Annotated in this window: 104 protein-coding genes, 2 tRNA genes and 3 pseudogenes (1 of these 109 cut by a window edge); 59 read left to right on the top strand and 50 right to left on the bottom strand. The window is 70.5% G+C overall.

Translation table 11 applies throughout. From position 1 onward, the window contains the following. The first annotated feature begins 44 nt into the window (after positions 1-44). From pheA to SVTN_RS19375, 3 genes are all read left to right on the top strand, one after another. A complete protein-coding gene (gene pheA / locus SVTN_RS19385; protein WP_041130244.1) occupies positions 45-980 on the top strand; it encodes a prephenate dehydratase in 936 nt (311 codons plus the stop codon). Between the two features lie 486 nt (positions 981-1,466). Then, positions 1,467-2,756 (top strand): serine--tRNA ligase, encoded by a 1,290-nt coding sequence (serS, locus tag SVTN_RS19380; protein WP_041130243.1) that lies wholly within the window; start codon positions 1,467-1,469, stop codon positions 2,754-2,756. Then, the gene (locus SVTN_RS19375; RefSeq protein WP_041130242.1) at positions 2,753-3,559 is read left to right on the top strand and encodes an HAD family hydrolase; all 807 of its coding nucleotides are present in this window, start codon (positions 2,753-2,755) and stop codon (positions 3,557-3,559) included. Before serS ends, SVTN_RS19375 begins: the two co-directional genes overlap by 4 nt. A 132-nt stretch (positions 3,560-3,691) precedes the next feature. Here the strand turns inward: SVTN_RS19375 and SVTN_RS19370 are convergent, their stop codons facing one another. Together SVTN_RS19370 and lpdA are read right to left on the bottom strand one after the other, a co-directional pair. Continuing rightward, complete coding sequence (locus tag SVTN_RS19370) at positions 3,692-4,396, bottom strand: rhomboid-like protein (RefSeq protein ID WP_041130241.1); 705 nt, start codon at positions 4,394-4,396, stop codon at positions 3,692-3,694. A 35-nt stretch (positions 4,397-4,431) separates the two neighbouring features. Next, positions 4,432-5,835 carry a dihydrolipoyl dehydrogenase gene (gene lpdA, locus SVTN_RS19365; protein WP_041130240.1) on the bottom strand — a complete coding sequence of 468 codons (1,404 nt, stop codon included), beginning with the start codon at positions 5,833-5,835 and terminating at the stop codon, positions 4,432-4,434. 135 nt (positions 5,836-5,970) lie between these two features. Here lpdA and SVTN_RS19360 point away from each other — a divergent pair, with 135 nt between their 5' ends. Both SVTN_RS19360 and SVTN_RS19355 read left to right on the top strand, forming a co-directional pair. Next, positions 5,971-6,651, top strand: coding sequence for a FadR/GntR family transcriptional regulator (locus tag SVTN_RS19360; RefSeq protein ID WP_041130239.1), 681 nt, complete (start codon positions 5,971-5,973; stop codon positions 6,649-6,651). Continuing rightward, positions 6,648-7,940 carry a CynX/NimT family MFS transporter gene (locus SVTN_RS19355; protein WP_041130238.1) on the top strand — a complete coding sequence of 431 codons (1,293 nt, stop codon included), beginning with the start codon at positions 6,648-6,650 and terminating at the stop codon, positions 7,938-7,940. The genes SVTN_RS19360 and SVTN_RS19355 overlap by 4 nt, the downstream gene beginning before the upstream one ends. Positions 7,941-7,957: 17 nt before the next feature. Here SVTN_RS19355 and SVTN_RS19350 read toward each other — a convergent pair whose 3' ends face one another. Genes SVTN_RS19350 through SVTN_RS19335 form a run of 4 tightly spaced genes read right to left on the bottom strand, consistent with a single transcriptional unit; the run spans position 7,958 to position 11,445 of the window. After that, positions 7,958-8,677: an ABC transporter permease gene (locus SVTN_RS19350; RefSeq protein WP_041130237.1), complete on the bottom strand. Its 720-nt coding sequence runs from the start codon at positions 8,675-8,677 to the stop codon at positions 7,958-7,960. A 16-nt stretch (positions 8,678-8,693) separates the two neighbouring features. Beyond that, complete coding sequence (locus tag SVTN_RS19345) at positions 8,694-9,605, bottom strand: ABC transporter ATP-binding protein (RefSeq protein ID WP_041130236.1); 912 nt, start codon at positions 9,603-9,605, stop codon at positions 8,694-8,696. Continuing rightward, positions 9,602-10,492 (bottom strand): ABC transporter permease, encoded by an 891-nt coding sequence (locus tag SVTN_RS19340; RefSeq protein ID WP_041130235.1) that lies wholly within the window; start codon positions 10,490-10,492, stop codon positions 9,602-9,604. Before SVTN_RS19340 ends, SVTN_RS19345 begins: the two co-directional genes overlap by 4 nt. Then, the gene (locus SVTN_RS19335; protein ID WP_041130234.1) at positions 10,489-11,445 is read right to left on the bottom strand and encodes an ABC transporter ATP-binding protein; all 957 of its coding nucleotides are present in this window, start codon (positions 11,443-11,445) and stop codon (positions 10,489-10,491) included. The genes SVTN_RS19340 and SVTN_RS19335 overlap by 4 nt, the downstream gene beginning before the upstream one ends. A 284-nt stretch (positions 11,446-11,729) precedes the next feature. On the opposite strand from SVTN_RS19335, the gene SVTN_RS19330 reads away from it, so the two are divergent. From SVTN_RS19330 to SVTN_RS19310, 5 genes are all read left to right on the top strand, one after another. Beyond that, positions 11,730-12,575 carry a M24 family metallopeptidase gene (locus SVTN_RS19330; RefSeq protein ID WP_041130233.1) on the top strand — a complete coding sequence of 282 codons (846 nt, stop codon included), beginning with the start codon at positions 11,730-11,732 and terminating at the stop codon, positions 12,573-12,575. After that, positions 12,575-14,377 (top strand): SDR family oxidoreductase, encoded by a 1,803-nt coding sequence (locus SVTN_RS19325; RefSeq protein WP_041130232.1) that lies wholly within the window; start codon positions 12,575-12,577, stop codon positions 14,375-14,377. The genes SVTN_RS19330 and SVTN_RS19325 overlap by 1 nt, the downstream gene beginning before the upstream one ends. Positions 14,378-14,456: 79 nt before the next feature. Further along, positions 14,457-15,413 (top strand): MerR family transcriptional regulator, encoded by a 957-nt coding sequence (locus SVTN_RS19320; RefSeq protein ID WP_041134055.1) that lies wholly within the window; start codon positions 14,457-14,459, stop codon positions 15,411-15,413. Positions 15,414-15,513: 100 nt separating this feature from the next. Then, positions 15,514-16,056 carry an RNA 2'-phosphotransferase gene (locus SVTN_RS19315; protein WP_041130231.1) on the top strand — a complete coding sequence of 181 codons (543 nt, stop codon included), beginning with the start codon at positions 15,514-15,516 and terminating at the stop codon, positions 16,054-16,056. Positions 16,057-16,071: 15 nt separating this feature from the next. Continuing rightward, positions 16,072-16,524, top strand: coding sequence for a hypothetical protein (locus SVTN_RS19310; RefSeq protein ID WP_041130230.1), 453 nt, complete (start codon positions 16,072-16,074; stop codon positions 16,522-16,524). Positions 16,525-16,546: 22 nt separating this feature from the next. On the opposite strand, the gene SVTN_RS19305 is transcribed toward SVTN_RS19310, so the two are convergent. The 3 genes from SVTN_RS19305 to SVTN_RS19295 all read right to left on the bottom strand — a co-directional run bounded on the left by SVTN_RS19305 (position 16,547) and on the right by SVTN_RS19295 (position 18,763). After that, positions 16,547-17,239, bottom strand: a complete 693-nt coding sequence (locus tag SVTN_RS19305) for a hypothetical protein (RefSeq protein WP_041130229.1) — start codon at positions 17,237-17,239, stop codon at positions 16,547-16,549. A gap of 94 nt (positions 17,240-17,333) precedes the next feature. Then, positions 17,334-18,092, bottom strand: a complete 759-nt coding sequence (locus tag SVTN_RS19300; protein WP_159026475.1) for a hypothetical protein — start codon at positions 18,090-18,092, stop codon at positions 17,334-17,336. 125 nt (positions 18,093-18,217) lie between these two features. Beyond that, entirely contained in the window at positions 18,218-18,763 is a 546-nt protein-coding gene (locus SVTN_RS19295) for an RNA polymerase sigma factor (protein WP_245727591.1), read from the bottom strand. A gap of 88 nt (positions 18,764-18,851) precedes the next feature. Between SVTN_RS19295 and SVTN_RS19290 the strand changes: the two genes are divergently transcribed. Beyond that, positions 18,852-19,763: a serine/threonine-protein kinase gene (locus tag SVTN_RS19290; RefSeq protein ID WP_052499210.1), complete on the top strand. Its 912-nt coding sequence runs from the start codon at positions 18,852-18,854 to the stop codon at positions 19,761-19,763. Between the two features lie 76 nt (positions 19,764-19,839). Next, the gene (locus SVTN_RS19285) at positions 19,840-20,733 is read left to right on the top strand and encodes an LLM class flavin-dependent oxidoreductase (protein WP_041130227.1); all 894 of its coding nucleotides are present in this window, start codon (positions 19,840-19,842) and stop codon (positions 20,731-20,733) included. A 32-nt stretch (positions 20,734-20,765) separates the two neighbouring features. Here the strand turns inward: SVTN_RS19285 and SVTN_RS44310 are convergent, their stop codons facing one another. Continuing rightward, on the bottom strand, positions 20,766-21,425 hold the full coding sequence (locus tag SVTN_RS44310) for a DUF6083 domain-containing protein (RefSeq protein WP_159026474.1): 660 nt from the start codon (positions 21,423-21,425) through the stop codon (positions 20,766-20,768). A 205-nt stretch (positions 21,426-21,630) separates the two neighbouring features. Continuing rightward, a complete protein-coding gene (locus SVTN_RS19275; RefSeq protein ID WP_052499208.1) occupies positions 21,631-22,146 on the bottom strand; it encodes a MarR family winged helix-turn-helix transcriptional regulator in 516 nt (171 codons plus the stop codon). A 141-nt stretch (positions 22,147-22,287) separates the two neighbouring features. On the opposite strand from SVTN_RS19275, the gene SVTN_RS19270 reads away from it, so the two are divergent. The 4 genes from SVTN_RS19270 (at position 22,288) to SVTN_RS19255 (ending at position 25,486) form a co-directional block, all read left to right on the top strand. Continuing rightward, on the top strand, positions 22,288-22,932 hold the full coding sequence (locus tag SVTN_RS19270) for a hypothetical protein (RefSeq protein ID WP_078908412.1): 645 nt from the start codon (positions 22,288-22,290) through the stop codon (positions 22,930-22,932). Position 22,933: 1 nt separating this feature from the next. Beyond that, positions 22,934-23,821, top strand: a complete 888-nt coding sequence (locus SVTN_RS19265; protein WP_041130225.1) for an SGNH/GDSL hydrolase family protein — start codon at positions 22,934-22,936, stop codon at positions 23,819-23,821. Continuing rightward, positions 23,818-24,495 carry an NAD(P)-dependent oxidoreductase gene (locus SVTN_RS19260; protein ID WP_041130224.1) on the top strand — a complete coding sequence of 226 codons (678 nt, stop codon included), beginning with the start codon at positions 23,818-23,820 and terminating at the stop codon, positions 24,493-24,495. The genes SVTN_RS19265 and SVTN_RS19260 overlap by 4 nt, the downstream gene beginning before the upstream one ends. A gap of 118 nt (positions 24,496-24,613) precedes the next feature. Beyond that, complete coding sequence (locus SVTN_RS19255; protein ID WP_041130223.1) at positions 24,614-25,486, top strand: Cof-type HAD-IIB family hydrolase; 873 nt, start codon at positions 24,614-24,616, stop codon at positions 25,484-25,486. Between the two features lie 82 nt (positions 25,487-25,568). On the opposite strand, the gene SVTN_RS19250 is transcribed toward SVTN_RS19255, so the two are convergent. From SVTN_RS19250 to SVTN_RS19235, 4 genes are read right to left on the bottom strand one after another with little or no spacing between them, the layout of a single operon-like run. Next, the gene (locus SVTN_RS19250; protein ID WP_041130222.1) at positions 25,569-27,284 is read right to left on the bottom strand and encodes a GAF domain-containing sensor histidine kinase; all 1,716 of its coding nucleotides are present in this window, start codon (positions 27,282-27,284) and stop codon (positions 25,569-25,571) included. A gap of 20 nt (positions 27,285-27,304) precedes the next feature. Continuing rightward, a complete protein-coding gene (cydD, locus tag SVTN_RS19245; RefSeq protein WP_041134050.1) occupies positions 27,305-30,847 on the bottom strand; it encodes a thiol reductant ABC exporter subunit CydD in 3,543 nt (1,180 codons plus the stop codon). 38 nt (positions 30,848-30,885) lie between these two features. Further along, positions 30,886-31,887: a cytochrome d ubiquinol oxidase subunit II gene (gene cydB / locus SVTN_RS19240; protein ID WP_041130221.1), complete on the bottom strand. Its 1,002-nt coding sequence runs from the start codon at positions 31,885-31,887 to the stop codon at positions 30,886-30,888. 18 nt (positions 31,888-31,905) lie between these two features. Next, entirely contained in the window at positions 31,906-33,414 is a 1,509-nt protein-coding gene (locus SVTN_RS19235; protein WP_041130220.1) for a cytochrome ubiquinol oxidase subunit I, read from the bottom strand. Between the two features lie 204 nt (positions 33,415-33,618). Between SVTN_RS19235 and SVTN_RS19230 the strand changes: the two genes are divergently transcribed. Further along, entirely contained in the window at positions 33,619-33,999 is a 381-nt protein-coding gene (locus tag SVTN_RS19230; RefSeq protein WP_041130219.1) for a cyclophilin-like fold protein, read from the top strand. Positions 34,000-34,104: 105 nt separating this feature from the next. Here the strand turns inward: SVTN_RS19230 and hisC are convergent, their stop codons facing one another. Further along, positions 34,105-35,199 (bottom strand): histidinol-phosphate transaminase, encoded by a 1,095-nt coding sequence (gene hisC / locus SVTN_RS19225; protein ID WP_041130218.1) that lies wholly within the window; start codon positions 35,197-35,199, stop codon positions 34,105-34,107. A 391-nt stretch (positions 35,200-35,590) separates the two neighbouring features. Here hisC and SVTN_RS19220 point away from each other — a divergent pair, with 391 nt between their 5' ends. The 3 genes from SVTN_RS19220 (at position 35,591) to SVTN_RS19210 (ending at position 39,239) form a co-directional block, all read left to right on the top strand. Continuing rightward, entirely contained in the window at positions 35,591-36,697 is a 1,107-nt protein-coding gene (locus SVTN_RS19220; RefSeq protein WP_041130217.1) for a LacI family DNA-binding transcriptional regulator, read from the top strand. A gap of 264 nt (positions 36,698-36,961) precedes the next feature. Further along, positions 36,962-38,428 (top strand): metallophosphoesterase, encoded by a 1,467-nt coding sequence (locus tag SVTN_RS19215; protein WP_041130216.1) that lies wholly within the window; start codon positions 36,962-36,964, stop codon positions 38,426-38,428. Positions 38,429-38,588: 160 nt separating this feature from the next. Then, on the top strand, positions 38,589-39,239 hold the full coding sequence (locus SVTN_RS19210; RefSeq protein WP_041130215.1) for a hypothetical protein: 651 nt from the start codon (positions 38,589-38,591) through the stop codon (positions 39,237-39,239). A gap of 23 nt (positions 39,240-39,262) precedes the next feature. Here the strand turns inward: SVTN_RS19210 and thiC are convergent, their stop codons facing one another. Then, on the bottom strand, positions 39,263-41,044 hold the full coding sequence (thiC, locus tag SVTN_RS19205) for a phosphomethylpyrimidine synthase ThiC (RefSeq protein WP_041130214.1): 1,782 nt from the start codon (positions 41,042-41,044) through the stop codon (positions 39,263-39,265). A 199-nt stretch (positions 41,045-41,243) separates the two neighbouring features. Between thiC and SVTN_RS19200 the strand changes: the two genes are divergently transcribed. After that, positions 41,244-42,566 (top strand): YibE/F family protein, encoded by a 1,323-nt coding sequence (locus SVTN_RS19200; RefSeq protein WP_041130213.1) that lies wholly within the window; start codon positions 41,244-41,246, stop codon positions 42,564-42,566. A gap of 76 nt (positions 42,567-42,642) precedes the next feature. Here the strand turns inward: SVTN_RS19200 and SVTN_RS19195 are convergent, their stop codons facing one another. From SVTN_RS19195 to SVTN_RS19180, 4 genes are all read right to left on the bottom strand, one after another. Further along, on the bottom strand, positions 42,643-43,083 hold the full coding sequence (locus tag SVTN_RS19195) for an SsgA family sporulation/cell division regulator (RefSeq protein WP_041130212.1): 441 nt from the start codon (positions 43,081-43,083) through the stop codon (positions 42,643-42,645). Between the two features lie 138 nt (positions 43,084-43,221). Continuing rightward, complete coding sequence (locus SVTN_RS19190; protein ID WP_078908411.1) at positions 43,222-43,986, bottom strand: IclR family transcriptional regulator; 765 nt, start codon at positions 43,984-43,986, stop codon at positions 43,222-43,224. A gap of 242 nt (positions 43,987-44,228) precedes the next feature. Beyond that, positions 44,229-44,447 (bottom strand): DUF5326 family protein, encoded by a 219-nt coding sequence (locus tag SVTN_RS19185; RefSeq protein WP_041130211.1) that lies wholly within the window; start codon positions 44,445-44,447, stop codon positions 44,229-44,231. Between the two features lie 247 nt (positions 44,448-44,694). Next, positions 44,695-45,012 (bottom strand): cupin domain-containing protein, encoded by a 318-nt coding sequence (locus SVTN_RS19180; protein ID WP_041130210.1) that lies wholly within the window; start codon positions 45,010-45,012, stop codon positions 44,695-44,697. A 50-nt stretch (positions 45,013-45,062) separates the two neighbouring features. Here SVTN_RS19180 and SVTN_RS19175 point away from each other — a divergent pair, with 50 nt between their 5' ends. From SVTN_RS19175 to SVTN_RS19160, 5 genes and pseudogenes are all read left to right on the top strand, one after another. Continuing rightward, positions 45,063-45,440, top strand: a complete 378-nt coding sequence (locus tag SVTN_RS19175) for a phage holin family protein (protein WP_041130209.1) — start codon at positions 45,063-45,065, stop codon at positions 45,438-45,440. 9 nt (positions 45,441-45,449) lie between these two features. Next, a pseudogene (locus SVTN_RS42170) lies at positions 45,450-45,933 on the top strand (low molecular weight protein-tyrosine-phosphatase). Continuing rightward, positions 45,930-47,069 carry a cystathionine gamma-lyase gene (locus tag SVTN_RS19170; protein ID WP_041130208.1) on the top strand — a complete coding sequence of 380 codons (1,140 nt, stop codon included), beginning with the start codon at positions 45,930-45,932 and terminating at the stop codon, positions 47,067-47,069. Before SVTN_RS42170 ends, SVTN_RS19170 begins: the two are co-directional and overlap by 4 nt. A 232-nt stretch (positions 47,070-47,301) precedes the next feature. Then, positions 47,302-48,198, top strand: coding sequence for a LysR family transcriptional regulator (locus SVTN_RS19165; RefSeq protein WP_041130207.1), 897 nt, complete (start codon positions 47,302-47,304; stop codon positions 48,196-48,198). A 35-nt stretch (positions 48,199-48,233) separates the two neighbouring features. Continuing rightward, positions 48,234-48,713 carry an NUDIX domain-containing protein gene (locus SVTN_RS19160; RefSeq protein WP_041130206.1) on the top strand — a complete coding sequence of 160 codons (480 nt, stop codon included), beginning with the start codon at positions 48,234-48,236 and terminating at the stop codon, positions 48,711-48,713. Here the strand turns inward: SVTN_RS19160 and SVTN_RS19155 are convergent. Both SVTN_RS19155 and SVTN_RS19150 read right to left on the bottom strand, forming a co-directional pair. Beyond that, entirely contained in the window at positions 48,710-49,900 is a 1,191-nt protein-coding gene (locus tag SVTN_RS19155; RefSeq protein ID WP_041130205.1) for a globin domain-containing protein, read from the bottom strand. The two genes, SVTN_RS19160 and SVTN_RS19155, sit on opposite strands and share 4 nt — an antisense overlap. 105 nt (positions 49,901-50,005) lie before the next feature. Further along, complete coding sequence (locus SVTN_RS19150; RefSeq protein WP_041130204.1) at positions 50,006-50,668, bottom strand: HAD family hydrolase; 663 nt, start codon at positions 50,666-50,668, stop codon at positions 50,006-50,008. Positions 50,669-50,715: 47 nt separating this feature from the next. Here SVTN_RS19150 and SVTN_RS19145 point away from each other — a divergent pair, with 47 nt between their 5' ends. The 3 genes from SVTN_RS19145 (at position 50,716) to SVTN_RS19135 (ending at position 52,624) form a co-directional block, all read left to right on the top strand. Next, positions 50,716-51,579 (top strand): GNAT family N-acetyltransferase, encoded by an 864-nt coding sequence (locus tag SVTN_RS19145; RefSeq protein ID WP_041130203.1) that lies wholly within the window; start codon positions 50,716-50,718, stop codon positions 51,577-51,579. Positions 51,580-51,667: 88 nt separating this feature from the next. Next, positions 51,668-52,126 carry a MarR family winged helix-turn-helix transcriptional regulator gene (locus SVTN_RS19140; protein WP_041130202.1) on the top strand — a complete coding sequence of 153 codons (459 nt, stop codon included), beginning with the start codon at positions 51,668-51,670 and terminating at the stop codon, positions 52,124-52,126. 45 nt (positions 52,127-52,171) lie between these two features. Further along, on the top strand, positions 52,172-52,624 hold the full coding sequence (locus tag SVTN_RS19135; protein ID WP_041130201.1) for a GNAT family N-acetyltransferase: 453 nt from the start codon (positions 52,172-52,174) through the stop codon (positions 52,622-52,624). Positions 52,625-52,703: 79 nt separating this feature from the next. On the opposite strand, the gene SVTN_RS19130 is transcribed toward SVTN_RS19135, so the two are convergent. Then, entirely contained in the window at positions 52,704-54,086 is a 1,383-nt protein-coding gene (locus tag SVTN_RS19130) for a serine hydrolase domain-containing protein (RefSeq protein ID WP_041130200.1), read from the bottom strand. Between the two features lie 45 nt (positions 54,087-54,131). Continuing rightward, on the bottom strand, positions 54,132-55,613 hold the full coding sequence (gene dnaB, locus SVTN_RS19125) for a replicative DNA helicase (RefSeq protein ID WP_078908767.1): 1,482 nt from the start codon (positions 55,611-55,613) through the stop codon (positions 54,132-54,134). A gap of 424 nt (positions 55,614-56,037) precedes the next feature. Between dnaB and SVTN_RS19120 the strand changes: the two genes are divergently transcribed. Further along, positions 56,038-57,375: an MATE family efflux transporter gene (locus tag SVTN_RS19120; protein WP_041130198.1), complete on the top strand. Its 1,338-nt coding sequence runs from the start codon at positions 56,038-56,040 to the stop codon at positions 57,373-57,375. A 130-nt stretch (positions 57,376-57,505) separates the two neighbouring features. Here SVTN_RS19120 and rplI read toward each other — a convergent pair whose 3' ends face one another. The 4 genes from rplI to rpsF all read right to left on the bottom strand — a co-directional run bounded on the left by rplI (position 57,506) and on the right by rpsF (position 59,213). Continuing rightward, positions 57,506-57,952, bottom strand: coding sequence for a 50S ribosomal protein L9 (rplI, locus tag SVTN_RS19115; RefSeq protein WP_041130197.1), 447 nt, complete (start codon positions 57,950-57,952; stop codon positions 57,506-57,508). Positions 57,953-57,970: 18 nt separating this feature from the next. Further along, complete coding sequence (rpsR, locus tag SVTN_RS19110; RefSeq protein WP_005315025.1) at positions 57,971-58,207, bottom strand: 30S ribosomal protein S18; 237 nt, start codon at positions 58,205-58,207, stop codon at positions 57,971-57,973. 56 nt (positions 58,208-58,263) lie between these two features. Then, on the bottom strand, positions 58,264-58,848 hold the full coding sequence (locus tag SVTN_RS19105) for a single-stranded DNA-binding protein (RefSeq protein WP_041130196.1): 585 nt from the start codon (positions 58,846-58,848) through the stop codon (positions 58,264-58,266). A 74-nt stretch (positions 58,849-58,922) separates the two neighbouring features. Next, positions 58,923-59,213 carry a 30S ribosomal protein S6 gene (gene rpsF / locus SVTN_RS19100; protein ID WP_005482942.1) on the bottom strand — a complete coding sequence of 97 codons (291 nt, stop codon included), beginning with the start codon at positions 59,211-59,213 and terminating at the stop codon, positions 58,923-58,925. Positions 59,214-59,498: 285 nt separating this feature from the next. On the opposite strand from rpsF, the gene SVTN_RS19095 reads away from it, so the two are divergent. The 3 genes from SVTN_RS19095 (at position 59,499) to SVTN_RS19085 (ending at position 62,156) form a co-directional block, all read left to right on the top strand. Then, positions 59,499-59,813, top strand: a complete 315-nt coding sequence (locus SVTN_RS19095) for a hypothetical protein (protein WP_041130195.1) — start codon at positions 59,499-59,501, stop codon at positions 59,811-59,813. A gap of 119 nt (positions 59,814-59,932) precedes the next feature. Then, positions 59,933-61,051 carry a lipid II:glycine glycyltransferase FemX gene (locus tag SVTN_RS19090; RefSeq protein WP_041130194.1) on the top strand — a complete coding sequence of 373 codons (1,119 nt, stop codon included), beginning with the start codon at positions 59,933-59,935 and terminating at the stop codon, positions 61,049-61,051. Between the two features lie 73 nt (positions 61,052-61,124). Beyond that, positions 61,125-62,156, top strand: coding sequence for an alanine racemase (locus tag SVTN_RS19085; protein WP_041130193.1), 1,032 nt, complete (start codon positions 61,125-61,127; stop codon positions 62,154-62,156). A gap of 81 nt (positions 62,157-62,237) precedes the next feature. Here the strand turns inward: SVTN_RS19085 and SVTN_RS19080 are convergent, their stop codons facing one another. Next, a complete protein-coding gene (locus SVTN_RS19080) occupies positions 62,238-63,743 on the bottom strand; it encodes a glycosyltransferase family 87 protein (protein WP_041130192.1) in 1,506 nt (501 codons plus the stop codon). Between the two features lie 124 nt (positions 63,744-63,867). Next, a complete protein-coding gene (locus SVTN_RS19075) occupies positions 63,868-66,624 on the bottom strand; it encodes a transglycosylase domain-containing protein (protein WP_041130191.1) in 2,757 nt (918 codons plus the stop codon). Between the two features lie 371 nt (positions 66,625-66,995). On the opposite strand from SVTN_RS19075, the gene SVTN_RS19070 reads away from it, so the two are divergent. The 3 genes from SVTN_RS19070 (at position 66,996) to SVTN_RS19060 (ending at position 70,144) form a co-directional block, all read left to right on the top strand. Then, the gene (locus SVTN_RS19070; protein WP_041130190.1) at positions 66,996-67,676 is read left to right on the top strand and encodes a PadR family transcriptional regulator; all 681 of its coding nucleotides are present in this window, start codon (positions 66,996-66,998) and stop codon (positions 67,674-67,676) included. A 48-nt stretch (positions 67,677-67,724) separates the two neighbouring features. Beyond that, on the top strand, positions 67,725-68,807 hold the full coding sequence (locus SVTN_RS19065) for an inositol-3-phosphate synthase (RefSeq protein ID WP_041130189.1): 1,083 nt from the start codon (positions 67,725-67,727) through the stop codon (positions 68,805-68,807). Positions 68,808-68,884: 77 nt separating this feature from the next. Beyond that, positions 68,885-70,144 (top strand): MFS transporter, encoded by a 1,260-nt coding sequence (locus tag SVTN_RS19060; RefSeq protein ID WP_041130188.1) that lies wholly within the window; start codon positions 68,885-68,887, stop codon positions 70,142-70,144. Between the two features lie 93 nt (positions 70,145-70,237). Here the strand turns inward: SVTN_RS19060 and SVTN_RS19055 are convergent, their stop codons facing one another. Further along, positions 70,238-71,680, bottom strand: coding sequence for a CCA tRNA nucleotidyltransferase (locus SVTN_RS19055; protein WP_041130187.1), 1,443 nt, complete (start codon positions 71,678-71,680; stop codon positions 70,238-70,240). A 200-nt stretch (positions 71,681-71,880) separates the two neighbouring features. Here SVTN_RS19055 and SVTN_RS19050 point away from each other — a divergent pair, with 200 nt between their 5' ends. From SVTN_RS19050 to SVTN_RS19035, 5 genes and pseudogenes are all read left to right on the top strand, one after another. Next, the gene (locus tag SVTN_RS19050; RefSeq protein ID WP_041130186.1) at positions 71,881-74,262 is read left to right on the top strand and encodes a DUF6049 family protein; all 2,382 of its coding nucleotides are present in this window, start codon (positions 71,881-71,883) and stop codon (positions 74,260-74,262) included. 45 nt (positions 74,263-74,307) lie between these two features. Further along, positions 74,308-76,530: a murein biosynthesis integral membrane protein MurJ gene (gene murJ, locus SVTN_RS19045; RefSeq protein WP_041130185.1), complete on the top strand. Its 2,223-nt coding sequence runs from the start codon at positions 74,308-74,310 to the stop codon at positions 76,528-76,530. Between the two features lie 117 nt (positions 76,531-76,647). Next, entirely contained in the window at positions 76,648-78,372 is a 1,725-nt protein-coding gene (locus SVTN_RS19040) for a protein kinase family protein (protein WP_041130184.1), read from the top strand. 108 nt (positions 78,373-78,480) lie between these two features. Beyond that, a pseudogene (locus SVTN_RS42160) lies at positions 78,481-78,609 on the top strand (RNA polymerase sigma factor SigM); the annotation flags it as partial. Beyond that, positions 78,597-79,082 (top strand): annotated as a pseudogene (locus tag SVTN_RS19035) (IS5/IS1182 family transposase); the annotation flags it as partial. The pseudogenes SVTN_RS42160 and SVTN_RS19035, both read left to right, overlap by 13 nt. Before the next feature lie 7 nt (positions 79,083-79,089). On the opposite strand, the gene SVTN_RS44305 reads toward SVTN_RS19035, so the two are convergent. Together SVTN_RS44305 and SVTN_RS19030 are read right to left on the bottom strand one after the other, a co-directional pair. Next, positions 79,090-80,022 (bottom strand): hypothetical protein, encoded by a 933-nt coding sequence (locus tag SVTN_RS44305; protein ID WP_159026473.1) that lies wholly within the window; start codon positions 80,020-80,022, stop codon positions 79,090-79,092. A 54-nt stretch (positions 80,023-80,076) separates the two neighbouring features. Next, positions 80,077-80,580 (bottom strand): hypothetical protein, encoded by a 504-nt coding sequence (locus tag SVTN_RS19030; protein WP_041130182.1) that lies wholly within the window; start codon positions 80,578-80,580, stop codon positions 80,077-80,079. Between the two features lie 148 nt (positions 80,581-80,728). On the opposite strand from SVTN_RS19030, the gene sigM reads away from it, so the two are divergent. From sigM to trxA, 4 genes are all read left to right on the top strand, one after another. After that, positions 80,729-81,436 (top strand): RNA polymerase sigma factor SigM, encoded by a 708-nt coding sequence (sigM, locus tag SVTN_RS19025; RefSeq protein WP_041130181.1) that lies wholly within the window; start codon positions 80,729-80,731, stop codon positions 81,434-81,436. Further along, positions 81,433-82,368, top strand: a complete 936-nt coding sequence (locus tag SVTN_RS19020; RefSeq protein ID WP_041130180.1) for a zf-HC2 domain-containing protein — start codon at positions 81,433-81,435, stop codon at positions 82,366-82,368. Before sigM ends, SVTN_RS19020 begins: the two co-directional genes overlap by 4 nt. A gap of 139 nt (positions 82,369-82,507) precedes the next feature. Continuing rightward, entirely contained in the window at positions 82,508-83,473 is a 966-nt protein-coding gene (trxB, locus tag SVTN_RS19015; RefSeq protein WP_041130179.1) for a thioredoxin-disulfide reductase, read from the top strand. 44 nt (positions 83,474-83,517) lie between these two features. Continuing rightward, positions 83,518-83,856 (top strand): thioredoxin, encoded by a 339-nt coding sequence (gene trxA, locus SVTN_RS19010; RefSeq protein WP_041130178.1) that lies wholly within the window; start codon positions 83,518-83,520, stop codon positions 83,854-83,856. 96 nt (positions 83,857-83,952) lie between these two features. Here trxA and SVTN_RS19005 read toward each other — a convergent pair whose 3' ends face one another. The 9 genes from SVTN_RS19005 to rpmH form a co-directional block, all read right to left on the bottom strand. After that, positions 83,953-84,570, bottom strand: coding sequence for a GNAT family N-acetyltransferase (locus tag SVTN_RS19005; RefSeq protein WP_041130177.1), 618 nt, complete (start codon positions 84,568-84,570; stop codon positions 83,953-83,955). A 160-nt stretch (positions 84,571-84,730) separates the two neighbouring features. Next, positions 84,731-85,762 (bottom strand): ParB/RepB/Spo0J family partition protein, encoded by a 1,032-nt coding sequence (locus tag SVTN_RS19000; protein ID WP_078908410.1) that lies wholly within the window; start codon positions 85,760-85,762, stop codon positions 84,731-84,733. Next, the gene (locus tag SVTN_RS18995; RefSeq protein ID WP_078908409.1) at positions 85,759-86,835 is read right to left on the bottom strand and encodes a ParA family protein; all 1,077 of its coding nucleotides are present in this window, start codon (positions 86,833-86,835) and stop codon (positions 85,759-85,761) included. The genes SVTN_RS19000 and SVTN_RS18995 overlap by 4 nt, the downstream gene beginning before the upstream one ends. Positions 86,836-87,071: 236 nt before the next feature. Further along, complete coding sequence (gene rsmG, locus SVTN_RS18990) at positions 87,072-87,788, bottom strand: 16S rRNA (guanine(527)-N(7))-methyltransferase RsmG (protein ID WP_041130174.1); 717 nt, start codon at positions 87,786-87,788, stop codon at positions 87,072-87,074. 118 nt (positions 87,789-87,906) lie between these two features. Then, on the bottom strand, positions 87,907-88,419 hold the full coding sequence (locus tag SVTN_RS18985) for a Jag family protein (RefSeq protein ID WP_030685783.1): 513 nt from the start codon (positions 88,417-88,419) through the stop codon (positions 87,907-87,909). A 30-nt stretch (positions 88,420-88,449) separates the two neighbouring features. Then, positions 88,450-89,745 carry a membrane protein insertase YidC gene (yidC, locus tag SVTN_RS18980; RefSeq protein WP_041130173.1) on the bottom strand — a complete coding sequence of 432 codons (1,296 nt, stop codon included), beginning with the start codon at positions 89,743-89,745 and terminating at the stop codon, positions 88,450-88,452. Positions 89,746-89,748: 3 nt separating this feature from the next. Then, a complete protein-coding gene (gene yidD, locus SVTN_RS18975; protein ID WP_041130172.1) occupies positions 89,749-90,075 on the bottom strand; it encodes a membrane protein insertion efficiency factor YidD in 327 nt (108 codons plus the stop codon). Next, positions 90,072-90,443, bottom strand: coding sequence for a ribonuclease P protein component (gene rnpA, locus SVTN_RS42155; RefSeq protein WP_078908408.1), 372 nt, complete (start codon positions 90,441-90,443; stop codon positions 90,072-90,074). The genes yidD and rnpA overlap by 4 nt, the downstream gene beginning before the upstream one ends. 21 nt (positions 90,444-90,464) lie before the next feature. Further along, positions 90,465-90,602 carry a 50S ribosomal protein L34 gene (gene rpmH / locus SVTN_RS18965; RefSeq protein ID WP_015659252.1) on the bottom strand — a complete coding sequence of 46 codons (138 nt, stop codon included), beginning with the start codon at positions 90,600-90,602 and terminating at the stop codon, positions 90,465-90,467. A 397-nt stretch (positions 90,603-90,999) separates the two neighbouring features. On the opposite strand from rpmH, the gene dnaA reads away from it, so the two are divergent. From dnaA to SVTN_RS18915, 12 genes are all read left to right on the top strand, one after another. After that, positions 91,000-92,799 carry a chromosomal replication initiator protein DnaA gene (gene dnaA / locus SVTN_RS18960; protein WP_078908407.1) on the top strand — a complete coding sequence of 600 codons (1,800 nt, stop codon included), beginning with the start codon at positions 91,000-91,002 and terminating at the stop codon, positions 92,797-92,799. Positions 92,800-93,670: 871 nt separating this feature from the next. Then, a complete protein-coding gene (dnaN, locus tag SVTN_RS18955) occupies positions 93,671-94,801 on the top strand; it encodes a DNA polymerase III subunit beta (RefSeq protein ID WP_041130169.1) in 1,131 nt (376 codons plus the stop codon). Between the two features lie 211 nt (positions 94,802-95,012). After that, positions 95,013-95,891, top strand: a complete 879-nt coding sequence (gene gnd / locus SVTN_RS18950) for a phosphogluconate dehydrogenase (NAD(+)-dependent, decarboxylating) (protein ID WP_041130168.1) — start codon at positions 95,013-95,015, stop codon at positions 95,889-95,891. Positions 95,892-95,950: 59 nt separating this feature from the next. Next, positions 95,951-97,072, top strand: coding sequence for a DNA replication/repair protein RecF (gene recF, locus SVTN_RS18945; protein ID WP_041130167.1), 1,122 nt, complete (start codon positions 95,951-95,953; stop codon positions 97,070-97,072). Between the two features lie 22 nt (positions 97,073-97,094). Next, entirely contained in the window at positions 97,095-97,649 is a 555-nt protein-coding gene (locus tag SVTN_RS18940) for a DciA family protein (RefSeq protein WP_052499207.1), read from the top strand. A gap of 370 nt (positions 97,650-98,019) precedes the next feature. Then, positions 98,020-100,050 carry a DNA topoisomerase (ATP-hydrolyzing) subunit B gene (gene gyrB, locus SVTN_RS18935; RefSeq protein WP_041130165.1) on the top strand — a complete coding sequence of 677 codons (2,031 nt, stop codon included), beginning with the start codon at positions 98,020-98,022 and terminating at the stop codon, positions 100,048-100,050. Positions 100,051-100,091: 41 nt separating this feature from the next. Continuing rightward, positions 100,092-102,689, top strand: a complete 2,598-nt coding sequence (gyrA, locus tag SVTN_RS18930; protein WP_041130164.1) for a DNA gyrase subunit A — start codon at positions 100,092-100,094, stop codon at positions 102,687-102,689. A gap of 106 nt (positions 102,690-102,795) precedes the next feature. Continuing rightward, on the top strand, positions 102,796-103,356 hold the full coding sequence (locus SVTN_RS18925; protein WP_041130163.1) for a DUF3566 domain-containing protein: 561 nt from the start codon (positions 102,796-102,798) through the stop codon (positions 103,354-103,356). Positions 103,357-103,458: 102 nt separating this feature from the next. Further along, positions 103,459-103,532, top strand: a tRNA-Ile gene (locus SVTN_RS18920). A gap of 159 nt (positions 103,533-103,691) precedes the next feature. Continuing rightward, a complete protein-coding gene (locus SVTN_RS42140) occupies positions 103,692-103,826 on the top strand; it encodes a DLW-39 family protein (protein WP_003958712.1) in 135 nt (44 codons plus the stop codon). 153 nt (positions 103,827-103,979) lie between these two features. Next, a complete protein-coding gene (locus tag SVTN_RS44300; protein WP_159026472.1) occupies positions 103,980-104,129 on the top strand; it encodes a hypothetical protein in 150 nt (49 codons plus the stop codon). Beyond that, positions 104,126-105,445, top strand: a complete 1,320-nt coding sequence (locus tag SVTN_RS18915) for a hypothetical protein (protein ID WP_052499206.1) — start codon at positions 104,126-104,128, stop codon at positions 105,443-105,445. The genes SVTN_RS44300 and SVTN_RS18915 overlap by 4 nt, the downstream gene beginning before the upstream one ends. 12 nt (positions 105,446-105,457) lie before the next feature. On the opposite strand, the gene SVTN_RS18910 is transcribed toward SVTN_RS18915, so the two are convergent. Together SVTN_RS18910 and SVTN_RS18905 are read right to left on the bottom strand one after the other, a co-directional pair. After that, a complete protein-coding gene (locus SVTN_RS18910) occupies positions 105,458-106,804 on the bottom strand; it encodes a serine/threonine-protein kinase (RefSeq protein WP_041130162.1) in 1,347 nt (448 codons plus the stop codon). A 64-nt stretch (positions 106,805-106,868) separates the two neighbouring features. Next, on the bottom strand, positions 106,869-107,417 hold the full coding sequence (locus tag SVTN_RS18905; RefSeq protein ID WP_041130161.1) for a helix-turn-helix domain-containing protein: 549 nt from the start codon (positions 107,415-107,417) through the stop codon (positions 106,869-106,871). A gap of 130 nt (positions 107,418-107,547) precedes the next feature. Between SVTN_RS18905 and SVTN_RS18900 the strand changes: the two genes are divergently transcribed. Together SVTN_RS18900 and SVTN_RS18895 are read left to right on the top strand one after the other, a co-directional pair. Continuing rightward, positions 107,548-107,620: transfer RNA gene (locus SVTN_RS18900), tRNA-Ala, on the top strand. A gap of 222 nt (positions 107,621-107,842) precedes the next feature. Then, complete coding sequence (locus SVTN_RS18895; protein ID WP_041130160.1) at positions 107,843-108,685, top strand: AfsR/SARP family transcriptional regulator; 843 nt, start codon at positions 107,843-107,845, stop codon at positions 108,683-108,685. Positions 108,686-108,707: 22 nt separating this feature from the next. Here the strand turns inward: SVTN_RS18895 and SVTN_RS18890 are convergent, their stop codons facing one another. The 5 genes from SVTN_RS18890 to SVTN_RS18875 all read right to left on the bottom strand — a co-directional run. After that, positions 108,708-109,316 (bottom strand): response regulator transcription factor, encoded by a 609-nt coding sequence (locus tag SVTN_RS18890; RefSeq protein WP_063782263.1) that lies wholly within the window; start codon positions 109,314-109,316, stop codon positions 108,708-108,710. Positions 109,317-109,362: 46 nt separating this feature from the next. Further along, the gene (locus tag SVTN_RS18885) at positions 109,363-110,616 is read right to left on the bottom strand and encodes a sensor histidine kinase (RefSeq protein WP_052499205.1); all 1,254 of its coding nucleotides are present in this window, start codon (positions 110,614-110,616) and stop codon (positions 109,363-109,365) included. Positions 110,617-110,813: 197 nt separating this feature from the next. Next, entirely contained in the window at positions 110,814-113,093 is a 2,280-nt protein-coding gene (locus SVTN_RS18880) for a TOMM precursor leader peptide-binding protein (RefSeq protein ID WP_245727588.1), read from the bottom strand. A 34-nt stretch (positions 113,094-113,127) separates the two neighbouring features. Further along, positions 113,128-113,301: a hypothetical protein gene (locus tag SVTN_RS44295; protein WP_159026470.1), complete on the bottom strand. Its 174-nt coding sequence runs from the start codon at positions 113,299-113,301 to the stop codon at positions 113,128-113,130. A gap of 141 nt (positions 113,302-113,442) precedes the next feature. Further along, a protein-coding gene (locus SVTN_RS18875) for a glycosyltransferase (protein WP_041130158.1) crosses the window boundary here: on the bottom strand, positions 113,443-114,542 show its 3' portion. Its footprint extends 52 nt past the window's final position; only the last 1,100 of its 1,152 coding nucleotides appear in the window; the start codon falls outside the window, past its right edge; it ends in the stop codon at positions 113,443-113,445.

Below are 114,542 nucleotides of genomic sequence, written 5' to 3'. Positions count from 1 at the left end.
CTCGGGCGGCCGCTCGCGGCGACGGCGAGCATTAGGGTGACGGTATGTCCGCCACCCGGTACACCTATCTCGGCCCCGAAGGCACCTTCACCGAAGCGGCGCTGCGCACGCTGCCCGAGGCCGCGACGCGGGAACTCGTCCCGATGGTCTCGGTCCCGGCCGCCCTCGACGCCGTACGGAACGGGGAGGCCGCCGCCGCGCTCGTCCCGATCGAGAACTCGGTCGAGGGCGGGGTGACCGCGACCCTGGACGAGCTGGCCTCCGGCGAGCCGCTGATGATCTACCGCGAGGTGCTCCTCCCGATCGCCTTCGCGCTGCTCGTCCGGCCCGGGACCAAGCTCTCGGAGATCAAGACGGTCACGGGCCATCCGGTGGCCCAGCCGCAGGTCCGGAACTGGCTGCGGGAGCACCTGCCCGAGGCGGTGTGGGAGTCGGCCGCCTCCAACGCGGACGGGGCGCGTCTGGTGCAGGAGGGCCGGTTCGACGCCGCCTTCGCGGGGGAGTTCGCTGCGGCGACCTACGGTCTTGAGGCACTGGTCACCGAGATCCACGACGCGGAGAACGCCGAGACCCGGTTCGTGCTGGTGGGCCGGCCGGCCCGGCCCGCGGCTCCGACGGGCGCGGACAAGACCTCGGTGGTGCTGTGGCTGGGTGACGATCATCCGGGTGCCCTCCTCGAACTGCTCCAGGAATTCGCGGTGCGCGGGGTGAACCTGATGCTGATCCAGTCCCGGCCCACGGGAGCGGGGATCGGGAACTACTGCTTCGCCGTGGACGCCGAGGGCCATATCTCGGACCGGCGGGTGGGCGAGGCGCTGATGGGCCTGAAGCGGATCTGCCCCAAGGTGCGGTTCCTCGGCTCGTACCCGCGGGCGGGTGTCGCGGTCGAGGACGTGCGGGCGCTGCGGCGCGGGACTTCGGACGTGGAGTTCATGGAGGCCTCCGACTGGCTGGCGAGGGCCCAGGACGGTCGGGCCTGATCCGATGGTGGACGAACGCTCCCGGCAGCGTGAGCGTTCGTCCACAGGTACGGGTCACTAGTCCTACCTGCATACTTTTCGGTTACCCACAGAAGTTATCCACAGGATCACGTCAGGCCTGGGGACAAGTCGACACCGCGCGGGGGCAAGGTCGACAAATCGGCCCACTCACCCCCCGCCCCTCCGTGCGTCATCCACAGCGCTTCACAGGCGCCCTCGTCATCACTCCTCTGTCGACCCACTCGTTGGAGCGATCAATTCCCACCCAAATGAGTGCGTCAATGGCGTTTGATCACGGAATTCCCAGGCGCGATGAGGGAAATCCACGGGAGCGGCCCCATAGTCCACAGATCTTCCGCACAGCCTGTGGATAAGTGAATGCGGAGACCCGGCGATCAGTCTTTCCCCAGGCCTCAATTCGGGCAAAACAACACGCGCACCTTTATCGGGTGGGGGCACGTGAACGCGCACCGGTAGCCTGGTGGGGTGATTGACCTTCGCCTGCTCCGTGAGGACCCCGACCGTGTTCGCGCCTCCCAGCGCGCCCGTGGAGAGGACGTCGGCCTCGTCGACGCCCTGCTCTCCGCCGATGAGCGGCGCAGGTCGTCCGGCGTCCGCTTCGACGAACTCCGCTCCGAGCAGAAGGCGCTCGGCAAGCTGATCCCCAAGGCCTCCCCCGAGGAGCGCGCCGAGCTCCTGCAGAAGGCGGAGCAGCTCAAGACCGACGTCAAGGCCGCCGAGGCCGAGCAGAACGAGGCCGACGAGACGGCCCGCGCGCTGCTGCTCCAGCTCGGCAACATCGTCCACCAGGACGTCCCCGTCGGCGGCGAGGAGGACTTCGTCGTCCTCGAGACGCACGGCACCATCCGCGACTTCGCGGCCGAGGGCTTCGAGCCCAAGGATCACCTGGAGCTGGGCGAGGCGCTCGGCGCCATCGACGTCGAGCGGGGCGCCAAGGTCTCCGGCTCGCGCTTCTACTACCTGACCGGCGTCGGCGCGCTCCTGGAGCTCGCCCTGGTCAACGCGGCGATCGCCCAGGCCACCGAGGCCGGCTTCATCCCCATGCTGACCCCGGCGCTCGTCCGTCCGCGCGCCATGGAGGGCACCGGCTTCCTCGGCCAGGCCGCGGAGAACGTGTACCACCTGGAGAAGGACGACTACTACCTCGTCGGCACGTCCGAGGTGCCCCTCGCCGCGTACCACATGGACGAGATCATCGAGGCCGACAAGCTGCCGCTGCGGTACGCGGGCTTCTCGCCCTGCTTCCGCCGCGAGGCCGGCACGTACGGCAAGGACACCCGCGGCATCTTCCGCGTCCACCAGTTCGACAAGGTCGAGATGTTCTCGTACGTCGCGCCCGAGGACGCGGAGAACGAGCACAAGCGGCTCCTGGAGTGGGAGAAGCAGTGGCTGACCTCCCTGGAGCTGCCGTTCCAGGTCATCGACGTCGCCACCGGTGACCTCGGCGCCTCCGCCTCCCGCAAGTTCGACTGCGAGGCGTGGATCCCGACGCAGGGCAAGTACCGCGAGCTGACCTCCGCGTCGAACTGCGACGGCTTCCAGGCCCGTCGCCTCTCCGTCCGCATGCGCGACGAGCAGGGCGGCAAGAAGACGGTGCAGCCGCTGGCCACCCTGAACGGCACGCTGTGCGCCGTACCGCGCACGATCGTGGCGATCCTGGAGAACCACCAGCTGGCCGACGGTTCGGTGCGGGTGCCCGAGGTGCTCCGTCCGTACCTCGGCGGCCGTGAGGTCCTGGAGCCGATCGCCAAGTGAGCCCCTTCCCCTACCGCCTGGTCGCGACGGACCTCGACGGCACGCTGCTGCGGGCCGACGAGTCCGTCTCGGACCGCACGCGGGCCGCCCTCGCCGCCGCGACGGCGGCGGGTGCCGCGCACATCGTGGTCACCGGCCGGGCGGTGCCCTGGACCCGGCACATCCTCGACGACCTCGGCTACCAGGGGATCGCGGTGTGCGGGCAGGGCGCGCAGGTCTACCACGCCGGTGAGCACCGGCTGCTGACCTCGCTGACCCTGGACCGGCAGCTCGCGGGGCTCGCCCTCTCCAAGATCGAGGCGGAGGTGGGCCCGCTGGCGCTGGCCGCCAGCCGCGACGGTCTGGACGGCGAGGTCCTGATGGGCCCCGGCTACCGGGCGCATGAGGGGCCGCTGCCCTACGTGGCGTACGAGGACCCGGCGGAGCTGTGGTCGGCGCCGCTGACCAAGATGTACCTCCAGCATCCGACGCTGGGCGACGACGAGCTGACCCGGATCGCGCGGGAGACGGTCGGCGGGCTCGTGGACGTCGTCATGGCGGGGCCCGGCATCGTGGAGATCCTCCCGCTCGGCCTGAGCAAGGCGACCGGTCTGTCGCTCGCGGCGCGCCGGCTCGGCGTGAAGGCCGCGGAGACGATCGCCTTCGGCGACATGCCGAACGACATCCCGATGTTCGGCTGGGCGGCGCACGGCGTGGCCATGGGCAACGCGCACGAGGAACTGCGGGCGGTGGCGGACGAGGTGACGGCCTCGAACGAGGAGGACGGCATCGCGGTCGTCCTGGAGCGCCTGCTCTCGGTCTGACCGCCCGGATTCCGTACGAAGGCCCGCTCCCCGGGGGGAGCGGGCCTTCGCGGGTTCACGGCCTCGCGCGGACCTTCGGTCCGCGCGCTCGAAGCGGCCGCGCCCGGGGAATCCCCCGTTTCCCCCGTGCAACTAGTGTGCGCCGGGCGGATGTTCGGGTACCACTGGTTTTCCCGGGGGCGGTGGACACCGGGTCAGCGGGTAGCAGGCCAGGCCGATCACGAGGGAGATCGCGTGGCCGAGGTCGGTGTACGTGCGGTCGGCGGCCAGCGGTACGAGGAAGAACGCGAGGACCGCGGCGAGGTAGAACCAGCGCCAGGGGTTCGGCAGCCGGTAGGTGAGGATCCCGGCGGAGGCGGCGAGCCCGTAGCTGACCCCGATGTCGACGACGTGGGCCATGCTGCGCGGCACGTCGTGGAGCCGGATGGCCACGAGGACCACCTGCTGGCTGATGAGCGTGGCCGCGATGTGGGCGGTGGCGACGGTGAAGAGCCATTTCGGGGTGCCCAGCCAGCGTTCCACGGGGGCGTGGAAGACCTCGAAGAGCACCGCGTACAGGAGCAGGTCGGCGGGGTCCTCGATCCAGAACGCGCTGCCGAGCAGGGCCCGCATCGGATGGTGCGCGAGCTGGTGGAGATTGCTGCTGTTGCGGTGGAGGAGATAGGTCTCCAGGCCGTGGGGGGCGAGCGCGATGACGAGGCTGGTGATCGCGATGACCGCCAGCCACACATGCGTACCGGGTGACGAACACACCCACGACCTGATCGGCCGGGACGGTTCGCCACCCGGAGGGGTTTCGCCGGGAGGGGCTCCACCCGGAGAGGTTTTGCTCGGCACCTTTCAGTGCCTATCACCCGAGGCCGGGAGAAACCTCAGAAATTGATCATGTGTCCCGCAATACCGTGGATCGCTTCCTTCACGGCCTCGCCCAGGGTCGGGTGCGCGTGGACGTTCCGGGCGACCTCGTGGACCGTGAGGTCCCACTGCTGGGCCAGGGTCAGCTCGGGCAGCAGCTCGGTGACGTCGGGGCCGATCAGGTGGGCTCCGATGATCTCGCCGTACTTCGCGTCGGCGACGATCTTGACGAAGCCGGTGGCGTCGCCGAGGCCGTGCGCCTTGCCGTTCGCGACGAACGGGAACTTGGCGACCTTGACGTCGTAGCCCTTCTCGCGGGCCTGCGCCTCGGTCCAGCCGAAGCTGGCGATCTGCGGCTGGCAGTAGGTCGCGCGCGGGATCATCGGGTAGTCGAGCTCCATCGTCTCGGCGTCCCCGATGGTCTCGGCCGCGATGACGCCCATGGCCTCGGCGGTGTGCGCGAGCATCAGCTTCGCGGTGACGTCACCGATGGCGTAGATGTGCGGCACGGAGGTGCGGCAGCGGCCGTCGACGTCGATCGCGCCGCGCTCGGTGAGGGCGACACCGGTGTTCTCCAGGCCGTAGCCGGAGACGTTCGGGGCGAAGCCGATGGCCTGGAGGACCTTGTCGGCCTCCAGGACCTTCTGGACGCCGTCCTTGCCGGTGACGGTGACGCGGACCTGCGGGCCGGACTCGTCGATGGCCTCGACGCGGGTGGAGGTCAGGACGTCGATGCCGAGCTTGCGGTACTGCTTCGCCAGCTCCTTCGACACCTCCTCGTCCTCCAGCGGGGCGACCCGGTCGAGGAACTCGACGATCGTGACCTTGGTGCCGTAGTTGTTCAGCACGTACGCGAACTCGATGCCGATGGCGCCGGCGCCGGCGATGACGATCGACTTCGGGGCGTCCTCGGCGAGGATCTGCTGCTCGTACGAGACGACGCGGTCGCTGAGGGACGTGCCCGGGAGCAGTCGCGGGGAGGCACCGGTGGCGATGATGCAGTTGTCGAAGGTGATCGTCTCCGAGGTGCCGTCGGCCTTGGCCACCTGGAGGGTGTTCGCGTCGAGGAAGGTGCCCCGCCCGTTGAACTCGGTGATCCCGTTCTTCTTCATCAGGAAGTGGACGCCCTTGACGCGGCCGTCCGCGACCGAGCGGCTGCGGTTGAACGCCTCGCGGTAGTCGAAGGTGACCGTGCCGTCGACCTTGATGCCGAAGGTCTTGGCCTCGTGGTTGAAGATGTGGGCGAGCTCGGCGTTGCGCAGCAGCGCCTTGGTGGGGATGCAGCCGACGTTCAGGCAGACACCGCCCCAGTACTTCTCCTCGACGACCGCGACCCGCTTGCCCAGCTGGGCGGCGCGGATGGCGGCGACGTAGCCGCCGGGGCCAGCTCCGAGTACGACGACGTCGAAGCGGTCTGACATGACTGACTCCCGAGGGTGGTGAGGGTGTTCGGCACACGTACGAGCCCACAGTAGTCCGGTCGCTGCGGCCCGGCCGGGGAGGCGAGGGAGGTCACTTGTAGGATGACTGGGCAACCGGGCGAATAGGGGATTTCCATGGCACTCAAGGCGGCGGGGCGGACCTCGCTGGTGGACTCCGTGGTGGAACAGCTGCGCACGCAGCTCACCGAAGGGGAGTGGGCGGTCGGCGACCGCATCCCGACCGAGCACGAGCTCGCGCAGCAGCTCGGCGTGGGCCGCAACACCGTCCGCGAGGCGGTCCGGGTCCTCGTCCACGCCGGCCTCCTGGAGTCCCGGCAGGGCAACGGCACCTTCGTCCGGTCGACCGCCGACCCGGCCGCCGTGCTCCGCGGCGTCCGGCACGCGGGCGCGGTCGACGTCCTCGAACTCCGGATCGCCCTGGAGGCCGAGGCCGCCCGGCTCGCGGCCGCCCGGCGCGACACCCACGACCTGCTGCGGCTGCGGGCCGCCCTGACCACGCTGCGGGAGGAGGGCGACCGGGACGCGGACGCGGACCTCGCCTTCCACCTCGCGGTCGTCGGCGCCACCCACAACGCGGCCTTCGTCGAGGTGTACCGCTTCTTCTCCACGCAGGTACACGAGGTCCTGGTGGAGGCCCTCGGCGACCGGGAGATGCCCCCGGTCGACATCGACGCCCACGAGGCCCTGGTGGCGGCCGTCGAGGCCGGCGATCCGGAGGCGGCGGAGCGGCAGGCCCGCGAGCTGCTGCGGGTGCCGATGGAGACGACCGTCGCGCTGATGGAGCAGACCCGATGAGGACCGAGGAAGAGGCCCGCGTACTCGTCGACGCCGAGGCCGGGGTCCGGCGCCCGGCCGAGGGGACGGCGGCCCGGCGCGCGGCCGAGGGGGCGGCGGCCCGGCGCGCGCTGCTCGCGCACCCGGCGGTGCTCCTCGTCGGCATCGTGCTGGCCTCGCTGAACATGCGGGTCGCGCTCGCGAGCGTGGCCCCGCTGGTCGGCGAGATATCCGCCGCCTTCGGGCTCTCGTCCACCGCGAGCTCGCTCGTGACCTCGGTGCCGGTGCTGTTCCTCGGCCTGGGCGCGCTGGTGGCGCCGTGGCTCGGGCGCCGGTTCGGCGCCGAGCGCGTGCTGTTCGCGGCGCTCCTGCTGCTCGGCGCCGGCGTCCTCGCGCGCGTACTGCCGTCCGTGTACGCGCTGTACGGCGGCGGGATCCTCGTCGGCACCGCGATCGCCCTGCTCAACGTGCTGATGCCGGGCCTGATCAAGCGTGACTTCCCGGACCGCGCGGCCTCGATGACCTCGGTCTACACGGGCGCGATGATCGCCGGTGCGACGGTCGCCGCGGCGGCCGCGGTCCCCCTGGAGAAGGCCCTGGGCGGCGGCTGGGAGGCCTCGCTGGGCTTCTGGTCGCTGCTCGCCGCGGTCGCGGCCCTCGCCTGGCTCCCGCAGGTGCTGATCGCCCGCGGACGTACGGGACACGAGGTACGGACCGTCCCGGCCGGCGGCGCCCGCCCGGTGAGCGTCTGGCGCTCGGCGCTGGCCTGGCAGGTCACCCTCTTCATGGGCCTGCAGTCGCTGTGGTCGTACGTGCTGATCGCCTGGATGCCGACGATCTTCACCGACCACGGGATGAGCCGCTCCACGGCCGGCATGATCTTCGCCTTCAACAACCTGATCCAGGTCGCCGGCGCCTTCGCGGTGCCGCTGCTCGCCGGCCGGATGCGCAGCCAGCGCCCGCTGATCGTGCTGGTCACGACGCTGGTCGCGGCCGGTTACGCCGGGCTGATGGTGGCACCCGTGGAGGGTGCCTGGCTCTGGTCGGCGGTCCTCGGAATCGGTCAGGGCGGCGCCGTCGGCCTCGCCCTGACCCTGATCGTGCTGCGCTCCGGGGACGCGGTGACCGCGGCCCGGCTGTCCGGGATGGCCCAGACGATCGGCTATCTGCTCGCCGCCGCCGGGCCGCTGGCGGCCGGCGCCCTCCACCAGGCCACCGGCTCCTGGACCCTGCCGATCTGCGTGGTCCTCGCCGTCTGCGCGGCGGCCGCGGGCGTCGGACTGCTCGCCGCCCGCGACCGTACGGTCTGACGTTCCGTCCGGGGCTGCTACTCCTCGCCGGCCAGCTTCAGGGTGCGCAGCTTGTGGCCGGCGAACCAGGTGGCGCCGAGGGTGACGGCGACGAGCAGCACGGTCGCCGTCGGCAGGGCCACGTCCGAGTGGACCAGGCCGTCGCCGGTGACCTTCTCGGCGAGCGCGAGCGCCCACTGCTGGACGCTGAGGGTGCGGGCGCCGGAGATCAGGGAGCCGAAGAGCGCCTCCCAGACCAGGGCGTAGACGAGGCCGATCACCACGGCGTGCCGGCTGACCGTGCCGAGCAGCAGGAAGAGCGCGCTGTAGGCGATGGAGGCGACCAGCGCGGCGACCGTGTAGGCGACGGCGACCTGCTGCCCGTTCCCGTTCAGGATGAAGCCGGCGATCAGCGTCGGCACGGCCGAGAAGACCATGGTGACGGCGATGGCCACGTACAGCTTGGTGGTGATGATCGTCGTCCGCTTCACCGGCTTGGAGAGCAGGTAGACGATGGAGCCGTCGTCGATCTCCGGGCCGATCGCGCCCGTGCCGGCGATGACGCCGATCAGCGGGACCATCGTGGCGAGCCCGAAGCCGCCGAGGAGGTCGGCCGCGACCTGGTCGTCCGCGCCGTTGAGCACGCGGACGGCCGTGGCGATGACCAGGAGCAGGCCGGGCAGGAGGAAGAGGATCGCCGCGCGTCGGCGGCCGAGGAGGGCCCGGTAGGTGAGCCGGGCGACGGTGGGGTCGTACATCGGGGTCGTACTCCTTTCAGGCCGCGACGAGATACGAGAAGACGGATTCGAGGGACTCGTCCGAGGGCGAGACCGTGAGGAGCCGGATGCCCCGCTCCTTCGCGACCTTCGGCAGCAGCTCGGTGAACCGTCCGAAGTCGACGGCCTGGATCCGCAGTCCGCCGTCCACCGCGTCGACCTCGATGCCGGCCGTGGACGGGTCGGCGATCAGCGCGGCGGCGAGCGCCCGGTCGTCGCTGGAGTGGACCAGGTAGCGGTGCGGCCGGTCCGTCATCAGCCGACGGATCTTGCGGAAGTCGCCGGAGGCCGCGTGCCGTCCGGCCACGATCACCTCGATGTGGGAGGCGAGCTGCTCGACCTCCTCCAGGATGTGCGAGGAGAACAGGACCGTGCGGCCCTCGGCGCCCATCCGCCGCAGCAGGTCCATCAACTGCATGCGCTGGCGCGGGTCCATGCCGTTGAACGGCTCGTCGAGCAGCAGCACGGACGGCTCGTGGACGAGGGCGGAGGCCATCTTCACGCGCTGCCGCATGCCCTTGCTGTACGTGGCGATCTTCCGGTCCTGCGCGTACTCCATCTCGACGGTCGCCAGGACCCGTTGGGCCTCCGCCGCGCCGAGGCCCTGGAGTTCGGCGTTGGCCACGACGAACTCGCGGCCGGTGAGGAAGTCGTACATCGCCTCCCGCTCGGGGACGACGCCGATGGAGCGGTAGACCGACTCGTTGCGCCAGACCGGCTGGCCGTCGAGGGTGACGCTGCCGGTGGAGGGGTCGAGGAAGCCGCCCATCATGTTGATGAGGGTGGACTTCCCGGCGCCGTTGGGGCCGAGGAGGCCGGTGACGCCGGGGCCGATCGACATCGTGATGTCGTTGACCGCCACCACGTTTCCGAACCAGCGCGAGACGTGGTCGATGTGCAAGGTGCTCACAGTCCGACCTTTCGGTAGCGGCGCATCAGGATGCCGTAGCAGGCGGCGACCAGCGCGAGGACGGTCAGCAGGTAGACCACGCCCACGCCGGCGCTTACCTGCATCTCGCCGGGGAAGGAGGCGGGAGCGCCGAGGAAGGCGTTCTGCAGGCCGATGACGAGGGTGAGGGGGGAGAAGAGGCCGATCCAGACGATGGAGCCGGTGTTCTCGGTGGCGTAGGAGATGCCCTGGAGGGTGGAGACCGCGCCGTAGGAGATGGTGAGGACGGCGATCACGGCGGCGACGCCGAAGCCGCGGCGCGGGGTGAGCGCGGCCATGACCAGGCCGATGCCGGCGAAGAGCACCGACAGGACCGCGACGGAGACGAGGCCCTGGCCGAACAGCTTGGCCTGCTCGGCGAAGTCCATCTTGGCCAGCATCGAGCCGATCCACATGATGAGCAGCGGGGTGACGGTGAGGACGAAGAGCGCCGAGGCCATCGCCGCGTACTTGGCGAGGACGTAGTCCACCCGCTCGATGGGGCGGGAGAAGTACAGCGGGACCGTCCGGAACCTCAGGTCGCGGGAGACCGACTGGGGGGCCTGGGAGGCCAGGAAGACGGCGATGACGAGCTGGAGGTAGACCGCGTACTGGGTGTACTCCATGAAGAGCTTGTCGGCCTTGGTGTACACCGAGATCGCGACGATGATCAGCGCGGGCGCGCACATCACCGCGAAGAGCAGCATCGGCAGCACCTTCGACTTGGCGCTGCGGCCCAGGCCGTACGCGCCGCGCAGCGACTGCGAGAACAGCGACCTGCGCGCGTACGCCCGGCCGAGGCGCGGGCCGTCGTAGGACCGGTAGCCGATGTTGTGGATCTGGGTCGTTTCGGGGGCCTGGGAGCTCATCGAGCCGGCACCTCCTCCTGGTCCTTCGCCTTGAAGACCTCGGCGATGTGGTGGCGGCGCTGCTCCATGCGGACGAGACCGAGGCCGAGGCCGGCGACGGTGTCCCGCACGAGGTCGTACGTCTCCTCGCCGGCCGCCTCCAGGAGCAGGATGTGGCCGGCGCCCGGCAGACCGTCCTCCACGCCCGCGTGGATCGTGACGCCGGCGGCGGCGAGGGCGGCGCGCAGGGCGCCCGTGCCGTCGGGGTGACTGTCCGAGTCGGTGACCTCGACCGCGAGCGTCGTGGTGGTCCGGGTGAAGTCGCTGGTGGAGCTGGACCGCAGCAGCTTTCCGCCGTCGATGACGACCACGTGGTCGCAGGTCCGCTCCAGTTCGCCCAGGAGGTGCGAGGTGACGAGGACGGAGATCCCGAAGTCGGTCCAGACCCGGCGGATCAGCCCGAGCATCTCGTCCCGGCCGACCGGGTCGAGGCCGTTGGTCGGCTCGTCGAGGAGCACCAGCTTCGGGTCGTGGACCAGCGCCTGGGCGAGCTTCACCCGCTGCTTCATGCCCGTCGAGTAGCCGCCCATCGGGCGGTAGCGCTCCTCGTACAGGCCGACGTGGCGCAGGGTGTCCGCGGTCCGCTCGCGGGCGGCGGTCGCGGGCAGCCCGGACATCCGCGCCATGTGGACGACGAACTCGGTGGCCGAGACGTCCGGCGGGAGGCAGTCGTGCTCGGGCATGTACCCGACGCGCTCGCGGATCTCGGGGCCGTGCGTCCGGACGTCGAGGCCCAGGACCCGGGCGCTGCCCTCCGTGGCGGGGGAGAGTCCGAGCAGGATTTTGATCATCGTGGACTTACCGGCTCCGTTGGCACCCACAAGTCCGGTCACACCGGGCCCGATGTCCAGGGAGAGCCGGTCGAGAGCGGTCACCCGGGGGAACCGCTTGCTGAGGCTTTCGGTGGCGATCACAGTCACGCTTCGACGGTAGTGGCGTGCGCCACAGCAGTCGTCAGCCCAACGGCTCGATCCTTCTCCCACTTCAGGAGTACAAGCCCGTAGGGGCGTCGAGACGAAAGTCTTTCTCCACAGGCCGGCGGTCGGTCTTCCCGCCGTCTTTCCGCCGTCTTTCCGCCGGACTTTTCCACAGGCCGCCGTCCGACCCCTTGACTCAGCCGCCGGGCATTGTCACATTCATCGGTGTCAAGTTACGGACGCGTAGCGCAGCCGGGCGCTCACACGGGACGGCGGGTGGCATGGCCTCAGCAGTGACAGGCGAACTCTCCGCGGAGCTGCGGGGGTTCAGGGAAGTACAGCGGCTCTCGTACGAGTGCGCGGAAGCCGTCGCGGCCCAGCTCAAGCCGGGCGTGACCGAGCGCGAGGCCGCCCGGATGCAGCGGGAGTGGCTGTACGAGCGGGGGGTGCGGGACTGGTTCCACCGGCCGTTCGCCTGGTTCGGGGACCGCACGGCCTTCGTGGACTTCAAGATCCCGCTGCAGTTCTTCCCCACGAACCGGCGGCTCGAGGCGGGGATGCCCTTCATCCTCGACATGGCGCCGGTCCACAAGGGATACACGGCCGACATCGGCTACAGCGGCTGCCTGGGCCTCAACCCCCTGCACGACAAGCTGCTCGCCGACCTGGAGGCCCACCGCGAGCTGATCCTGCGCGAGGTGCGCGAGCGCCGCACGCTGCGCGAGATATACGAGGACGTGGACCGGCTCATGGTCCGCCAGGGGTACGCGAACCGGCACCGGGCCTATCCCTTCGGCGTCATCGCCCACAAGATCGACCGGGTGAAGGAGCGCCGCTGGGCGCCGACGCTCTTCGGCTTCGGCACCCAGTCGCTCAAGGGCCTGGCGAGCGACGCCGTGCACGGCCACCGGGACGGCTGGTCGCCGCTCTGGTCGCCGTACAAGTTCTCCGACCACCCGCCCATGCCCGGGCTGTGGGCGGTCGAGCCGCACCTCGGATTCCGGGGGACGGGCGCGAAGTTCGAGGAGATCCTGGTCGTCACCGACTCCCGGGACCCCGAGCAGAGCGCATTCTGGCTGGACGACGATCTGCCGCACGTGCGGCGCTGGAACGAAGGGGCGGTCTGATGGCGGGAATCGCGGAGCTCACCGCGGCGCGGGAGCGCTGGGTCCGGACGGGCGGGATCGAGCTGTGCGTCGCCGAGCTCGGCGACCCGGACCGGCCGACCGTCCTCCTCGTGCACGGGTACCCGGACTCCAAGGAGGTGTGGTCGGAGGTCGCGACGCGCCTCGCCGAGGAGTTCCACGTCGTGCTGTACGACGTCCGGGGCCACGGCCGGTCGACGGCCCCGGCACCGCTGCGCGGCGGCTTCACCCTGGAGAAGCTGACGGACGACTTCCTCGCGGTCGCCGACGCCGTCAGCCCGGACCGGCCGGTCCACCTCGTCGGCCACGACTGGGGTTCGGTGCAGTCCTGGGAGTTCGCCACCGTGCGGCGCACCGAGGGCCGGATCGCCTCCTTCACCTCGATGTCGGGTCCCTCGCTCGACCACTTCGGGCACTGGATCAAGCAGCGCATGACCCGGCCCACCCCGCGCCGGGTCGGGCAGCTCCTCGGCCAGGGCGCCAAGTCCTGGTACGTGTACATGCTGCACACGCCCGTGCTGCCGGAGCTCGCCTGGCGCGGGCCGCTCGGCAAGCGCTGGCCGAAGCTCCTGGAGCGCATGGAGAAGGTCCAGGCCGGCGACTACCCGACGCCCTCCCTGCCGAGCGACGCGGCACACGGCGCCTGGCTCTACCGGGACAACGTCCGGGCCCGGCTCGGCAGGCCGCGCCCCGACGCGTACGCGCACGTGCCCGTGCAGCTGATCACGCCGACCGGTGACGCCTTCCTCTCCGAGCGGCTCTACGACGACCTGGGCACCTGGGTGCCGGACCTGACCCGGCGCACCCTGCCCGCCAAGCACTGGGTGCCGCGCACCCGGCCGGACCAGCTGTCGGCCTGGATCTCCGAGTTCGTCCGGGCCAACGAGGACGCGGCCGCCAAGGCGCCGAAGCCGCCGGCGGCGACGGCGGCGAAGAGCGGGGTGAAGCCGGAGTACGCGGAGCGGTTCGGCGGGCAGCTGGTCCTGGTCACCGGGGCGGCCAGCGGCATCGGCCGGGCCACCGCCTTCGCGTTCGCGGAGGCCGGTGCCCGGGTGGTGGCCGTGGACCGGGACGCCGAGGGCGCGGCCCGCACGGCCGAGATGGCGCGCCTGATCGGCGCCCCGGAGGCCTGGGGCGAGGTGGTCGACGTCGCCGACGAGGAGGCGATGGAGAAGCTGGCCGCGAAGGTGGCCGACGAGTACGGCGTCGTCGACGTCCTGGTCAACAACGCGGGCATCGGGCTCACGGGTTCCTTCTTCGAGACCTCGGCCGAGGAGTGGAAGAAGGTCCTGGACGTCAACCTGTGGGGCGTGATCCACGGCTGCCGCTTCTTCGGTGCGCAGATGACCGCGCGCGGCCAGGGCGGCCACATCGTCAACACCGCGTCGGCGGCGGCCTTCCAGCCCTCCCGGGCGCTGCCCGCGTACAGCACGTCGAAGGCGGCGGTGCTGATGCTCAGCGAGTGCCTGCGGGCCGAACTGGCCGGGCAGGGCATCGGGGTGTCGGCGATATGCCCCGGCATCGTCAACACCAACATCACGGCGACCGCGCGGTTCGCCGGGGTCACGGACGCGGCGGAGGAGAAGCGGCGGCAGCAGAAGGCCTCCCGTCTTTACGGGCTGCGGAACTACCCGCCGGAGAAGGTCGCGGACGCGATCCTGGGGGCGGTCCTGCACGACCGGGCCGTCGTCCCGGTGACCCCCGAGGCCCGGGGCGCCCGCTTCCTGTCCCGGCTCAGCCCGGGAGCCCTGCGGGCCCTGGCCCGCTGGCAGCCGCCGGCGTAGGGACCGGCGGTCGTACGATCCCTCTCATCGAGAGGGCCCCGCGGCGGTGGGGCGGAGGAAGCGGTCGGTGGGAGCGGGTTTGTCCGAGCAGTCAGCACAGCCGGAGTACCGGATCGAGGATCTCGCCCATCACAGCGGGGCCACGGTCCGGACGATCCGCGCCTACCAGGACCGCGGTCTGCTGCCCCGCCCGGAGCGGCGGGGCAGGTCGAACGTGTACGGGGACGCGCACCTCGCGCGGCTCCGGCAGATCGCCGACCTCCTCGACCGGGGCTACACCCTGGCCTCGATCAAGGAGCTCCTGGAGGCCTGGGACACCGGCCGGGGGCTCGGCGGGGTGCTCGGGCTCGTCGCGGAGGTCCACGGGCCGTGGACGGACGAGGAGGCGGACCGGATCTCCCGGGCGGAGCTGGACGCCCGCTTCGGCGGCACGCCGGACGAGGAGGCCATCAGGGAGGCCATAGAGCTCGGCGTACTGGAGCGGCTGCCGGGACGAGAGGGCCGAGAGGGCCGGGAGACCGAGGAGTACCTCGTACCGAGCCCGCAAGAGCTGGCGGTGGCGGCCGAGTTGTACGCGGCGGGGGTGCCGCTGGCGGCGATCACCGGTCATCTGAGGGAACTTCGCGATCAGGTCGAGCACATCGCCTCCCGTTTCCTGGAGTTCACGACCGAGCACGTCTTCGCGCGTTACCTGGAGCACCGGCCGCCGACGGACGCGGACGCGACCGAGGCGGCGACGATGGTGCGACGGCTCAGGCCGCTCGCCCAGCAGACGGTGGACGCCGAACTGGCGCGGGCGATGCGCCTGTTGGCCACCCGACACCTCCAGATCCACCTGTCGCCGGACCCGCCCCTGGTGAAGGACGACCAGCCCCGCGCGGTGTCGCTCCCCGCCGGGACGATACGGGCTGTGCAGAGCCTGGTCGGCGCGGAGGGCGTCGAGGCCTTCATCGCGGCGTCCACGGAACGAGAGCTCAACAAAAGGACATTGGACGCACTTGCCGCAAGGCATCACGAAGACGAGGAACTTCAATAAATGCCTTGACCCGGCAGCCCCGTTGTCCACAGAATCTCAAACTCGCCTGTGGATAACTCCACTTGCTTGTGGATCAAACCTGGACGGGGAAGAAAACGAGATGGATGAACGACGCACCGTGAAGGTGTCGAAGTACCTCTCCAAGCATCTGCGCCACCAGCCCGAGCGCATCGGACTCGCCCTCGACGCGCACGGCTGGACCGAGATCGACGCCCTGCTCCGGGCCGCCTCCGAGCACGGCTTCCCGATCACCCGCGCGGAGCTCGACCACGTCGTCGCGACCAACGACAAGAAGCGCTTCGCGGTCGAGGGCACCCGCATCCGCGCGAGCCAGGGCCACACCGTCACCGTCGACCTGGACCTGCCGGCCGCCGAACCGCCCGCGTACCTCTACCACGGCACGGTCGCGGACCGGCTCCCCGCGATCCGGGCGGAGGGGCTGCGGCCCATGGCCCGCCACCACGTCCACCTCTCACCCGACCGGGAGACGGCGACCCGCGTGGGCGCCCGCCGGGGGCGGCCCGTGGTGCTGAGCGTCGACGCCGGCGCGATGCGGCGGGCCGGGCACGTCTTCCACGTCAGCGCCAACGGGGTCTGGCTGACCGACGCCGTCCCGCCGGAGTTCCTCCGCTTCCCCGCCTGAGGCATGATCGGTCGCATGGCCCACCCGCACCTGCCCAGCACCGAAGCGGCCGTCAACGCCATCCGCGAGATCGCCCAGGAGTTCCACCTGGAGATGACGGTGACCGACGACATCGGCGCGGACCAGACCTCCCGGCGCACCTCGTCCGGCGCGTTCGCCGTCCTCGACCGGGACGGATCGCTCCCGCACGAGGCCTACGTCGAACTGGGCGGCTCCCCCGCCGTCGCCGTCCAGGTCTTCCCCGAGGACGACGCCCTGATCACCGTGGACGGCATCGAGTTCGCGGACGTGCCCCGCGACGCCGTCCCCGCCTTCCTCCGCTCCGTCCACGGCGGCCTCGCCCATGTGAAGGGCCGGTTCTTCCCGCCCGGCTGGTGGCTGATCGTCCCGCTGCCCGGCGACGAGACGTACAAGGAGCTGGTCACGGGGGTCACGCTCACCCCCTGGATGAGCGCCCGCGTCCGCTGACCGCCGTGGGCGGGGCGGCCGTTCAGGAGGAGAGGCGGTTCAGTGCCGCGGCCGCGATGCCTTCGACGGAGGTCGAGGCGCCGACGGGCCGGCCGGAAAGCTCGACGACGGCGACCCTGGTGCCGCTGCGCAGGACCGCGACCCCGCCGCTGACGGCGCCGTCTCCGTTGTGGGCCGGGTACCAGTGGCCGGTGCCGCCGGCGGTGGTCAGGGTGTGGGCCGCGCCGTAGTACCAGTGGCCGGCGGGCTCGTCCTGGCAGTCCTGGACGAGCGCGACGAGCTGCTTCTCCCAGGTGGCGGCCGCGGTCTTGGTGGGGGCGCTCGCGGCCGACTCGGTCAGCAGGCCGTCGGTGGTGAAGGTCCAGGTCACGGACGCGTACGCGGTGGCCTTGCCCTTGGTCAGGTCGCGCATGGTCTCCTCACCGGAGCACGCGGACAGCGCCTGGCGTCCGGTCAGCGCGACGGTCGCGCCGACCGGGTGCAGACCCTGCCGGGAGAAGTCCTCGCTCTGGACGAGGCCGGCGGAGCCGACCCCCGGCGCGACGGCCGCGACCGCGGCCGGGTGGGCGGCGGCGGTGCGGTGGGCGGCCCCGGCGGCGGTGGCCGACTGGGCGCCGACGACGGTGGTCGTGATCAGCGCGGCGGCGAAGCAGGCCGCGGCGGCGACCCGGTTGCGGCGGACGGACTTCTGCTGGACGTTCTTGTTCTCGTTCATCTGGTCCCCCTGTTGGTCGGGACGCCTGCTGCGTCCTCGTACAACCGGGGAGATGCCGCGGCAGGAGGGAAAGTTGGAGCCCTGACCCGCTGTTTCACAGCTGTGACAGAGCGGTCCTGACGACGCGGTCCATCGCGGCCGTCCCCAGGCAGGCGTCGACCTCCAGCACCCCGTAGTGGGTGCCGCTGCGCAGCACGGCGATGCCGCCGCAGGGCTCCTTGCCCTCGGGCGCCGTGCCGGTGGTGTTGAGGGATCCCTGGTAGGTGCCCATCCAGCTCGCGGTGACGTCCGGGGCGAGCCGCACTGTCGTGGTCCTTCCGTAGACCCAGTGCCCCGGCGTCTCCTCCTGGCAGGGCTCCTGCTCCAGCAGCAGGCGCTGGGCGAAGTTCTGCGCCAGGGAAGGGCTCCGGGCCTCGGCGGCGACCTCGCGGGCGACCTGGTCGGCGACGCCGTCCGCGGCCAGCGTGGGGTCGTCCGGGTTGGTACGGGTGCTGGTCATCAGTCCGCGGAAGTGGGCACCGGGCCCGCCCAGGGTCTCGGTGAGGGTCTTCTCCCCGGTGCAGTCCGCGTTGGCGTAATTCCCGTCGCCGTACCGGTCGGTGACGTGGATCCGTCCGACGCCGACGTCCGGGCCGAAGGCCGCGGGTTCCAGAAGGTTCGCCGTCGTCAGCGGCCCGGTCGCACCGGCCGGGGAAGCGGAGCCGGAGGCCGAGGGCGCGGGCGTCGGGACGGACGCGCCGGGCGGCGGGAGGGCGGACGTGCCCCGGGACGCCCCGCCGACCGCGGCACCCGACCGCGCGTCCTGGTGCGCGTCGGCCCCGGGGGGCGGCGGCAGGACGAATCGGCCGGTCACCAGCCCGAGCGCGGCGGCCGCCACCAGAGCGGCGACGGCGGACCGGTACCGGATGACGGCGCGACCTCCGCCCCGAGCACGACCGCCGCCCCGAGCAGGACCTCCGCCCCGAGCGGGACCGCCGTTCACCGACCGGTGACCAGGCGCTCGCGCATGAACCGGCGGGCCTGGTGGATACGGTCCTTGACCGTGCCCAACGGGGCGTCCAGCTGCTCGGCCACCTGGACGTAGGTCAGGTCGCCCAGGTCGCGCAGCACGAAGGACTCCACCAGGGCGGGGTGCTGCCGCTCCAGCGCGGCCAGCGCCTCCATCAGATCGAGCCGGGTCCCGGCGATGACGCTGGTGGTGCGCGGGTCGACGGACTCGGGGAGGTCGGCGTGGCTGTCCTCGGCGCGCCGGCGCATCGAGCGGTAGGTCGACCGGGCGGCGTTCGAGGCGATCACCGTCACCCAGCCCAGGAAGGAGCCGTGGCCGCCGTACTCGCCCAGGTGCTTGCTGATGGACAGGAGCGCGTCCTGCGCGGCCTCCTCCGCGTCGGCGTGGTGGGGCAGGAAGCGCGAGCAGCGGCGCAGCACCACCGGCCGCAGTTTGGCCAGCAAGTACTCCATCGACCCCGGGTCCCCCGCCTGAGCGGCCGTCACGAGCCGCTCCAGCTCGCCTTCTTCGAACACTCGAATCCCCCCGGTTCGTGCCGCCTGGCATCCCGCCCGCCGAACGGGCGTTCCACACCCCCCGCCGACTCCGGCAGAATGCTGCCACATGCGCAAGCTCGGCCGTTACCTCCTCCTGGAGCGGCTCGGAGCCGGCTCCTTCGCGACGGTCTGGAAGGCCTACGATCCGGAGCTCGACACCGAGGTCGCCGTCAAGGTGCTGGCCGAGAACTGGGCCGCCAACGCCGATGTGCGCGAGCGGTTCCTGGCGGAGGCGAGGCTGCTGCGCCGCATCGCCAGCCCGCGGGTGGTCCGGGTGCACGACGTCGGGGTGCAGGAGGACCAGCCCTACTTCGTCATGGACCTCGTCCGCGGCGGCACCCTGGAGGACCGGGTCGGGCAGTGCGACCCGCAGGAGGCGCTACGGCTGGCCGCGGAGGCGGGCTACGCGGTCCAGGTCCTGCACGAGGCGGGTGTGGTGCACCGCGACGTCAAGCCGTCCAACCTGCTGCTCTCCACCGGCCCCGCGCCCGCCGCGGTGCTGGTGGCGGATCTGGGCAGCGCGAAGCAACTGGCCGACGCGTCCGGGCTGACGGTGACCACGGGCACGCCCGCGTACATGGCACCGGAACAGGCCTTCCAGACCGGCGGGTTCGACGGGAGGGCCGACGTGTACGCGCTGGCCGTCGTGGCCTACGAGCTGCTGACCGGGCGGAAGCCGTTCGGCCCGGGCGGGCGCGCCACAGCTCTGATGACCGACCAGCCGTCCGCCTCGACGCTGCCGGCGCTCCCTGCCGGAGCGGAGCTCCCACCCCACGTCGACCTGCTGCTGCGGGCCGCGATGTCCGTCGAGCCGGCGGACCGCCCGCCGACCGCCCAGGCCTTCGCGGACGCGCTGCTGGCTCCGGTGCCGCGGGCCCGGCCCCTGGAAGGCCCCGGGTGGCTGACCCCGCGCGCGGTCGGTCTGGCGTCGGGCACGGTGTTCACGGTGACGACCCTGCTGAGCTGGCTACAGCGCTGAATCCGGCGGGAACGGGGCGAGCGGCCCCCGGTACAGCCGCGAGCCGGCCGCCGACGGCTGCCGTAGGGTCGATGGCATGCGTCTGAGCACCGTGATCCTCCCCATCCACCGATGGAGCGAGGGACAGAAGATCTGGCGGCGGGCCGAAGACCTCGGGTTCCACGCCGCGTACACCTACGACCACCTCTCCTGGCGGAGCTTCCGCGACGGCCCGTGGTTCGGCGCGCTGCCCACGCTCACCGCGGCGGCGACGGCCACCGAGCGGCTCCGCCTCGGCACCCTCGTGACCTCGCCGAACTTCCGGCACCCGGTGACGCTCGCCAAGGAGCTGATCACGCTCGACGACGTCTCCGGCGGGCGGATCACCCTCGGCATCGGCGCGGGCGGCAACGGCTTCGACGCCACCGCGCTCGGGCAGGAGGCGTGGACGCCGAAGGAGCGGGCCGACCGGTTCGCCGAGTTCGTGGCGCTGCTCGACCGGCTGCTCACCGAGGACGCGGTGTCGGAGCGGGGCACGTTCTACTCGGCCGACGAGGCGCGGAACATCCCCGGCTGCGTCCAGCGCCCGCGGCTGCCCTTCGCGGTGGCGGCGACCGGGCCGCGCGGGCTGAAGCTGGCCGCGCGGTACGGGCAGGCGTGGGTGACCACCGGCGACCCGAAGCTGTACGAGGAGGGGACCCCCGAGCAGTCGGTGGCGGCCCTGCGCGGCCAGGTCGAGAAGCTCGCCAAGGCGTGCGCCGAGGCCGGGCGGGACGTCGCCGAGCTGGACAAGATCCTGCTGACCGGCTTCACCCCGGACCGGGGCCGGCCGCTGGAGTCCGTGGACGCCTTCGTCGACTTCGCCGGACGCCACCGCGAGCTCGGCTTCACCGAGATCGTGATCCACTGGCCGATCGCGGACTCCGACTTCGCCGCCGACCAGACGGTCTTCGAGAAGATCGCCACCGAGGCGCTCTCCCAGCTGGGCTGAGCGACACCCGACCCGCCCCGCGACGGGGCGGGTCAGGCCGTACGGCGGGCGTGGCTCCGCCACAGGGCGAGCAGCAGTGGGGAGTCGGCCGGCGCGGGGCGGGCCGGGCAGACGTCGAAGTGGCTGACCCGGCAGGTGTCGGACGGCACGGCCGAGCCCAGGTTGACCGTGGTCCCGTCGCCCGCGACGCGCCAGCGTCTGCCCGCCGGGACGAGCCGGGCCGTCAGCTCCCCGGGCTCGATCATGACCCAGCGCCCGCGAACCGTCCGATGCCACTCGGCCCGGGCCCCGCACCGGTCGCATACGGCGGGGGACGGCTTCCCGGGAGCCGCGGGGGCCGCTGTCCCACGGGCCGCGGGGGCCGGCACCCGCTGCTGAGGCACGGCACTCACGGCGCGGGCCGCGTCGGACCCGGCACTCACGGCGCACGTCGCGTCCGGTACGGCACTCACGGCGCGCGTCCCGTCCGGTACGGCACTCACGGCGCGCGTCCCGTCCGGTACGGCATTCACCGCACGTGTCCCGTCCGGTACGGCACCCACCGCGCACGTCGCGTCCGGTACGGCGCCGAGTGCGCGGGCCATCGGCTGTGCCATGAGGTCGGCCAGGCCCGCCAGTACGTCTCCCACCAGCACCGGCTCCCGTACGGGATGCGCCGCTCCGGCCCGCTCGCACTCCGCGCACAGGGCCATGCGGAGGCTCCCGACCCACGTTCCGTACGGCGCACCGCAGGAGTCGCACTCCTCGCTTCGCCGGCCCGCGCCCATGCCCCGCCCTCCCTGGAGACGCCGTCAGCTCCCAGGGGTCTTCCCCGTCACGCCGAAAACGAACGGGTGTTTACGGCCATTTCGTGACGGACCGTTCCCGCTCCTTCGACAGGCGTCGCTCAGCCGCCGCTCAGCCCGGGCGCTTCGGCAGGTTCCGGTAGCCCGGGTGGACGCCCGGAGTCAGCCCCTGCTGCTCGGCGATCCGTCCGAGGAGCGCCGTCAGCCGGACCCGGTCCTCCTCGTCGAGCGCCGCGAACAGGTCGTCCTCGTGCAGCGCGGCCACCTCCCGGACGCGTCCGAGGGCGCGGCGCCCGTCCTCGGAGACGTACAGCTCGTGGTGGCGACGGTCCTCGGCGCTGCGACGCCGTTCGACGAACCCCTTCTTCTCCAGGTTGTCGATGAGCGCGACGACCCGGCTCGGGACGACGCCGAGGTCGGCGGCGAGGGAGCGCTGACTGCGCCCCGGCTCCATGGCGATCATCCGCAGCAGGCCGACGTCCGGCGGGGCGAGGCCGAGTTCGCCGACGCGCTCCCCGAAGCGTCCCGCCGCGTGCGCCCCGAGCTGGGCGAGCAGAAACGCTCCGCCACGCGCAGGCGGGCCCGCCGCCGCTCCGGGATCTTCCACTGGTTGCCGGTCACTGCTCACGGGGTTATCGTACGCCAGAAGAATGATTCTCTACTGTGAACTATTCTCATGAGAGAACGGACTGGACCCGTGTCTGCAGAGACCCGTCCCCGGCCTACGGAAACCCCTCGGAAGGAAGCCCAGGGAGGACCGCCGCCCGGCGTGCTCGCCGTCGTCTTCACCGGCCTGTTCCTGGCCGGACTCGTCGTCAGTACCGTGCTCGCCGACGGCAACACCTTCCCCTCGCCCTTCGGCGGGACCGACGAGACCGTGGGCTACTTCCGCGCCCACTCCGGCGCCGTCCAGATCGCCGGCGCCCTCCAGTTCGCGGCCTCGATCCCCCTCGCCGTCTACGCCGCCACGGTCTCGGCCCGGCTGCACCGCCTCGGCGTCCGCGCCCCCGGCGCGACCATCGCCCTGGCCGGCGGCCTCCTCGCCGCCGGGTTCCTGGCCCTCTGCGGCCTGGTGAGCTGGACCCTGTCCCGTACGGAGGTCCTCGACCTCCCGGCGCTCGTCCGGGCCCTCCAGTACCTGGCCTTCGCCACCGGCGGCCCCGGACACGTGGTGACGCTCGGCCTGCTCGTGGCCGGGATCGCCGTGCCCGGACTCCTCGCCGGGCTGCTGCCCCGCGCCCTCGCCGTGACCGGCCTCGTCCTGGCGACGCTCGCCGAGCTCGCCACCCTCGCCCTGCTCTTCGACGGCGCCGCCCTGCTGCTGCCGCTGGCCCGCTTCACCTGCCTGGGCTGGCTGATCGCCGCCGGCTTCCTGCTGCCCCGCCGCCGCACCCGTACCCACAAGGAGCTCTGACATGGCCGAGAACCTGACGGACAAGCTCGTGCGCTTCCAGCAGCCCGAGAAGACCCTCCGCTACCTGGGGGAGCTGCCCGACACGCGCCTCGCCGGCCTCTTCGGCCTCGACCCCGAGGCGTACCGGACACTGCTGCGGGACTTCGACGACCGGACCCGGGACACCGCCGCCGAACTGCTCAAGGACCCCGCCTTCGCCGAGCGGGCCGGCCGGCTGCCCTTCCGGCCGGGGCAGCGGATCGTGGCCCTCGGCGAGAGCACCACCGCCGACCGGCTCTCCTGGTTCTCGATCCTGCGCCACCTCCTTCCGGACGGCGTCGAACTCGTCAACCTCGCCGTCTCCGGCTCCACCACCACCCAGGCCCTCGCCCAACTCCCCCAGCCGGCCTTCCTGCGCCCCGACTGGATCCTGTGCATGCTCGGCGCGAACGACACCCAGCGGCTGGGCCGCGGGGCGGAGGCGGCCGGCACCCGTCAACCGGGCCACGGCGCGCAGGTGGTCGACACCCGGCCGGGCCACGGCGCGCAGGCCGTCGGCACCCGGCTGGTCAGCGTGGCGGAGACCCAGCGCAATCTCCTCGCCCTGCGGGACCTCGCCTGCCGCGGCGTACTCTCCGGCCCGGACCACTGGATCTGGCTCACCCCGAGCTCCATCGACCAGGAACGGGCCGACGCCTACCCGCACTTCCGTCGCGCCGGGATCGGCTGGACCAGCGAGGACGTCGACGCCGTCGCCGACTTCCTCCTCGCGCAGCCGGAACGCACCGTCGACACCCGGCGCGCCACTGCCGGACTGCACCTGGACGACGGGATCCACCTCACGCTCGACGGCCAGCGCGCCGTCACCGTCGCCCTCGTCCACGCCCTGACCGAGGAACGCGCCTCATGAAACTGATGCTCTTCGGCGTCACCGGCGGCACGGGCGCGCAGCTCCTGACCCAGGCCCTCGCCGCCGGCCACCAGGTCACCGCCGTCGCCCGCGACCCCGCCCGGATCCCGGTCACGGACCCGGGGGCGCAACTCACCGTCCTGCCCGGCGACGTCCTCGCCCCCGAGACCCCCGAGGCGGCCGAGGCGGCCGAGGCCTGGCGGCAGGCCGTCACCGGCCACGACGCCGTCCTCTCCTGCCTCGGCAGCACCGACCGCAAGCACCCCACGACCGTCTACTCGGAGGGCACGCGGAACATCGTCGAGGCCATGCGTGCCTCCGGCGTCCACCGGCTGCTCTGCCTCTCCTCCGCCGGTCTGGAGGTCACCCCGGCGGTGCCGCTGCCGCAGCGGCTCGTCACCCGGTACGTGATCCAGCGGCTCTACCGGCACGGCTACGCCGACATGGCCCGGATGGAGAGCTTCGTACGCTCCCCGGCCGCGGACGGCACCGTGTGGACGGTGGTCCGGCCCCCGATGCTGACCGACGGCCCGCTGACCGGCACCTACCGGACCGCCGAGAACGCCGCTCTGGAGCGGCCGAAGTCCCTCTCCCGCGCCGATCTCGCGCACTACCTGCTCACCCACGTCGACGACCGGCGCGCCCACCGGGCCGTCGTGGAGATCGCGTACTGACCGCACCGCGGGGAGAACACCCCAGGAGAACCCCGCGGGAGGACGTCCCGGCCAAGAAGCCAGGCTCATATGTGCGGCTCCTCGCACGCCCGTGCGCCGGGTACGGAAGAATGGGGCGGTGACCTCTCCCCGTTCCCCGCGCCCTTCCGCCCCGGTGGCCCGGCTGATCGCCACCGACCTCGACGGCACCCTGCTCCGCGACGACAAGTCCGTCTCCGAGCGCACGGTCGCCGCCCTCGCGGCGGCCGAGCGGGCCGGGATCGAGGTCTTCTTCGTCACCGGCCGCCCGGCCCGCTGGATGGACGTCGTCAGCGACCACGTCCACGGGCACGGCCTGGCCATCTGCGCCAACGGCGCCGCCGTCGTCGACCTCCATGCGGGAGGAACCTTCCTCGAGGTCCGCCCCCTCGAGCGGCCGGTCGCGCTCGACGTCGTCCGCGCCCTGCGGGCCGCCGCGCCGGGGACGTCCTTCGCCGTCGAGCTGACCACCGGCATCCACTACGAGCCCCAGTACCCGCCCTTCTTCCTCGACCCCGGCGCGACCGTCGCCACCGCCGAGAAGCTCCTCTTCGAGGAGGCGCCCGGCTCGGCGGCCCCGGTGCTCAAGCTGCTCGCCCAGCACCCCGAGCTCGACCCCGACGTGTTCCTCGCGATCACGCGGGAGGCGGCGGGCGACCGGGCCGCCTTCACCCGGTCCAGCCCGACCGCCCTCGTCGAGATCAGCGCGCTCGGCGTCTCCAAGGCCTCCACCCTGGCCCTGTGCTGCGCCGAGCGCGGCATCGCGGCCGAGGAGGTCGTCGCCTTCGGAGACATGCCGAACGACATCGAGATGCTGAGCTGGGCCGGCCGCTCGTACGCGATGGGCAACGCCCACCCCGACGTCATCGCCGCCGCCTCGGGCCGCACGGTCGGCAACAACGAGGACGGAGTCGCCGTCGTCATCGAACAGCTCGTCGCCGAAGCCCTCGCGAGCAAGGAGACCGCGGGCTAGGGCCTGTCCGACCATTCCCGTCGGACCAGGCCGGGTCCTAGGGCCTGCCCGACCATTCCCGTCGGACCAGGCCGGGCCGGCCCTAGAGCGGGGCCTCCCACACCACCGTCGTCCCGCCGCCGCCCTCGCCCAGGCCCGGGTCGCACCAGCTCGCGCCGCCCAGCGACTCGGCCCGGCGGGCCAGGTTCCGCAGGCCGCTGCGGCGCCCGCCCGCCGGGATGCCGATGCCGTCGTCGGCGACCGAGAGCCGTACCCCGGCGGAACCGTCGGGCAGGGTGACCCCGGCGTCGACGACCACCTCGATGCGGCCCGCCTCCGCGTGCCGGAACGCGTTGGAGAGCGCCTCGCGCAGGGCGGCGATGAGGTTCTTGCCGGTGAGTTCGCCGACCGTCGAGTCGATCGCGCCGAGGAAGCGGTGCGCGGGCTTGAAGCCGAGCGGCACGGCCGCCATGTTGATCTCCCGCAGGACGCGGGTGCGCAGCCCCGACGGCGCCTCGGCGGGGCCCTGCTGGAGCGCGAAGATCGCCGTACGGATCTCCTGGATGGTCACGTCCAGCTCGTCCACGGCCTTGCCCACGCCCTCGCGCACGGCCGGCACGATCGACTTCCGCTGGGCGCTCTCCAGCATCATCCCGGTGGCGAAGAGCCGCTGGATGACCAGGTCGTGCAGGTCGCGGGCGATCCGGTCGCGGTCCTCGTAGACGGCGAGGCGCTCCCGGTCGCGCTGTGCGTCGGCCATCATCAGGGCGAGCGCGGCCTGCGAGGCGAACTGGGTGGCGAGCGTCCGCTCCGCCTCCGTGAACTGCCTGGCCCCCCGCGCCCGGGGCGTGGCGAGCGCGCCGAGGACCCGTCCGCCGCTCTGCAGCGGCAGCATCATGCTCGGTCCGTACGGGGCCGTCAGCCGGCTGATCATGCGCGGGTCCGTGGAGGCGTCGGCCACGAAGACCGCCTCGCCCTCCAGGAGCTGCTTCACGACGGCGCTCTCGGGCGGGATCACCACGCCGAGCGACTTCACGGGCCGGGGCGAGGAGACGGCGACGATCTCCAGGCCGCCCTCCTCGGCGGGCAGCAGCACGATCCCGGCGTCCGCGTCGGCGAGCCGGCGGGCCTGTTCGGCGACGACCGTGAGGGCGTCGTCCGCGTCGCCGCCGGAGAGCAGTGCGGTGGTGACGGCGACCGAGCCGTCGATCCACCGCTCGCGCTGCCGGGCCGCCTCGTAGAGACGCGCGTTGCCGATCGCGATGCCGGCCTCGGTGGCGAGGACCCGGACCATGTGCACGTCGTAGTCGTTGAACTCGCCGCCGCCGTGCTTCTCCGCGAGGTAGAGGTTGCCGAAGATCTCGCCCTGGACCCGGATGGGGACGCCGAGGAAGGTCCGCATCGGCGGATGTCCTGGTGGGAAGCCGGCCGCGCGCGGATCGGTGGACAGATCGGCGAGGCGGATGGTCTGCGGGTCGCGGATCAGCGCGCCGAGCAGCCCCGCGTGGCCGTCGGGGCGCCGGCCGATCCGGCGGTCCGTGTCCTCGTCGACGCCGAAGGTGACGAAGGCGGAGAGGCCCTCGCCCTCGTCGTCGACGACGCCGATCGCGGCGTAGCGGGCGTCGGCGAGTTCGGCGGCGGTCTCGCAGATCCGGTCGAGGGTGGAGTGGAGTTCGAGGCCGGTGCCGACCGAACGCATGGCCTCCAGGAGCTGCGGCACGCGGGCGGTGAGCTCCGTGGACAGCCCCTGGAGACTGCGGGTGACCCGGGTGGCGGCTTCCAGGGGGTCCGAGGACTCGGACGACGCGGCGGCGGTCATGACCTTGAGCCTAGTAAGTCCTATTTGGCAAGAAAAGTCGTCCGGGTGGCCGCGCCGACCAGCAGATCGCTCTCCTCCTCCTGCTCCAGCATCCGCCGCAGCGGTCCGTCGGCCGCCGCGAGCTCGGCGTACGGGCCGCGCTGCACGGTCCGGCCCTCGTCGAGGACCACCACCTCGTCGACGGCGTCGAGACCGTGCAGCCGGTGGGTGATGAGGACGGTGGTGCGACCCTCGGTGGCCCGGAGCAGGTCGTCGGTGAGCGCGTCGGCGGTGGCCAGGTCCAGGTGCTCGGCGGGTTCGTCGAGGACGAGGACCGGGAAGTCGGCGAGGAGGGCCCGGGCGAGCGCGAGGCGCTGCCGCTGACCGCCGGAGAGCTGCGAACCGTGCTCGCCCACGAGGGTGTCGAGTCCGGCGGGCAGCCCGTCGACCCAGTCGAGCAGCCGGGCCCGGCGCAGCGCCTCGCGCAGCTCCTCGTCGTCCGCGCCGACCTTGGCGAGCCGCAGGTTCTCGCGGACGGAGCTGTCGAAGAGGTGGGCGTCCTGGGCGCAGAGCCCGACGAACCGCCGGACGGCATCGCCGTCGAGTTCCCAGGCCGGCACGCCACCGATCCGGTACACACCGTCCTCCACGTCCAGGAACCGCAGCAGCACCTGGGCGAGCGTGGTCTTGCCGGAGCCGGAGGCGCCGACGACCGCGACCCGCCGCCCGGCCTCCAGGGTGAGGGCGAAGTCGTCGAGCGCGTGCCGGTCCTGCCCGGCGTGCCGGGCGGAGAGCCCGGCCAGCTCCAGCGGGAACGGGCTCGCCGGGGGAGCGGCGGGCGTCTCCGGTTCGTGTACGGGGACGGGGGCGTCGAGCACCTCGAAGACCCGCTCGGCGCTGCGCTTGACGCGCTGCCGGTACTGGACGGCGAGGGGCAGCCCGGTGACGGCCTCGAAGGCGGCGAGCGGGGTCAGGACGACCACGGCGAGGGCCACCCCGTCGAGCCGCCCGTCCCGTACGGCCTGGACGCCGACGAGCGCGGCGGCCGCGACCGTCAGGCCGCAGACCAGGGCCGAGAGCCCGGCCCCGAGCGCGGTGGCGGCGGCCTGCCGGGAGGCGATGGAGGTGAGGGCGCGGTCGGCGTCCCGGGCCCGCTCGATCCGGCCCCGGAGCGCACCGGCGACGGTCAGTTCGGCGCAGCCGCGCAGCAGGTCGGCCACGGCGGTCGCCAGGGCGCCGCGCGCGGGGGCGAGCCGCCGCTCGGCCCGGCGGGCGAGGGCCCCGCCGGCCGCCGGCACGAGGACGCCCGCGACCAGCAGCCCGACGGCGAGGACGGCCCCGGCCTCGGGCAGCAGCCAGGCGGTGAACCCCACGGAACCGACCCCCACGAGGAGCGCGGCACCCACCGGGAGCAGCCAGCGCAGCCAGTAGTCCTGGAGCGCGTCGACGTCCTGGACGAGCCGCGCGAGGAGGTCACCGCGCCGGGTGCGGCGCAGTCCGGCCGGGGCGATCCGCTCCAGGCGCCGGTAGACGTTGACCCGCAGGTCGGCGAGCATCCGCAGGACGGCGTCGTGCGAGACGAGCCGCTCGGCGTACCGGAAGACGGCCCGCCCGATCCCGAAGGCACGCGTGGCGGTGACGGCCATCATCAGATAGAGCACGGGCGGCTGCTCGGAGGCCCGAGAAATGAGCCACCCGGACACGGCCATGAGCCCCACGGCAGACCCGAGCGCCAGACTCCCCAGCACCAGCGCGAGCGCGACCCGCCCCTTGACCCCCCGAGCCATGGCTCGTACCCGGGCAAGGGCCGCCCCACGACGTGTGGGCATCTGTTCCGCAAAGGGCGGAACGGGTGGGCACACGCCCGCACCTGCGCCGGACCCGGCGCCCTCGGTGCCCTGGACGGTCACCCCCGGGGCCTCCGCGCTGACAGGGCCCGCACCGCGCACCGCACCGCCCAGCGAAACCACCCGGTCCGCGACCGCGAGCAGCGCAGGCCGGTGCACCACAAGCAGCACCGTCCGCCCTGCGGCCAGGCGCCGCACCGCCTCCACGACCCCCGCCTCGGTGACACCGTCCAGCGCCGCCGTCGGCTCGTCCAGCAGCAACAACGGCCGGTCCGCCAGAAACGCCCGCGCGAGCGCGAGCCGTTGCCGCTGCCCCGCCGAGAGCCCCGCACCGTCCTCGCCGAGGACCGTGTCGACTCCCGAAGGCAGCCCCGCGACGAACCCGTCCGCCCCCGCGTCCCGCAGTGCCTCCCGTACCGCCGAGTCGGACGCGTCCGGCCGGGCGAGCCGTACGTTCTCGGCGACCGTCCCCGCGAACAGGTACGGCCGCTGCGGCACCCAGGCGATCCGGTCCCGCCACGCCTCCAGGTCGAGCGACCCCAGATCGACGCCCCCGACCCGTACGGAACCGCCCTCCTCCGGCACCGCGAACCCGAGCACGACGTCGAGCAGCGTCGACTTCCCGACCCCGCTGGGCCCGACCAGGGCCACCGTCTCGCCCGGCTCGACCGTCAGCGTCGCCGCGTCGAGCGAGGGCTCGGCGCGCCCCGCGTGCCGCACCGTCACCCGGTCAAGATCAAGCCGTACGGAAGCGGGCACCGCCCCCGTACCGCCATCCCGCACCGGGGCTTCCAGGACCTCGAAGATCTCCTCCGCCGCCGCGAGCCCCTCCGCCGCAGCGTGGTACTGCGCCCCCACCTGCCGCAGCGGGAGGTACGCCTCGGGCGCCAGGATCAGGATGACGAGCCCGGTGAAGAGGTCGAGCTCGCCGTGGACGAGCCGCATGCCGATGGTCACGGCGACCAGCGCGACCGACAGCGTCGCGAGCAGCTCCAGGGCGAAGGAGGAGATGAAGGCGATCCGCAGCGTCCGCATCGTCGCCTGGCGGTACTCGGAGGTGATCGCGCGGATCGACTCGGCCTGGGCCTTCGCCCGGCCGAAGATCTTGAGAGTGGGAAGGCCGGCCACCACGTCCAGGAAGTGGCCCGAGAGCCGCGAGAGCAGCTTCCACTGCCGGTCCATCCGGGCCTGGGTGTACCAGCCGATGAGGATCATGAAGACCGGGATGAGCGGCAGCGTGACGACGATGATCGCCGCCGAGACCCAGTCCTCGGTGACGATCCGGGCCAGGACGGCCACCGGCACGACCACCGCGAGGCCGAGCTGCGGCAGATAGCGGGCGAAGTAGTCATCGAGGGCGTCCACGCCCCGGGTGGCGAGGGCGATCAGCGAACCGGCCTTCTGCCCGCTCAGCCACCCGGGCCCGAGTGCGGCCGCGCGGCCGAGGAGCCGGCCGCGGAGCTCGGACTTGACCGCCGCGCTCGCCCGGTGGGCGGCGAGCTCGGTCAGCCAGGAGACGAGCCCCCGCGCCACCGCGACTCCGGCGAGCAGCAGCAGGGGCGTGGTCAGATCGGAAACCGACCGGGCCTGCTGGAAGGCCCCCACCACGATCTCGGCGATGAGCATCGCCTGGGCGATGACCAGCGTCGCTCCGACGAGGCCGAGCGCGACCACCGCGATCAGGAAGAGACGGGTGGCCCTGGCGTACCGGAGCAGGCGCGGGTCGATCGGTTTCACGTGAAACATGCCCCTCTAGTGAGCGTCGGGCGTCAGCCCTAGTGTGCGTCGGCGATGTGCTGCGTACCGATGCGCTTGCGGAACACCCAGTAGGTCCAGCTCTGGTAGAGCAGCACCAGCGGGGTCGCGATCGCCGCGCACCAGGTCATGATCTTGAGCGTGTACGGGCTCGACGAAGCGTTCGTCACGGTGAGACTCCACTCCGGGTCGAGCGAAGACGGCATGACGTCCGGGAAGAGCGCGAGGAAGAGCATCGCCACCGCGGCGGCGATCGTGACGCCCGAGAGCGCGAACGACCAGCCCTCGCGCCCCGCCCTGATGGCCCCGATCGCGCCGACGAGCGCCACCGCGGCGACCAGCATCGCCACGAGGCTCCCGCCGTCTCCCGTGTGGACCTGGGTCCAGATCAGGAAGCCGAGCGCGAGCACCGCCGTGACCAGGCCCAGCTTGAACGCGAGCGCCCGCGCCCGCTCCCGGATGTCCCCGACCGTCTTGAGCGAGGCGAAGACCGCGCCGTGGAAGGTGAAGAGGGTGAGCGTGACCAGGCCGCCGAGGAGCGCGTACGGGTTGAGCAGGTCCCAGAAGCCGCCGACGTACTCCATGTCGGCGTCGATCTTCACGCCCCGGACGATGTTGCCGAAGGCCACGCCCCAGAGGAGCGCGGGGACCAGCGAGGTCCAGAAGATGGCCTGCTCCCAGTTGCGCTGCCAGTTCTCCTCTGGCCGCTTCGCCCGGTACTCGAAGGCGACGCCCCGGACGATCAGGCAGACCAGGATGATCAGCAGCGGCAGGTAGAAGCCGGAGAACAGCGTCGCGTACCACTCGGGGAACGCGGCGAAGGTCGCGCCGCCGGCGGTGAGCAGCCACACCTCGTTGCCGTCCCAGACGGGTCCGATGGTGTTGATGAGGACCCGCTTCTCGGCCCGGTCGCGGGCGAGCAGCTTGGTCAGGATGCCGACCCCGAAGTCGAAGCCTTCGAGGAAGAAGTAGCCGATCCAGAGGACGGCGATGATGACGAACCAGACGTCGTGGAGTTCCATGCCTCGATCTCCTGAGCCTCAGTACGAGAAGGCCATGGGCCGGTCGGGGTCACGAGAGTCCCCGCCGATCTTGGTGGGCGGGTTGAGGTCGTCCTCGGTGAGCTCCGGCGGTCCCGCCTTGACGTACTTGACGAGGAGCTTGACCTCGACGACGGCGAGGATCGCGTAGAGCGCGGTGAAGACGATCATCGAGGTGAGGACCTCGCCCTGGGAGGTTCCGGGGGAGACCGCGTCGCGGGTGCGCAGCACGCCGTAGACGACCCAGGGCTGACGGCCCATCTCGGTGAAGATCCAGCCCCAGGAGTTCGCGATCAGCGGGAACGCCATGGTCCAGAGGGCGACGATCCAGTACCACCTGCCCAGGCGGGGGCTGAGCGCCTTCCGCTTGAACAGGACCAGGTTCGGCACCTCGTCCTCACCGGTCCGCATGCCCGGCGCCAGCATGAACTTCTTCCGGGTCAGCCAGAGGCCGATCACTCCGACGCCCAGCGAGGTCATGCCGAAGCCGATCATCCAGCGGAAGCCCCAGTAGGCGACGGGGATGTTGGGCCGGTAGTCGCCGGGCCCGAACTTCTCCTGCTCGGCCTTGTTGACGTCGTTGATGCCCGGGACGTACGAGCTGAAGTCGTCGTTCGCGAGGAAGGACAGCAGGCCCGGGATCTCTATGGCGACCGTGTTGTGGCCCTTCTCGACGTCGCCGTAGGCGAAGACGGAGAAGGGTGCGGGCGCCTCGCCGTCCCAGAGCGCCTCGGCGGCGGCCATCTTCATCGGCTGCTGCTTGAACATGACCTTGCCGAGCAGGTCGCCGCTGATGGCGGTGCCGAGGCCGGCGATGATCAGGGTGATCAGGCCGAGCCGCAGCGAGGTCCGCATGATCGGGATGTGCTTCTTGCGGGCCAGGTGGAAGGCGGAGATGCCCACCATGAACGCGCCGCCGACCAGGAACGCCGCCGTGATCGTGTGGAAGAACTGGGTGAGCGCGGTGTTCTGGGTGAGCACGTGCCAGAAGTCGGTGAGCTCCGCCCGGCCGCGCTCCTTGTTGATCCTGTAGCCCACGGGGTGCTGCATCCAGGAGTTGGCCGCCAGGATGAAGTACGCGGAGAGGATCGTGCCGATCGACACCATCCAGATGCAGGCGAGGTGGATCCGCTTCGGCAGCTTGTCCCACCCGAAGATCCACAGACCGATGAAGGTCGACTCGAAGAAGAAGGCGATGAGCGCCTCGAAGGCGAGCGGGGCGCCGAAGATGTCGCCGACGAAGCGGGAGTAGTCGGACCAGTTCATGCCGAACTGGAACTCCTGCACGATCCCGGTGACCACACCCATGGCGATGTTGATCAGGAAGAGCTTGCCCCAGAACTTCGTCGCCCTGAGGTACTTCTCCTTGCCCGTGCGGACCCAGGCGGTCTGGATGCCGGCGGTGAGGGCGGCAAGCGAGATCGTCAGGGGTACGAACAGGAAGTGGTAGACGGTGGTAATGCCGAACTGCCAGCGCGCCAGTGTCTCCGGCGCCAAAGCTAGGTTCACGTCGTCTTCTCCTTACTCGACGTGGTCACAGCGGGCAGTCTGCCTGGCGGGTTCCACCCAAACAGGGAGGAAGCAGGACACGCTTGTGAACGCGTTCACATTCACAAGCATTATTGCTCATACGAAATCCGTACGTAAGAGCGGGGTCCCCCTACTCGAAGGTCACCCCTTCCCGAGACCTTCAACATATTGTTGAATCGGGGCATGACCCTTCGGATCCGCATCTCCTGGCCCGCCGGCCACACCACGGCCACCATCGACGAAACCCCCACGAGCAAAGCGCTCGTGGGGGCTCTTCCGATCGTCTCCACCGCCCGCACCTGGGGCGAGGAGGTCTACTTCGACACGCTGGTCTCCGCCGCGCTCGAGTCCGACGCCCGGCAGGTCGTCGAGCCGGGCACGGTGGCGTTCTGGACGGAGGGCGACGCGCTCGCCCTCCCCTACGGCCCCACCCCGATCTCGCGGGGTGACGAATGCCGGCTCGCGAGCCCGTGCAATCTGCTCGGCGCGCTCGACGGCGACCCGCGGATCCTGGCCACCGTCAGGGACGGCGACCCGATCCGCGTGGAACTCGTCTCGGGCTGATCGGCCCTCGCCGATCAGCCCTGACTCGATCAACCCTGGCTCGATCAACCCTGGACTCGATCGCCCCTGGCTCGATCAGCCTCGGCCCGATCGGCCCTGACTCGATCAGCCCTGGCGGAAGCCCTCCGCCGCCTTCAGGAACAGGTCGTTCGCCTCGGTCTCACCGATCGTGACGCGCACGCCCTCGCCCGCGAACGGCCGCACCATCACGCCGTGCCGCTCGCACTCCGCCGCGAAGTCCATGGTCCGCTCGCCGAGCCGCAGCCAGACGAAGTTCGCCTGGGTGTCCGGCACGGTCCAGCCCTGGGCCACGAGCCCCGCATGGACCCGCTCGCGCTCGGCCACCAGCGAGCCGACCCGCCCGAGCAGTTCGTCCTCGGCCCGCAGCGAGGCCACCGCCGCGTCCTGCGCCAGCTGGCTCACGCCGAACGGCACCGCCGTCTTGCGCAGCGCCGCCGCGACCGGCTCGTGGGCGACCGCGAAGCCCACCCGCAGCCCCGCCAGGCCGTACGCCTTGGAGAAGGTGCGCAGCACGGCCACGTTCGGCCGGTCGCGGTAGAGCTCGATGCCGTCCGGGATGTCGGTGTCGCGGACGAACTCCCGGTACGCCTCGTCGATCACGACCAGGACGTCGGAGGGCACCCGGTCGAGGAAGCGCTCCAGCTCCGCCCGGCGCACCGCGGTGCCCGTGGGGTTGTTGGGGTTGCAGACGAAGATCAGCCGGGTGCGCTCGGTGATCGCCTCGGCCATCGCGTCGAGGTCGTGCACCTCGCCCTCGGTCAGCGGCACCTGCACCGAGGTGGCCCCGCTGATCTGCGTGATGATCGGGTACGCCTCGAAGGAGCGCCAGGCGTAGATGACCTCGTCGCCCGGGCCCGAGGTGGCCTGGAGCAGCGACTGCGCGACGCCGACGGAGCCGGTGCCGGTGGCCAGGTGCGAGACGGGCACGCCGAAGCGGTCCGCCAGCTCCTCCGTGAGACCGGTGCAGGCCATGTCCGGGTAGCGGTTGAAGTTCGCGGCGGCGGCGAGCGTGGTCTCCATGACGCCCGGCAGCGGCGGGTAGGGGTTCTCGTTGGAGGACAGCTTGAAGGCCACGGGCCCGCCCGCGGCGGCCGGCTTGCCCGGCTTGTAGGTGGGGACGCCGTCCAGCTCGGCGCGCAGCCTGGGGCTGCCGGTCCTCGTCCCGCTGGTCTCGCTCACAGTGTGGCCTCCTCGACCGTCCGTACCGCCAATACTCCTCACCTTAAGAGGATTCGCCCCCGCTGCGAATGGGCTGTGGACAACAGGAGGGACACGCTGTGGATACGGCCCCGCTCCCGGCGGGGAAGAGGGGGAGCGCGCGGACGGGTGGCGTGCGCTGGTGGCGGGCGCCGTGGCGCGCATCCCCCGTAGAGGTGAGTTGAGACCTCTTCGAGACCTCGCCCCCTCGCCAGGCCCAGACCGCTCGATGAGCATAGATCGCACGGCAGAGGCCCCAACTACCTTCGATTCAGCTCCTCTTGGTCCCGTTCGATCATGCAGAAACGTGCCTGTCAACGCCTGCATATGCGACCGTCCCGACCGCCCCTCATCGCCCTACTATCGGCTCGCCATGACAGCAGCAGGGAAGCACCAGGTGAGCCGGGCACAGACCCGGGGAAGCCGGCAGGGCCGGGCAGGCATCCGGGACGTGGCCGCCGCCGCCGGGGTCTCCATCACGACTGTCTCCGACGCGCTCAACGGCAAGGGCCGACTCCCGGACGCCACCCGCCGCCACGTCCGCGAGGTCGCCGACAGGCTGGGCTACCGCCCATCCGCGGCGGCCCGCACGCTCCGTACCGGCAAGTCGGGACTCATCGGCCTGACCGTGACCACGTACGGGGATGAACCTTTCACCTTCACCGAATTCGCGTACTTCGCGGAGATGGCCAGAGCAGCCACATCGGCGGCACTCGCCCGGGGCTACGCCCTGGTCATCCTCCCCGCCACCTCCCGCCATGACGTCTGGTCGAACGTCGCCCTCGACGGCACCGTCGTCATCGACCCCTCCGACCACGACCCGGTCGTCACCGAACTGGTCCGCCAGGGCCTGCCCGTCGTCTCCGACGGACGCCCCGCCGGCACCCTTCCGGTCACCGCCTGGGTCGACAACGACCACGAAGCCGCCGTCCTCGACCTGCTCGACCACCTCGCCGACGCCGGCGCCCGCCGGATCGGCCTCCTCACCGGAACCACCACCGACACGTACACCCGCCTGTCCACCACCGCGTACCTCAACTGGTGCGAACGGGTGGGCCAGGACCCCGTCTACGAGGCCTATCCGGCGCACGACCCGTGCGCGGGCGCCGTCGCGGCCGACCGGCTGCTCGCCCGCCCGGACCGGCCCGACGCCGTGTACGGCCTCTTCGACCCCAACGGGACCGACCTCCTCGCGGCCGCGCGCCGCTACGGACTGCGCGTCCCGGACGACCTGCTGCTGGTCTGCTGCAGCGAGTCGACCGTCTACGCCACCACCGAACCGCCCATCACCACGCTCTCGCTCAAGCCGCGCCGGATCGGCACGGCCGTCGTCCAGCTCCTCATCGACGCCATCGAGGGGATCGACACCGACGGTCCGGTCGAGCAGGTGATACCGACCGAACTCATCGTCCGTACGTCCTCGCAGCGCCGTTCGCCGCGCACTACGGTCAGCCCGCCGCGCTCGCCCGCGAAGGACTGACCCCTCCGTCATCCGACCCGCCGTCCCCGCCCCTGCCCGTGGGTGGGAACGGCGAAACCGGTCACCGTACCGGTCTCGACCCTGGACTGGACCTTCCTAATTCGGGCGAAACGACCGGTGAACCCGGAGTGGACCCGGATTCACCACCCCTGGTGCGTCACACAGGAGGACGCTCATTCCTATGATGGGCGGACGACACCGCGGACCACCCCGACCAGGCCGGTCCGCGATGTGCAGGGCATCGCGACGGTGGTGGAGGGGTCGATGACTCAGGGGGCCGGTCAGGAGCCCGTGGTACGCACGGCGACATTGCGTGACTTCCGCGTACCGCCGTACGCCCGCGTGCCCGTGCAGGGCCACGCCGCCGAGCCCCCCTCCCCGGAGGAACCGGCGTCGACGCCGGTGGTCGAGCCCGCACCCGTCGAACGCCTGACCCCCGTCGAACACCCGGCGTCCGCCGCGCACCTGCCCCCGGTCGCCCCTTCCCCGGTCGAGGCCGTCCCGGTCCCGGCCCCACCGCTCGCGGCCTCCCCGGTCGAGGCCGTCCCGGTCCCGACCCCGCCGGCCGAGCCCCTCCCGGCCGCGTCCGTACCGGCACCACCGGCACCCGCGCCCACCGCCCAGGCCGCACCCGTCGCCCAGCCCGTACCCCCCGCGCCGCAGGCACCCGCGCCCGCCGATCCGACCCTCCACCTGGGGCACCGCCTCGCCCCGGGGTACACCACCGCCACGACCGGTTCCTCCATCGTCTCCGTCGCCACCGGCCACCCCGGCAACGCCTTCCCCGAGGGCGAGCCCGAGGGGTACACCCCGACCGAGCGCGACCTCCCGGTCATCAACCGCGGCGACACCGTCCAGGTCCCCGTCACCCCCGAGCCGGTCCCCGCCCCGGCGCCCTCGAACGGCGACGGACCCGGCCCCCTCTACGTCGTCGGCGACGTCCACGGCTACCTCGACGAGCTCGTCGCCGCCCTGCGCGCCCAGGGCCTCATCGACGAGAACGGCGGCTGGGCCGCGGGCAACGCCCGGCTCTGGTTCCTCGGCGACTTCACCGACCGCGGCCCCGACGGCATCGGCGTCATCGACCTCGTCATGCGCCTCTCCGCCGAGGCCGCCGCCGCCGGCGGCTACTGCAAGGCCCTCATGGGCAACCACGAGCTGCTGCTCATCGGCGCCAAACGCTTCGGCGACACGCCCGTCAACTCCGGCGCGGGCACCGCCACCTTCCAGGCCGCCTGGCTGCTCAACGGCGGCCAGAAGCACGACATGGACCGCCTCCAGGACGTCCACCTCCAGTGGATGTCCCGGCTGGACGCCGTGGTGCAGGAGGACGACCACCTCCTCCTGCACTCCGACACCACCGCGTACCTCGAATACGGCGACACCATCGAGGACGTCAACGAAACGGTCCACGAGATCCTCAACCGGAACGACGCCGACGAGGTCTGGGACCTCTTCCGGAAGTTCACCAAGCGCTTCGCGTTCCGCGACGACGGCGGCCCGCAGGCCGTCCAGGAGCTGCTCGCCACCTACGGCGGCCGCCGGATCGTGCACGGCCACAGCCCCATCCCGTACCTCCTCGGCCAGGTCGGCACGGAGGACGGCGAGGACGGCGGAGGCCCGGTCGTCGACGGACCGCACGTGTACGCCGACGGTCTCGCGATCGCCATGGACGGCGGAGTGACCATGGCCGGAAAACTACTGGTCGTCCAACTCCCCTTGAGCGGCTGACGCATAACCCTGCGCATCCGGGGAAGTCGATTTCCGGAAACACCCTGTCAGGCCGTGGCGTCGCCGCAATACCATCGGGTCCATCCGTAGCAGGCTCTCCTCCGTTTCCGCCCAACCGACCGTTTCCCACGGCTGATCCGGGCCTACGGAGCATCGGGGGATGCACATGAACGTGGCTCCGCACCTGCTGACCGAGGACCGCGCCGAATACGAGCGGATCCTCGACGACGCACTGAGCACCGCCCACGCACGTCCGGAACTCGCCGGAGTCGGAACCCGGCTGACGGTCGCGCAGCTGCGCGCCATGACGCTGAACGCGACAGCGCTGATCACCACCGCAGCGGCGAGCGAGTACGACCACTTCGTGAAGGTCCGCGAGCAGAACCGCGCGGCCGCCCGGACCCGCACACCCGTGCCGGACCCCGGGGCGAACCCCGGCACGGGCGTCGGCGTCGTCGCCATCGTCAACGTGATGGTGCCCGTCCTCGCGGGCACGGCCGCCGCGATACTCCTGCTGGTCGGGGCGGTCCTGCACGCCCTCGCCCCCACGGTGGTGTTCGGCGAGACCCTGCTGACGGCCGGCCTCGTCTTCGCCGCCCTCGCCGCCGCCGGCCTGCTCAGCGCGGGCGCCGGCCTCCTCGTGACCGCCCTGCGCAACAGACCGGCCGCGGCGGACGGCACCGCCACGGCCGACGACGAACTCACCCTCGCCCGGGAGGCCTGGCGCCGCGCCCTCCTGGAGCGCGGCATCCTCCCCTTCCTCCGCGACGCCCTCGCCGCGACCGGACCACCGGACGCGGCGAGGCCCTGAGGAGCGGGCGACGGGACCGGGACCTACTCGGCCAGCGGCAGGTAGACGCGGTTGCCGCTCGCCGCGAACTCCTTCGACTTCTCCGCCATGCCGGCCTCGATCTCCTGCTGCGTACCGCCGTGCTCACGCCGGATGTCCTGGGAGATCTTCATCGAGCAGAACTTCGGACCGCACATCGAGCAGAAGTGCGCGGTCTTCGCGGGCTCCGCCGGCAGCGTCTCGTCGTGGAACTCGCGGGCCGTGTCCGGGTCGAGGGCCAGGTTGAACTGGTCCTCCCAGCGGAACTCGAACCGCGCGTCGGACAGCGCGTCGTCCCACTCCTGCGCGCCCGGGTGCCCCTTGGCGAGGTCCGCAGCGTGCGCCGCGATCTTGTACGTGATGACGCCGGTCTTCACGTCGTCGCGGTTCGGCAGGCCCAGGTGCTCCTTGGGCGTGACGTAGCAGAGCATCGCCGTGCCCCACCAGGCGATCATCGCCGCGCCGATGCCCGAGGTGATGTGGTCGTACGCCGGGGCGACGTCCGTGGTCAGCGGGCCGAGCGTGTAGAACGGCGCCTCCTCGCAGATCTCCTGCTGGAGGTCGATGTTCTCCTTGATCTTGTGCATCGGGACGTGCCCGGGGCCCTCGATCATCGTCTGCACGTTGTGCCGCTTGGCGATCGTGTTCAGCTCGCCGAGCGTGCGCAGCTCCGCGAACTGCGCCTCGTCGTTGGCGTCCGCGATCGAGCCGGGGCGCAGGCCGTCGCCGAGCGAGTAGGTGACGTCGTACGCCGCGAGGATCTCGCAGAGCTCCTCGAAGTTCGTGTAGAGGAAGTTCTCCTTGTGGTGCGCCAGACACCAGGCGGCCATGATCGAGCCGCCGCGCGAGACGATGCCGGTCTTGCGGCGCGCGGTGAGCGGCACGTACGGCAGGAGCACGCCGGCGTGGACCGTCATGTAGTCGACGCCCTGCTCGGCCTGCTCGATGACCGTGTCCTTGTAGATCTCCCAGGTCAGCTCCTCGGCCTTGCCGTCGACCTTCTCCAGGGCCTGGTAGAGCGGCACGGTGCCGATCGGCACGGGGGAGTTGCGCAGCACCCACTCGCGGGTGGTGTGGATGTTGCGGCCGGTGGACAGGTCCATGACCGTGTCGGCGCCCCACTTGGTCGCCCAGGTCATCTTCTCCACCTCCTCCTCGATGGAGGAGGTGACGGCGGAGTTGCCGATGTTGGCGTTGACCTTCACCAGGAACCGCTTGCCGATGATCATCGGCTCGATCTCCGGGTGGTTCACGTTCGCCGGCAGCACCGCGCGGCCCGCGGCGATCTCCTCCCGTACGACCTCGGGGGAGACGTTCTCGCGGATCGCGACGTACTCCATCTCCGGGGTGATCTCCCCCCGGCGGGCGTACGCGAGCTGGGTCACGGCCTGGCCGCTGCGGCCGCGGCGCGGCAGGCGGGGGCGGCCGGGGAAGACGGCGTCGAGGTTCTTCAGCCCACCGCCGCGCGGGGAGGTGTGCTTGATGCCGTCGTCCTCGGGGCGGACCGGGCGGCCCGCGTACTCCTCGGTGTCGCCGCGCGCGATGATCCAGTTCTCGCGCAGCGGCGGAAGGCCCCGCCGGACATCGGTGTCGATGGCGGGGTCGGTGTACGGGCCGGACGTGTCGTACAGCGTGACGTCCTTGCCGTTGGTGAGGTGCACCTGGCGGACGGGCACCCGGAGGTCGGGGCGCGAGCCCTGGACGTACCCCTTGTGCCAGCCCGGCGTGCGCTCGCCCTGGCCGTCGTTCTGGTCGGAGGCAGGCGTGCGTGCATCCTGAATGGTCATGAGACCGATCTCCCTACGCCGGCATTACCCGGTAACAGGTTCGGCGGTCGGCGCAGCCTCCTCCCGTACGTGCGTACGGTGATCAGCGCCCTCTCAGCCCGGTGCTCCGAGCTCCCGCGTGTGCAAAGGTGCCACCACGCTAGCGCCATCCCTGGCGTGCTGAACAGTGGGCCCCTGCCGTTCTTGCGATGATCGGTCGGTGACTTCCCCCCAGCAGCCCCCCGAACCTCATGACCACGAGCACTCCCATTCCCACAGCCACGGCCCCGCCGCTCCCGTCTCCCGGCACCTGCGCAGAGTCATCGCCGCGATCCTGATCCCCTTCGCCACCGCGGTCGTCGTGGGGCTCGTGGTCCTCTGGCCGGGTGGCACCCCGGCGCACGAGCGCACCGGCGTCGGCTTCGACCGGCAGACCGAGCAGGGCAAGGTCGTCTCCGTCGAGCACGTCGACTGCAAGGACGTGAACGCCGCGCAGGTCCCGCCGACCGGCGACACCTCCACTCCGGAGGGCCGCGAGGCGGTCAACGCCCAGCAGGGGCAGTGCGAGAAGGCGACGGTCGAGGTCACCACCGGCCCGGACACGGGGCGCAGGTTCGTCGAGATCGTGCAGCCGGACGCTCCGCGCCAACTGCACGAGGGTCAGGGCGTGGTGGTGGCGTACGCCCCCGACGCCCCGCACGACCTGCAGTACTCGGTGACCGATGTGAACCGCAAGGTGCCGCTGGCGGTGCTCGCCGGCATCTTCGCCCTCGCGGTGGTGGTGGTCGGCCGGATGCGGGGCGTCATGGCGCTCATCGCGCTCGCCGTGAGCTTCCTCGTGCTGACGTACTTCATCCTGCCGGCGATCCTGCAGGGGTCGAACCCGCTGGTCGTGGCGGTGGTCGGGTCGAGCGCGATCATGCTGATCGCGCTCTACATGTGCCACGGGCTCTCGGCCCGCACCTCGGTCGCCGTGCTCGGCACGCTGATCTCGCTGCTGCTGATCGGTCTGCTCGGCTCGCTCTTCATCGGCTGGGCCTCGCTCAGCGGCAACACCGACGACAACACCGGTCTGATCCACGGCCTGTACCCGGAGATCGACATGTCCGGCCTGCTGCTCGCCGGGATCATCATCGGTTCGCTCGGCGTGCTCGACGACGTGACGGTCACCCAGACCTCGGTGGTCTGGGAGCTGCACCAGGCCGATCCGGGCATGGGGCCGCGCGGCCTGTACCGGGCCGGGATCCGGATCGGCCGCGACCACATCGCCTCGGTCGTGAACACGCTGGTGCTCGCCTACGCGGGTGCCGCCCTGCCGCTGCTGCTGCTCTTCTCCATCGCGCAGAGCAGCATGGGGACGGTGGCCAACAGCGAGCTGGTCGCCGAGGAGATCGTCCGGACCCTGGTCGGGTCGATCGGTCTGGTGGCGTCCGTTCCGCTCACCACGGGACTCGCGGCCCTGGTCGTCTCCGCCGACCGTCCGGCCTCCGGGGGCGGGAAGCCGGCGGCGGTACGGGGAGGGCGGCGCCGCCGCGCCAAGTGAGGCGTACGTACAGGGGCTCGGGCCGGCCCGGCTCGGGGAGGGTCCGGCTCGAACGGGCCTGCTCAGGCGGGCCTGCTCAGGCGGGGCCGGCGTTCTCCTCGGCCAGGATCCGGCCGAGTGCGGCCTCCAGGTGGTCCTCGAAGTCACCGAGTGTCCGTTCCTGACCGAGCGGAACCAGCTTGTCCGTTCGGTCGAGGAAGGCGACCAGCGGCGGCGCGCTGGCCCGGAACAGCGCGCGGTCGCCGCCCACCTGGAGCCGGATGGAGACGTCCGAGAGCCTCTCCGGATCCGTGGGGGCGATGTGCACATCCCCGTCCCCACTCGGCCGGTTGATCCCGTCGAGCAGCAGTTCCCTTCCGAACGCCCAGGTCACGGGCGCGTCTCCGGGGAGGTGGAAGGTCATCCGCACCGCGTAGGGATCCCGGGTCTCATAACGGAGTTCGACCGGGATCTTGAAGGAGAGCTCCTCGGAGACGAGGAAGCTCATCAGGACCTCGGCCTGAACCGACTCTCGCATCGTGTACCCCGCAGTAGATGAAGCAGTTGTGTGAACACAGCTGCTGAAAGCTGTGACCGAAACGGCCAGGAATGATCCCCCGTGGCCCTCTTGACGCAATCGTGCTGTACGCGTTAGCAGATCACAAGGAGTGATTTTTCAGATACTGATAGAGAACGCGAGTGAACCGAAGAGCCTCCCGATCTCCGTGCGTAGCCGCTCGACTGCTGGGAGCAACCGTTCTTCCTGGTGGAGGGGGAGGGAAATCGCCATCGTGCCCGCCGCGGAGCCCACGGTGATGGGGATGGCGGCACAGACCGTGCCGAGCGCATATTCCTGACGCTCCACCAGGGGTTCCATTCGCCCCAAACCGCCCAAACGCTCCGAAAGGGCACGGCGGTTACGCACCGTGTACGGAGTGATGGCTTCCACCGGATGGCGGTCGAGGTGGTCTTGACGAGATTTCGGATCGAGTTGACTCAGCAGGCACTGCCCGATCGCGTGGGCGTGCGCCGTCTCGCGGAAGTCGGCCCATTCCTCGACTGCGGGGTTGGAAGGGGTGTCGGCGACGGCGACGAGTTCGACCTCGCCCTCGCGGTAGACGGCGAAGTAGATGGGTACACCGATCTCGTCCCGCCATGCGGCGAGGGAGTCTTCGATCTTGATGCGACGATTCTGCACATCTCCGCCGCCGGCCAGTCGGACGGCGGCGTCGCCCAGGACGAACACACCCTTGTCGCGGAGCAGATAGCCCTCGTGCGTCAGGGTGCGGAGCAGGTGGTACGTGGTGGGCAGCGGAAGGCCCGTCTCACGGGCGAGCTGCTTGGCGGGGGCGCCCTCCGGATGGGAGGACACGGCCTCCAGGAGTCTCAGCGCCCGCTGCACCGAGCCGATCAGGGTAGGCGCAGCCGTCTGCGTGGCCATGGCCAAAGGTCACCCCCAGGCGTGACGACGGATGCGCGCACCCGCCCGCGGGGGCCGCCCCCGCGCGCCCGCCGGGCCTGGGAAACCGCTGGTCAGTACGGACGTCTACGCCCGTAGTCCCCAACACGGCGGAGAGATTCCACTCTAGTGGCAGCCCCGGGGCCCATACCTTGATTCGACCAGCGCGTTCCCCCGCCCGGGCTAATGCCCTCCATCGGCCTCATACCGATCAGTAGCTTGTGCTACCAGTCCTGGCGGGACCTGGCGGAGGAGCTGAACTTCCGCACGACGTAGATCAGTCCGGCGACGAGGGCCACGAAGAGCAGCACCTTGAAGAGCAGACTGACCACGAAGGTCAGGACGCTGGTGATCAGCCCGCCGAAGACGAACAGGGCGAGGAGGGGTATGGCGACCCACTTCACCCACCAGGGCATCCCCGCGAGAATCTCCCGTACGGCCATCGTCCCTACCTCGCTCCCGAAGAACCGCTCCGCGCGCTCTGCGCCGAACACCCTCAAGGCTAGGGGCGGGAGGAAGTCCGCGGGGGCCCCGCGGCCCCCGCTCTCCCCTGATCCGACCCTTAGGGGCCCGGGCTTCCCGACCCTCAGCCCTCCGGGTCCGGTTCGGATTCGGCCCTCCGGTTCCGGCTCAGCCCTTCCGGAACCGGCTCGGCCCTCCGAAGGTCCGGCTCGCCCTCCGAGGTCCGGCTCAGCCCTCCGGCGGTGAGAAGACCACCATGACCCGCAGGTCCTCGCTGATGTGGTGGAACCGGTGCTCCACCCCGGCCGGCACATAGACCACGCTGCCGCGCGCCACCTGGGTCGTCTCCGTCCCGACCGTGATCGCCGCCCGGCCGCTGACCACGAAGTACACCTCGTCCTGACCGTGCGGCCGCTGCGGATCGAGCTCCCCCGCGTCGAGGGCGTACAGACCCACCGACATGTTCCGCTCACGCAGGAACTGGAGGTACGCGCCCTTGTTCGCGGCGCGCTCCGCCTCCAGTTCATCCAGCCGGAATGCCTTCATCGCCTGCTCGCCCCTGCCCTGTCCCGATCATGTCTGCCACGATCAGACACATGAAGAATTTCGTCGTCAAGACGCTCGCGAACGCGGGCGCTCTCGGAGTCGCCATCTGGTTGCTCCAGGACATCACCCTGACCGGTGAGAGCACCGGCAAGAAGGCCTGGACCCTCATTCTCGTCGCCCTCGTCTTCGGGCTCGTGAACTTCCTGGTCAAGCCGATCGTCAAGCTGCTGACCCTTCCCCTCTTCATCCTGACCCTCGGTCTGATCACCCTGGTGGTCAACGCCCTGATGCTGCTGCTCACGTCGTGGCTGTCCGAGCAGCTCGACCTCAGCTTCCACGTGGAGGGCTTCTGGACCGCCGTCCTGGGCGGTCTGATCATCTCCGTCGTCTCGTGGGCGCTGAACGTCGTGCTCCCCGACGGCGACTGAGTGGGGACCATGGCCTACCGCGTCTGCTTCGTCTGCACGGGCAACATCTGCCGCTCGCCGATGGCCGAGCACGTCTTCCGCCGTCGGGTGGAGGAGGCCGGCCTCGGCGCTCTGGTGGAGATCGACAGCGCCGGCACCGGAGGCTGGCACGAGGGCGACGGAGCCGACCCGCGCACGGTCGCCGTGCTCGACGAGAACGGATACACCTCCGCGCACACCGCCCGGCGGTTCCGGTCCTCGTGGTTCCCCGCCCTCGACCTGGTGATCGCCCTGGACGAGGGGCATCTGCGGGAGCTCCGGGAGCTCGCCCGCACCCCCGACGAAGCGGCGAGGATAAGGCTCCTACGACCCGGCCGCCGGGCCCGGACTCGACGTCCCCGACCCCTACTACGGGGGCCGCGAGGAGTTCGAGGAGTGCCTGGAGATGGTGGAGGCCGCGAGCGAGGGACTGCTCGCGGCCGTACGCACGGAACTGGAGGAACGGACACGGTGACGGACCAGGAAATCGGCGACGGCACGCGGGCGGTACGGGCAGGACTGCCCGAGCCCGTGAAGTACGAACCGACCTTGCCGGGGCCGGTCTTCGCGGCCCACTTCCACCTGCCGGGCGAGCCGACCGGCCCGTACACCTACGGCCGCGACGAGAACCCGACCTGGACCCATCTGGAACGGGCGATCGGCGAGCTCGAGGCACCGGGGGAGGAGGGCGTGGAGACGCTGGTGTTCGCGTCCGGCATGGCCGCCGTCTCCGCCGTCCTCTTCTCCCAGCTGAAGGCGGGCGACGCGGTGGTGGTGCCGTCCGACGGCTACCAGGCCCTGCCCCTGGTGCACGAGCAGCTGCGGGCGTACGGCATCGAGGTCCGCACCGCGCCGACCGGCGGCGACGCCCAGCTGTCCGTACTGGACGGGGCCCGGCTGCTGTGGATCGAGACCCCGTCCAACCCCGGTCTCGACGTCTGCGACATCCGACGTCTGGTGGACGAGGCGCACGCGGCCGGGGCGCTCGTCGCCGTCGACAACACCCTCGCCACCCCGCTCGGCCAGCGCCCGCTCGCCCTGGGCGCGGACTTCTCCGTCGCCAGCGACACCAAGGGCATGACCGGGCACGGCGACATCCTGCTCGGCCATGTGAGCTGCCGGGATCCCCTGCGGGCCGCGGAGGTACGACGCTGGCGCAAGATCGTCGGCGCCATCCCCGGCCCCATGGAGGCCTGGCTCGCCCACCGGTCGCTCGCCACGCTCCAGCTGCGGATCGACCGGCAGTGCTCCACCGCGCTGGCCCTGGCGCGGGCGCTCGCCGAGCGCGCGGACGTGACCGGCCTTCGCTACCCCGGACTGCCCGACGATCCCTCGCACGCGGTGGCCGCCCGGCAGATGCGGCGCTTCGGACCGGTGGTCTCCTTCGAACTGGCGGACCGGAAGCGGGCCGATCGGTTCCTGGAGGAGCTGCGGCTCGTCGACGACGCCACCAGCTTCGGCGGCGTGCGCTCCACGGCGGAGCGGCGCGGGCGCTGGGGCGGGGACGCGGTCGCGGAGGGCTTCATCCGCTTCTCGGTCGGAGCCGAGGACCCGGAGGACCTGATCGCCGATGTGCTGCGCGCCCTCGACGAGGCCGGCGTCGCGGGCTGACCAGCGCCCCGGGACACGGACCGAGGACGCTCCGAGCCTCCCCCCTCATGGCTCGGAACGTCCTCGGTTCCATGCGCGGAGACCGCCTGCACAAGGCTAGTTGACTGTGCGTCAGTGTCCAATCACGGTAGCGACAGCGACCTATCGACTTATTTATAGTTGGACGGTCCTGAGGCGCAGTCAGCCGACCGCCTGAGTCGAACGGCCGCACGACGGCCGGGAGGGGGCGGACATGGATCTGGCCCTGCTGCGCACGTTCGTCACGGTGCACCGGGCCGGTTCCTTCACCCGCGCCGCCGCACTCCTCGGCCTCTCCCAGCCCGCCGTCACCAGCCAGATCCGGACCCTCGAACGGCAGTTGGGGCGGCCGCTCTTCCTCAGACAGGCGCGCGGAGTCACCCCCACCACCGTCGGCGACGAACTCGCGCACCGCGCGGCGCCCCATCTGGACGCCCTCGTGGAGATCGCCGAGACCGGTCTCGCCGAGGAGAGCGGGGTGCGCACCCTCCATCTCGCCGGGCCCCCGGAGTTCACCGCGCTGCGCGCGCTGCCCGCCCTCGCCCCGCTGGTCGGCCAGGGGCTCGCCGTGCGGGCCTCCTTCCTCGGCGACACGGAGGAGATCCTCGACGGGCTCGCCGCCGGACACCACGATCTGGCCATCGCCACCGCCCGTCCCCGGGGCGGTCTGCTCGTCTCCGTCCCGCTCTGCGACGAGGAACACGTCCTTGTCGCGGCCCCGCGCTGGGCCGCCAGGCTCTCCCCCGAGGTGCTCCTGGGCACGGGCGCGGTGGTCCTGGAGCAGCTGCCGGTGGTCGAGGTGCACGAGTCGCTGCCCTTCGTCTCCCGCTACTGGGCGAGCGTCTTCGAGACGAAACCGGCGGCCGCCGCCACCGTCATCGCCCCCGACCTGCGGGCCGTGCGGGACGTCGCCGCCTCCGGTGCCGGGCTCGCCGTCCTGCCGCGCTACCTGTGCGAGGAGGCCCTGGAGCGGGGACACCTCGTGGCGCTGCTCGACCCCCCGGTCCCGCCGCTCCGTACCTATTTCCTGGTCGCGCGCACGGGGACGCTCGCACTGTCCCCCTTGGCGCGGGCCCATGAGGAGCTGCTGCGCGCGGCCGGGAACTGGTGAGTTTCAGGACACCTCGGACGGGCCATTTTCTTCCCATGACCGAACGGCCCGTGATCAAGCGCACCGCACGCGCCATCCTGCTCGACGGGGACGACCTGATCCTCATCAAGCGGACCAAGCCCGGGATGGATCCCTACTGGGTCACGCCCGGCGGCGGCGTGGAGCCCACCGACGCCACCGTCGTCGAGGCCCTGCACCGCGAGGTGCTCGAAGAGCTCGGCGCGAAGATCACCGATGTGGTGCCCTGCTTCGTCGACACCGTCGAGCACATCGTCGACGGCGGGGTCTCCGGGGTGAAGGTCCAGCACTTCTTCGTGTGCCGGCTCGGCTCCATGGACCCCTCGCTGCGGCACGGCCCCGAGATGGAGGAACCGATCGGCGAGTACGAGGTCGTCCGGGTGCCCTTCAACCGGGTCGGCATCGCCGCCGTGAACCTCGTCCCGCTCTCCCTGCGCCACTACCTCGACGGCAACATCGAGGGCGTCCGCGCGATGCACGCCCCCGACCTGGGCTAACCCGCTGCGGGGGCGAGCTCCGTGAGGAAGTCGTGGCGGATGCGGTCCGAGGGGACTCCCGCTCCGCGCAGTGCGTCGACCCCGCAGCGGACCATGTCGAGCGGGCCCGAGAGATAGGCGTCGCGTTCGTTCCAGGGGCCGTAGCGGCAGACGGCCTCCGGGAGCCTCCCCTGTTCCTCGGTGACCGGGTGGACGGAGAGCCACGGGAAGGTCTTCTGCAGCCGCAGCATCGTGTCGATGTCATAGAGGTCGTGGCCGCTGCGCGCCCCGTAGAAGACGTCGACCGGGCGCCGGTCCCCGTGCTCGGCGACGTCCTCGACCAGTGCCTTGATCGGCGCTATCCCGGTGCCGCCGCCCATGCAGAGCAGACCGGTGTCCGTGGAGTGGTCGACCGTCATGGAGCCGGCCGGCGGACCGAGCCGCAGCACGTCCCCGGGGCGCGCCCGGTGGACCAGCGCGTTGGACACCCAGCCGGCCGGGACGGCCTTGACGTGGAGGGACAGCAGTCCGTCCGGCCGGGGTGCCGAGGCGAAGGAGTAGTGGCGCCATATCCGGGGCCACCACGGGGTCTCCAGGGTCGTGTACTGCCCGGCGAGGAAGGGGTACGGCCGGTCGGGCCTGAGCGTGACGACGGCGATGTCCGGGGTGCGCAGATCGTGGGAGACCACCTCGGCCTGCCACCAGGCGGGGGCGCTCCGCTCGTCCTCCGCGGCCGCGTCGATCATGATCTGGGAGATCGTCGTGTACGTGCGGACCCAGGCCGCCTCGGTCTCCTCGTCCCAGCTCTTCTCCGCGTACCGCACGAGCGCGCCGATGAGGGCCTCGCCGACGGCCGGGTAGTGGGTGGCCCGGGTCCCGTACTTCCGGTGCCCCCGACCGAGGTTCTCCAGGTACGCGGTGAGGACCGGGACGTCGTCCATGTGCTCGGCCGCCGTCAGGAGGGCCTTCAGGAGCCGGTCCCGCTGGGTGTCCATGGCCACGGGGAACATCTCGCGCAGCTCGGGGTGGTGGGTGAAGAGCAGGGCGTAGAAGTACGAGGTCACCCGGTCGGCGACCGGTGCGATCTCCGCCAGGGTGCGACGGACGAGAACGGCATCGGCGGAGGGTCCCTCGGATATCCGGGGTTCCTTCCCGTCCGCCGCCGGGGACTCCCGGTCGTCCGTCGTGGTGGTCGGAGCATCCATCATGTGCCTCGCCTCGCGCTGGCCGGCTTCCGTGACCGCAGCATGACCCCTGCGACCGGCGCTTCGGACGGAAAGTGGCGTTCTCGGGCCATAGGCCCGGGTTTCTGGCTAGGCTGCGCTGTTTCGGACCAACGCGTAGGCCTCGCGCAGGTCCCCTCCGGAGTAGCTGTGGCGGGAGAGCCCGGCAAGATGGTGGTCCGCGTTCACCGCCACGGTCTCCGGCACGATCGCGAAGAGCTCCGCGTCGGACATCGAGTCCCCGTACGCGACGCAGTCGACCGGGTCCACTCCGTACCCCGCACAGAGCTCCCGCGCGATCCGCACCTTCGCCCGCGCGTCGAGAATGCCCGGCCGGTGGATCGCCTCGGTGAACGGGACGGCCGGCCAGAGCGAGCCGTGCGTCGTGTCGACGCCCCAGTCGAGGAGCCGCTCGACGAAGAAGTCGGGCGAGAGGGAGATGACCGCGCAGCGGTCTCCCCGGGCCCGGATGTCCGCCCAGACCTCGCGGATGCCCGCCAGCCAGGGCGCCCCGTCGAAGGCCGCCGCGACCTGCTCCGGGGTGAGCGCGGACCACAGCTCGCGGGCCCGGACGGCGAACTCGTCCGGTGTGAGCCCCCGCAGGAAGCCCTCCTCCAGGGCGGCGATCTCGTCGACCAGGCCCAGTTGCCGGGAGATCTCCACCGCGGCGGCCGAGCCCCGGATCAGGGTGCCGTCGAGATCGAAGAGGTGCAGCCGGCGCGTTCGGGGGTTCGAGGGTTTCACGTGAAACACCGTAAAGCGGTGGACGGAAGATCACCGCGTCGTTCAGCCTGAAAGGCATGCCGATTTCCCCCGCCTCCCTCGCACAGCTCCCGATCCGGCGCCTCGGCTCGGAGGACCTCCTCGCCTGCGCCGACCTCTCCGAGAACCGGGGATGGCTCCGCGAGGAACACAAGTGGGGCCTGCTCCTCACCGCCGGCACCGGCTACGGCATCGACGACCCCGACGGTCCTGGCCTCGCCGCCTGCTCCGTGGTCACCTCGTACGGCCCCGGGCTCGCCGCGATCGGCATGGTCCTCGTCGCCGAGCGGTACGCACGCCAGGGCCTGGGACGCCGACTCATGCGGCACGTCCTCGCGGAGTCGGGGGACACCCCGCTCACGCTGTACGCCACGTCCAACGGACAGCCCCTGTACGAGCAGCTGGGCTTCACCGTGACGAGCCGGGCCGAGATGGTGCGCGGGCACTTCACCTTCACCGCGCCCGCCCCGGACGTTCCCGTCCGCCCGGCGACGGCCGAGGACCTCCCGGCGGTCCTGCGCCTGGACCACGAGGTCTTCGGCCTCGACCGCACCCACCTCATCGCCCGGCTCCCCGCGTTCGCGGACCACCTCCGGGTCGCGGAGGAGGGCGGCGAGATCACCGGCTTCGCGGCCGCCTGGCCCAACATGGACACCCATGTCATCGGCCCCCTGATCGCCCGGGACCCCGGCACGGCGAAGGCCCTGATCGCCTCCCTGGCGGCCGCCACCGACCGACCGCTGCGCACGGACATCGACGTGCGGCACACCTCCCTGCTGAGCTGGGCGAAGGAGAACGGCATCGACACGATCGCCACCACGTCGGTGATGATCCGCTCCCTGCCCGACCTCCCCGGCGACTGGCGCCGCCGCTTCGCCCCCCTGACGGTCGCCGCCGGATAGTTTTACTTGCAGACGCGCATTATTGCGTCGCTTCGTCTACCCTGGACCGGGAGCCGCTCCGGCGCCGAGGAGACACCGAGGAGAGAACATGACCGCGACGGACCCCGCACTCACCGCGCTCTCCCAGCGCTGGTGCGCCCTCTCCCTGCTGCACGGCAGGATCGAGTCCCACCTCGAGCGCGCCCTGGAGTCCGGCCACGGTCTGAGCGTGCGGGAGTACTCGCTGCTCGACGTCCTCAGCCGCCAGCACAGCGGCCCCGGCGGCCACCTCCAGATGAAGCAGGTCGCCGACGCCGTCGTGCTCAGCCAGAGCGCCACCACCCGGCTCGTCACCCGGCTCGAGGACCGTGGCCTGCTCACCCGGTACCTCTGCGCCACCGACCGGCGCGGCATCTACACCGATGTGACCGAGGCCGGCCTCAAACTCCTCGAAGAGGCCCGCCCCACCAACGACAGCGCGCTCCGCGAGGCCCTCGACGAAGCCGCGAAGAACCCGGAGCTGGCGCCGCTGGTCCAGGTCGTGGAGGGCGTGGGCGCGCCCGTATGAGCCTGAGCCCCCGGGCGGGGACGTCCTGGCGTTACGCTGCGGGGCATGAGCGATCTTGAGATACGCCCCGCCACCGCGGAGGACCTTCCGGCCATCGTCGCGATGCTCGCCGACGACCCCCTGGGCGCACAGCGCGAGTCCCCCGACGACCTCGCCCCGTACCTCACCGCCTTCGAGCGCCTCGCGAACGACCCGAACCAGCACGTGGTCGTGGCCGTCCGCGAGGACAAGGTCGTCGGCACCCTCCAGCTGACGGTCATCCCGGGGCTCTCCCGCCGGGGCACCACCCGCTCGATCATCGAGGGCGTCCGTATCCATGCCGACGAGCGCGGCAGCGGTCTCGGGACGCAGCTCATCGAATGGGCCGTCGCGGAGTCCGGCCGCCAGGGCTGCCGGCTCGTCCAGCTGACCTCCGACGTCACCCGCACCGATGCCCACCGCTTCTACGAGCGCCTGGGCTTCGAGGCCTCCCACGTGGGCTTCAAGAAGACCCTCTGAGGACGCGTTTCACGTGAAACAGCTGAAACAGCTGAAACAGCACGGTTTCACGTGAAACGCCGCCCAACGGCCCACCGGCTCAGAGACCGCGCCAGCCGGCCTCGTCCACACCGCCCGGAACCGCGTCCCGCGGCTCGTACGGCTCCCGCGTGAAGACGAACGACCCGAGGTCGAGATGGCTCACGCTGCCGTCGGCGCGCCGCACCGCCCTGAGCGTCTCCCCCGCGTAGTAGCCGTTCAGCCCGACCCAACCGCCCTCGGGCAGCGCGCGGAAGCGGGCCCGTCGACCGGCGCCCCGCAGGGGTTCGAGCACCACGCTCCGCTCGGGACCGAGCCGAAGGCCGTAGGCGTACGTCCCCCAGTACCAAGGCCCCGTGAGGGACAGCAGTTCCTCGTCGACCTCGGCCTCGGGAAGGGGCCGCCACGGCTCCGGGAACCTCGGCTCCGCCTCCGCCACGATCCGTACGAGATCGGCGGCCACCGCCGCCGTCAGCGGGCCCGAGGTGGCGTTGGAGAGGGCGATCCCCGCGAGGCCGTCCTCCACGCTCACCCATACGCAGGCGACGAAGCCCGGGAGGGAGCCGGTGTGGCCGACCAGGGTGCGGCCGTCCTTGCGCAGCAGCTGGAGACCGAGCCCGTAGCCCCCCTCCCAGTCGCCCTCCCCGGCCGGGGAGGCCGGGGCGCGCATCTCCTCCACGGACGACGGGGCGAGCACCCGCTCATCCCCCGCCGCGAGGAAGGCGGCGAACCGGGCGAGGTCGGCGGCCGTCGACCAGAGCTGCCCGGCCGGCGCCATCAGGCCGAGGTCCTCGGACGGCTCGGGCAGCATGACGTCGGCCCAGGGGTGGACGGCCCAGCCGCCCGCGTGCGGGGCGACGGGGTCGACGGTCGTGCGGTCCATCCCCAGCGGCTCCAGGATCTCGCGCCGGAGCGCTTCCTCCCAGGACACTCCCCGGACCGCCTCGACGAGTGAACCGAGCAGCGTGTAGCCGGGGTTGGAGTAGTGGTGCCGGCGCCCCGGCGACTGGAGGAAGGGCTTCTCCCCCAGGACGTCGGAGAGCTCGGGGCGCAGCGTGGCGGAGGACCTCTCCCACCACGCGCCGGGGGTCTCGGCGGCGAGACCGCCGCTGTGGGTCAGGAGTTGAGCGATCGTCACCTCGCCGACGCCCGTTCCCTTGAGGTGCCGCTCCAGCGGATCGTCGAGCCCGAGCAGGCCCTCGTCCCGCAGCCGCATCACGAGCACGGCGGTGAACACCTTGGTGATCGAGCCGATCCTGAACTGGGTGTCCGCGTCGGGCGCGTGGCCGTCCACACAGCTGCGGGAGCCGCTCCACACCAGCGCTCCGTCGCGGACGACCGCCCCCACGAAGGAGGGCGTCCGCCCCTCGGACTGGGCCACCGCGACACGGTGCAGCAGAGCCCGCTCGGTCCCGGGCAACAAGGCTTCGAATGATGTCGTCATAGACCCCGTCCAACGCGATGCCGACCGCGGAACTTCCCGGTCGGATCAGGTCTGTGCCATGTCCACGAAGCGCGAGTAGTGACCCTGGAAGGCCACGGTGATCGTGGCCGTCGGGCCGTTACGGTGCTTGCCCACGATGATGTCCGCCTCGCCCGCGCGTGGGGACTCCTTCTCGTAGGCGTCCTCGCGGTGCAGCAGGATGACCATGTCGGCGTCCTGCTCGATCGAGCCGGACTCACGCAGGTCGGAGACCATCGGCTTCTTGTCGGTGCGCTGTTCGGGACCACGGTTCAGCTGGGAGAGCGCGATCACCGGCAGTTCCAGCTCCTTGGCGAGGAGCTTCAGGTTTCGCGACATGTCGGAGACCTCTTGCTGACGGCTCTCCTGCCGCTTGGAACCGCCCGACTGCATGAGCTGCAGATAGTCGATGATGACGAGCTTGAGGCCGTTGCGCTGCTTGAGCCGGCGGCACTTCGCGCGAATCTCCATCATCGACAGGTTCGGGGAGTCGTCGATGTACAGCGGGGCCTGGGAGACGTCCGGCATCCGGCGGGCCAGACGCGTCCAGTCCTCGTCGGTCATCGTGCCGGAGCGCATGTGGTGGAGCGCGACCCGGGCCTCGGCCGAGAGCAGACGCATCGCGATCTCGTTGCGGCCCATTTCGAGGGAGAAGATGACGCTGGGCAGGTTGTGCTTGATGGAGGCCGCACGGGCGAAGTCCAGGGCGAGCGTCGACTTACCCATGGCGGGACGGGCCGCGATGATGATCATCTGACCGGGGTGCAGTCCGTTGGTGAGCGAGTCGAGGTCGGTGAAGCCGGTGGGCACACCCGTCATCTCGCCGCTGCGGGAGCCGATCGCCTCGATCTCGTCGAGCGCCCCCTCCATGATGTCGCCGAGCGGCAGGTAGTCCTCGGTGGTGCGCTGCTCGGTGACCGCGTAGATCTCGGCCTGGGCCGAGTTCACGATCTCGTCGACGTCCCCGTCGGCCGCGTAGCCCATCTGCGTGATCTTGGTGCCGGCCTCCACGAGCCGGCGCAGGACCGCGCGCTCGTGGACGATCTCCGCGTAGTACGAGGCGTTGGCCGCGGTCGGTACCGACTGGACCAGGGTGTGGAGGTAGGAGGCGCCGCCGACACGGGTGATCTCGCCGCGCTTGGTGAGCTCGGCGCCGACCGTGATCGGGTCGGCCGGCTCGCCCTTGGCGTACAGGTCGAGGATCGCCGCGTAGACGGTCTCGTGCGCGGGCTTGTAGAAGTCGTTGCCCTTGATGATCTCCACGACGTCCGCGATGGCGTCCTTGGAGAGGAGCATGCCGCCGAGGACGGACTGCTCGGCGTCGAGGTCCTGCGGGGGGACGCGCTCGAAGCCGGAGAGCCCGCCGTCCCAGGGACCTTCGCCGCCCCGCTCGTGCTGGTCGTCGCGGCCGCGGCCACGGCCGCGCCCTTCGCCCCGGGTACGGGTGGGCAGTCGGTCGCTCGGTCCGCTGTCGGCCCAAGGGTCGTCCATGGGCTCGGGAACGCTCACCAAGCCACCTCCTCCCGTCCGCTCCGCGGACCTCGCCGTGCCACTCTTTCCTACGCCACGGCCTTGATCAAAGAGTGGCTTTGCGACCGCTTCTGACGCGTCGGGCGCCGGTCCACGGTAGGCCCGCCCGGGGCGACAGCCAATCTGGTTATCCACAGGCCCTGTGGGTGAAGGGCCAGATGCTGTGGAGAACTCCCCGGATCCTGTGCACGGAGCGGGGGACAGCCATGTGGACAAACTCATAGCGCACCCGGTCTCACACATCTGACCTGCGCTTTTCTCATCCACGGGCTGTGGGGGAGAAAAAGTTCTCCCCAGGGACCAAGATCAGAACAAACGGCCCACACCCGAAGCCCCACACCATCCAAAAGTAAGGATCACAGAGCCATTGCATCTCTTACCTGTGGAAGATTAGATTGAGCCCATGACCCAGGCCCCCGTGACCTCCAAGGCCGTCCGCCGACAGCACGACCGCGAGATCCTCTCCCTCGCCCTGCCGGCCTTCGGTGCTCTCGTCGCCGAGCCGCTGTTCCTCATGGTCGACAGCGCCATCGTCGGCCACCTCGGCACACCCCAGCTCGCGGGCCTCGCGATCGCCGCGGCGCTGCTCTCCACCGCCGTGAGCGTCTTCGTCTTCCTCGCCTACGCCACCACGGCCGCCGTCGCCCGGCGGGTGGGCGCGGGCGACCTCCCGGCCGCCATCCGGCAGGGCATGGACGGCATCTGGCTCGCGCTCCTCCTCGGCGCCGCCGTCGTCGCACTGACCCTGCCCACGGCGCCGTGGCTCGTCGATGTCTTCGGAGCCTCGGACACCGCCGCCCCGTACGCCGTCACCTACCTCAGGATCTCCGGCCTGGGGATCCCCGCCATGCTGGTGGTCCTGGCCGCCACCGGCGTCCTGCGCGGCCTCCAGGACACCCGTACCCCGCTCTACGTGGCGATCGCCGGCTTCGCGGCCAACGGCGCGCTCAACCTCGGCCTGGTCTACGGGGCCGGTCTCGGCATCGCCGGCTCCGCCTGGGGCACGGTCATCGCCCAGTGCGGCATGGCCGCCGCCTACCTGGTCGTGGTCGTACGGGGCGCCCGGCGCCACGGCGCCTCCCTCCGCCCCGACCCGGCCGGCATACGCGCCTCCGCCCAGGCCGGCGTCCCGCTCCTGGTCCGTACGCTCTCGCTCCGCGCGGTCCTGATGATCGCCACGGCCGTCGCCGCCCGGCTCGGGGACGCGGAGGTCGCCGCCCACCAGATCATCCTGTCCCTGTGGAGCCTGATGGCCTTCGCGCTCGACGCGATCGCCATAGCGGGCCAGGCCATCATCGGCCGCTACCTCGGCGCGGACGACGCCGACGGCGCACGGCAGGTCTGCCGCCGGATGGTCCAGTGGGGCGCGCTCTCCGGTGTGGTGCTCGGCGCGCTGCTCATCGTCACCCGCCCCCTGTTCGTCCCGCTCTTCACCGGCGACACCACCGTGCAGGACACCCTGCTCCCGGCCCTGCTCGTGGTCGCGGTCTCCCAGCCGATCTCCGGGGTCGTCTTCGTCCTCGACGGAGTCCTGATGGGCGCGGGAGACGGCCCCTATCTGGCCTGGGCGATGCTGCTCACACTGGCCGTCTTCGCCCCGGTCGCCCTCCTGGTCCCGACGCTGGGCGGCGGGCTGACGGCGCTCTGGTGGGCGATGACCCTGATGATGACGGTACGGATGGGAACCCTCTGGTTCCGGATGCGCTCCGGCCGCTGGATCGTCACGGGCGCCACGCGCTGACGCCGTACGTGTTTCACGTGAAAGCGGTGCCTGTTTCACGTGAAACGGGCGGAAGGAAAACAGCGGAAGGGCCGCACCCCGAGGGGTGCGGCCCTTCCTCACTGCTGAGCGCAGACTGCCAAGGGCAGCGTTACGCGGCGACGACCTCGACGCCGAGCTTCGCGGCAACCTCGGGGTGCAGGCGCACGGACACCTGGTGCGAGCCCAGGGTCTTGATCGGCGCACCGAGCTCGACGCGACGCTTGTCGACGTCGGGGCCACCCGCGGTCTTGATCGCCGAGGCGATGTCGGCCGGGGTCACGGAGCCGAAGAGACGGCCGGCGTCGCCGGAGCGAACGGCCAGGCGCACCTTCGTGCCCTCGAGCTGGGCCTTGATCTCGTTGGCCTGCTCGATGGTCGCGATCTCGTGGATCTTGCGGGCGCGGCGGATCTGCGCCACGTCCTTCTCGCCGCCCTTGGTCCAGCGGATCGCGAAACCGCGCGGGACCAGGTAGTTGCGAGCGTAGCCGTCCTTGACGTCGACGACGTCGCCAGCGGCACCGAGGCCGGAGACCTCGTGGGTGAGGATGATCTTCATTTTTCGGTCACCCTTCCCTTATCGCGCGGTGGACGTGTAGGGCAGCAGCGCCATCTCACGGCTGTTCTTGACGGCCGTGGCGACGTCACGCTGGTGCTGCGTGCAGTTGCCGGTAACGCGGCGGGCACGGATCTTGCCGCGGTCGGAAATGAACTTCCGCAGCATGTTCGTGTCCTTGTAGTCCACGTACGCGGTCTTGTCCTTGCAGAACGCGCAGACCTTCTTCTTAGGCTTGCGCACAGGCGGCTTCGCCATGGTGTTTCTCCTGTGTGATCAAGAAGTGGGAGTACGAGCTTCTTCCGGGGCGTGCCCTAGAAGGGGGGCTCGTCCGAGTAGCCGCCGCCGGAGTTTCCACCCCAGCCGCCACCGCCGCCGCCCTGCTGGCCGCCGCCGGAGGAGCCGCCGGTCGCCCACGGGTCGTCGGCGGGAGCACCGCCACCACCCTGCTGGCCACCGCCGCCGGAGTTTCCACCCCAGCCGCCACCGCCGCCGCCCTGCTGGCCGCCGCCGTATCCACCCTGGCCGCCGCGACCGGTGGTCTTGGTGACCTTGGCCGTGGCGTTCTTGAGGCTGGGGCCGACTTCCTCGACGTCCAGCTCGTAGACCGTGCGCTTGACGCCCTCACGGTCCTCGTAGGACCGCTGCTTCAGCCGGCCCTGCACGACGACGCGCATGCCTCGCTGGAGCGATTCCGCGACGTTCTCCGCCGCCTGACGCCAGACCGAGCAGGTCAGGAAGAGGCTCTCGCCGTCCTTCCACTCGTTGGTCTGACGGTCGAAGGTGCGGGGGGTGGACGCGATACGGAACTTCGCGACCGCCGCACCGGACGGGGTGAAGCGCAGCTCGGGGTCGTCGACAAGATTGCCGACGACCGTGATGACGGTCTCGCCTGCCATGGGGGAACCTCTCGGCGGGTTTGCTTCTGGCTGCTTTGCTGCTACTCGAACCCGATGACCTCTGAGCTAGAAGCTCAGTGGGTCTCGGGGCGGAGGACCTTGGTCCGGAGGACCGACTCGTTCAGGTTCATCTGGCGGTCGAGCTCCTTGACGACCGCAGGCTCGGCCTGCAGGTCGATGACCGAGTAGATGCCCTCGGGCTTCTTCTTGATCTCGTACGAGAGACGACGACGGCCCCAGGTGTCGACCTTCTCGACCTTTCCGTTGCCCTCACGGACGACGGAGAGGAAGTTCTCGATCAGGGGGGCGACAGCGCGCTCCTCCAGATCGGGGTCGAGGATGACCATCACCTCGTAGTGACGCATGTGGAACCCACCTCCTTTGGACTCAGCGGCCACGGTCGTTCCGTGGCAGGAGGGTCGTGATGCGTGAGCAACGGTATCCACCACCACTGACAGTCCCCCTCGGCGAGCGAGGAGCGCTGTCGGGAATCCCGGAGGGACCTGGGCAGACACCGGCGCAGCTGTACAGAGTACCCGCACATCCGCTTGCGGTTGAAATTCTCCGGCGAGGGGACGCAATCTGTACACAACGGATGTCGGCGGCGCTACGATGCGCCGCCTTCCGGCAGCTACGCCAGGAGGTGCCCCATGGCACAGGCAATGCGACCCGACCCCGGCCACTCTCTCTTCGCGACCGACGGCAAACCCCATCCGCTCCAGGACACCCTGATGGTGGTGACACTGGTGCTGGGGATCGTCTCGTTCACCACCGCGCAGTTCTACAACCTGCACCTGCTGAGTTCGTGGTCAGGCCTGATCGGCATCCTGACGGGGGCCTACGGCCAGTTCATCTCCGTGACGACCCGCGAGCGCTTCCTGATGATCCTCGGACTCGGAGCCTCGGCGGTCGGCTTCTACCTCGGCATGGCGCACGGAGGCCTCTTCGGCGGCGTCATCAGCTGAGGCCGGCGGCACGTCAGGGCACACACACCCATTCGGGGCGCTCCTCGGTCACAGTAGGCTTCGGCGCGAGAGCCGGAGCCCCTGACCGATGGGGACACACCTGCCGAGGAGCGCCCCGCATGAGCCTGACCCTGAGGACCATCAGCCGTGAGCAGCATCTGGCATTCATCCAGAGCCAGCCCTCGGCGAGCCACTGCCAGGTCCCGGCGTGGGCTGACGTGAAGACCGAGTGGCGCTCGGAGAACCTCGGCTGGTTCGACAAGTCCGGCGAGCTCGTCGGCGCCGGCCTGGTGCTCTACCGCCAGCTCCCGAAGATCAAGCGCTACCTCGCCTACCTGCCCGAGGGCCCGGTCATCAACTGGTACGCGCCCAACCTCGACGACTGGCTGCAGCCGATGCTGGCGCACCTCAAGCACCAGGGCGCCTTCTCGGTGAAGATGGGCCCGCCGGTCGTCATCCGCCGCTGGGACTCGGCCGCCATCAAGGCCGGCATCCAGGACCCGGACGTCAAGCGCCTCAAGGACGTCGAGGCCACCCACATCGAGCCGCGCGCCTTCGAGGTCGCGGACCGGCTGCGGAAGATGGGCTGGCAGCAGGGCGAGGACGGCGGCGCCGGCTTCGGCGACGTGCAGCCCCGCTACGTCTTCCAGGTCCCGCTGGCGAACCGCTCGCTCGACGACGTCCTCAAGGGCTTCAACCAGCTGTGGCGCCGCAACATCAAGAAGGCCGAGAAGGCCGGTGTCGAGGTCGTCCAGGGCGGTTACGAGGACCTGGCCGAGTGGCAGCGGCTGTACGAGATCACGGCCGTCCGCGACCACTTCCGGCCGCGCCCGCTCTCGTACTTCCAGCGCATGTGGACCGTCCTCAACAACGAGGACCCCAACCGCATGCGGCTCTACTTCGCGCGCCACAACGGGGTGAACCTCTCCGCCGCGACCATGCTCGTCGTCGGCGGGCACGTCTGGTACTCCTACGGCGCCTCCGACAACATCGGCCGCGAGGTCCGGCCCTCGAACGCGATGCAGTGGCGGATGCTGCGCGACGCGTACGCCATGGGTGCGACCGTCTACGACCTCCGGGGCATCTCGGACTCGCTCGACGAGACCGACCACCTCTTCGGGCTCATCCAGTTCAAGGTGGGCACGGGCGGCGAGGCCGTCGAGTACGTCGGCGAGTGGGACTTCCCACTGAACAAGCTGCTGCACAAGGCGCTCGACATCTACATGTCGCGCCGCTGACCGTTCCGTAGGCTTCGTAGTCTCGTACACACCTCCGACACACCGCTGCCATCAGAAAGGTTCCGGGCCGGCCATGGCGCTCTCCCTCTACGTCGACACCGCTCGCTGGCGGGCGCACCAGAAGACCGTCATCGACCAGTTCCCCGGTCTCATTCCGGTCTGCAAGGGCAACGGCTACGGCTTCGGGCACGAGCGCCTCGCGGACGAGGCGGCCCGGTTCGGCGCCGACATGCTCGCCGTGGGCACCACGTACGAAGCCGCGAAGATCAAGGACTGGTTCGGTGGCGACCTGCTGGTCCTCACCCCCTTCCGCCGGGGTGAGGAACCGGTTCCGCTGCCCGACCGGGTGATCCGTTCCGTCTCGTCCGTGGACGGCGTCCGCGCCCTGGTGGGCGCCCGGGTCGTGATCGAGTGCATGAGCTCGATGAAGCGGCACGGCGTGCACGAGGAGGAGCTCCAGCAGCTCCACTCCGCCATCGAGGACGTCCGCCTGGAGGGCTTCGCCCTCCACCTGCCCCTGGACCGCCCGGACGGCACCGACGCGGTCGAGGAGGTCATCGCCTGGATGGACCGGCTGCGGAACGCCCGGCTGCCGCTGCACACCATGTTCGTGAGCCACCTGCGGGCCGAGGAGCAGGCCCGGCTCCAGCAGCAGTTCCCGCAGACCCGCTTCCGCGCCCGGATCGGCACCCGGCTGTGGCTGGGCGACCACGAGGCCACGGAGTACCGGGGCGCCGTCCTCGACGTGACCCGGGTCGCCAAGGGCGACCGGTTCGGCTACCGCCAGCAGAAGGCCGCGTCGGACGGCTGGCTGGTCGTCGTCGCCGGCGGCACCTCCCACGGCGTGGGCCTGGAGGCCCCGAAGGCGATGCACGGCGTCATGCCGCGCGCCAAGGGCGTCGCCCGGGCGGGCCTCGCCACCGTCAACCGGAACCTCTCGCCCTTCGTCTGGGCCGGGAAGCAGCGCTGGTTCGCCGAGCCGCCGCACATGCAGGTGTCGATCCTGTTCGTGCCGGCCGACGCCGAGGAGCCCCGGGTGGGCGACGAGCTCGTGGCGCATCTGCGCCACACCACGACGCAGTTCGACCGGCTCGTCGAGCGCTGAGCCGACACGAGGCCGAAAAGCACTCGCCCCCGGGAGCAGGACTCCCGGGGCGAGTGCTTTTCGGTCACGTGCTCTTTCCGGTTACTCGGGGGCGCTCCAGGGGTCGTCGGTGGTGCCCCAGCGCACCCGCTGCCCCTCCGTCACGGCCGGGGCGGCGTGCCGGGCCGGATGGGCCGCCCTGCCCGCCACGACGACGTCCTCGGCGCCGTCCAGGACGCCGCCCGAGGGGTCGTCCGCGCCGTCCTGCCGGACCGGGTCCTTCTCGGGCGTCAGGATGTCCCGTACGACCATCGCGCACAGGTACAGCGTGCCGAGCAGGTGCAGGACGATCGCGAACTGGTAGCCGTCCACCGGAAGACCCTGCTTGTTGCCGCTGGTGGTGAAGGCCAGGTACATCCAGACGCCGACGAAGTACACGACCTCGCAGGCCTGCCAGACCAGGAAGTCGCGCCAGCGGGGACGGGCGAGCGCGGCCAGCGGGACCAGCCACAGCACGTACTGCGGCGAGTAGACCTTGTTGGTCAGCACGAACGCGGCGACGACCAGGAAGGCCAGCTGGACGAAGCGCGGCCTGCGGGGCGCCGTGAACGCCAGGAACGCGAGACCGGCCACCGCCGCCGCCATCAGCAGCAGCGCGTACAGATTGGCCCGGCCCGGCGTGATCACGTCACCCGTCCGCTGGCTGACGAGCAGCCAGATCGAGCCGAAGTCGACGTTCCGGTCCCGGCTGAACAGGTAGAACTGCTTCCACCCCTCCGGCGCGAGCAGCATCACGGGCAGGTTCACGACCAGCCACGCGCCGCACGCGCCGAGCACCGCGGTCCCGTACGCCCGCCACTTCCCGGCACGCCAGCAGAGCAGCAGCAGCGGGCAGAGGAGCAGTATCGGGTAGAACTTGGCGGCGGTGGCCAGGCCGAGCAGGATCCCGAAGGCCAGCGGCCGGCTCCGCGACCACATCAGGACGGCGGCGGCGGTCAGCGCGACGGCCAGTATGTCCCAGTTGATCGTGGCGGTGAGCGCGACCGAGGGCGCGAGCGCGACCAGGAGACCGTCCCAGGGGCGCAGGCGGTGCGTCCGGGCCACACAGACCGCGAGGACGGCCGCGCACACCATCAGCAGGCCCGCGTTGACCAGCCAGTACCACTGCTCCCGCTGCGTCATGTCGCCGCCGCCCGGCGTCAGCCAGGCCGCGACCTCCATGAAGAGACCGGTGAGGACCGGGTACTCCAGGAACGGTATGTCGCCGGCCAGCCGGTCGAAGTACGGGACCAGGCCGTCCGCGAAGCCCCGCCCGACGAAGAGGTGCGGGATGTCCGAGTAGCAGGCGTGGGTGTACTGGGAGGTCGTGCCCCGGAACCAGGCCCAGTTGTAGCAGGGCAGTTTCTGCACCATGCCGAGGGCGTACATGCCGAGGGCCACGAGCGCGATCACCCGCACCGGCGTCAGCTGCCCGGTGTCGGCCGCCGCCCGGCGGCCGTAGGGGCCGCCGATCAGCTCGCTGCCCGCGGCCGCCACCTTGTCCCGGTGGGTGGGGATGACCGTCTGCGAGCGGTCCTGCGGTGCGCTCGACTTCTGGAGGCTCGGCATGGGGGACATCCTGCCGTACGTCCCCGGGAAAACGGCGAGGGCCGCCGCGGCCGCTCCGTACGGAAGGTACGGGGCGGACGCGGCGGCCCTCAGGACGTGCCCGGCGATGTGCCCGGCGGCGGGATCAGGGGACCCAGTTCCCGCCCCCGGGTTTACCGTTCCCGCCTCCCGAGCTGGTGTCCGTCGGCGAGTCGGTCGGCGTCGGTGCCTCGGTGGTGGTGGGCGGCGTGGTGGTGGGCTGCCCGGTGTTGCCGCCCGGCTTGCCGTTGTTGTTGCAGTTCCAGTCCAGGACGTCACAGGTCGTCTTGCCCGGCTTCGGCGACTTGGTCGGCGTCGCCGGGGGCGTCGTCGTCGGAGTGGCCGGGGGAGTCGTCGTCGGCGTCGCCGACTCGGTGGGCGTCGGCGTGGCCGTCGGGCTCGGCGTGGGGCTCGCGGCGCCACCACCGAAGACGGGCTTGGCGCCCTCCAGCTTCTCCGGCTCGGGGAAGTCCTCGACCGGCATGTCCTTCACGGCATCCGCCATGTACTCCTGCCAGATCCGCGAGGGGAACGACGAACCGTGGATCTTCGGCTGGTTACCCGTGCCGTACATCTTCTGGAACTCGCGGCCCTTCTTCGACTCGTCGTCGTCGAAGCGGTACATGTCGATCGCGGTCGCCAGCTGCTTCGTGTAGCCCACGAACCAGGCGGACATGTTGTCGTCGGTCGTACCGGTCTTGCCGGCGACCGCCCGGCCCGGGATCCGTGCCTTGGTACCGGTACCCCGGGGGTCGTCCACGACGGACCGCAGCACGTCGGTAACGTTGCTGGCGATGGCCGGGCTGAAGGCCTGGTTGGTCTTCGCCTTGTGCTGGTTGATGACGACGCCGTCCTTCTTCACCTTCTCGACGGAGTAGGGGTCGTTCTGCTCCCCCTGGTTGGCGAAGGTGGCGTACGCGCCGGCCATGCGGATCGCGCTCGGGCTGGAGACACCGAGGGAGAAGGAGGGCACATTGGCCTTGACCAGGGATTCCTCGCGGAGCCCGGCGGCCATGGCGGCCTCACGCACCTTGTCGATGCCGACGTCCATGCCGAGCTGCACATACGGCGAGTTGGCCGACTTGATCATGGCGTAGCGCAGGGAGATGGGGCCGTAGCTGGCGTTCTCGTCGTTGCTCTGCTTCCACTCGTTCCCGTTGTCGTCGAGCCAGATGTCCCCGTTGTACTTGCGGATCGTCAGGTCGTTCTTGCCGTTGTAGAGGCTCTTGTCCGGGTCCAGGATCGTGCGCTCGGACTCGTCCTGGTCCGAGGGGCCCTTCGGGTCCCGGACGCCGTACTTCATCGAGGCGGCGAGCACGAAGGGCTTGAACGTCGATCCGACCTGGGCACCGGTGCTGTCGGCGTTGCTCCGGTAGTGCTTGGTGGCGTCGTAGCCGCCGTAGAGAGCGACGATCTTCCCGGTCGCCGTGTCGACGGAAGCGCCGCCGAACTGGACGTTCGTGTCCGTCTTCGGGCGCTTCTTCGGGTCGATGTTCTCCTTGATGACCTTCTTGATCGTCGCTTCCATCTTGTCCACCTTCGGCTTCTCGAAGGTGGTGTAGATCTCGTAGCCGCCGCGTGCCAGATCCTGCTCGGTGATGCCGAACTGGTTCTGCATGTTCACGTTGGCGGTGGAGACCAGGTAGCCGATCTGGCCGCCCAGGTTGGCGCTCTTCTTCGGCCCCTGCGTCTTGGGGAAGGTCGTGTACTTCGCCCGCTCCGCGGCCGAGAGATGATTGTCCTTCTGCATCTCGTCGAGGATCCACTTCCACCGCTCGGTCGCCCGCTTGGTGTTCGCCTCGCGCGTGGCCGCGGGGTCGATCTCGGGGTAGCCGGCGGGGTCGAAGTAGGTCGCGCCCTTCAGCACGGCGGCGAGCAGCGCCGACTGGCTGGGGTTGAGGTTCTTGGCGTCCGTGTTGAAGTAGGCGCGGGCCGCCGCCTGAATGCCGTACGCACCACGTCCGTAGTACGAGGTGTTCAGGTAGCCGGCCATGACCTCGTGCTTGTCGACGTCGTTGCCGACCTTCATGGCGATGAAGAGTTCCTTCACCTTCCGTGTGACGGTCTGCGACTGGTCGTCGAGGCGGTTGTTCTTCACGTACTGCTGGGTGATGGTCGAACCACCCTGGGTCTCGCCGCCCTTGGCCATGTTCCACACGGCGCGGGCGATACCCATGGGGTCGACACCGGAGTCCGTCCAGAAGGTCTTGTTCTCCGCCGAGACCACCGCGTCCTGCATGGACTGCGGGATCTGCTCGATGGGGACGATCTGGCGGTTGGTGCCACTGCCCGTCGCGACCATGCGCGACCCGTTGGCCCAGTAGTAGATGTTGTTCTGCGAGGTCGCCGTCTTGGCCGAGTCGGGGATCTCGACCTTCGAGTACGCGATCGTGGCAGCGCCCATCAGGCTCGCCACGAAGAACAGGAACGTGCCCGTCACGAGCTTCCACGACGGCAGCCAGCGGCGCCAGCCCCACTTGTTGTGGCGCGGGTAGTCGATGATCCGCTTCTTGCCCGGCGGGCGACCGCCGCCGGAGCCCCGCCCCGGACCACCGCCGCGACCGCCGCCACCGCCACCGCGCCGTCCCCCACCGGGACCGCCGGGACCACCTGGACCGGAATCGGCACCCCGCCGGCGGCTGCCGCGCTGGGCGGCCCGTCGGGCCTCCGCGCGACCGCCGTAAGGACGCTGCTCCTCTCCGTAGGAGGAGGGAGGTCCGTACGAGGCCGAAGGGGCCCCCGTACCGACGTCATGGGCCGGGGCCGACCTGCGGCCCATCGGCTGCTGGGCAGCGCGCCGTGCCGCCGCGCGGCCGCCCGTCGGCGGCTGCTGCGGCGGCATTTTGCGACGATGCTCGCTCATCGAACGACTACTCCTCGGGCAGGCGCGTACGCCTGGAAGCGGCAGTTGAGTTCCGGTCCCCCCGAAATGCGCACGGCGGGAACCCATCGGAGGTCCCCCCGTACCGCAGCCGGTCACCCGCAGCACTGACGCCCCAGGGCATCGCTCGGTTCCCGGTGATCTGCATGCCGCACAGACTACGCACGGCCAAAACCCGCCTAGAGCCGGACTTCACCCCAAATCGGGCAAGCCGATCGCTGTGAATTGACGATGTGATGCCGGTCACGGTGGTCCCGCTTGTCGAGACAGGGAGGCCGTTCTATCGTGCTGATGTATCGAGTCGATACATCAGCACGGCATAAGGGCCCCGAAAGCGGAGGAGGAGGCGACGGATGAGCAGACGCTCCGGCATCCTCGAGTTCGCCGTCCTCGGCCTGCTGCGCGAGGCCCCCATGCACGGGTACGAGCTGCGGAAGCGCCTCAACACCTCGCTGGGCGTCTTCCGGGCCTTCAGCTACGGGACTCTGTATCCCTGCCTCAAGACGCTGGTCGCCAACGGCTGGTTGATCGAGGAGCCGGGCAGCGCCCCCGAGGAGGCCCTCGCCGCTTCACTCGCAGGACGCCGGGCCAAGATCGTCTACCGGTTGACCCCGGCAGGTAAGGAGCACTTCGAGGAGCTCCTCTCCCACACCGGCCCGGACGCCTGGGAGGACGAGCACTTCGCGGCGCGCTTCGCCTTCTTCGGGCAGACCGAGCGCGAGGTGCGGATGCGCGTGCTCGAGGGCCGCCGCAGCCGGCTCGAGGAGCGCCTGGAGAAGATGCGCGCCTCCCTGGCCCGGACCCGCGAGCGCCTGGACGACTACACGCTTGAGCTGCAGCGCCACGGCATGGAGTCCGTGGAGCGCGAGGTGCGCTGGCTGAACGAGCTCATCGAGAGCGAGCGGGCAGGACGGGATCAGCGATCCGGCTCCGACGCCCCCGCTCCGCACGACAACGATTCTGGAGAAACGGGCGGCCTGCCCCGGCACGGGGGCAGTACCCGGCCGGATCCGTCCGACGACACCATCAAGTGAAGCCCTGCTCACAGCAGGGCTTCCACGATCACACAGGGAGCAACCGGAATGGGTTCGGTTCGCGTAGCCATCGTCGGCGTGGGCAACTGCGCCGCCTCGCTGGTGCAGGGCGTCGAGTACTACAAGGACGCCGACCCGGCGACCAAGGTGCCCGGCCTGATGCACGTCCAGTTCGGCGACTACCACGTCCGTGACGTCGAGTTCGTCGCCGCCTTCGACGTCGACGCGAAGAAGGTCGGCCTCGACCTCTCCGACGCCATCGGCGCCAGCGAGAACAACACCATCAAGATCTGCGACGTCCCGAACAAGGGCGTCACGGTCCAGCGCGGTCACACGCTCGACGGTCTCGGCAAGTACTACCGCCAGACCATCGAGGAGTCCGCCGAGGAGCCCGTCGACGTCGTCCAGATCCTCAAGGACCGCCAGGTCGACGTCCTCGTCTGCTACCTGCCCGTCGGTTCCGAGGAAGCGGCGAAGTTCTACGCCCAGTGCGCCATCGACGCCAAGGTCGCCTTCGTCAACGCCCTCCCGGTCTTCATCGCCGGCACCAAGGAGTGGGCGGACAAGTTCACCGAGGCGGGCGTCCCGATCGTCGGCGACGACATCAAGTCGCAGGTCGGCGCGACCATCACGCACCGTGTGATGGCGAAGCTGTTCGAGGACCGCGGTGTCCGTCTTGAGCGCACGATGCAGCTCAACGTCGGCGGCAACATGGACTTCAAGAACATGCTGGAGCGCGAGCGTCTGGAGTCCAAGAAGATCTCCAAGACGCAGGCCGTCACCTCGCAGATCCCGGACCGCGAGCTGGGCGACAAGAACGTCCACATCGGCCCGTCGGACTACGTGGCCTGGCTGGACGACCGCAAGTGGGCGTACGTGCGCCTGGAGGGTCGCGCCTTCGGCGACGTCCCGCTGAACCTGGAGTACAAGCTCGAGGTGTGGGACTCCCCGAACTCCGCGGGTGTCATCATCGACGCCCTGCGCGCCGCGAAGATCGCCAAGGACCGCGGCATCGGCGGCCCGATCCTCTCCGCGTCCTCGTACTTCATGAAGTCCCCGCCGGTCCAGTACTTCGACGACGAGGCCCTGGCCAACGTCGAGAAGTTCATCAAGGGTGAGGTCGAGCGCTAGAGCGCCGCACCACGCTTGTCGATCGAGGGTCCCCGAGGCACTGCCCGGGGGCCCTCTTCGTATGTGAGTCTTGCGCCATGTCCGTCGTACGTGATCTGCGCGTACTCCTGCGCCTGGCGAACTTCCGCCGCCTGCTCGCCGTCCGGCTGCTCTCGCAGTGCGCCGACGGCGTCTATCAGGTGGCCCTGGCCACGTACGTCGTCTTCTCCCCCGAGAAACAGACCTCCCCCGGCGCGATCGCCTCCGCCATGGCGGTGCTCCTGCTCCCGTACTCGCTCGTCGGACCCTTCGCCGGAGTGCTCCTCGACCGCTGGCAGCGCCGCCAGGTCTTCCTGTACGGGAACCTCCTGCGCGCCCTGCTCGCCTGCGGGACCACCGTCCTCGTCCTCGCCTCCGTACCGGACTGGCTCTTCTACGCCTCCGCCCTCTCCGTCACCGCCGTCAACCGCTTCGTCCTCGCGGGGCTCTCGGCCTGCCTGCCGCGTGTCGTCGACGAGGAGCGGCTCGTCATGGCGAACTCGGTCTCGCCCACCGCCGGCACCCTCGCCGCGACCCTCGGCGGCGGGCTCGCCTTCGGGGTCCGGCTCCTCGCCGACAACTCCGACGCGGTCGTCGTGGCCTTCGGCGCCGTCCTCTATCTCTGCGCCGCCCTCGCCTCCCTGCGGATGTCCCGGGAGCTCCTCGGCCCCGACCCCGACCTCGTGCCGCAACGCCTCGTCTCGGCGCTGAAGTCGACGGCCCAGGGTCTGGCCGCGGGGCTGCGCCACCTCGCCGAGCGCCGGCCCGCCGCCCGCGCGCTCGCCACGGTGGCCGTCATGCGCTTCTGCTACGGCGCCCTGCTCGTCACCGTGCTCATGCTCAGCCGCTACGCCTGGAGCTCCACGGATGCCGAGGGGATCGGCCTCCTCGGACTCGCCGTCGCCGCGTCGGGCGCGGGTTTCTTCGCTGCCGCCGTCCTCTCCCCCTGGGCGGTCGGACGCTTCGGCCCTTTCGGCTGGATGACCGTGTGCACGGCTGCGGCCGCCGTCCTCGTACCGGCGCTCGGCCTGCCCTTCACCCCGACCCCCTTCCTCGTCGCCGCCTTCGTCCTCGGGCTCATCACCCAGGGGGCCAAGATCGCGACGGACACGGTGGTCCAGACGGCCGTGGACGACTCCTACCGGGGCCGGGTCTTCTCGCTCTACGACGTCCTGTTCAACGTCGCCTTCGTGGGCGCGGCGGGCGTCGCGGCGCTGATGCTGCCGCCCGACGGCCGGTCGCCCCTACTCGTCGTGCTGGTGGCCGCGATCTACGGGGCGCTCGCCCTGGTCCTGCGCCGGGAACGACGGGAGGGGTGATGTTTCACGTGAAACACCACCCCTCCGGAGCGTCGATCGGGTCGCGTTCCACGTTTCACGTGAAACATCGGCCCGCCCTGGCATCGGCCCGGCTCAGTCGCGCGCGGCCCACCACTCCTTGAGCGCGGCGACGGCCTGGTCGTGCTCCATCGGCCCGTTCTCCAGCCGGAGCTCGAGCAGGAACTTGTATGCCTGGCCGATGGCCGGCCCCGGCCCGATGCCCAGGATCTCCTGGATCTGGTTGCCGTCGAGGTCGGGGCGGATCGCGTCCAGCTCCTCCTGCTCCTGGAGCTGGGCGATGCGGTCCTCCAGGCCGTCATAGGTCCGGGAGAGCGCTGCCGCCTTGCGCTTGTTCCGCGTGGTGCAGTCCGAGCGGGTCAGCTTGTGCAGCCGCGAGAGCAGCGGCCCGGCGTCACGGACGTAGCGCCGCACGGCCGAGTCGGTCCACTCGCCGTCTCCGTAGCCGTGGAAGCGGAGGTGCAGCTCCACGAGGCGCGAGACGTCCTTGATCATCTCGTTGGAGTACTTGAGCGCGGTCATGCGCTTCTTGGTCATCTTCGCGCCGACCACCTCGTGGTGGTGGAACGAGACCCGCCCGTCCTTCTCGAAGCGACGGGTGCGCGGCTTGCCGATGTCATGGAGCAGGGCAGCGAGACGCAGCACCAGGTCGGGGCCGTCCTCCTCCAGGTCGATCGCCTGGTCGAGCACGGTCAGCGAGTGCTCGTAGACGTCCTTGTGCCGGTGGTGCTCATCGCTCTCCAGGCGCAGCGCCGGCAGCTCGGGGAGCACGTGCTCGGCGAGGCCCGTGTCCACGAGGAGCCCGAGGCCCTTCCGGGGGTGCGCCGAGAGCAGCAGCTTGTTGAGTTCCTCACGGACGCGCTCGGCGGAGACGATCTCGATCCGGCCCGCCATCTCCTTCATCGCCGCCACGACCTCGGGGGCGACCTCGAAGTCCAGCTGGGCGGCGAACCGCGCGGCCCGCATCATCCGCAGGGGGTCGTCGGAGAAGGACTCCTCCGGCGTGCCCGGCGTGCGCAGAACCCGGGCGGCGAGGTCCTCGAGACCGCCGTACGGGTCGATGAACTCCTTCTCGGGGAGGGCCACGGCCATCGCGTTGACGGTGAAGTCACGCCGGACGAGGTCCTCGTCGATGGAGTCGCCGTAGGAGACCTCGGGCTTCCGGGAGGTCCGGTCGTACGCCTCCGAGCGGTACGTGGTCACCTCGATCTGGTAGCCCTCCTTCTGGGAGCCGACGGTCCCGAAGGCGATGCCGACCTCCCACACCGCGTCGGCCCACGGACGGACGATCTTCAGTACGTCCTCGGGGCGGGCGTCGGTGGTGAAGTCCAGGTCGTTGCCGAGCCGGCCGAGCAAGGCGTCCCGCACCGAGCCGCCGACCAGCGCGAGGCTGAACCCGGCCTCCTGGAAACGGCGGGCGAGGTCGTCGGCGACAGGGGACACACGCAGCAGTTCACTGACCGCGCGGCGTTGCACCTGGCTCAGTGCAGTCGGGGTGTCTTCGTTGGCGTTCGGCACAACAGAAAAGGGTACGTGCCCCGGCTCACCGCGACGTCCTCGTTTTCCCGGGGGCGAGGCGCCCGGCGGCCCGGTCGAAGATCGGCTGGAGCACTCCCCGGCACTTGCCCCCAGCGTGCATCGTTACCATGCCTGGACACAGCAACCGGGAACCACCGACACCACTGGTACCAGAGACAACGACGAGGACGGGCGAACGCGTGGCCGAGGCGGCAGACATCCAGGGAACCGGTCCCTCACCTGCCCGCCGATGGCTGCGGCGCACGATCACCGTCGCCTTCGGGGCGCCGCTCCTCGCCGGCCTGCTCCAGGCCCCGGTCGTCGCCTCCCCGGCGGTCGCCGAGGACGCCACCGGCTCCAGGACCGTCGATGTGTCGCTCGACACGCTGACCCCGAGCGCGCCGGTCGAGGGGGACACCGTCACCGTCACCGGCACGGTGACCAACCGGGGCAAGAAGACCGTCACCGACGCGACCGTGAACCTGCGCGTCGGACCGAGGATGACGAGCCGCAGCGAGATCGAGCAGGTCACGGGGCGCACCGGTTTCCGGAACGACAGCGACCCCGCACCCCTCGAAGACGCCCCCACCGTCAAGATCCCCCGGCTCGGCGCCGGTCTCAGCGCGGACTTCTCCCTGTCCGTGCCCGTCTCCGAGCTCGGGCTCGACGAGGAGGGCGTCTACCAGCTGGGCGTCTCCCTCACCGGGCAGACCTCGGACCGGCAGTACGACCGGGTGCTCGGCATCGAGCGGACCTTCCTGCCGTACGAGCCCGAGGCCGCCGAGAAGAAGACCCAGCTCACCTACCTCTGGCCGCTGATCGCCTCGGCGCACGTCTCGGCGGAGACGGCCACGGACGACCAGCAGACCCCGGTCTTCGAGAACGACGACCTGGCGGCCGAGCTGCGTCCGGGCGGGCGCCTGGACCAGCTGGTCGCACTGGGCAAGGACCTTCCGGTCACCTGGGTGGTCGACCCGGACCTGCTGGCCTCCGTCGACGCGATGGCGAACGGCTACCGCGTCAAGGACGGCGACCGGGACGTCCCCGGCAGGAACCAGGCCGTCGCCGAGCGGTGGCTGGACGCGCTGGAGAAGGCGGTCCAGGGACACAAGGTCGTCGCCCTTCCCTTCGCCGACCCCGACCTGGCCTCCCTGGCCCATCGGGGCAAGGACGTGCCCGGCTCCCTCGGACACCTCCAGTCGGCGACCGCCCTGGCGGGCATGACGGTCGAGACCGTCCTCCACGTGCCGGCGTCCACCGACTTCGCCTGGCCCGCCGACGGAGCCGTCGACCCCTCCATCGTGGCGGTCGCGACCTCGGCCGGCGCCGACAAGGTGATCGCCCGCAGCGACAGCGTCCGCGACGACCTCCCCTACACGCCCACGGCCGCCCGCCCGCTCGGCAACGGCAGCACCACGGCCGTGGTGAGCGACGCGCTCCTGTCCACCGCCTTCGAAGGGGACATGGTCCGCGCGGAGAACTCCACGCTCGCGGTCCAGGGGTTCCTCGCCCAGTCCCTCGCGATCACCCTGGAGCAGCCGGAGGACCAGCGCAGCATCGTGGTCGCCCCGCAGCGGATGCCGAGCGTCGCCCAGGCCCAGTCCATGGCGACCGCCCTGGAGGGCCTCTCCGGCAAGCGCTGGACGCAGCCGACCGACCTCCTCGCGGCCGCCGCGGCCAAGCCCGACCCGGACGCCTCCACCGCGGTGCCGAGCAGCTCCCGCTACCCGAAGAAGCTCCGCGACCGGGAGCTCCCGGTCCAGGCCTTCCGTGACATGAAGACCACGCGGGACGAGCTGGACGACTTCAAGGTCGTCCTGACCCAGCCGGAACGCGTCGTGACGCCGTTCGGCAACGCGATCGACCGCGAGATGTCGACCTCCTGGCGTGGCGAGGCCCGAGCGGCCGCGATCTACCGGAACAACGTCCTGGACTATCTGCAGACCCTCACCAAGGGCGTCCAGCTGGTCGACAAGTCGGACCTCACGCTCTCCGGCCGCAGCGCGACGATCCCCGTGACCGTCCAGAACAAGCTGCTCCAGGACGTGGACGACCTGGTGCTGCGCCTCACCTCCGCCAACAAGAACCGGCTGGAGCTGAACGGCGAGGGTTCGGCCGAGCTCCCGGTGAAGGTCGGCGGCGGACACAGCCAGTCGGTGAAGTTCACCGCCTCGGCCAACGTCAACGGCCAGGTGCCGATGACGGCCCAGCTCTACACCCAGGACGGCACCCCGTACGGGCAGCCGATGAACTTCACCGTGCGGGTCTCCGAGATCACTCCCACGGTGATGCTCGTGATCGCGGGCGGTGTCCTCCTCCTCGTCCTCGCCGGCATCCGCATGTACAGCCAGCGCAAGCGGGTGGCGGCACGGAACGCCGAGGCCGAGGCGGCCGAGGACGGCACGGTCGAGGAAGACCCCGCTTCGGAGCCCGGCCAGGACGAGCCCGGCCAGGACGCTCCGGGCGAGGAGGAACCCGGCGGGAACGAACCCGTGCAGCCGAGTGACCCGACACCGGACACACCGGACACCGGGTCCGAAAGCGGCGGCCCGTCGGGCCCGGGTGAGAAAGTGGACCGTTGAGCGATGTCGTGGCCGGTCGGCCGGGGACGATGAGGTGGGGTAACCATGAACGCGCCGTACGACGGTGACCGCGGCCAGGGCGCGGGCGGCCCGGCGCCGTCCGGTGGGACGCCCGCGGTGCCTCCCGGTGCCGGCCACCCGCCGGTGCAGCCCCCGCAGCAGGGCGCCCCTGGCCCGCAGGGACAGGACCCCTACGCGCAGAGCCCGTACGCCCAGGACCCCTACGTCCAGGACGCCTACGCCCACGACCCGTACCTGGCCCAGGACATGTCCGCGCAGGACCCGGTGACCGAGGCGCTCTACGACCGCGCCGCGCACCCGCCGCCCCCGCCCGGCACCTACCAGGACCCCCACGCGCTCTACCAGCAGCCGGCCACGCCGCAGCACGCCCCCGACCCCCGGGTGTGGGCGCAGACCCCGGCGCCCGAGCCGGACGGCCCCTCGCGCCACCTGCCGTACGGCGACGACGCCCGCACGGTCCAGTTCACCGGGGTCGACGACCTGGTGACCCACGCCGGCGAGGAGACGCCCGAGCCGGACGCGTTCGCGCACCTCTACCGGGACCAGCAGGCGCCCGGCCAGGTGCCCCCGCCCGCCCCGGAGCCGGACCCGCTGCCCGCGCCCGCCCCCAAGAAGGCGGGCCGTGCCTCCGGGCTGCTGAAGTCGAGCGCGGTGATGGCGGCCGGCACCCTGGTCTCCCGGCTGACCGGCTTCGTCCGCAGCCTGGTGATCACCGGTGCGCTCGGCGCCGCCCTGCTCGGTGACACCTTCACCATCGCCTACACCCTGCCGACGATGATCTACATCCTCACCGTCGGCGGCGGCCTCAACTCGGTCTTCGTCCCCCAGCTCGTCCGCTCGATGAAGAACGACGAGGACGGCGGCGAGGCCTATGCCAACCGCCTGCTGACCCTGGTCATGGTGGCGCTCGGCCTCATCGTGGCCCTGGCCGTCTTCGCGGCGCCGCTGCTGATCCGGCTGATGTCGAACACGATCGCCGACGACGCCGCGGCGAACAGCGTGGCCGTGACCTTCGCCCGCTACTGCCTGCCCACGATCTTCTTCATGGGCGTGCACGTGGTGATGGGGCAGATCCTCAACGCCCGCGGCAAGTTCGGCGCGATGATGTGGACCCCGGTCCTCAACAACATCGTCATGATCGTCACCTTCGGCCTGTTCATCTGGGTCTACGGCACCTCCGCCGAGTCCCACATGGGCGTGGAGACCATTCCTGACGAGGGCGTCCGACTGCTCGGCATCGGCACCCTGCTCGGCCTCGTCGTCCAGGCCCTGGCGATGATCCCGTACCTGCGCGAGACGGGCTTCCGCTTCCGGCCCCGCTTCGACTGGAAGGGCCACGGGCTCGGCAAGACGGTCAAGCTGGCCAAGTGGACCGTCCTCTTCGTCCTCGCCAACCAGGCGGGCGTCCTGGTCGTCACCCAGCTCGCCACCGCCGCCGGTGAGGAGTCCGGGAAGAACGGTGCCGGCTTCCTCGCCTACTCGAACGCCCAGCTGATCTGGGGCATGCCGCAGGCCATCATCACGGTCTCCGTGATGGCCGCGCTGCTGCCGCGGATCTCCCGCGCCGCCCACGACGACGACCCCGGCGCCGTCCGGGACGACATCTCGCAGGGCCTGCGGAACTCGGCCGTCGCGATCGTCCCGGTCTCCTTCGCCTTCCTGGCGCTCGGCGTCCCGATGTGCACCCTGCTCTACGCCTCCAGCGGCGTCGAGGCCGCCCAGGGCATGGGCTTCATCCTGATGGCCTTCGGCCTCGGCCTGATCCCCTACTCCGTCCAGTACGTCGTGCTCCGCGGCTTCTACGCCTACGAGGACACCCGGACGCCCTTCTACAACACGGTGATCGTCGCCGCCGTCAACGCGGCCGCCTCGGCGGTCTGCTACGTCGTGCTGCCCGCCCAGTGGGCCGTCGTCGGCATGGCCGCCTCGTACGGACTCGCCTACGCCGTCGGCGTCGGCATCGCGTGGCGCCGGCTCCGCAAGCGCCTGGGCGGCGACCTGGACGGCACCCATGTGATGCGCACCTACGCGCGCCTCTGCATGGCCTCCGTGCCCGCCGCGATCGTGGCCGGTGCCGTCGGTTTCGGCCTGCTGAAGCTCCTCGGCGAGGGCGCGCTCGGCTCGCTCGTCGCCCTGCTGGTCGGCGGGGTGGTGCTCCTCGGCGTCTTCTTCGTCGCGGCGAAGCGCATGCGGATCGCGGAACTGAACACCCTGGTCGGTATGGTCCGGGGACGTCTGGGACGCTGAACCGTCGGTTCCGCACAACCATCGGCGGGAACCGCGTGTCGTGCATAGCGTCCGACTGTGGGCACAATTGGCTTGGCTGTTGGATGTGGCGCAACGGATGGGGAGGCAGGAACGACGGTGGCGGAACGTAGCACGGCTGCCGTCGACGTGGCCGACAACAGCGGTGACGACCCGCTGACCGCCAAGGCGGACACGGCCGCGACCGACGGGGTGGCGGAAGAGCAGAAGACGGCGGAGAAGACCGCCGAGGCCACGGAGAACAAGGCGGTCGAACGACAGAGCGGCGAACAGCCCTCCATCACGGCACCCGAACTGCACAGCGGCCACAAACTGGCCAGACGCTACCGCCTGGAGGAGTGCGTCACCCGTCTGGACGGGTTCAGCAGCTGGCGTGCCGTCGACGAGAAACTGCGTCGTGCCGTCGGGGTCCACCTGCTGCCGGCCGACCACCCCAGAGCCCGGTCGGTCCTGGCCGCGGCCCGCTCCTCGGCCCTCCTCGGCGACCCCCGGTTCGTCCAGGTCCTCGACGCCGTCGAGGAGAACGACCTCGTGTACGTCGTGCACGAGTGGCTTCCCGACTCCACCGAGCTGACCGCGCTGCTCGCGGACGGCCCCCTGCAACCCCACGACGCGTACCAGCTCGTCAGCCAGGTCTCCCAGGCCATGGCCGCCGCCCACCGCGAGGGCCTCGCGCACCTCCGGCTGACCCCGAGCGCCGTCCTGCGCAGCTCCACCGGCCAGTACCGGATCCGCGGCCTGGCCGTGAACGCCGCCCTGCGCGGCATCACCGCCGAGCGTCCGCAGCGCACCGACACCGAGGCCATCGGCGCCCTGCTGTACGCCGCGCTCACCCAGCGCTGGCCGTACGAGAACGACGCCCACGGCCTCTCCGGCCTCCCCAAGGGCGTCGGGCTGCTCCCGCCGGACCAGGTCCGCGCGGGCGTCCACCGCGGCCTCTCCGAGATCGCCATGCGCGCCCTCGCCAACGACGGGGCCACCGCCTCGCGGCAGGAGCCGCCCTGCACCACTCCGGACGAACTGGCCAAGGCCGTGGCGGCGATGCCCCGCGTCCGGCCGCCGGAGCCGGAGTTCACCGCCCCGCCCGAGTACCAGCACACGACGTACCAGCAGGGCACCTACGGCCGCCCCCAGCCGCGCCCCGTGGTCACCCAGCCGGTCGTCGTCCCGCCGCCCCCGCTGCAGAGCCGCACGGGCAAGGCCCTGAAGTGGGCCGTCTCGGCCCTCCTCATCGCCGCCCTCGGCCTCGGCAGCTGGCAGATCGCGGACCGCCTCCTCGCCCCGGAGGGCAAGGACGAGCCGAAGAACGTCCAACCGACGCTCGACGACGAGAAGCCCAAGCCGCCGAAGCCGCTCGCCGTCGAAGGTGCCGAGGAGTACGCCCCCGACGGCAGGGCGCAGGACGCGAGCGAGGTCGCCAGCACGTACGACAGCGACAGCTCCACGTACTGGCGCACCAGGACCTTCCAGGACGGCCCTGTCCTCGCTCCCTACAAGCAGGGCGTCGGCATCGTCTACGACCTGGGCAGCGAGCAGAACGTGACGTCGGCGTCCATAGCGCTCCGCTACGGCGGTCCGAAGACGGCGATCACCCTGTACGCGGCGGACTCGCTGACGCCCTCGGGTTCCGTGGAGTCGATGAAGCGGATCGCCACGGTCGAGACCTCGGGCACGACGGCGAAGCCGGAGACCAAGACGCCGGTCAAGACGCGCTACGTGCTCCTCTGGCTGACGGCCGCGCCGTACGCCGAGGGTGACCAGTACTTCGGAGCCGGCTACAAGCAGGCCATCACGAACGTGTCCTTCCAGGGGACCGCCTCGTAGTCACCCCCTCGCACCACCCATGAGCGCCGAGCCCAGCTCGGCGCTCATTTACTTCCGGGCACGGACCGGATTGAATGCCTGCACGGCTGCCGAGCGAGGAGGGGAACCGTGGCGCCTCCGGCTGACGACCTCCGGACGGTGGCGGACGAGGAGCTCCTCGCCCGCCATGTCTCCGGGGACCCCGACGCCTTCGGTGAGCTCGTGCGGCGCCACCGCGACCGGCTGTGGGCGGTGGCGACTTAGTCATCGTCGACGGCCCCCTGATCCCCACCGACCACATCGCCGCCGACGAACCGTACTACTCGCGGAAGCACCGCCAGCATGGCATGAACGTGCAGGTCGTCTCCCGGCCCGACGGCACACCGCTCTGGTTCTCCCGCGCGACACCGGGCCGCACTCACGACCTGACCGCGGCCCGCGCCCACGGCATCGTCCAGGCCTGCCTCACCCGGCAGATCCTCGTCCTCGCGGACCGCGCTTACCAGGGCGTCGGCGCCACCGTCCGCACCCCGTACTACCGCCACTGTGAACAGCTCCCCCACTACCAGCAGTTCAACCGCGACCACGCCAGGCTGAGGGCCCCGGGCGAACGGGCCTTCGCGCAGTTGAAGTCCTGGCGTCTGCTCCGGCGAGCCAGATGCTCCGCCCGCCGCATCGGCATCCCCATCCAGGCCGTTCACACGCTGCTGACCTGCAGCTATTCAAGATGAAAACGACTCAATGCCTGGAATTCTGCTCAACCACAGCGGAAGCCTTGGACGCCGCCCGCTTGAAATATTTATCGATCTCTGCAAATTCGCTTGGGTGGCGCTTGATGTGCGCTTCTTGCAATTCAGATTCCACAGACAGCATCACAGACGGGAAGCGGGATTTCTTCTTGCAGCGAACATCCCGTTCAGCCGTCAATCGTTCAGCGGAGCTGATGTCCGCAGACTGCCAACGCGGATCGTTATTGGCTTCCCAGACGTCTTCGTACTTATAGCCGAAGGAAGTCATGCATACCCTCCAGTCAGCCATAGTCCGCACGACCCGAGAATCCTTGCTCGCGTCTACGAACGAGCGATGGTGGTACTGCAACAAATCTGTCCACTGCGACTTGAACCCGGCTGCACCGTAGACTTGCCTCTCGGCATACGGTTGACAGGCGTTCGCATCTCCCTCTTCTCCCGGTTTCAGGGCTTCACCCGAGACCCTGCCCGTGTATTCCTCAATCGCTTCGATGCTCGGCTTGACAGTTTTCTGCCCGACTCTTTCACGCTCCACGTCATCAACGAACTTGGGCGCGTGATAACCTGATTCTTTTGCCACGCCCAGGTCAATGACGCCGTAACGACGGGCATTCATCGGGCCGAATTTTCTGGCACCCACCTTCTCGGGAGGCGGCCACACAAATCCCCTTCTCACCATACAGGAATATGCCAGCAACTCCACCGCTCGATCGTTCACATCTGCTTGCTGCGGAGTCTCCACGTAAGCATCGAGAGGAAGCGTAATGTCTTCACCCGTTCGCACTTCACTCACACCTTGAGTAGCTACAGAAGCCTGAACGGATGGGGTGGGGGAAGCGGGATCGACATCCGAACTGGAGCATCCGGCCAGGAAGGGAGTCAGGAACCCGGCCAAGGCGACAGTGAATTTTCTCTTGATCATGATATAAAAATTGGGTCGGCGTCCCGGTTCAAGGGACGCCGACCCTACTCTCTCTTAGCCGTAGAGGGTGCCGCACGCAGCATTGAACTGGTGCGAGTTCATGTTGTCGTTGGCACTCTTCCCGTTAGCCAAGGTGACAGCGCGGAAGAATACCCCCTTATTGGGCCTAAGGGTAAAGCAAGGGCCCGCATAGTTGGAGTTATAGTAGAAAGCAATCCTGCTGTCCGGATCCATATTGATGGCGCCACTGACATTGGTCGTCACGCCATCGCCGCGATACAAGGCGAGGCTAGTTCCATCGTAGGTGATGTTCGCCCACGAAGTGCGCGAGTAAAAGTCGAACCGCTGCCTGCCACCAAAAAGTTGGCCCCCGTCTTCAAAGAGACAGACCTTGTCGTAGGCGTCTTCGACAACGCACTCAGGGGTAACGGCGGCAGCATTCGACGCAGAAGCAACAACACCGAATCCGGCTGGAATCGCCATCATCAGCGTGGCCGCGAAAGCGGACCTTATCTTCACAATCCCCTCCTCGAAAGATAACATCACGAACGTTTCCATACGCTTGTTCGATCGTCAAGATCAAAAACTGTCAAAATGAGGAGAAATCGACTAGGATGTCAATCTTTTCCCCCTAGGAAGATTGGTTTTCCAAGCCAGAGCAGCTTAAATAGGCGGGGGTGGCCCTATTGAGAAGGGAGGATCGCCATTGCTATCTGACGAGCCTCACGCGTCTCTTGCCGACCGGGAACTCCTGGCGCGTCACGTCGCCGGGGACCCGGACGCCTTCGGTGAGCTCGTGCGGCGCCACCGTGACCGGCTGTGGGCGGTGGCCCTGCGGACCCTGGGGGACCGCGAGGAGGCCGCTGACGCCGTTCAGGACGCCCTGATCTCCGCCTTCCGGGCAGCACACACCTTCCGCGGCCAGTCGGCCGTCACGACCTGGCTCCACCGCATCACGGTGAACGCCTGCCTCGACCGCGCGCGCAAGACCGCATCCCGCAGGACCTCGCCCGTCGACGACACCGACCGCTTCGAGCAGCTCCTGGGCCCTCACGAGTCGGCCGAGGCGCCCGTGGAGCGCCAGGACCTCCACCGGCAGCTGCTCGCCGCGCTCGCCACGATCCCCGAGGACCAGCGCGCCGCCCTCGTCCTCGTCGACATGCAGGGATACCCGGTCGCGGAGGCGGCCCGTATCCTCGGCGTCCCCACCGGGACCGTGAAGAGCCGCTGCGCGCGCGGGCGGGCACGCCTCCTTCCGATGGTCACTCATCTGCGCGCCGACACCGTGGGTAACGAGGCCGCCGAAGGGGGAAGGAACCGGACGCCGGGGACATCCGTCCCACCGGTGCCGGGGCCGACGGATACCGGACCGACAGATCCAGCTGCTGTGAAGGGCGGAGGTGGGCGCACGTGACTTCCACGGCCGGCAGGGCCGACACCACACAGCACCCGGACGTCTCGGAGATCTCCGATCTGACCGAGGGGCTGCTCTCGCCGACCCGTTCGGCAGCCGTACGACGGCACCTGGACGGCTGTCCCCTCTGTGCGGACGTACGGTCCTCCCTGGAGGAGATCCGGGGCCTCCTCGGCACCTTGCCGGGCCCTCCCCGCATGCCCGCCGAGATCGCCGGCCGGATCGACGCCGCCCTGGCCGCCGAGGCACTCCTCAACGCCACCTCTCCGGAGTCTCCGGAGAGCGACACCCCTGTTTCACGTGAAACATCGCGCTCCTCGCACGAGACTGCGCCTCCCGCCCCGGCCGCGGACCGCCCCGCCGGACGCCCTCGGGCGGGCACCGGCCCCGGCCGCCCCGGCAGGCCCCGCCGTCGCCGGATCGCACTGCTCTCCACGATCGGCGCCGCCTTCGCAGCAGTGGCGCTCGGCACGAGCCTGTACCTCAGCCAGGCGGGCAACCCGACCGCCAGCAGTTCGGCCGACGCCCAGAAGGCCGACACGCTCGCGAGCGCTCCCCTCAGCCCCTTCTCCGGCGCACCCGTCGAGGACCGCGTCCACGCCCTCCTGACCGAGAAGAGCGCGCCCAAGACCCCCCAGGGAGTCGGGCCCGAATCCATGTCCGCCCCGACCGGGGCCGACACCTCCCAGCGCAGCGGGGCCGGGGACGTTCCCCGCTGTGTGCTGGCCGGCACCGGCCGCACCGACGGGGTGCTCGGCTACGAACGGGGCGAATACCGGGGGACACCCGCCTATCTGCTCGTCCTGGCCGATCCGGCGGACAGCACACGGGTCCAGGCCTATGTGCTCGACGCCTCCTGCGCCGACAAGCCCACGGAGAGCGGCAGCCCGGCCGCCGACGTCCTGCTCAGCCAGACGTACCCTCGCTCCTGACCTCTCTCCACGACCGGCCACGGTGCCGCGCGGCGGTCTCGGGAATGCACGCCCCTTAGGATCCGTTGGGTGGGGTGAGAGCGACCGAGACAACCGCCCCCGTAGGCAGTGGCAGTCTGCAGAGACGAGGAAGAAACCCGTGAGCGACGTCCGTAACGTGATCATCATCGGCTCCGGGCCCGCGGGTTACACCGCTGCGCTCTACACGGCCCGAGCGTCGCTGAAGCCTCTGGTCTTCGAAGGCGCCGTCACCGCCGGTGGCGCCCTGATGAACACCACCGAGGTCGAGAACTTCCCCGGTTTCCGTGACGGGATCATGGGCCCGGACCTGATGGACAACATGCGGGCCCAGGCCGAGCGCTTCGGCGCCGAGCTGATCCCGGACGACGTCATCGCCGTGGACCTGACCGGTGACATCAAGACCGTCACCGACACCGCCGGCACCGTGCACCGCGCGAAGGCCGTGATCGTCACCACCGGTTCCCAGCACCGCAAGCTCGGCCTCCCCAACGAGGACGCGCTCTCCGGCCGCGGTGTCTCCTGGTGCGCCACCTGCGACGGGTTCTTCTTCAAGGACCAGGACATCGCCGTCGTCGGCGGCGGCGACACCGCGATCGAGGAGGCCACCTTCCTCTCACGCTTCGCCAAGTCCGTCACGATCGTCCACCGCCGCGACACCCTGCGCGCCTCCAAGGCCATGCAGGAGCGCGCCTTCGCCGACCCGAAGATCTCCTTCGCCTGGGACAGCGAGGTCACCGAGATCCACGGCGAGCAGAAGCTCAGCGGTCTGACCCTGCGCGACACGAAGACCGGTGCGACCCGCGAGCTCCCCGTCACCGGCCTCTTCATCGCCGTCGGCCACGACCCGCGGACCGAGCTCTTCAAGGGCCAGCTGGAGCTGGACGAGGAGGGCTACCTCAAGGTCGCCGCCCCGTCGACGCGCACGAACCTCACGGGCGTCTTCGGCGCCGGTGACGTCGTGGACCACACCTACCGTCAGGCCATCACGGCCGCCGGCACCGGCTGCTCCGCCGCGCTCGACGCCGAGCGCTTCCTGGCCGCCCTCGCCGACAGCGAGAAGCTGGCCGAGACCCCCGCGGTCTGACCCGCCTTCCCCTCCCCCTACCCCGAGAAGCAAAGGAGAGCGCCGTGGCCGGCACCCTCAGGAACGTGACCGACGCCGACTTCGACGAGGCCGTCCTCAAGAGCGACAAGCCCGTCCTCGTGGACTTCTGGGCTGCCTGGTGCGGCCCGTGCCGTCAGATCGCCCCGTCGCTGGAGGCCATCGCCGCCGAGCACGGCGAGATCGAGGTCGTGAAGCTCAACATCGACGAGAACCCGGCCACGGCTGCCAAGTACGGCGTCATGTCCATCCCGACGCTCAACGTCTACCAGGGCGGCGAGGTCGTGAAGACCATCGTCGGCGCCAAGCCGAAGGCCGCCATCCTGCGCGACCTGGAGGGCTTCGTCGAGCCCACCAAGGCCTGATGCTCCTCTGTTTCACGTGAAACGCTCATGTGAATGTTTCACGTGAAACACCAACGGCCCACCCCTTCCGGGGTGGGCCGTTTGCGTGTCCCGAGCCTAGAGAGGCCGCAGCGCCGGCTCCTTCTGCACGGCGCCGAGCAGACGGTCCAGGGCCATCTCGACGTCCTCCTTCCAGGAGAGCGTCGTCCTGAGCTCCAGCCTCAGCCGGGGGAAGGCGTGGTGCGGACGGACGGTCTTGAAGCCCACCGCGAGGAGATGGTCGGCCGGCAGCACACAGGCCGGCTCCTTCCAGCGGGCGTCCCCGAACGCCTCGATCGCCTTGAAGCCCCGCCTCATCACGTCCTTGGCCACGGTCTGCACCATCACCCGTCCCAGGCCCTGCCCCTGATAGCCCGGCATGATCCACGCCGTCATCAGCTGGACGGCGTCCGCCGCCACGGGGCTCGTCGGGAAGGCCGTCGAACGCGGCACATAGGCCGGGGGAGCGTAGAGGACATAGCCGACCGGCACCTCGTCGACATAGACCACCCGGCCGCAAGAACCCCATTCCAGGAGAACGGCCGAGATCCAGGCCTCCTTCTCCAGCTCCGGGCGCCCCGCCTTCACCGCCGCCTCACCGCTGACCGGGTCGAGCTCCCAGAAGACACAGGAGCGACACCGCTTGGGGAGATCCGGAAGGTTGTCCAGCGTGAGCGGTACGAGCCGACGCCCCACGGCTGCTCCTCGTTTCCCTCGCCATCGAGCACGCATACGCTTCTCGGAATCGTATCGATCGGGCGATCGGGGCGATACCGCTCATAGGCAAAGGGCGGGCCGCGTTCCGGTGAAGACCGGAGCACGGCCCGCCCTGGGCGGCCTCAGCGAGCGGGAGGGATCAGCTCTGCTCGGCGTTCTTGTGGTCCATGACCCGTCCCTCGCCGGGAGCCAGGGTCGAGAGGATCCGGTCCAGATCGTCCATCGAGGCGAACTCGACGACGATCTTGCCCTTCTTCTGTCCCAGGTCGACCTTCACCCGGGTCTCGAAGCGGTCCGAGAGCCGGGTGGCGAGATCCGTCAGCGCGGGCGAGACACGGCCGCCGGCACGCGGGCCCTTCGGCTTGACCGCCGACGCGGGCTCCTCGGAGCCCATGAGACTGACGATCTCCTCGACGCTGCGCACCGAGAGGCCTTCGGAGACGATCCGGTACGCCAGCTTGTCCTGGGCGTCCGGGTCCTCCACGCCGAGCAGGGCCCGCGCATGGCCGGCGGAGAGCACTCCGGCGGCGACCCGGCGCTGCACCGGCAGCGAGAGGCGCAGCAGACGCAGCGTGTTGGAGATCTGCGGGCGGGAGCGCCCGATCCGCTCCGCGAGCTGGTCATGGGTGCAGCCGAAGTCCTTGAGCAGCTGCTCGTAGGCGTGGGCCTCTTCGATCGCGTTCAGCTGGGCCCGGTGAAGGTTCTCCAAGAGGGCGTCCAGGAGCATCTTCTCGTCGTCGGTGTCCCGGACGATCGCCGGGATCCGCTCAAGGCCCGCCGTCGTCGAGGCCCGCAGACGACGCTCACCCATGACGAGCTCGTAGCGGTCGGCCTCGATCTTGCGCACGACCACGGGCTGGAGCAGGCCGACCTCCTTGATGGAGGTGACGAGCTCCGCCAGCGCGTCCTCGTCGAAGACCTCACGGGGCTGATGCCGGTTGGGAACGATGGCATCGATCGGAAGCTCGGTGAAGTAGGCACCGGCCGGAGGCTCCGGCAGGGCCACCGGCTCGGGCTCGTTCCACGTCGGCGACGACTCCGGGGCCTGCGGGCTCTGCGGCAGCGTCGCCAGCTTCGCGGCGGCCACCCCTCGCTCCACCTGCCGTTCCTGGGGAGCAGCAGGAATCAGGGCACCGAGCCCACGCCCCAATCCCCTACGTCGCTCGCTCACTGGATCCCCTCCGACATGCTGCGCTGGTTGTTCTGGTGCCCTACATGGGCGTGCTGCGGGTCGTAGTGCACGGCGACCCCCCGCAGTGCGATCTCACGGGCCGCTTCGAGGTACGACAGGGCGCCGCTGGAGCCCGGGTCGTACGTGAGGACCGTCTGCCCGTAGCTCGGCGCCTCCGAGATGCGGACGGACCTCGGAATGCTGGTCCGCAGCACCTCCTCGGCGAAGTGGCTGCGCACCTCGTCGGCGACCTGGGAGGCGAGCCTCGTCCTGCCGTCGTACATGGTGAGCAGGATCGTCGAGACGTGGAGCGCCGGGTTGAGGTGCCCCCGCACCAGGTCGACGTTCCGCAGGAGCTGTCCGAGCCCCTCCAGCGCGTAGTACTCGCACTGGATCGGGATCAGCACCTCCGCGCCCGCCACCATGGCGTTGACCGTGAGGAGGCCGAGCGAGGGCGGGCAGTCGATGAGGATGTAGTCCAGCGGCTGCTCATAGGCCTGGATCGCCCGCTGCAGACGGCTCTCGCGCGCCACAAGCGACACCAGCTCGATCTCCGCGCCGGCCAGGTCGATGGTCGCGGGGGCGCAGAAGAGGCCCTCGACGTCCATGACCGGCTGCACCACATCGGAGAGCGGCTTGCTGTCCACCAGGACGTCGTAGATCGAGGGGACCTCGGCGTGGTGGTCGATGCCGAGCGCCGTCGAGGCGTTGCCCTGCGGGTCCAGGTCGATGACCAGGACCCGGGCGCCGTGCAGTGCCAGGGAGGCGGCAAGGTTGACCGTCGTGGTCGTCTTGCCCACGCCGCCCTTCTGATTGGCGACCACCATGACGCGTGTCTGGGCCGGGCGGGGAAGTCCCTCACCGGCACGACCCAGCGCCTCTACTGCCAGCTGGGCAGCACGACCGATGGGGGTGTCGTCCATCGGGGGCGGTGTTTCACGTGAAACATCCTCCCCCACCGATTCGGTTCGGGGACCGGGGACCGGATCGGTCATCGGTCCCGCGATGTTGGCGTCGGACCGCAAGGATTCACTCTCCTCGGCTTCAGGCTCGCGATGAGGAGAGCCTGCCATGCTTTCGGGGTCGTGAACCAGCGAGGTCGGTGGTTCTGTGGGTGAATCCACCTCTGTGGACAACTCCGTAACCCTCGCGAGTGGCTTCACGCGGGGTCTACGGTCCCGGGGCGTGGCAGCCGCGCGACCGCGGCTGATGATCCCTTGCAGCAGTGAGCGACGTTTCACGTGAAACACCATGCCGCCGCCGCCCGGCCGGGACCGTTCGACACTCCGAAATGGTACGTATGGGACGCTCAGCGGCGTCGACGGGTCTTGCTCGTACGCGCGGCCTTGGCCCGCTTGGCCGCGAACCGCACGCCGCCGGGGCTCTCGCCGACCTCCACCCGGACGACCGTGGTCATCGGATCGACGATCCCCTCGCCCACCTGAAGCACCGAGGCCTCCACCACACCGAGCCGGGAGAGCGCGGCGCGAGCACCGTTGATCTCCTCCTCGGCGGTGTCGCCCTTGAGCGCCAGCATCTCTCCGTACGGACGCAGCAGGGGGACGCCCCAGCCGGCCAGTCGGTCGAGCGGGGCCACCGCGCGGGCGGTCACCACGTGCACGGGCGTGATCTTGCCGAGCATCTCCTCCGCGCGCCCCCGGACCACCGTCACGTGGTCGAGGCCGAGGAGCTCGACGACCTCCTGGAGGAAGTTCGTCCGGCGCAGGAGCGGCTCCAGGAGCGTGATCTTCAGATCGGGCCGGACCAGAGCCAGCGGGATGCCGGGCAGACCGGCGCCCGAGCCCACGTCGCAGACGGTGACGCCCTCGGGGACGACCTCCGAGAGGACGGCACAGTTCAGCAGGTGGCGCTCCCAGAGACGCGGGACCTCGCGCGGGCCGATCAGACCGCGCTTCACACCCGCGTCCGCGAGCAGCTCGGCGTACCGCACGGCCTCCGGGAAGTACTCACCGAAGACTGTCCGCGCCTGCTCCGGCGCCTCGGGGAGCTCCGCTGCCTCCGTCACGGGAACCGTCCTTCCGTACCGCACGACTCGCGTGCGAGCGCACTGTGGTGGCTGACTATCAAGGCTGACAAAGATCGGCCCCGCCTGCGAACAGACGGGGCCGACACTACGTGAGGGTTCAGGCCGGGAGCACGACGACGAAGCGCTGCGGCTCCTCGCCCTCGGACTCGCTGCGCAGACCGGCGGCGGCGATCGCGTCGTGCACGACCTTGCGCTCGAACGGCGTCATCGGGTCCAGCTTGACCGGCTGGCCGGTGGACTTCACCTCGGCCGCGGCCTTGGCGCCCAGCTCGGCGAGCTCGGCGCGCTTCTTGGCCCGGAAGCCGGCGATGTCGAGCATCAGACGGCTGCGGTCACCGGTCTCCCGGTGCACGGCAAGGCGCGTCAGCTCCTGGAGCGCCTCCAGGACCTCACCGTCGCGGCCCACGAGCTTCTGCAGGTCGCGGCTGCTGGAGTCGCTGATGATCGAGACCGCGGCCCGGTCCGCCTCGACGTCCATGTCGATGTCGCCGTCGAGGTCGGCGATGTCGAGCAGGCCCTCGAGGTAGTCGGCCGCGATCTCACCCTCCTGCTCCAGGCGGGTCAGGGTGTCGCCACCCTCGGCGGCGGCGGAGGTGGTGCCTTCCGTCACGGATGGACTCCTTCTTGCTTCTGGGAGGGCTTACTTCTTGGAGGACGGGTGCTTGGGCCGCTGCTGGCCCTTGCGCTGGCGGTTGCCGCCCGAGCTGGCGCGGCTGCGGCCGGAGGACTGACCCTGCGTGCCGCCCTTGGCGGGGGTCTCCGGCTTCTTCTCCAGCGAGGTCTTCGACTCGGTGTCCGAGGCGCTCTTCTCGGTGGTCTCCGCCGACTCCTCGGCCTCGGTGTCCTTCGCCTGCTGGGCCGTGCCGGCCTGGCGCTGGGCCTTGGTCTGGCGCTTGGGCTGCTGGCGCTTGGCGGCGGCACCGCCCTCGGCCTCGGCCACGATCGTGTCGCTCTTGATCACGGTGCCGTCCGCCTGGGCGGCGAAGCCGGCCTTGGAGAGGCCCGCGAAGAAGCGGCGCTCGTTCTCGTTGCGGTCACTGCCCTTGGCGACGATGACCTTGACGATGTTCTTCCGGCGGCGGCCCTTGACCTCACCGCTGTGCGTGACGCTCTTCAGCAGGCGCTGGAGGTAGGCGTCCTGGGCCTTGCTGCCCGGCGTCGGGTTCTGGTTGATCACGTACATCTGCTGGCCCATGGTCCACACGTTGGTGGTCAGCCAGTAGACGAGGACACCGACGGGGAAGTTGATGCCCATGCCGGCGAAGATCAGCGGGAAGATGTACATGAGCATCTTCTGCTGCTGCATGTACGGGGTCTTCACCGAGAGGTCGACGTTCTTCATCATCAGCTGGCGCTGGGTGAAGAACTGCGAGGCCGACATCATGATGATCATGACCGCGGTGACGATGCGCACGTCGGTGATCGAGGCACCGAGGGCCTGGACCTCGGCGGCGCTGTTCGTGAACTTGGCGGCCAGCGGGGCACCGAAGATGTGGGCCTGGCGGGCGCTCTCGAGCAGCGACTGGTTGATGACGCCGATGGTCTGGCCGTTGGCGATGGCCGACAGCACGTGGTACAGCGCGAAGAAGAACGGCGACTGCGCCAGGATGGGAAGGCACGAGGAGAGCGGGTTGGTGCCCGTCTCCTTGTACAGCTTCATCATCTCTTCGGACTGACGCTGCTTGTCGCTCTTGTAGCGCTCCTGGATCGCCTTCATCTTCGGCTGGAGCGCCTGCATGTTCCGCGTCGACTTGATCTGCTTCACGAAGAGCGGGATCAGGCAGATGCGGATCAGCACCACCAGGGACACGATGGACAGACCCCAGGCCCAGCCCGTGTCAGGGCCGAAGATCGCCCCGTACATCTTGTGGAACTGGACGATGACCCAGGAAACGGGCCAGGTGATGAAGCTGAACAGACTGGCAATCGTGTCCACTAATCAGGCTCCTTGAGCATTGGGCGAGGTCTCGGCGGCCGGGCTCGTCTCGGTGGGGGATCCGCCCTTGTCGCCGCGCAGCGCGTTCCGCAGCATCTCGTGCCAGCGGGGGCGCTTGCGCGGGGGGACGTGATCCACGCCGCCGGGCGACCACGGGTTGCACCGCAGGATGCGCCAGGCGGTCAGGGCCGTGCCCTTGATCGCGCCATGCCGGTCGATGGCCGTGAATCCGTAGTGGGAACACGACGGGTAGTACCGGCAGACGGGGCCCAGGAGAGGGCTGATCGTCCACTGGTACAGCTTGATGAGAGCCAGCAGCGGGTACTTCATCGCGTGCCCCCTCCCAGCAGCCGCTGGAGAGCGGCGTCCAGGTCTCGGGCCAGCTGTGCGTGGTCGGCGTCACCGGCTCCGGGCAACGCCCGTACGACCACCAGGCTACCGGGGGGCAGCTCGTCGATGCGGTCGCGGACGAGATGGCGCAGGCGTCGCTTCACCTGGTTGCGTACGACCGCACCGCCCACGGCCTTGCTCACGACGAAACCCGCACGCGTCGGGGGAGCGCTCTCCCCAGGCGCGTGCGGGTCCGTTGCACCGCTGCGTAGGTGGACGACGAGGAGCGGGCGACCGGCCCGGCGACCTCGGCGTACCGCGGTTGCGAAGTCCTCGCGCCGCCTCAGCCGATTCTCGGTAGGCAGCACGTCATGACCTGTTTAAGTGGATCAGGCGGACAGGCTCGCGCGACCCTTGGCACGGCGGTTCGCCAGGATGGCGCGGCCGGCACGGGTGCGCATGCGCAGGCGGAAGCCGTGGGTCTTCGCGCGACGACGGTTGTTCGGCTGGAAGGTGCGCTTGCTCACTCGGGGGCTCCAGAAATGATTCGTAGATGGCGGGACATCGCCTGGCTGTCACCGTGCGCCCACGAGTAGCTCGCAATACGCCCGAGTGCACCGCTACACGATCACTGACCGTGATCTTTGCCCATCGGAGGCAGGCGGCAGCAGCCATCGACAACTCGACCTGGTTACGGTACGCGCGGCTACGCCATCCGGTCAAACCGACCTGTCGCCACCCCCCATTGTGCACAGGCTGTGGACAACAACTTGAACCACGTCATCCGGCCCGACTACCGTGGACGGTCTCCGTAATCTTTTTCCGTTCTGTCCTCACCTGTCCCGGGCGGACCCGTCCTCACGGACTTCGACCCACTGTCCCCGAGAACCACACCATCGTGGGACCTGCGAGAAAGCGTGCCCTGTGGCTGACGTACCTGCTGATCTTGCCGCAGTGTGGCCGCGTGTCCTCGAGCAACTGCTCGCCGAGGGCCAGCAGGGGATCGAACCCAAGGACAAACAGTGGATCGAGCGCTGCCAGCCGCTCGCCCTGGTCGCGGACACGGCGCTGCTCGCCGTGCCCAACGAATGGGGCAAGCGGGTCCTGGAGGGCCGGCTCGCCCCGTTGATCAGCGAGACCCTCAGCCGTGAGTGCGGCCGGCCGATCCGGATCGCGATCACCGTCGACGACTCCGTCGGAGAGCCGACGCCCCCGGCGCCCCCGGTGCAGCAGCCGCAGCAGCCGCGCTACGACGAGCGCCCGCAGCCCGAGCCGTACGAGAAGTACGAGGGCTACGGCCACCGGCCGATGCCCGACGACGGCCTGCCCACCGCCCGACCGGCCTACCCGGACTACCAGCAGCCGCAGCGGCCCGACCCCGGCTCCTGGCCGCGCACCCAGGAGGACCTCTCCTGGCAGCAGCAGCGGCTCGGCGGCTACCAGGAGCGCGCCCCCTACACCGGCCCCAGCAGCCCGACGGGACCCGAGCAGTCCCGGGCGACCCGCTACGACGAGCCGGCCCGCGGCTACGAGCAGCAGCGGCCCGAGCGCGCCGAGCTGCCCGAGCCGCAGAACCACGTCCCCCGTCCCGGTCCCCGCCCCGGCGGTCCGGTCCCCGGGCCCGGCGGCGTGCCGGGCGGCGGTCACGGCTCCTCGTCCTCCGGGCAGGGCGCCGGCGGCCCGAACGAGCAGCACGCGCGCCTGAACCCCAAATACCTCTTCGACACCTTCGTCATCGGTTCCTCGAACCGCTTCGCGCACGCGGCCGCCGTCGCGGTCGCCGAGGCGCCGGCGAAGGCGTACAACCCGCTCTTCATCTACGGCGAGTCGGGCCTCGGCAAGACCCACCTGCTGCACGCGATCGGACACTACGCGCGGAGCCTCTACCCGGGCACGCGCGTGCGGTACGTGAGCTCCGAGGAGTTCACCAACGAGTTCATCAACTCGATCCGCGACGGCAAGGGCGACGCCTTCCGCAAGCGCTACCGCGACGTGGACATCCTGCTCGTCGACGACATCCAGTTCCTGGCGAGCAAGGAGTCGACGCAGGAGGAGTTCTTCCACACCTTCAACACCCTGCACAACGCGAACAAGCAGATCGTGCTCTCCTCGGACCGGCCGCCCAAGCAGCTGGTGACCCTGGAGGACCGGCTCCGCAACCGCTTCGAGTGGGGCCTCACCACCGACGTGCAGCCGCCCGAGCTGGAGACGCGCATCGCGATCCTCCGCAAGAAGGCGGTGCAGGAGCAGCTCAACGCCCCGCCGGAGGTACTGGAGTTCATCGCGTCCCGGATCTCGCGGAACATCCGCGAGCTGGAGGGCGCGCTGATCCGGGTGACGGCCTTCGCGAGCCTCAACCGGCAGCCGGTGGACCTCGGGCTGACCGAGATCGTCCTCAAGGACCTGATCCCCGGGGGCGAGGACAGCTCGCCGGAGATCACCGCTCCCGCCATCATGGCGGCCACTGCCGACTACTTCGGTCTGACGGTGGAGGACCTCTGTGGATCCTCGCGCAGCCGCGTCCTGGTGACGGCCCGACAGATCGCCATGTACCTGTGCCGCGAGCTCACGGACCTGTCGCTGCCGAAGATCGGCGCGCAGTTCGGCGGCCGCGACCACACGACGGTGATGCACGCGGACCGGAAGATCCGTGCCCTGATGGCGGAGCGGCGCTCCATCTACAACCAGGTCACCGAACTCACCAACCGCATCAAGAACGGCTGACGCGGGCCGCCAGGCCGGCTTCAGGGCCTCTCGAAGGGCGCTCAGGGACACCTCCCGGGGCGCCCTTCGGCGTTCCCGGAGGCCCCAACCGGCCCTGGCCGGCCCCCAACCGACCCCGGCCGACCCCGGCCGACTCCTGCCTGTGACCCCGGGCTGTTCGATTCCCCCGTTCCGGTGGCAGGTTCTCCACAGATTGCGGGATGATCTCCCGTCCACAGGGTGGGGACTGCCAAGTTATCCGGATTGTGTCCACAGGGCTGCCTGGTGACAGTTCATCACCCCAGGTCAGACCCTTGTGGAATTGTTGGCAAACGATTTCCACAGGCTGTGGATGAATCTTTCGTCCACAGGGTGTCCCGAAGGTTGTCCACCGGCTGCCCACAGGGAGGAGTCGGTTGCCCACAGCTTCTCCACACGGCTGTCCACTGTTCGGCAACGAAACACGTCTGCTCACTGGGACGAGTGAAAGCGGTCACACCAAGGGAGACGTTTGGGCTGTGGGGAACCTGGGGAAAGCTGGGGACAGCGCTGGGGAGAACTCCCCATGGCCTGTGTACCGGCTGTGCAGAACTTTCGGGTGTCCACAGATACCCCCGGTTGTCCACGGGTTCCACCCACAGGCGCGGTGGACAAAAAACCGGATCTGACCTGCGCAAACGACGTTATCCACGGTTTCCACAGGCCCTACTACTACTCCCACATAGAGTTAGCCCGGAATTCGCTTCGAAGTGGGACCTGTGCACAACTCGGCGCCGGAGCTCCGTCGCACTCTCGTCTCGACTTGACCCCGAGCCGCACCGAGTGTCGGTGGCGTACGTCAGACTGGTTCCCGCAGTCGACGAAGAGCCAGCAACAGCAGGAGGCGGTTCCGGTGAAGATCCGGGTGGAGCGCGATGTACTCGCGGAGGCGGTGGCCTGGGTGGCCCGCAGCCTCCCGGCCCGTCCGCCGGCGCCCGTGCTCGCGGGCCTTCTCCTGAAGGCCGAGGACGGAGCCCTGAGCTTCTCGAGCTTCGACTACGAGGTCTCCGCGCGGGTCTCGGTCGAGGCCGAGGTCGAGGAGGACGGCACCGTCCTCGTCTCCGGCCGGCTGCTCGCCGACATCTGCCGCGCCCTCCCCAACCGTCCCGTGGAGATCTCCACAGACGGTGTACGGGCGACCGTGGTCTGCGGCTCCTCCCGCTTCACTCTCCACACCCTGCCTGTGGAGGAGTACCCGGCGCTGCCGGAGATGCCCACCGCGACCGGCACGGTCCCCGGTGAGGTCTTCGCCTCCGCCGCCGCGCAGGTGGCCATCGCCGCCGGCCGTGACGACACGCTGCCCGTCCTCACCGGCGTGCGCATCGAGATCGAGGGCGACACGGTCACCCTGGCCTCCACCGACCGCTACCGCTTCGCGGTCCGCGAGTTCCTGTGGAAGCCGGAGTCCCCGGACGCCTCCGCGGTCGCCCTGGTGCCCGCGAAGACCCTCCTGGACACCGCCAAGGCGCTCACCAGCGGCGACACGGTGACCCTGGCGCTCTCGGGCTCCGGCAAGGGCGAGGGCCTCATCGGCTTCGAGGGGGCGGGCCGCCGCACCACCACCCGCCTCCTGGAGGGCGACCTCCCGAAGTACCGGACGCTCTTCCCCACCGAGTTCAACTCGGTCGCGGTGATCGAGACCGCCCCCTTCGTGGAGGCCGTGAAGCGTGTGGCCCTGGTGGCCGAGCGCAACACCCCGGTCCGGCTGAGCTTCGAGCAGGGCGTCCTCATCCTGGAGGCCGGCTCCAGCGACGATGCACAGGCTGTGGAGCGCGTGGACGCGCAGCTGGACGGCGACGACATCTCGATCGCCTTCAACCCGACCTTCCTGCTGGACGGCCTGAGCGCGATCGACTCCCCGGTCGCCCAGCTCTCCTTCACGACGTCGACCAAGCCGGCGCTGCTGAGCGGCAAGCCCGCGCTCGACGCCGAGGCGGACGAGGCCTACAAGTACCTGATCATGCCGGTGCGGCTCTCGGGCTGATGCCTGGCTGTTCGTGCCGGGGGTCCGGGGGCCCGCGGCGCCAGCCGCTGATGTCACCGGCCCGGGAAGACGCAGTATGCCGGTGCGGCTCTCCGGCTGATCAGCCGGAAACAGGGGCATCGCCTGAGCGGCTGACCCCACAGGTGTGCACCCGGGTCCGGGCGTAGGCTCGGACCCGGGTAAACCGCACACGACGCTTAAGGAATCTCTGATGGAGCTCGGTCTCGTCGGTCTCGGCAAGATGGGCGGCAACATGCGCGAGCGCATCCGCCGCGCAGGCCACACCGTCATCGGATACGACCGCAATCCGGACCTCGCCGATGTCCACAGCCTCGAAGAGCTTGTGAGCAAGCTCAAGGGTCCGCGCGTCGTGTGGGTCATGGTCCCGGCCGGTGCCGCGACCCAGTCCACCATCGACGAGCTGGCCGACCTGCTCTCCCCCGGCGACATCGTCGTGGACGGCGGGAACTCGCGCTGGACGGACGACGAGAAGCACGCCGAGGAGCTCGCCGCCAAGGGCATCGGCTTCGTCGACTGCGGCGTCTCCGGCGGCGTGTGGGGCCTGGAGAACGGCTACGCGCTGATGTACGGCGGCTCCGCCGAGGACGTGGCGAAGGTCCAGCCGATCTTCGACGCGCTCAAGCCCGAGGGCGAGTTCGGCTCGGTCCACGCGGGCAAGGTCGGCGCCGGCCACTTCGCGAAGATGGTCCACAACGGCATCGAGTACGCGATGATGCAGGCCTACGCCGAGGGCTGGGAGCTCCTGGAGAAGGTCGACTCCGTCACCGACGTGCGCGAGGTCTTCCGCTCCTGGCAGGAGGGCACGGTCATCCGCTCCTGGCTGCTCGACCTCGCGGTGAACGCGCTGGACGAGGACGAGCACCTGGACAAGCTGCGGGGCTACGCGTCGGACTCCGGCGAGGGCCGGTGGACGGTCGAGGCCGCCATCGACAACGCCGTCCCGCTGCCGGCGATCACCGCGTCGCTGTTCGCGCGGTTCGCCTCCCGTCAGGACGACTCCCCGCAGATGAAGATGATCGCCGCGCTGCGCAACCAGTTCGGTGGCCACGCGGTCGAGACGAAGAAGTAATCCACAGGCTGTGCACCCCGCGGTGCACAGCCGCCGGGGGAAGAAGGTCGGCGCCCACCATGCACGTCACGCATCTCTCGCTGGCCGACTTCCGCTCCTACGCCCGGGTCGAGGTCCCGCTCGACCCGGGCGTCACCGCTTTCGTGGGCGCAAACGGCCAGGGCAAGACCAATCTGGTCGAGGCCGTCGGCTATCTCGCGACCCTCGGCAGCCACCGCGTCGCCTCCGACGCCCCGCTCGTCCGGATGGGCGCCGAGCGGGCCGTCATCCGGGCCGCGGTCACCCAGGGCGAGCGCTCCCAGCTGATCGAGCTCGAACTCAACCCGGGCCGGGCCAACCGTGCCCGTATCAACAGGTCCTCGCAGGTCAGACCGCGTGATGTGCTCGGCATCGTGCGGACCGTGCTGTTCGCCCCCGAGGACCTGGCGCTGATCAAGGGCGACCCCGGCGAGCGCCGGCGCTTCCTCGACGAGCTGATCACGGCGCGCACGCCGCGCATGGCGGGCGTGCGCTCCGACTACGAGCGCGTGCTCAAGCAGCGCAACACGCTCCTGAAGTCGGCGGCGATGGCACGGCGGCACGGCGGCCGCGGCATGGACCTGTCCACCCTGGACGTCTGGGACCAGCACCTGGCCAGGGCGGGCGCCGAGCTGCTCGCCCAGCGGCTCGACCTCATCGGCGTCCTGCGGCCGCTCGCCGACAAGGCGTACGAGCAGCTCGCGCCCGGCGGCGGACCGATCCTCCTTGAGTACCGGCCTTCCGCGCCCGGCACCGGGCACACCCGCGAGGAGCTGTACGAGCAGCTGCTCGCCGCCCTCGCCGAGGTCCGCAAGCAGGAGATCGAGCGGGGCGTCACGCTCGTCGGACCCCACCGGGACGAGCTCCTCCTCAAGCTCGGCGACCTCCCCGCGAAGGGGTACGCCAGCCACGGCGAGTCCTGGTCGTACGCGCTGGCGCTGCGGCTCGCCTCGTACGACCTGCTGCGGGCCGAGGGCAACGAGCCGGTCCTCGTCCTCGACGACGTCTTCGCCGAACTGGACGCGCGGCGTCGCGAGCGGCTCGCGGAGCTGGTGGCGCCGGGCGAGCAGGTGCTCGTCACGGCGGCGGTGGACGACGACGTGCCGGGCGTGCTCACGGGCACCCGGTACGCGGTGTCCGGCGGAACGGTGGAACGGGTGTGACGGATGTGGCAGGTGTGACGGTATGAGCGAGGAAAACTCTCCACAGTCTGTGGACAGGCCCGCGGCGCCCGAGCCGTCGGGTGTGGACCTCGCCCGGGTCGCGCTGCGCGCCGCCAAGGAGCAGGCCCGCGCGAAGGGCGCCGCCGCCCAGCAGAAGAAGCAGGCCCGGCGCGGGGGCGGGCTGCGCTCCGGCGCGCGCGCCGACGGACGCGACCCGATGGCGCTCGGCGCCGCGATCAACCGGCTGATCACCGAGCGGGGCTGGGAGACCCCGGCGGCGGTCGGCGGCGTGATGGGGCGGTGGCCGCAGATCGTGGGCGAGGACCTCGCCAAGCACTGCGTACCGGTGAAGTTCGACGAGGAGCCGGACGCGCGGGTGCTGACGGTGCAGTGCGACTCGACGGCGTGGGCCACGCAGCTGCGGCTGCTTGCGCCTCGGCTCGTGGCCCGGCTGAACGAGGACCTCGGGCACGGGACCGTGCGGATGATCAAGGTGCTTGGGCCGGGGGGTCCCCGCCGGGGGTACGGGCCGCTTCGGGCGCCCGGCAGTGTGGGGCCCGGGGACACGTACGGGTAGCCGCGGTACGGGGCCTGGGGCCTCGGGGCGCGGGTCCAGGCGGAAGGGCGCCGCGCGGGTGGGCTGTGCCCACCCGTTCCGCCCTGCGGAACGATTGCCCACAGGGTCGTGGAACGCCTGCCAACAACAGGGCGGAGCGGGTGCCCACAGGCTGCTACCGCTCGAAGCGCTGGGTGGCCGTCTACGGCCTCTGGAGCCCCTATCCGGATATGGGGAGTCGTCTCGCTCCCGCCCAGGGCGGCACATGCGCATTCAGGTACCGGCAAACCCCCATGAGTGTCGGTGGTACCGGTAGACTGGGAGACAATCCCGCCACCCTGCGGAACATGTCGAACGACGCAGCCGCTCCGGTATGCCCGGAGAACGGCCTGTGCTGTGCCAGAAAGGGCGCTTCGTGGCCGATTCCGGCGACCCCAACGAGAACTCCCAGTACACCGCCAGCAATATCCAGGTCCTCGAGGGCCTGGATGCCGTGCGCAAGCGCCCTGGCATGTACATCGGCTCGACCGGCGAGCGCGGTCTGCACCACATGGTGCAGGAGGTCGTCGACAACTCGGTCGACGAAGCCCTGGCCGGCCATGCCGACACCATCGACGTGACGATCCTGGCCGACGGTGCCGTACGCGTCGTCGACAACGGCCGTGGCATCCCGGTGGGCATCGTGGCCTCCGAGGGCAAGCCGGCCGTCGAGGTCGTGCTGACCGTGCTGCACGCGGGCGGCAAGTTCGGCGGCGGCGGCTACGCCGTCTCCGGCGGTCTGCACGGTGTCGGCGTCTCGGTCGTGAACGCCCTGTCCACCAAGGTCTCCGTCGAGATCAAGACGGACGGATACCGCTGGACGCAGGACTACAAGATGGGCGCCCCGACCGCCCCCCTCGCCCAGCACGAGGAGACCTCGGAGACCGGCACGACGGTCACCTTCTGGGCCGACCCGGACATCTTCGAGACCACCGAGTACTCCTTCGAGACGCTCTCGCGGCGCTTCCAGGAGATGGCCTTCCTCAACAAGGGCCTGACGATCACGCTCACCGACGAGCGCGAGTCCGCGAAGGCGACCGTCGGCGCCGACGACCCGGACGCCGAGGCCACCGCCGAGGCCGCCGCGCGCACGGTCAGGTACCACTACGAGGGCGGCATCGTCGACTTCGTGAAGTACCTCAACTCGCGCAAGGGCGAGCTGATCCACCCCACCGTGATCGACCTCGACGCCGAGGACAAGGACAAGAACCTGTCCCTCGAGGTCGCGATGCAGTGGAACAGCGGCTACAGCGAGGGCGTGTACTCCTTCGCCAACATCATCCACACCCACGAGGGCGGCACGCACGAGGAGGGCTTCCGCGCTGCGCTGACCTCGCTGATCAACAAGTACGCGCGCGACAAGAAGCTGCTCCGCGAGAAGGACGACAACCTCACGGGTGACGACATCCGCGAGGGTCTGACGGCGATCATCTCGGTCAAGCTGAGCGAGCCGCAGTTCGAGGGCCAGACCAAGACCAAGCTGGGCAACACGGAGGTCAAGACCTTCGTCCAGAAGGCGGTCTACGAGCACCTCAACGACTGGCTGGACCGCAACCCGAACGAGGCCGCGGACATCGTCCGCAAGTCGATCCAGGCCGCCACCGCGCGCGTGGCCGCGCGCAAGGCGCGCGACCTGACCCGCCGCAAGGGCCTCCTGGAGTCGGCGTCCCTCCCGGGCAAGCTGTCCGACTGCCAGTCGAACGACCCGTCCAAGTGCGAGATCTTCATCGTCGAGGGTGACTCCGCCGGCGGCTCGGCCAAGTCCGGCCGCAACCCGATGTACCAGGCCATCCTGCCGATCCGCGGCAAGATCCTGAACGTCGAGAAGGCCCGCGTCGACAAGATCCTGCAGAACACCGAGGTCCAGGCGCTGATCTCCGCCTTCGGCACCGGTGTGCACGAGGACTTCGACATCGAGAAGCTCCGCTATCACAAGATCATCCTGATGGCGGACGCCGACGTCGACGGCCAGCACATCAACACCCTGCTGCTGACCTTCCTCTTCCGCTTCATGCGGCCGCTGGTCGAGGCCGGGCACGTCTACCTCTCCCGCCCGCCGCTCTACAAGATCAAGTGGGGTCGGGACGACTTCGAGTACGCGTACTCGGACCGGGAGCGGGACGCGCTCGTCGAGCTGGGCAAGCAGAACGGCAAGCGGATCAGGGAAGACTCGATCCAGCGCTTCAAGGGTCTCGGCGAGATGAACGCCGAGGAGCTGCGCGTCACCACCATGGACGTCGAGCACCGCGTGCTCGGCCAGGTCACCCTGGACGACGCCGCCCAGGCCGACGACCTGTTCTCGGTGCTGATGGGCGAGGACGTCGAGGCGCGCCGCTCGTTCATCCAGCGCAACGCCAAGGACGTTCGCTTCCTCGACATCTGAGTCGGTCTCAGCTGACCGTACGAAAGGACTGACGACCAGCAATGGCCGACGAAACCACTCCGACCACCGAAGAGCAGGAACCCGTGCTGCGGATCGAGCCCGTCGGGCTCGAGACCGAGATGCAGCGCTCGTACCTCGACTACGCGATGTCCGTCATCGTGTCCCGCGCGCTGCCCGACGTACGGGACGGCCTCAAGCCCGTCCACCGGCGCGTGCTGTACGCGATGTACGACGGCGGCTACCGGCCCGAGAAGGGCTTCTACAAGTGCGCCCGCGTCGTCGGCGACGTCATGGGTACGTACCACCCGCACGGCGACTCCTCGATCTACGACGCGCTCGTCCGCCTCGCCCAGCCCTGGTCGATGCGCCTGCCGCTCGTCGACTCCAACGGCAACTTCGGCTCCCCGGGCAACGACCCGGCCGCCGCCATGCGCTACACCGAGTGCAAGATGGCGCCGCTGTCGATGGAGATGCTCCGCGACATCGACGAGGAGACCGTCGACTTCACGGACAACTACGACGGCCGCAACCAGGAGCCGACGGTCCTCCCGGCCCGGTTCCCGAACCTGCTGGTCAACGGCTCCGCCGGCATCGCCGTCGGTATGGCCACCAACATCCCGCCGCACAACCTGCGCGAGGTCGCGGCCGGTGCCCAGTGGGCGCTTGAGCACCCCGACGCCAGCCACGAGGAGCTCCTCGACGCGCTGATCGAGCGGATCAAGGGCCCCGACTTCCCGACCGGCGCGCTCGTCGTCGGCCGCAAGGGCATCGAGGAGGCGTACCGCACCGGCCGTGGCTCCATCACGATGCGCGCGGTCGTCGAGGTCGAGGAGATCCAGAACCGCCAGTGCCTGGTGGTCACGGAGCTCCCGTACCAGACCAACCCGGACAACCTCGCGCAGAAGATCGCCGACCTGGTGAAGGACGGCAAGATCGGTGGCATCGCCGACGTCCGCGACGAGACCTCGTCCCGGACCGGCCAGCGCCTGGTCATCGTGCTCAAGCGCGACGCCGTCGCCAAGGTCGTCCTCAACAACCTGTACAAGCACACCGACCTGCAGACGAACTTCGGCGCGAACATGCTGGCGCTCGTCGACGGCGTGCCGCGCACCCTCTCGCTCGACGCGTTCATCCGCCACTGGGTGACGCACCAGATCGAGGTCATCGTCCGCCGGACGAAGTTCCGGCTGCGCAAGGCCGAGGAGCGCGCCCACATCCTGCGCGGTCTGCTCAAGGCCCTCGACGCGATCGACGAGGTCATCGCCCTCATCCGGCGCAGCGACACCGTCGAGGTCGCCCGCACGGGCCTGATGGACCTGCTCGCGATCGACGAGATCCAGGCCAACGCGATCCTGGAGATGCAGCTCCGCCGGCTCGCCGCCCTGGAGCGTCAGAAGATCGTCGCCGAGCACGACGAGCTCCAGGCGAAGATCGACGAGTACAACGCGATCCTGGCCTCGCCGGAGAAGCAGCGTGCGATCGTCAGCGAGGAACTGGCCGCGCTCGTCGAGAAGTTCGGCGACGACCGCCGCTCCAAGCTGGTGCCCTTCGACGGTGACATGTCCATCGAGGACCTGATCGCCGAGGAGGACATCGTCGTCACCATCACGCGTGGCGGCTATGTGAAGCGGACGAAGACCGAGGACTACCGCTCGCAGAAGCGCGGCGGCAAGGGCGTGCGCGGCACGAAGCTGAAGCAGGACGACATCGTCGACCACTTCTTCGTCTCCACCACCCACCACTGGCTGCTCTTCTTCACGAACAAGGGCCGGGTCTACCGGGCCAAGGCGTACGAGCTGCCGGACGCCGGCCGGGACGCGCGCGGCCAGCACGTGGCCAACCTGCTGGCCTTCCAGCCGGACGAGCAGATCGCCCAGATCCTGGCGATCCGCGACTACGAGGCCGCGCCGTACCTGGTGCTCGCCACCAAGGCCGGCCTGGTGAAGAAGACCGCGCTGAAGGACTACGACTCGCCCCGCTCGGGCGGTGTCATCGCGATCAACCTGCGGGAGCGCGAGGACGGCAGCGACGACGAGCTGATCGGCGCCGAGCTGGTCTCCTCCGAGGACGACCTGCTGCTCGTCTCCCGGAAGGCGCAGTCGATCCGCTTCACCGCGACCGACGACGCGCTGCGTCCGATGGGACGTGCCACCTCGGGCGTCAAGGGGATGAGTTTCCGCGAGGACGACGAGCTCCTCTCGATGAATGTCGTCCGGCCCGGTACGTTCGTCTTCACCGCGACCGACGGCGGGTACGCGAAGCGCACCCCCGTCGACGAGTACCGCGTCCAGGGTCGTGGCGGCCTCGGCATCAAGGCCGCCAAGATCGTGGAGGACCGCGGCTCGCTCGTGGGCGCGCTGGTGGTCGAGGAGACGGATGAGATCCTCGCCATCACGCTGTCCGGCGGTGTGATTCGTACGCGAGTCAACGAAGTCAGGGAGACCGGCCGTGACACCATGGGCGTCCAGCTGATCAACCTGGGCAAGCGCGATGCCGTCGTCGGCATCGCACGGAACGCCGAGGCGGGCAGCGAGGACGAGGACATCGAGGACGCCGAGGGCGTCGTCGAGTCGGTCGACTCGGTCGAGGCCGGAGCGGCCGAGGGCACGGAGCCCTCGGCCGGGGAGCACGAGGAGTAAGAGCGTGAGTGGAGCCACGGGCGCCGGATCGGCGGCTGCCGGAGCTTCTGCCGGTGCGGGAGCGAACGGCGCCCGTGGCCCCGCCACGGACTCCCAGGGGGTTGCGGTGACGGACACTCGGGGGCAGCAGCCCTCGTACGAGACCTACAACGGGCCGCTGCCCGGCGAGCGCCCCCAGGGGCAGCCGGGCGGGCCCTACCACCCGCCGCAGGCGTACGGCGCCCCCGCGGGCGGTACGCAGGGCGGGCAGACCGGGGCCGTGCGCCGGCCGCGGACCGGGGCGCGCACGACGCCCAGGACGCGCAAGGCGCGGCTGCGGGTGGCCAAGGCCGATCCGTGGTCGGTGATGAAGGTGAGCTTCCTGCTCTCCATCGCGCTGGGCATCTGCACGGTCGTGGCCGCGGCGGTGCTGTGGATGGTCATGGACGCCATGGGCGTCTTCTCGACGGTCGGCGGCACGATCAGCGAGGCCACGGGCTCGAACGAGTCCAACGGCTTCGACCTGCAGTCGTTCCTGTCGCTGCCGCGGGTGCTGATGTTCACCTCGGTGATCGCCGTGATCGACGTGGTCCTGATGACCGCCCTCGCGACGCTGGGCGCCTTCATCTACAACCTGTCGGCCGGTTTCGTGGGCGGTGTGGAGCTGACGCTGGCCGAGGACGAGTGACCTGCGAGGGGGCCGGGGAAGGAACCGATTTTGGGACTGGCCCCCACGTGCGCTAATGTTCAGGAGTCAGCGCGGCGGACACGAAAAACCGCAGAGCGCGGCGGGGCTATAGCTCAGTTGGTTAGAGCGCATCCCTGATAAGGATGAGGCCACAGGTTCAAATCCTGTTAGCCCCACAGATCGGATCGACCCGGATGGTACTCCATCCGGGTCGATCTGTTTGTGTGAGGTTTGAAGCAGGGGTGCGAAGACCGCACAGGTCACCGATCGGTATCGGTCGATGTGTAGAGTGGGCGTCAGAAGTCTCCTACGTCAACGAAAGACGAGGTCGCGCGGTGAAGAAGCTTCTCCTGGTCGCACTGGCCGCCATCGGCGGGCTCCTCGTGTACCGCCAGATCCAGGCGGATCGCGCCGAGCAGGATCTGTGGACGGAGGCGACCGACTCCGTGCCCGCAGGTTCCGGTGTCTGAGAGACACACACTCTGTGGGTGAAGCCCCGGCAGCGCATGAGCGCCGCCGGGGTTTCGCTGTTCCGGGGCCGTGACACGGGTCCCCTTGGATTCGCTAGAGCAACTCAATGGCTTGCTGAAGCAAAGTCGAGTGGTCGCGGACAAGGGGGACGCTTGGCGGACACCGGAGGTGCGGGCGGGGCAGGATGGACCGGCACCACGGCCGTCGCGGTGGGCGGCGGGGCGCCGGTGCTGCTCGCCGGAGTGCTGATCGCCCTCGGACGGGCGCGGCGCAGGGCGGGAAGGAACGGGAGGGACGCGTGAGCACGCAGGCCGGGAGGCGGACCGGGATCGGCCGGAGGGCGGGAGCCCTGATCGCGGCGGCCGCGGCGGTGGGTGCGGTGACGGCACTGCCCGTCCAGGCCCGGGCGGCCGAAGGCGCCGAGGGGGCGGCGGTGCCCCCGTACGCCTTCGACGGCTCGGCCCAGCGGATCCAGGGCGCCGCCTCCAGCCTGGACGCGAAGCCCCTGAAGACCGGCCAGACGTACCGGGACACCCTCAAGAAGGACGGCAAGGTCTACTACCGGGTCGACCTCGACACCAGACGGAACGCGTACGTGTCCGTGGTCGCCGTGCCGAAGCCGGGCGGGAAGGTCGAGTACGGCGACGGCTTCAAGGTGACCATGCAGGACGGCTCCGGCGCCGAATGCAGCTACCAGCAGGTCAACTTCGGGTCGGCCGACTACCCGCGCCCCCTCGCCGGGTACGCCCGCCGGATCGTCGACGCGGACAGTTCCAGCTGCCAGCAGGCGGGGGCCTTCTACGTGCTCGTCGAGCGCTCCTCGAAGGAGACCTCCAGCCCGGACGACTGGGGGCTCGAGATCCGCCACCTGTCCGAGCCGCCGCTGAAGAAGGCCGGGCCGACCGAGCTCCCGTCCGCCTGGCCCTCCGCCACGCCCCCGCCGCCCACGGGCGGCCCCAAGCCCCGGCAGGGCGGCTCCGGCATCCACGACGCCGCCTCGCTGACGCAGGGCGAATGGCGCTCCGACATCCGGCCCGGCCAGACGCTCTTCTACCGGGTGCCGGTCGACTGGGGACAGCAGCTCTTCACCACCGCCGAGCTCGGCAGCAGCTCCGCCTCCGACGCGTACGTCTCCAACGCGCTGGTGCTCTCCCTGGAGAACCCGGCGCTCGGCCACGTCGACGAGAACACCGTCACCTACGACGGGAAGCCCGCGACGGTGACGCTCGGTCCGCAGCGGCCGGTGGCCCACGAGAACCGCACCTCGTACGACGACGCCACCAACGGCATGCGGTTCGCCGGCTGGTACTACCTGTCGGCCACCCTCAACCCGACGGTCGCCAAGGACTACGGCGACAAGCCGGTGCCGCTGACGCTGCGGGTGAGCGTGATGAACAAGGCGAAGCCCGGTCCCGGGTACGACGGGGACCCCGGCCCCTTCACCGTGACCGCCGGTGACAAGGAGGCGGCCGCGAGCGGCTCCAGCGGCGCGCAGGTGGAGCAGGCCGCCGAGCGGAGCGGCTCCATGCGGATCGTCGCGGCGGCCGGCCTCGGCACCGGGACCGTACTGCTCCTGGGGCTCGGGGCCTGGACCCTGCTGGCCAGGCGCGGGGCCTAGAACCCTTCGGGCTCAGACCTGCGTCAGGGCCCAGAAGCCGACCGCGAGCGACACCAGCGCGAGCAGCAGCACCGGGACCGCGACCTTCGGGGGCGGTCCCGGCCGCCGTACCGGGGCGAGTGCCGTGGGGGCGGTGGGTGCCGTGGGTGCCGTGACGGGCGGAGGGGCGTACGGCTGCGCGGGGGCCGGTCCGTACCCCACCGGCCGGGTGACCGGCGGGGGCAGGTGGAAGCTGCCCGTCTCGGAGGGGCCGGGCACCGGCGGGGCCGCCGGGACGTGAGCGGTGGGCTGGTACGGCGGGTGCTGTGGCCGTACGGGCTGCGCCGTGGGCTGTACGGGCTGTGCTGTGGGCTGTACGGGCTGCTGTACGGCCTGTACGGCCTGTACGGGCTGCTGTACGGCCTGTATGGGCTGTTCCTGGGCCGGTACGGGCGCGGGCGCCGGTACCGACGCGGTGGGGCCTGTGGGGCTCGTGGGGGCCATGGGGCCCTCGGGGCCGAAGCCGGTCGGCAGCGGGCCCAGGTGGTCGAGGATCTCGACCGGCTCCTCGCCGGCCTCCGGCTCGGGCAGCATCTCGACGGCGGCGCTCAGCGCCTTCCGCGCTCCCGTGGCCGTCCGGAACCGGGCCTGCGGATCGGGCTGGAGCAGACCGGCCAGCACCTGCCACAGGGGCTCGGGGACGCCCTCGGGGGCGCCCGGGGTGCCGTGCGCGAGGAAGTGCTCGACCAGGGCCTGGGAGTCCGGCTTGACGCCCTTGAGCAGATAGAGCGCGACCAGGCCGACGGCGAACAGGTCGGCGGTGAAGTCCGGCTCGGCGCCGAGCAGCTGCTCGGGCGCGAAGTAACCGGGCGTCCCCACCACGTAGTCGGTCTCGGTGAGGCGGGGTTCGCCCTTGCGCATGGAGATGCCGAAGTCGGAGAGCCGCAGGTGCGGCCGCCCGGTGCCGGTGACCTCCATGAGGATGTTGGCGGGCTTGATGTCCCGGTGCACGACCCCCTCGGCGTGCACCGTGGCCAGGCCCGACAGCAGCTGGTCGAGCAGCGTGCAGACGAAGCGGGGCGGCAGCGGACCGTAGTCCCCGATGACGTGGGCCAGCGAGCCGCCGGCCACCAGGTCCATGGTGAACAGGACCTTGTCGTCGTCGGCGGCCCAGCTGGCCGGGGCGAGGACGTGCGGATGGTCGATCCGCAGCGCCTGCTCACGGACGAAGCGGAGCAGCGTGTGCGCATCGCTCTGCAGGAGAACCTTGGCCGCCACGTAGCGGCGCCGCCGGTGGTCCCAGGCGCGCCAGACGGCGCCCGCCCCGCCGCGTCCGATCGGGTCGACCAGCTCGTACCGACCAGCGAAGACCTCACCCATCGCGCTGCGCCCGCTCCCCGTCTGCGTCGTCTCTCCGCGGTCCCGGCCGGCTGCCGGGCCCGCGTCAGTTCTGGTGCGACTCGTAGTGGGCGACCGCGTCGGCCGTGCGCCCGGCGCCGTACACCCGGAGGAACTCTGCCAGCTCCGGGTGGGCTGGGGCGAGCGAGTCGGCGGCGTCGATGATGTCGCCGGCGGCCGCCACGGAGCGCAGCAGCGACTGGATCTCGCGGACCACGCGGCGCACGGTCGGCGCACCGGAACCGGTGGTGGTCTGACCCGAGCTGGTGAGGACGGAGCCGCCCTGCGACTTCTTGACCTCGTCCATCCGGTCGGTGGCCTCGGCGGCGCTGACGCTGCCGTCGGCGACCTGGACGGCGAGCTCCTGGAGGGCCTGGACGCGCTGGACGACGGCCGGGTTGCCGATCTTGGCCCGCTGGCCGCTCATCAGCTGGGACAGCATGGGCGCGGAGAGCCCGAGCACGGCCGCGAGCCTGGCCTGATTGAGCCCGAGATCGTCGATCAGGCGACGGAAGAGCGCCCCCAGCGGCTCTCCGTACCAACTGCGCTGAAGCTCTCTGGCTCTTGCCGTGGCTTCCTGCTGCGCTGCGTCCATTGCTTACTCCCCATCCCTTGGGTTCGCCACTGCGAACCCCGGTCAGCATCTTACGGAGAGTGGTCGCTGACCGGGAGTCCCAATCCTTTTGCCGGACATGGGGGGTGACCCGGTACGCTGTCCTCGTTCCGGGGCCTTAGCTCAGTTGGTAGAGCGCTGTCTTTGCATGGCAGATGTCAGGGGTTCGACTCCCCTAGGCTCCACCCGTGAAATGCCCCCCGACCTGTGGAAAGCCCAGGTCGGGGGGCATTTTTGGTGTGCGCGGGGGGTGTGGTCGCTGGACTCCGGCTCGGGGCTCGCTCGAGTGAACCGGTCATATGGCGATCCATGACGACGGCCCTGGGAGGCACGGACGAGGCGTGTCATCGTCGATACCGACATCGCTGGTCAGTCCCACCGATATCGAGTCACTCCGGGGGAGTTTCATGGATGTGGGGATTCTCGGGCCGCTCACGGTCCGTCTGAACGGACAGTCGATCGTTCCCAGTGCGGGCAAGCCGCGCCAACTGCTCGCGCTGCTCGCCATCAGAGCGGAGCGGGTGGTGACCGTGCCGACGCTGATGGAGGAGATCTGGGGGGACGCGATCCCCAAGAGCGCGGCCACCACGCTGCAGACGTACATCCTTCATCTGCGCCGGAAGGTGACCGCGGCGCTGCGTGCCGACGGGCCGGGCTGTGGGCCGGGCCGGGACGGGGACGCCAAGGAGGTGCTCACGACCTGCTTCGGGGGGTACCGGCTCGCCGTGCGTCCCGAGGACAGTGATCTGCGGGAGTTCCAGTCGCTCGCGGTCCGCGGATCGACGGCGCTCGAGGCGGGCGACCCGCGGGCCGCGTCCGTGACGCTGGAGCGGGCGCTCGGGCTCTGGCGGGGGCCCGCACTGGTGGACGTGCCGGTCGGGCGGGTTCTGGGGGTCGAGGTGCTCGGGATGGAGGAGCAGCGCACCCGGGTGCTCGAACAGCGGATCGAGGCGGATCTGCTGCTCGGACGGCACGCCTCGCTCCTGGCCGAGCTGCGGATGCTGGTCGCCCGGCATCCGATGAACGAGAACCTGGCCGCGCAGCTGATGACGGCGCTGTACCGGTCGGGCGGGGTGTGGCGGGCGCTCGAGGTGTTCCAGGAGCTGCGCAGGACCCTCATCGAGGAGCTGGGGGTGGAGCCCTCGCACCGTCTGCAGCGGCTGCACCAGGCGGTGCTCTCCGGTGAGCCCGGGCTTGAGCTGGAGTGGGAGCGGGCGCAGTACGCCGGCCCCTCTCTGATGCGCACCTGACGCGTACGGGTCCGGCCGGGTGTCAGACCAGCCAGCCGGACTCGTGCGCGATGCGCACCGCGTCGACGCGGTTGCGGGCGTTCAGCTTGGTGACGACCGAGGTCAGGTAGTTGCGGACGGTCCCCGTGGACAGGTGCAGCCGGGCGGCGATCTCCGGGGCCTCGTCGCCCGCGGCGGTGAGGCGGAGTACCTCCAGCTCCCGTTTGGTGAGCGGGCTCTCGGCGCCGTCCCAGGCCGCGAGGGCGAGCTGGAGGTCGATGGCGCGGTGACCGGCCGCGATCCGGCGGATGGCCTCGGCGAGGTCCTGGGGGGACGCGTCCTTCGGCAGGAAACCGGCCACCTTGGCGTCCAGTGCCCGTCGCAGGACTCCGGGGCGGCTGAGGCTCGTCAGGATGAGGGTGCGGCAGGAGGGGAGTTCCTCGGCGAGCAGTGCCGCCGCCGTCAGGCCGTCGATGCCGGGGAGCCCGATGTCGATGATCGCCACGTCGGGGCGGTGCTCCAGGGCGGTCGGGAGGATCCTGTCGCCGCGCTCGACCTGCGCGACCACCTCGAGGTCGTCCTCCAGGCCCAGCAGCGCCACCAGCGCGCCGCGGACCATGCCCATGTCCTCGGCCAGCAATATCCGTATCACTGTGGTCAATCCCCCCGTGGTTCGACTGTATTTAGACTACAATTGTTTATTTCTGTGCGGTCTCCTTCCGGTTAAGGGTGACTTTGTCAGGTCGAGCGGACAGCGGTGCGCGTGCGGTCATCCGGAACCAACCGTCGTCGCCCAGTTCGGTGGTGAGGCTGCCGCCGAGGCGGCCGAGGCGGTGGGTGAGGTTGCCCAGGCCGGTGCCGCCGGGCTCGTCCGCCCCCTGCCGGGGCAGGGGCCCCACACCACCGGGATGCCGGTCGGCGGGCTCCACGCCGTCGTTGTCGATACTGAGCGTGACCACGCCGTCCTCCTCCCCGCACCGGATCGTGCACCGGTGGACGTGGCTGTGCCGCAGCGCGTTGGTGACGGCCTCGCGCAGCACGGTGGCGAGCACCGTGTCGATCTGCGGCGGCAGCGGGGCCGTGTCGATGGCCGTCACCACCTTGATGCCTGCGGCCTCCAGCATCGAGCGGGTGGCGGCCGCCTCCTCACGCAGTGACATGTCGCGGTAGCCGGTCGCGACCTTGCGCACATCGGCGAGCGACTGGCGGGACAGGGCGAGGACGGAGTCGGTCTCCACCCTGGCGGGGGCCGGCATGTCCGGCACCAGCCGGCGGACCAGCTCGGTCTTCAGGGTGATCGCGGACAGGTTGTAGCCGAGCAGGTCGTGGAGGTCACGGGAGAAGCGGAGCCGCTCCTCGGCCACGGCCAGCCTGGCCAGGTCGGAACGCTGCGCGTGCAGGCGCGTCACCAGACCGGTCAGGCTGCTGAGACCGAACACCACGAGCCCGGTGACGAGGGTGGTCTCCAGTGTGTAGACGCTGTCGAAGAGGCCGCGGTCGGCGATGAACGCCGCGTACCCGTAGAGGGAGAGTCCGATCGCCACGTACAGCGGCCAGGCCGCCCGGGCCGGGAGGAGCAGGAGGACGGAGCCGGCCAGGAAGCCGCACATCGCTCCCCATGCCAGGTGGAACAGCGCGAGCGGTAAGAAGCAGAACACGGCCTGCAGGGTGAGCGTGGTGACGCGGCATGTGTACGAGCTCTGCCGGGCGTTCGGCCTGGAGTGCACGAGCTGGAGGCCGAATATCACGAGCAGGGCGAGGAAACCGGCGCCGCTCTCGCGGGGGGAGGCCCCGGCGTCGAGGATGTTCACGGCGGTGACCAGGGAGTATCCGGCCATCGTGGCCAGCAGGACCGAGCGTGCCAGGCGGGGGGCGGGCACGGTGGATCCGTCGTGGGGGAGGTGCGGCGCGGCGCCGTTCGGATCGTCGGACTGTCGTTCCGTCGAGTTCATCAGAGGTGACGACCTCTCTGTGGGGGAAGAGACACACCGGAAGGTACAACGATGCCGATCATGGAAATATCGGACCGCGCTGTCCGGGTCATCATCGGCTCCGACCTCGGTGAACGGTCTCCGAACAGCGGCGGTTCCCCGCCGCGGGGAGGGCGATGGCCGAGAGGGGAGGTCGGGCGTGGCCCGGCGTCCCGGTGTCAGACGAACAGCGGTACGGGGTTGAGGAGTTCGTACGGGGTGGGGGCGGCCAGCCGGCCCAGCGCGACCGGCACGTCGAAGAGACGGCCCGGCGCGAAACGTGGCCAGAACTGGCGCATGCCGGGAACGATGACCTTCATCACAGGAAGCCCGATGTCCGGTCGCGTCTGGTCCAGGACCAGGACCTCCAGACCCCGCTCGGCGGCGAGCGCGGTGAGCGCCGCCACATCGTCGGCGAGGTCCGCGCGCGGGGTGTACGGGTGGCTGCCGGGGCCGCTCGGGGCGAGCCGCGGGTCCGGCAGCAGATGGGGCTGGCCCGCGACGGTCGCGGTGCGCCACCAGGCCACCGCCTGGGGATCGTCCACGGTGTAGCCCGAGCCGTCCGGGCGCGCGTCGACGACCGCCGGCAGCAGCTGACCCATCTCGGTGAGCGCGCGGCGTACCGCGATGCGCGGGTCGGGATGGGCGCCGAAGCCGAACAGGACGTCCTCGGCGGGGCGGTCGGTGCGCCGGGACAGGGCGGCCACCACCGGGATGCCGAAGTCGGAGGTCAGGTCCAGGGCCCAGACCTCGCGGCCGAGCGAGCGGTAGCCCGCGCGCAGCGGCTCGATCCACGTGTCGCCCGCGGCGACGAAGGCGTCGAGATCGCAGGCGGGGGCGAGCGTGCGGTTGTACCACCACAGGGCCACCGCATCGCGTTCCACGAGTTCGAGGAAGCCCTGCACGAAGGCGTCCTCGCGGCTGGAACCGGCGGCGTTGCCGTTGGAGTCCGCGCGCAGCGGGGCCGCGGGGTCGGCGTCGAAGTAGAGGAGGGAAGTGGGCAGCAGCCGCTGGGTGTTCCCGGTGAGCGACCACACGGGGGTCCAGTCGAGCGGCGCCTCCTCGTCGAAGGGGCGGCCGACGTACTGGAAGGGCGAGCCGGCCGCGTTCCAGACGTCCCGCTCACGCAACTGCCGGGGGTCGTACAGCCGCACCGCGTCCGGGTGGACGGCGGCGGGGCCGAGCGCGCGGTAGCTGTCGCGGACCACGGGCTCGTCGCCGTGCCGCGAGCCGCTGTACCGCTCGACGGCCTCGCACAGGGCGCTGACCGTGGCCTCCTCGGCCGTGAGGCCCTTGCCGCCGCTGAGCGCGCGCAGCCCTGCGCTGTGCCCGTCCAGGGTCGACGCCCGCATCGCCAGGTTGTGCCCGGACAGGAAGCTGTGGGTGAAGGCGGGGCTGCGCGGGTCGCGCCGCACCTCGCGTACGACGCCGGTGACGCGGCCGACCAGATGGCCGTACCGCTCCAGCATCTGACGGGGGGACAGGGAGCGGTGGCCGTTTCCGCCGTCCGTCGCCTTGGGGCGGGGCCGGGGGACGAAGGGCTCGCGCACCCGGGCGCCCACGAGTCCGGGGTCGCCGCAGGCCGGGCACTGGGGGCGGCGGGTCACCGGATGCAGCTCACCGGCGAGGGTGAGGGCGTCGAAGGTGTGGATGGCGTCGCGGGTGGGGCCCGGCACGCCGGCCAGCCACTTGGCGGTCTCCAGGACGGCGGTGTGCAGGCCGGCCGCCCGGTTCGCGGCGATCGAGGCGTCGGGGCGGGACACCGGGGCCGTACTGCCCAGCACACGGTGCAGGGGCGCCTCGGAGCCGCGCTGGAGGCGCAGGCGTTCGGCGAGGCAGTGCCAGCAGGGGCCGTCGCCGGGACGCAGGACGGGGCCGGTCCACGCCTCGGGTCCGCCGGGACTGGCGAGGATCCAGGGTCGGCCGGCCGCCCGCTGTCGCGCGTCGACGCCGGCGAGCCGGGGGTCCAGGTAGTCGGCGCAGAGCACCAGGGTGAGGTCGGCGTCCTCCGCTTCCGCGGTGGGGGGCGCGAGGACGAACCCGGAGGCGGTGCAGGCGTCCCGTGCCTCTTCCGGGGAGACCGGGCCGTCGAGGACGACGAGCCGTACGACCGCCGTGGCGGGCGGAGCCGTCGCTCCGGCCAGGTCCCAGAAGGCCTCGGCGGAAGGATCGGGGGCGGTGGGCGCGCTCGGGGACGGGTGGGCGTGTGCGCGCAGGAGGTGCGCGGACCAGAGTTCGGCGAGCGCGCGGCGCAGGTCCTCCGGGTCGGTACCGGTGGCGGCGGCCTCCCGCAGCACCTGGTCCGGGGTGCGGCTGCCGTCGAGCAGGGGGGCCAGGGCCTCGGCCGGGGCGCCGCGCACGGCGCGGACGCCCCGTGCGGAGACGAGGTAGACCGCCTCGCCGGGCACGACGAGGCTGCGCAGATGGCTGCGCCAGCCGATCCGCGGTCCGCCGTCCACGGCCACCGGTCCCCCCTGCTCGTGCACCGGGGTGTCAGGCCGCGACGGCCTCGGCCGGCTCGGGAGCCAGGACGCAGAGGGTGAACAGCGCCGCCGCGTCGGCGGGGATCGTGTCCAGGTCCTCGATCGACAGCGTGGCCGGGGACTCCTCGGGGGCCGCGGTGAGGACGGCGGCCCAGGCGGGGTTCTCGGCGAGGACGTGGTTCATGGGGGTTCCTTCCAGGAGCCTTCGAGTCTTCACAAGAGGACGTTCGAACGGTGGGCGCGGTTGACGCAGCGCCTCGCTGGATTGTGCGAACACCTGATGATCGCCGACCAGTGCTCCCGTCACGAATCGGATGTGACGGATTCACATCCCCCCGCGCGCGCGGACCATGTCGGCGATGGCGACCGTCACGTCGTGGGGGGTGGGCAGCCCCGCGATCTCCCTGCTCAGCTCCTCGGTCCTGGCCTTGTAGGACGGGTCTTCGAGCAGCTCCCGGCACATCTTGGCGACGTTCTCGGGGGAGTCGTCCTGTCCCGCCGTCAGCATGATCGCGGCGCCGTACTCCGCGAGCCGGGCCGACATCCCCACCTGCTTCGGCATCGCCGGGATCAGCAGCTGGGGGACGCCGCACACGATCGCGTGCAGCATCGTGTTGCCGCCGGCCCGGTGCACGAGCAGGTCGCAGGTGCGCAGCACGACGTCGAGCGGCAGCCAGCCCGCCCGTACGTTCTCCGGAAGGTCGCCCAGGGCGTCCGCGATCTCCTGCGGCGCCGCGATGAGCAGCTCCACGTCGAGCCCGGCGACCTTCTCCACCAGGGCGGACAGGGCGTCGGCCTCGTAGTCGGCGGTCACCCGGCTGCCGGCCGAGACCAGGACGCGCGGCCGGTCGCCGCTCCTGGAGTACATCCAGGGTTCGAGCGCCCGCTGGGTGTTGAAGGGCACGTACCCCATGAACTGTGCGGGCCCCGCGTCCGGGCGGCGGGCGCCGGGCGGGCAGATCTCCACGTACATGTCCGGGTCGGGGATCGCGGGCAGGCCCATCTCCTCCAGCTCCGGCGCCAGTTCGGCGGCGGCGGACAGGTCGATGATGGACGGCTCGCCCATGTTGAGGGCGTGCCGCACCCAGGGCAGGCCGAAGCGGTGGGCGACGAGCGGGGCGGCGTACGAGAGGGCTCCGGCGACCAGGACGTCGGGCCGCCAGCGCTCGACCAGCGGGACGAGGCCTTCCATGCTGCCCAGGGCGAGGCGGGCCATGCCCCGGCCGTTGAACAGGTTCCGCTCGTGGGGGTCCTTGGGGATCTCCAGCGGATTGCCGTGCCGGTCGCGCTGCATGAAGTCGTACATGGTGCGCGAGGTGATCGGGGCGCCGGGCAGGCCCGTCGCGGCGACCAGCGGCATCACGTTCTCCGTGGCCCCGACGATCACCTCGTGGCCGGCGTTGCGCGCCGCGAGCGCCAGCGGGG

Origin of the sequence: Streptomyces vietnamensis (genome assembly GCF_000830005.1) — a bacterium.
GTDB classification, from domain to species: domain Bacteria; phylum Actinomycetota; class Actinomycetes; order Streptomycetales; family Streptomycetaceae; genus Streptomyces; species Streptomyces vietnamensis.
This window is presented reverse-complemented; position numbering and strand designations above follow the sequence as displayed.

Bases quoted from the DNA above. Each gene is read 5' to 3' on its own strand.
- pheA (WP_041130244.1), top strand. From the start codon at position 45: ATGTCCGCCACCCGGTACACCTATCTCGGCCCCGAAGGCACCTTCACC.
- lpdA (WP_041130240.1), bottom strand. From the start codon at position 5,835: ATGTCAGACCGCTTCGACGTCGTCGTACTCGGAGCTGGCCCCGGCGGC.
- SVTN_RS19360 (WP_041130239.1), top strand. From the start codon at position 5,971: ATGGCACTCAAGGCGGCGGGGCGGACCTCGCTGGTGGACTCCGTGGTG.
- SVTN_RS19355 (WP_041130238.1), top strand. From the start codon at position 6,648: ATGAGGACCGAGGAAGAGGCCCGCGTACTCGTCGACGCCGAGGCCGGG.
- SVTN_RS19350 (WP_041130237.1), bottom strand. From the start codon at position 8,677: ATGTACGACCCCACCGTCGCCCGGCTCACCTACCGGGCCCTCCTCGGC.
- SVTN_RS19340 (WP_041130235.1), bottom strand. From the start codon at position 10,492: ATGAGCTCCCAGGCCCCCGAAACGACCCAGATCCACAACATCGGCTAC.
- SVTN_RS19330 (WP_041130233.1), top strand. From the start codon at position 11,730: ATGGCCTCAGCAGTGACAGGCGAACTCTCCGCGGAGCTGCGGGGGTTC.
- SVTN_RS19325 (WP_041130232.1), top strand. From the start codon at position 12,575: ATGGCGGGAATCGCGGAGCTCACCGCGGCGCGGGAGCGCTGGGTCCGG.
- SVTN_RS19315 (WP_041130231.1), top strand. From the start codon at position 15,514: ATGGATGAACGACGCACCGTGAAGGTGTCGAAGTACCTCTCCAAGCAT.
- SVTN_RS19310 (WP_041130230.1), top strand. From the start codon at position 16,072: ATGGCCCACCCGCACCTGCCCAGCACCGAAGCGGCCGTCAACGCCATC.
- SVTN_RS19305 (WP_041130229.1), bottom strand. From the start codon at position 17,239: ATGAACGAGAACAAGAACGTCCAGCAGAAGTCCGTCCGCCGCAACCGG.
- SVTN_RS19290 (WP_052499210.1), top strand. From the start codon at position 18,852: ATGCGCAAGCTCGGCCGTTACCTCCTCCTGGAGCGGCTCGGAGCCGGC.
- SVTN_RS19285 (WP_041130227.1), top strand. From the start codon at position 19,840: ATGCGTCTGAGCACCGTGATCCTCCCCATCCACCGATGGAGCGAGGGA.
- SVTN_RS44310 (WP_159026474.1), bottom strand. From the start codon at position 21,425: ATGGCCCTGTGCGCGGAGTGCGAGCGGGCCGGAGCGGCGCATCCCGTA.
- SVTN_RS19265 (WP_041130225.1), top strand. From the start codon at position 22,934: ATGGCCGAGAACCTGACGGACAAGCTCGTGCGCTTCCAGCAGCCCGAG.
- SVTN_RS19260 (WP_041130224.1), top strand. From the start codon at position 23,818: ATGAAACTGATGCTCTTCGGCGTCACCGGCGGCACGGGCGCGCAGCTC.
- SVTN_RS19250 (WP_041130222.1), bottom strand. From the start codon at position 27,284: ATGACCGCCGCCGCGTCGTCCGAGTCCTCGGACCCCCTGGAAGCCGCC.
- cydB (WP_041130221.1), bottom strand. From the start codon at position 31,887: ATGGAACTCCACGACGTCTGGTTCGTCATCATCGCCGTCCTCTGGATC.
- SVTN_RS19230 (WP_041130219.1), top strand. From the start codon at position 33,619: ATGACCCTTCGGATCCGCATCTCCTGGCCCGCCGGCCACACCACGGCC.
- SVTN_RS19220 (WP_041130217.1), top strand. From the start codon at position 35,591: ATGACAGCAGCAGGGAAGCACCAGGTGAGCCGGGCACAGACCCGGGGA.
- SVTN_RS19215 (WP_041130216.1), top strand. From the start codon at position 36,962: ATGACTCAGGGGGCCGGTCAGGAGCCCGTGGTACGCACGGCGACATTG.
- SVTN_RS19210 (WP_041130215.1), top strand. From the start codon at position 38,589: ATGCACATGAACGTGGCTCCGCACCTGCTGACCGAGGACCGCGCCGAA.
- thiC (WP_041130214.1), bottom strand. From the start codon at position 41,044: ATGACCATTCAGGATGCACGCACGCCTGCCTCCGACCAGAACGACGGC.
- SVTN_RS19195 (WP_041130212.1), bottom strand. From the start codon at position 43,083: ATGCGAGAGTCGGTTCAGGCCGAGGTCCTGATGAGCTTCCTCGTCTCC.
- SVTN_RS19190 (WP_078908411.1), bottom strand. From the start codon at position 43,986: ATGGCCACGCAGACGGCTGCGCCTACCCTGATCGGCTCGGTGCAGCGG.
- SVTN_RS19185 (WP_041130211.1), bottom strand. From the start codon at position 44,447: ATGGCCGTACGGGAGATTCTCGCGGGGATGCCCTGGTGGGTGAAGTGG.
- SVTN_RS19180 (WP_041130210.1), bottom strand. From the start codon at position 45,012: ATGAAGGCATTCCGGCTGGATGAACTGGAGGCGGAGCGCGCCGCGAAC.
- SVTN_RS19175 (WP_041130209.1), top strand. From the start codon at position 45,063: ATGAAGAATTTCGTCGTCAAGACGCTCGCGAACGCGGGCGCTCTCGGA.
- SVTN_RS19165 (WP_041130207.1), top strand. From the start codon at position 47,302: ATGGATCTGGCCCTGCTGCGCACGTTCGTCACGGTGCACCGGGCCGGT.
- SVTN_RS19160 (WP_041130206.1), top strand. From the start codon at position 48,234: ATGACCGAACGGCCCGTGATCAAGCGCACCGCACGCGCCATCCTGCTC.
- SVTN_RS19155 (WP_041130205.1), bottom strand. From the start codon at position 49,900: ATGATGGATGCTCCGACCACCACGACGGACGACCGGGAGTCCCCGGCG.
- SVTN_RS19145 (WP_041130203.1), top strand. From the start codon at position 50,716: ATGCCGATTTCCCCCGCCTCCCTCGCACAGCTCCCGATCCGGCGCCTC.
- SVTN_RS19140 (WP_041130202.1), top strand. From the start codon at position 51,668: ATGACCGCGACGGACCCCGCACTCACCGCGCTCTCCCAGCGCTGGTGC.
- SVTN_RS19135 (WP_041130201.1), top strand. From the start codon at position 52,172: ATGAGCGATCTTGAGATACGCCCCGCCACCGCGGAGGACCTTCCGGCC.
- SVTN_RS19130 (WP_041130200.1), bottom strand. From the start codon at position 54,086: ATGACGACATCATTCGAAGCCTTGTTGCCCGGGACCGAGCGGGCTCTG.
- SVTN_RS19120 (WP_041130198.1), top strand. From the start codon at position 56,038: ATGACCCAGGCCCCCGTGACCTCCAAGGCCGTCCGCCGACAGCACGAC.
- rplI (WP_041130197.1), bottom strand. From the start codon at position 57,952: ATGAAGATCATCCTCACCCACGAGGTCTCCGGCCTCGGTGCCGCTGGC.
- rpsR (WP_005315025.1), bottom strand. From the start codon at position 58,207: ATGGCGAAGCCGCCTGTGCGCAAGCCTAAGAAGAAGGTCTGCGCGTTC.
- SVTN_RS19105 (WP_041130196.1), bottom strand. From the start codon at position 58,848: ATGGCAGGCGAGACCGTCATCACGGTCGTCGGCAATCTTGTCGACGAC.
- rpsF (WP_005482942.1), bottom strand. From the start codon at position 59,213: ATGCGTCACTACGAGGTGATGGTCATCCTCGACCCCGATCTGGAGGAG.
- SVTN_RS19095 (WP_041130195.1), top strand. From the start codon at position 59,499: ATGGCACAGGCAATGCGACCCGACCCCGGCCACTCTCTCTTCGCGACC.
- SVTN_RS19090 (WP_041130194.1), top strand. From the start codon at position 59,933: ATGAGCCTGACCCTGAGGACCATCAGCCGTGAGCAGCATCTGGCATTC.
- SVTN_RS19085 (WP_041130193.1), top strand. From the start codon at position 61,125: ATGGCGCTCTCCCTCTACGTCGACACCGCTCGCTGGCGGGCGCACCAG.
- SVTN_RS19080 (WP_041130192.1), bottom strand. From the start codon at position 63,743: ATGCCGAGCCTCCAGAAGTCGAGCGCACCGCAGGACCGCTCGCAGACG.
- SVTN_RS19075 (WP_041130191.1), bottom strand. From the start codon at position 66,624: ATGAGCGAGCATCGTCGCAAAATGCCGCCGCAGCAGCCGCCGACGGGC.
- SVTN_RS19070 (WP_041130190.1), top strand. From the start codon at position 66,996: ATGAGCAGACGCTCCGGCATCCTCGAGTTCGCCGTCCTCGGCCTGCTG.
- SVTN_RS19065 (WP_041130189.1), top strand. From the start codon at position 67,725: ATGGGTTCGGTTCGCGTAGCCATCGTCGGCGTGGGCAACTGCGCCGCC.
- SVTN_RS19060 (WP_041130188.1), top strand. From the start codon at position 68,885: ATGTCCGTCGTACGTGATCTGCGCGTACTCCTGCGCCTGGCGAACTTC.
- murJ (WP_041130185.1), top strand. From the start codon at position 74,308: ATGAACGCGCCGTACGACGGTGACCGCGGCCAGGGCGCGGGCGGCCCG.
- SVTN_RS44305 (WP_159026473.1), bottom strand. From the start codon at position 80,022: ATGATCAAGAGAAAATTCACTGTCGCCTTGGCCGGGTTCCTGACTCCC.
- SVTN_RS19030 (WP_041130182.1), bottom strand. From the start codon at position 80,580: ATGGAAACGTTCGTGATGTTATCTTTCGAGGAGGGGATTGTGAAGATA.
- SVTN_RS18995 (WP_078908409.1), bottom strand. From the start codon at position 86,835: ATGGCAGGCTCTCCTCATCGCGAGCCTGAAGCCGAGGAGAGTGAATCC.
- yidD (WP_041130172.1), bottom strand. From the start codon at position 90,075: ATGAAGTACCCGCTGCTGGCTCTCATCAAGCTGTACCAGTGGACGATC.
- gnd (WP_041130168.1), top strand. From the start codon at position 95,013: ATGGAGCTCGGTCTCGTCGGTCTCGGCAAGATGGGCGGCAACATGCGC.
- recF (WP_041130167.1), top strand. From the start codon at position 95,951: ATGCACGTCACGCATCTCTCGCTGGCCGACTTCCGCTCCTACGCCCGG.
- SVTN_RS18940 (WP_052499207.1), top strand. From the start codon at position 97,095: ATGAGCGAGGAAAACTCTCCACAGTCTGTGGACAGGCCCGCGGCGCCC.
- gyrA (WP_041130164.1), top strand. From the start codon at position 100,092: ATGGCCGACGAAACCACTCCGACCACCGAAGAGCAGGAACCCGTGCTG.
- SVTN_RS18910 (WP_041130162.1), bottom strand. From the start codon at position 106,804: ATGGGTGAGGTCTTCGCTGGTCGGTACGAGCTGGTCGACCCGATCGGA.
- SVTN_RS18905 (WP_041130161.1), bottom strand. From the start codon at position 107,417: ATGGACGCAGCGCAGCAGGAAGCCACGGCAAGAGCCAGAGAGCTTCAG.
- SVTN_RS18895 (WP_041130160.1), top strand. From the start codon at position 107,843: ATGGATGTGGGGATTCTCGGGCCGCTCACGGTCCGTCTGAACGGACAG.
- SVTN_RS18885 (WP_052499205.1), bottom strand. From the start codon at position 110,616: ATGAACTCGACGGAACGACAGTCCGACGATCCGAACGGCGCCGCGCCG.
- SVTN_RS44295 (WP_159026470.1), bottom strand. From the start codon at position 113,301: ATGAACCACGTCCTCGCCGAGAACCCCGCCTGGGCCGCCGTCCTCACC.